Below are 95,323 nucleotides of genomic sequence, written 5' to 3'. Positions count from 1 at the left end.
CTGCGGGATCAATATGTCGGCTTCCAGGCCCTTTGAAGCTGACATATCGATCCCGCACGCGGTGGAGGGGAGGGGAGGGGGGCGGGTTAGGGGGCGGATGCCGCGGCGAGGCGGGCGGCGAGGATGGCGGATGCGTCGGCCAGTGCCGGAGGGCCGTCGATCGTGAACGGGGCGTCGAAGCGGGCGAACCAGGCGAGCAGGCCCGTCCACGACCATGAACCCGCGGTCACCCGGCACGACCCTGCATCGACCTCCTCGACCTCGGCGTCGTCGAGGAAGGGGACGACCTCGCGCACGGGCAGCGCCAGCACCACCGTGCCGACGCAGGGCCAGCGGTCACCGGCATCCGATCCCTTCGCGCGGGCGGCGACGAACGTCCGCGCATCCATGTCGTCGGGCAACGCGCGCGGCGCGAACGACGGGCCGGTCGGGATGCGCGGATGCATGCGGTCGAGGCGGAAGATGCGCCAGTCCTCGCGCTCCAGGTCCCACGCGACGAGGTACCACCGGCCGCCGCGCGACACGACCTCGCGGGGTTCGACGCGTCGGCGCGGGGCATCCGCGGCATCGCGTGCCCCGTAGTCGAACCGCAGCACGTGGCGGTCTCGCACCGCACCGGTGACCGCGTCGAGTGTGGCGGGGTCGACCCGATCGGCGCTCGGCGAACCGGCGAAGCGGATGCCGTCGACCCGATGCCGCAGGCGCGACGGCATCACCTGGCGGATGGTGGCGAGGGCGCGTTCGGCGCCGTCGTCGATGTCGATCCCGCTCGACGGCATGCTCTGCAGAGCCACCGCCACGGCGAGGGCCTGCTCGTCGTCGAACAGCAGGGGCGGCAGCTCGGAACCGGCGGCGAGCCGGTACCCGCCGTCGGGCCCCTTCATCGCTCCGATGCGGTACCCGAGATCACGCAGCCGATCGACGTCGCGGCGCACCGTACGCGGGCTCACGCCCAGGCGGTCGGCGAGGACGGCACCGGGCCAATCCCGCTGCGTCTGCAGCAGGGAGAGCAGTGCGAGCATGCGCGACGAGCTTCCGGTCATGCCCTCATTCTGCGCGAAGTAGCGGACCGAAACTGACCGCTTCTGTTGCGAGTCTTCTCGTACGGGCATCCGCTCGACCAACAGCCAGGAGGCATCATGACCGTCACCACCACCACCCACCTCAACTTCGCCGGCACCGCACGCGCCGCGCTCGACTTCTACGCCGAGGTCTTCGGCGGCGCCGTCACGGCCGCGACCTACGCCGACTTCGGTATGCCCGCCGAGGCGCCCGGTGCCGACGGCCTCGTGTTCGGACAGATCGCGGGCGGCGCGATCGCCCTCATGGCCTACGACATCCCGGGGGCGACCGACGCGCCGATCACCGCCGGCACCACCCGCCGCGAGAACGGCGTGACAATCACCGACCGCCCGTTCTTCCAGTCGCTGCGAGCGACCTCGCTCGACGAGCTCACCGGGTACTGGCAGGCGCTCGCCGACGGTGCGACGGTCATCGAGCCGCTCGCCGCATCGGCCTGGTCGGCCGGTTTCGGCATGCTCACCGACCGCTTCGGTGTGACCTGGGTGCTCGACGTCGCCTGACGCCGCGAGCGCCCGACACCAACTCAGGACCGACGCGACGGAATCAGCCCCCTGGGGGATTCAGGGGGGCCTTGCCGACCGTCGGTCCTGGGTTGGTGCGGCCCTCCGAGCGGCACCCCCCCGCCAAACGCCGCCCGCCGCGTCATGAACACCGTTCGGTAGACTCGCGGTATGACCCCGGCATCCGACGACGCGGCCTCGGCCCGCCGCGGCAAGGCCGACGTGATCGACGCGGCGATGGCGGTGCTCGACGAGCACGGCATCGCGGGGCTCTCGATGCGACGCATCGCCGACACCCTCGACCTGCAGGTCAGCGCCCTCTACTGGCACTTCCCGAACAAGCAGGCGCTGCTCGCCGCCGTCAGCGCGCGGATCGTCGGCGGGGCGGATGCCGTGCGCACCGACGACCTCGGCGGCATCGCCGCGGCCCTGCGCGACCGCCTGCTCGCCCACCGCGACGGCGCCGAGATCGTGTCGAGCTCCCTCGCGCTCGGCCTGCTCGACCTGCCCGCACGCACCCGCCTCATCGATGCCGCCCTCGGCGCAGGACTCACGGATGCCGCGGCCCGCGTCGCCGCCGACACCCTGGTGCACTTCGTGATCGGATTCACCTTCCACGAGCAGCAGCGCCTGCACGCCGCCGTGGTCGGAGCGGCGGCCCCGGTGGCCGACCTCTCGCCGGAGGCGGCCGGTGCCTCTCCGGCCGACGACTTTGCCGCGGGCGTGGAGCTCATCGTGTCGGGCATCCGCGCCGCCGCACGGGCCTAGCTGCCGGACCGCTCCCGGCGTGCCGTAATGGCAGCGTGCGAGACCGGCTGACGATGCGCGGCAGGCGCCGTGCAGTCGGGGCGGGTGAGACCCTCGCGCCGCGCCGCCGCACACGCGAGAGCGCCCGCCCCACGAGGGGACGGGCGCTCCGGTCACGCAACGAGGCTCAGACCTCCAGGCGGCTGCGGCGTCGTGCGACGGCGACGATTCCTCCGCCGACGAGCATCACGAGGGCCAGCAGACCGGCCGCGATCGGCAGTTCTCCCCCCGTGGCGCTCAACTGGTCGTCCGGGTCGGCTGCACCGGCGCCGGGCGTGCCGGCACCTCCGCCGACTCCGCCGCCCCCGCCGGGAGCTGCGGCGGCGACCACGACCGCGGTCGGGTCGCTCGTGGCCGAGCCGTCGCGGAAGCCCGCGAGCGTGCCCGTGACGGTGACCGTGATGCGGGTGCCGAGGGCCTCGGCCGGGATCACGAACTGGTTCGCCGCGACGTCCGCCGCTGCGAGCAGGAGCACCGGCTCGGCATCCGCGTCGGCGTCCGCCTGGCCGGCCGGGGCCGGCGTGTACGGCTTGCCGTCGATGTTCCACTGGTAGCTGAGCACGGTGCCCTCGGGCCAGCCGTTCGAGGTGGCGGTGAGGGTCTGTCCGACCACGGCCTCCCCGGCGATGGTCGGGGCCTGCGTCGGCGCGAGAACCTCTTCGACGGCGAACTCGGCCGTGCAGTTCTCGCAGGTGGTACCGAGGCTCGCCGACGATGCGGCGACCACGACGTTGCCGCCGGGGGCGTCGTCGTCGATCGTCGCGGTGAACGACAGCTCGGCGATGTCCCCCGGCGGGATCGAGGGCACGGTCCACGTGAGGGTCGTGCCCGAGACGGATGCCTCGGCCGGAAGCGCACCGAGCGAGGCGTTCGCCAGCACACCCGAGAGGTCGACCGAGACGCTGGTCGCGGCCAGCGGCACGTATCCGGTGTTCGCGGCGGTGACGGTGAGGAGCGTCTTGTCGCCGGGCTCGAGCGGGGCGACGGCATCCGTCGTCAGCTCGATCGTCGACTTGTCGGGCCAGGCGGGCTTGCCGGGCTCGAGGATCCAGTCGCTCCAGAACGCGTCGAGGTCACGGCCCGAGAGCTTCTCGGCGAGGGCGAGCAGCTCCGCGCCGGTGCGGCTGGTGCCCCCGTTGTCGGTCTGCCACTTCGAGATCAGCGCGAAGAAGGGCTCGTCCCCAATTGCGACCCGCAGGGCCGCCCAGAACTGCGCGCTGCGCGTGTAGGTCTGGTAGCCGTACAGTTCTGCCGAGTCGGTCTGCACGCCGGGGGCGATGTTCCAGCTCGCGCTCGCGGAGCCGTTGTTGTTCCACGAGGTGAAGTAGGTCTGCTCCGAGCGCGCGGTGTTGGCTCCGAAGCCCTCGGTGGTGTTGTAGTAGGTCGGCGCCCAGGTCGCCATGCCCTCGCCCATCCAGATGTCGGTCCAGGTGGTGGGGGCGACGTTGTTGCCGTACCACTGGTGCACCAGCTCGTGGATGAGGGTGTTTCCGTTCACCGAGTTCACGCTCGGGAAGAACGAGCGGTCCTGCGTCTCGAGCGCGTAGTTGATGGCGCCGGGCACGGACTTCACGATCACGCCCGTGCTGTTGCCCGGGTACGGGCCGAACATCTTCTCGAGGTTCCGCGTGATGGGCTGCAGCTGGGCGATGCGGTTGCGCACCGTCGTCTTCTGCGCGTCGGTGTAGCCGAAGTCGATGTACGACAGCGACGGGATGACGCGGCCGTCCGACAGCGTCACCGTCCCCTCGACCAGCTCGTAGCGGCCGATGCCGATGACGACGAGCTCCGAGGCCATCTGCTCCTGCTGGTACCAGACCCAGGTGGTGCGCGAGCCGTCGGTGCGCGGGATCTTCGCGACGAGCTCGCCGTTGCTGGCGACCTCGGTGGGCGCCGAGACGCCGTTGATGTCGGTGCTGATCGACGGGGCGTCGACCTCGATGCGATAGGTCGCCTTGTCGCCCGGGGTGTTGTTGTGCGGGAAGGCGGTCATCATGCCGATGGGCTGACCCAGCAGCATCGCACCGTCGTTCGTGCCGCTCCAGCCTTCCTGGCTGCCGTCGGCGTCGGTGTGGTACTGCGGCACGCCGTGGTACTTCACCATCACCGAGAACTCGCCCTCGACCGGCGTCGCGGGAGTGACGACGAGCTTGTACTTGATGGCATCCGCGTCGATGTCGCGCGTCCAGGTGGCGGGCTGGCCGTTCACCTCGACGCTGTCGACGGTCAGGCCCTCGAAGTCCATCGAGAACGACTTCAGCGGCTCGATCGCACGGGCCGACATGAGGGTGGAGGCCTCGTCGAACACGCCGGTGGCCACGCCGTTCGCGAAGCCGGTGGGGCTCCACGCGATGGTGACCTCGTAGTCGAGCGCGTCGTAGCCGCCGTTGCCGACGTTCGGGAACATCGGGTCATTGGAGGTGTGTGCGCCGTCGATCGGTTCGGCTGCGGATGCCGGGGCGGATGCCGCGAGAAGGGAGGCGGCGAGGAGCGCCGCGACCGTGGTGGTCGCGAGCATCCGCCGCCGCAGGGGTGAGGTGCGTCGGGTCATGGGTGCTTTCGGGTAGGCGTGGTCGAGGAGCGACCTGTCACGTCGTCGTGGTGCGGGGTGGCTTGTGGCCGGTTCGGCGCGAGCGGGATGCTCGCACCCTAGGGAAGTCCGATGTCTGGAATATATCGGTGTTGTGTCCGCGATGTTGCGGAACTCTTCCGGTGCGGGCGCGATGCGCCGCGCCGGCTGCCCCGCCGGGCCCGCCGCTGTGTCTCCCGCCCCGCGCCGCGTCCCCCGCCCCGCGGCGCGTCCCCGCCCCCGCCCCTGTCCCGCGGCGCGTCCCCGTCCCGTCCCGTCCCCGTCCCGTCCCGTCCCGTCCCCGTTCCGCCGGTGCGGGATCAAAATCGCACGCCTGAGGGCCCTCGGGCGTGCGAATTTGATCCCGCCACACCGCGGCGGCGGCGGGCGGCGGGCGGGAGCAGCGGGTGGAGAGGGAAGGCTGGGGCGGGCGGGATACCCGTCGGTGCGGGATACGGCAAGGGGGTTCAGCGTGTCGGAGGGGTCGCGTAGAAAAGGGGGGAAGTTCGAAGGAGTGAAGGCATGGCCGCCGGAGATATCGAGACGTTCCACCGCAATGGCATCTGGTTCAACCGCATCGAGGGTGAGGGCGGTGTGATCGGATCGGGCTACGACTCGAAAGACGATGCCGTCATCGCCGGTCGCGGGTCGGCGTCCGCCCGCCAGGTGAAGCACATCATCCGCGACGAGGAGGGTCCCTCCGACGACGTCTCGTCGGTCGAGCGGCACCCCCGCGACCGTGTCGGCGTGCCAATGGGCGACGAGCCGCCTGCCCCCTGACGCCCGAGGTCGCTCACGTGACCGGCTGCTGGACGCCCGCGTCAGCCCCGTACTCCTGCTCGAACGCCCGGGTCTCGCGGCGTGCGGCGCGCAGAGAGAACGCGGCAGTCGCAGCTATCAGCAGCCACGCCACGGTCGAGATCCAGGCCACCGGCGACGTGTAGCCGTCAACTAGGAGCACGACGACCCACATCGCGACGAGCACGAGCGAGATGCCGATCCGAAAGCGCGCCCCGTTCGTCTTGCGCTGCAGGGCCATCCGTTGCTGGATGAGAGACGGCGTCGGAGCATTCGTCGGCGAAGTCATCCCGGGAGGATAGGTCGGGCATCCGCGCTCGTCCAGCTTCGCTCGGCGGCATACCGGCCAGCCCTTCCGATGGATACGCCCCCAGACCCGGGCGCATGCGCGGCCTTGACCGTGCGGGATGAGAAACGCACGCTCCCGAGGCCGGGAGCGTGTGATTTTGATCCCGCACCGCGGCGGGAGGCCGGACGGGGCCGGGGACGGGGGCGGGGACGGGGGCGGGCCCGGGGCTACTGCACCGACCAGCCGCCGTCGGAGGCGAGGACGGCGCCGTTGATGTTCACGCCGTCGTCGGACAGCAGGAACGTGATCGACGCGGCGAGCTGCTCGGCGGTCGCGACGGTCGGGATCGCCTGCTGGAACGGCGAGAGGCGGGCCGAGCCGTATTCCGACATGTGCGGGGGCATCGGGATGCCGGTGGCCACCCCACCCGGCGCGACCGAGTTCACACGGATGCCCTGGGGTCCGTACATGAACGCCGCCGACTTCGTCACGCCGATGATGCCGTGCTTGCTCGCCGTGTACGCATTGCCCGAGGCGTTGCCGCGCAGGCCGGCCTCGCTCGACACGTTCAGGATCGAGCCGCGTCCGGCTTTCGCCATGATCGGCAGCACGGCGCGCATGAGCTTGAACGGAGCGGTGAGGTTGATGGCGATGACGCGGTCCCACACGGCATCCGTCGTCTCCCCGGCGGGCGAGAAGTCGTCGTTGATGCCGGCGATGTTCGCGAGTCCGTCGATCGTGTCGCCCGCCGCGGCGATGACGGCGTCGATCGCCTCCTGCGTCGTGAGGTCTCCGGCGACGGTGACGATGTCGGCATCCGGGTTGTCGGCCTTCAGGGCGTCGAGCTTCTCGGCCGCGATGTCGCTCGCGATGACCCGGCCGCCTTCGCGGGCGATGCGCTCGGCTGTCGCGCGTCCGATTCCCGACGCGGCGCCGGTCACGATCACGGTCTTGCCGGCGAAGCGCGCGCTCGCCGGAACCTCGGCCGGGGCATCCTCGACCGGCAGCTCGCCGCCGTTCGCGGCGCGGACGAGGTCGTCGACGACCGATTGCGGCATGGCGCCCTGACTCATCGCGACGAGCTGCTGCAGCGGGAGCCCCAGCACGGGGGTGAGCAGGGCGGGATCGGCGCCGGTCTGCTCGAAGAGGCCGCGGATGAGGGGTCCGCCGGTCGGGTGGTCGAGCCATTCGCCGATGGTGGAGTGGGCGGTGAGGGCCATGGGATTCTCCTTGCTCGGGCGTCGCGCGAGTTTCGCAACGGTGCGTCTACTTATCATCCATCGTACGCCCGAGTAGCCTCGGATGGTGCCTCGTCCTCGCAGTGAGAAAGCCCGCCAGTCGGTGCTCGACGCCATGCGCGCCGCCCTATACGACGGACGCTACGAAGCGGTGACGATCGAGGGGTTGGCGGATGCCGCGGGCGTCTCGAAGCAGACCATCTACCGGTGGTGGGGGTCGAAGCAGGCGATCCTCGGAGAGGCGCTGCTCGAGGGCTCCGTGCCGGGTGCCGACGTGGCAGTGCCGTTCACCGACGACCTCGGCGCCGATCTGCGGGCGTGGTTCTCGGCGATGAGCGTGTCGCTCGGCGATGCCGAGGGCGTGGCGGTCGCGCGGGCGCTGATCGCGGTGACGGCGGCGGATGCCGAGCTCGGCCTCGCTCTGAACGAACGCCTGGCCGCGCCGATCCGCGAGTGGGTGTCGTCGCGGTTGGCGGCGGCGGTCGAGGCGGGCGAGGTGCGGGCGGATGCCGACGCCGGCGTCATCGCCGACCAGTTCGTCGCGATGTCGAGCTACGCGGCGCTGCTCGGGCGCCCGCTCTCGGCGGAGCAGGTCGACGCGACCGTGCGGGTGCTGCTGCGGGGGATCGCCGCGGGCTGAGGGGGTGCCGCCCGTGTGCAGGTGCCACGGCTCTCTGCAGGCACTTTCCCCACGCTCCCGCCCGCAATCGGTTTCGGTGCCTGCAGTTGGTGGGGGCGGGGAGGCCCGGATGCTCGGATGCCCTGATGCCCTGATGCCCAGATGCACGGAGACCACACGCCTGCACGGAGCATCCGCCGTTTTCTCCGTGCATGCGTGCATCGCCCGTGCATGTGACCGCACGCGGGCGCCCGCGGCCTCCGCGCGCCGAGACGTGGCGGAAGCCGGGTGTGGAAGCGGGGTCAGGCGGCCGCGTCGCGTCCCTGCCCGGCCGCCACCGTCCGTCCGTCGGCGAAGCGGGCGGGCGCGCGGTCGTGGCGGCGTCCGACGGGCACGATCTCCGTCGCCTTCGGCAGGCCCATGGGCTTCGTCGAGACGTAGATGCTCTCGGCCCGCTCGACCAGGAAGGTCTCGTGCCAGATGCCGACGGCATCCGCCGCCTTGCGTGCCCGACGGTTGAAGCGCGTCCAGGCGGGGCGGTGCTCCTGCGTGGGGTTCGCGGCGTAGGCGTAGAGCTTGTCGATCGACGACCAGTACTGCACGAGGTACGGTCCGCGCGATCCGATCAACGTCTCGAAGCCCATGAGGCCCGAGTCGGGGTCGGTGAGCAGCTCGCGCAGCATCTTGGGCATGTCGCTCATGAGGGGCATCCACTGGTCGAATCGCCACCAGCGGTTGATCTGCATGCCGATGTGGAAGACGACGAGCTCACCCTCGTAGCGGTGGGTCATGCGGCCCGGGACGACCTTGCTCACGGTGACTCCTTCGATTGGATAGTCCTACTATCCATATTGGATAGCGCTACTATCGAAGTCAAGGGGTGGCGATGAAGATCTCGGAACTGTCGACGCGCACCGGTGTCACGGTGCCGACCATCAAGTACTACCTGCGCGAGGGGCTGCTGCCCGAGGGCGAGCGCACCTCGCCGACGCAGGCGACCTATAGTGACGCGCATGTCCGCCGGCTGCGCGTCATCCGGGCGCTGCTCGACACCGGCGTGAGCGTCGCCGAGACCCGTCGGGTGGTGGATGCCCTCGCCCACCCGCCCGCGAACCCGAACGAGCTGCTCGGCACCGCGCACGCCGCCATCACCCCGGTCGGCGACGACGCGCTCGACCTCGCCGAGGCCGAAGCCCTGGTCGAGCGGTTCGGCTGGAAGCCCGGCATGTGCAGCTCTGACGTGCTGCGGGCCGTCGCCCGCGCCCTGAACACCCTCACGCGAGCCGAGTTCACGGTGCCGACCGAGGTGATGCCCGTGTATCTCGACAGCATCCGGAAGATGGCGGATGCCGAGATCGCCGCCGTCCCGACCGGTTCGATCGACGAGGCGGTCGAGTACGTCGTGCTCGGCTCGGTGCTCGTCGAACCGCTGCTGCTCGCGCTGCGCCGCGTCGCGCAGGAGGTCTCGAGCGGCGAGAAGTTCGGGATGGGGTAGCGGAGGGGTCAGCCGACGAGGCGCCAGCCCCGGCCGTTCGCCTCGGTAACCGCAAGGTAGAGGAACGCGGGGATGCCGAGCAGGAACGCGAAGGTCCAGAGAAGCAGTGCGACGAAGATCTTGACGCCCCAGAGGATGAGGATCAGCACGCCGCCGAGGAACAGCAGACCCACGCCCTCGCGCATCGGCTGCGTCATGCGGAAGTACACCTCCCGGACGAGCGGATAGAAGAACGCGTTGAGGCCGCCGATGACCGCGAGCACCACGACTCCGGCCGTGGCCGTCGTCCCGCCGTTCTTGGTGGTACTCGCGGCCATGACCGCGGGGGTGACGAAGACCGCGAGGAAGAGCATGCTCAGCACGATGCTCGAGCTCAGTCGCGTGTAGCGGCGGTTGCGGAACGCTCCGCCGATGAAGCTGTTCGCTCGTTCGATAGGGGGCGTATCGAGGGGTGTGCGATCTGTCATGCGGCAACCTTTCTGGCACCGCCGATCTGGGGCCGCGCGGAGGCGTGTTGGTCGGTGCCGGGTGGGGGATCGCCCTCGATTCTGAACGACGGATGCGCCGGAAAACCGAGGTATATCGATGTACTTTTCGGGGCCGCGCGCACCACCGTGCGGATGTCGAATCCAGGAGCACTCCTCGCTCCGTTTCGCGCCTCCGAAACTGCTTCCGGACCGCCTACGCTCTCGGTCGTGTCAGAACTCATCGGATTGGAGATCGGGAGCTGGGCGGAGGTTCTCGGAGCGATCGGCGCGCTCGCCGCTGCCGCCTTGAGCATCGCGGCGATCCGTGCTGCTCAGGCCGCGAACAAGACCGCCGAGGGAGCGCGCGAGGAGTCCCGAAAGACGGCTTATGCCACGCAAGAGCGCGAGGAGCGCCGTCAGCTGGCCGAGGTGGCGCGCCAGCTCCAGGCGTGGTGGGTCGTGTGGAGCGCGAGTGGCGAGACGCATTACGGCGTGCTCGTGACCAACGCCGGGCAGGGGGCGACGGTGTTCCAGGACGTGCGGATCGAAACACGCGGCAACTTCAACGCGCGGGGACCGGCGGGCGCGATCACGCTCACCTCGCTGCCGCCCGGCACGTTCGTCTTCGAGAGCATGGCAAGTGGTTCGGGCAAAGCATGGGGTGATGCCGACTTCGCCGATGCGCAGACGCAGTATCGACCGCTCCTCAAGGCGCAGAGTCACGCGGTGGAGTGCATCACCTTTCGCGATCCGCTCAATCGCAGGTGGCGCTGGACCCCGGCCGCCGGGCTGGAGCAGGTGGAAGCCGCCTGAGGGTGGCTCTGCCGGACCGAGGGTGGTGGCTCGCGACGCTGGTCAGCCGACCAGTGTCGGGAGCGCCTGCAGAGCGTTCAGGAGGGCGAGCGGCCCGCCGAAGAACATGCCGAGAGCCCAGCCGATACGCACGCGGCGGGCGCTCTGCGTCTCGGCGCGGAGGTCCATGAACGCCCCGAGGTCGGGCTCGGGTGGCGCGGCGCTCCAGGTGCTCGGGGCCGAGACCGCGGCGGCCACGAGCGCCAACTGTTCGGGCGAGAACGCGGGTGGCTGGCGGTGGAGCCAACGGGCGAGTTCACCGGCGCGCAGCACGACAGCATCGTCGGGACGGCTCTTGAAAGTCAGCCGGCGGATGCCGACCAGGGCGATGACGCCCGTCACGGGCACAGCGCGCCGTAATGTGCGTTCGAGAAGCCGAGCGACGCGCTGCGCCTCGTAGCGGGTGTTTCGCAGGTGATCGGTCTTCTGTCCGTTGACGAGCAGGCGCCGCGAGCCGACCCAGACGTTCGCGCCTTCGTGGAACTTGGTGTTGATCGTGAAGACGCCGGGCGGTCCGACCGCGATGTGATCGATGTCGCTGCCTCGCGTACCGATCGGAACGGAGTGGAGCACGATCCACTCCGGGCTGAGAGCGTCGAGGCGGTTCGCCACCTCGAGCTCGCCGAGGGCGCCGAGGTACCAAGGGCGCGACTCGTCGGTGAGCGGGCTGCGGCCGAAGACGCGAGCGGCACGCGACCGTGGTCCGGCCGCCGCCTGCACCCGCAGGAACTCGGCGATCACCGACGCCGCCGGGATACTCCCGACGGGTGGTGTGGCGAGATGATCGGGCGAGGCCGGGGACGGTGGGGCGTCGGTCACGCGCTCAGACTAGTGGGCGGGGCGTGTCGGTGCGTGCGGACTTTTGTGGGCGCAGCATCCGCAGGCATCGCGGCCATCTGCAGGCGACCGATGCGCGTTCCCGCCTGCATCCGGCCCTATCGCCTGCACTTCGCCGCCCGCCGCAACGCACGGCGACGAGAGACCCTCGGCGCAACGCCCTTGAGCCACTCCACCGACCGTGCCAAGATCGCGGGCGTCTCCCACAGTCGACGGAAGGACTCCTCATGCAGCTCGCGATGATCGGACTCGGACGGATGGGCGCGAACATCGTGCGCCGCCTCATGCGGGACGGGCTCGAGTGCGTGGTCTACGACGTGAATGCGGATGCCGTGCAGGCGCTCGTCGCGGAGGGCGCCGTCGGGGCCGAGAGCATGGCCGACCTGGCGTCGAAGCTGGAGGCGCCGCGGGCGGTGTGGATGATGGTGCCCGCCGGCCTCACTGGTCGCGTCGCCGAGGAGGCGGCCGCGGCGCTCGAGGAGGGCGACATCCTCATCGACGGCGGCAACTCGAACTACCGCGACGACGTGCGGCGGGCGGCGGCGCTGCGCGAGCGCGGCATCCACTACGTCGACGTCGGCACGAGCGGCGGCGTCTTCGGACTCGATCGCGGCTACTGCCTCATGGTCGGCGGGCCCGACGAGGCCGTCGAGCGCATCGAGCCGATCCTGAAGACCATCTCCCCCGGTGCAGGCGAGATCGAGCGAACCCCCGGACGCACCGGCGACCTCACGCCCGAGGAGCAGGGGTATCTGCACTGCGGCCCGTCGGGGGCCGGGCACTTCGTGAAGATGGTGCACAACGGCATCGAGTACGGCATCATGGCGTCGATCGCCGAGGGTCTGAACCTGCTGCAGAACGCGGATGCCGGAGTGCGCGAGGCCGAGCATTCCGCCGAGGTCGCCCCGCTCGAAGAGCCGGAGTTCTACCAGTTCCCCATCGACACCTCGAAGGTCGCCGAGCTGTGGCGCCGCGGATCGGTGATCTCGTCGTGGCTGCTCGACCTCACCGCCGCTGCGCTCGCCGATAACCCCACCCTCGACGGTCTCGCCGGCCGCGTCTCGGACTCGGGCGAGGGCCGCTGGACCGTGAAGGCCGCGGTCGACGTGGGTGTTCCGGTGCCGGTGCTGTCGTCGGCGCTGTTCGAGCGCTTCGCGTCACGCGGCGAAGACCACTTCGCGAACCAGGTGCTGTCGGCCATGCGCCTGCAGTTCGGCGGGCACCAGGAGCTGCCTGCCGGAGACGTGCTGGAGGCCGGCGGGAAGAAGGCTGACTCGGCGGAGAAGTAGTGCCGCCGCGCGGGTTCAGAAATCGCCCTCGGCGACCTGGAAGCAGACCAGCCCGCGCGAGCGCCACATCGCGACCACGCTGCGCCGGTCGTCGACCACGCCGACGACCTCGTAGTGCGGCGCGATGAACGCGTCGTAGATCTCGCCCTTCACGATGTTGTCGGCGCGGCGGTCGCCGGTGCGGCGGAGGAGAAGGCGGTCGAACGGGATGCCGTGGAACGTCAGCCACGCCTCGGTCGCACGGCGCGCGGTCTCATCGCGTCCGGAGACCACGAGAAGCGCGTCGACCTCGGGGTGCGCCGCAAGGGCCTGCGCGGCCATGACGACCGGGTGATGCGGGGTGTCGATCGAGACACTCCGCATGTCGTAGGGCGAGCGATCGCCCATGAGCGCGAGGGTGCCGTCGACGTCGAAGATCCAGATGCGGGGGCGGGAACCTGACCGCTCAGAGTGTTCGCTAGCGGTCAACTTACCGCTAGCCGGCGCGTCGTACGCTCCTCGATGTACCCGAGCTGAGTCATTAGAGCTCGGACAACTGCCTTCCCTAGCTCAAGAGGCACAGCATTGCCGAGCTGACGCTGGACATCGGCCCGGTTGCCAGCGATCTTGAAGTCGTCAGGGAAGGACATCAGTCGCAGCATCTCAGCAACGCGCAGCCGTCGTGCCCGTTCGAGACCATCAGGGGTTTGAACGTTCTCCCAGTGGAACGGCCCAACCCATGGGCCCGGCTGCGCTTGCAGCGTAGTTGACGGGCGATTCGGATCGAGCCTCAGAAGGAAAGTCCAGTAGCGGCTCCGCCATTCGAAGTGATTGCGTCCCTCATACCGATCCGTGTGCCACAGATAGTTCTGCCCCGGAGGGACTTCGGCGGCCAGTTCTCCGTACTGGCCCGCTACGATCTCGTCGCTAGCGACCCTTAAGACGGGAGGAAGACCGGCGAACGCTTGACCGGCAGTCACGTGTGGAATCTTCGTGGAGTCGACCTTGCGGTCCCGCTCGCTCCATCCGGAGTGAGTGGGTTCCGGGAACTCAAACTTCTTGCCATCGCGGCGCCCGACAACGAAGACGCGGCGGCGGAGCTGCGGCACTCCGTAGTCGGCAGCCAGAAGCACCCTCCACTGCGGGTTATAGCCAAGTTCGGCCAACGCCTTAAGGAGACGCTCAAACTGGGCTTTATGGGTGCTATAGGTCAGGCCTTGAACATTCTCCAGTACGAACGCTTCGGGACGGGCGTCTCTGACGACGCGAACGTACTCGTCGAGGAGGGAGGCGTTTGGGTCGCGGCTCTCGCGCTTCTGCTCAAGCCAAAAACCGGACTTGCTGAAGGGTGTGCATGGCGGGCCGCCCACCACCAGAACAGGCTCGGACGGGCGAAGACCGGCCGTTGCGAGGATCTGGTCAGTGGGCACCTCGCGTATATCTCCTGAGACCGTCGCCGCTCCGTCGAAGTTAGCTCGAAGGGTGTCGAGCGCCGGCTCGTTGTAGTCGGTCGCGACAGATACCTTTAAGAGGCCGCTGCCGTGGTCACCTGCGACGAGCGGATCAGCATCGGCGCGCTCGACTGCGAGGTCCAGCCCCCCCGCACCAGAGAACAAGCTCACAACAGGGAGCTGCTCGCCCATCTGACACCTCAGTTTCGTGGTCGTGCGTGCGGCCACCAAGATAGCTACACGTCTCAACAAGTATCGTCGAGAGCAGTCTGTCTCAGGCCACCGACATGCGAGGGAGCCAGGCGACAGTCGATGAGGCGAGCGACGGGAGTGCCAGTGGGGAACGACACGATTGCGGGGCGCTCGTTCGGCGAGGTGTATCGGGTTCAGAACCGCTTTGACCTTCATGATTTCCTCCTCAACGCGGTGGAGGCCTCTGGTGGTCGGGTCATCTACGCGAGCGAACCGACGCGGGCCCCCGTCTATCTCGGCGTGCAGCTTCCGTCCGACGAGCGCATCGGCCTGCTGGTGTATCCGTTTCGGATCACGAACAATCAGATCCCGAACCGGCCGCCCGACGAGGTACGAGGTCAGCTGCGCTACGGCTCGGAAGCGAGCTGGAAGCGTGAACATCCCGTCGGTCGCGACATCGGCGGCATCGACGTAACGATGATTCTCGGAGTCGACCCCATCGCCGAGGTCGCTGTCGGTCTCGACGCAACTCTGTGGGACCCCCTCCCCATGGGGATTTCGTTCTACCTCAAACAGGCAGACGTAGATGCTGCGATCGCATCGGGTTGGCATGTGTGGGAGAAAAAGAACAAGCCCGGTAGGAAGCGAGAGAACGCACGATCACCGCTCAACCTTGAGACTGTCGTCGCGTTCACTCCTAAACACTTCATCGATTACGCGCGACTGGAACGGCGCGCGACATCGTTGCGTCTAGATCCGCCTTTGCGATTCGCCGCGGCGGAAGCCATCGTGCGCGAGCAAAGTCAACCGGAGACGCACGGTAGACACGTCCTGGAGGAGCAGTTCGCCCTTTCGAGTGAGCAGATCCTCGACATCATCGGAGGTCGAAATCGACTCGCGGTGGCTGTCCGCGGAGGCGTTGCGGAGCACCATCTGGAGCAACAGCTAGAAGCTTCGGCGCGGGTTCTTCGCTCCGAACGCCTGGACGTTGATGCCCTTCACGACTTCGACGTCGATCTCACCGATGGTCGAGTGCTTCGTGTCGAGTGCAAAAACGCGAGTCCCAAGACCTTCGCTGATGGGTCATATCGAGTCGAGGTTCAGAAAACCCGTGCGTCGAAGGGTGATCCTGCGTCGCGCTTCTACCCCGTCGACGGGTTCGATGTTGTCGCTGCATGTCTGTTTTCCGCAACCGGAGAGTGGCAGTTTCGCTTCGCGCGGACCCTCGATCTCAAGCGCCACGAGGTATTCCCGGACAGGCTCGCACCGATTCAGCGGATCACCGATCTATGGGTCACGGAGATTGCGGACCTTCCGAGTGATTAGGTCTTCGCTCTCACCTGTGTCCGGAGGATCGAACTTCACATGCGCGGGGCCTGAATGCAACCGTGTCCAAGCTGTGCATACAGTCGCATTCTTCCGCTGTAGACGTTGCGGTAGATCGATCTCAAGAAGCGGCAGATTCCTCCACCGCCCGTTCCACCTGCCTCTGCAACTCCGCCGCCGAATACCCCGGCCATCCGTGCAACACGCGCACCCACTCCGCAGGCAATGCCGACGCGCCCCACATTGCCCCACCCAACGACCCGGCGATCGCGGCGACGGTATCTGTATCGGCCCCTCCCCGCACGGCCCGCCTCAACGCGTCCACCAATGACGACGCCCCGGCAATCGCCGCCAACGCCCCCTGGAACGCCCGCACGACCCACCCGTTCTGCGCCATGAAGTCACGCGGATGCGCTCCGGGCGCCAGGGCCTCATCAATCAACCCACCCCATCGAGCAGCATCCGCCGCTGGCAGCAACGACAACTGCCCCCGCACGTCGAACTCCCCGGTGAGCACCGCGTGCCTGATCGCGGCCGACCAGAGGACGCAGGCGGAGGCGCTGTCCTGCTCCCAGTGCGTGAGCTTCGAGATCGCCTCGGCAGCAGCCGCGAGTTCCGCGGCGGGGCGATCGAGGTAGCCCAGCGCGAGCGGACCCGTGCGCATGAGCGCCCCATTACCGCCGCTGCGGCCGGCGCGGTCGTGCTCGGCGCGCGCTGCGGCGAGCACGTCGGCCTCGGTGAACGGCTGCGGGATGCGGGCAAGCACGGCGCGGGTCTGCGCGCCGACGTCTTTCGCTGTCTGCGCCCATCCGATCCAACGTCCGACGATCTCCTCGCGCGACGCAGCATCGTTCAGGCGATCTCCGCGGGCGAGCACATCGAGGATCGGTACGGCCATGCTGGTGTCATCGGTCCACTCGCCGATACCGTGCCCGAACTGCCCCACGCCGAACTCCGGCGTCACCGTGTCGTCCAGTGCCGGACCGAACTCGTACTGCGAACCGAGCGCGTCACCGGCGGCCGAGGCGAGCACGGCGCCGATCGCACGGTCCAGCTGAGAGGCATTGAGAGGCATGACGGGCCTTCCGGTCGGAGCGAGCGGCTACACCTGCACGCTACCGAACGGTGTGAGTCAGTCGGTGGGTTCGGCCAGTCCCCAACCCCCGAGTAACAACCTCGCAAACTCCCTCACGCGGTTCACAGCGTTCTGCCAGGATTGACGCATGACTACACCGAACAGCACTCCTGCGGGCTGGTACGACGACGGCTCCGGACGCCAGCGCTGGTGGGATGGTCAGCAATGGGGGATCTTCGCCGACGAGTTCAGCGCGCAGGCTTCCACGACTGACGATTCCGCCTCCGTCGATGCGTCCTCCACCGACGGCGCGGATGCCTCCGCCACGAACACTTCGGCGGGCAACGCCACGCCCGCGTCCGACACGTCGGCCTGGGCCGCTCCGTCGGATGCCTCCGCCACGACGTCCGCGAACGACGCCGCGCCCTCGTACGACGCGCAGAGCGACGCCGCCACGCAGAACGACGCGCCTGCGCACGACGCCCCGGCCGCGGACGCCTCCGGCGCCCCGTCGTACGAGGCGTCCGCCACCCCGTCGTACGAGGCCCCCGGCACCGAGACCCCGGCGTACGAGCCGCCGGCGACGGAGACCCCCGCGTACGAGTCGCCGGTCGCCCCGGCCCCGCCGGCGTACGAGGCCACCCAGCCTCCCGCCTACGAGGCGCCGTCGTTCACGGCTCCCGGAGCATCCGCATCCGACGCTCCCGCCTACGCCGGCGCACCCGCGTACCAGGCGCCCGGCGCCGCGAACCCCTACAGCGCCCCGGGCACCCCCGGCACCCCGAACCAGGCGTATCCGGGCGCGGCCCCGTCGTACCCCGGCTCCGGCGCCCCGGTCTATCCCGGCGCATACGGCGCAGCGCCCGCGGGGCCGAAGAAGCTCAACATCGTCGCCCTGATCTCGGCGATCGTCGCCGCGGTCGGCTTCATCTTCGCGTGCATCCCCGGCGCCCTGTTCATCGGCTGGATCCTGCTGCCGATCGCGTTCGTGCTCAGCATCGTGTCGCTCTTCCTCAAGGGCGACAAGAAGTGGCTCGGATTCGTCGGTCTCGGCCTGTCGATCCTCGGCACGATCGCCGGATTCATCGTGTTCTTCGCGGTGCTCGCCAACTCGTTCGACCAGGCGTTCGGCGGCAACGACGACACCACGGTCACGCAGCCGTCCGACGAGCCCGAAGACGAGGGCACCACCGAGGAGGGCACCACCGAGGAAGACCCGAGCGCGGCCGAGGGCTCGCGCGAGAACCCGTACCCGCTGGGCTCCGAGATCAGCAACAGCGACTGGACCGTCGTCGTCAACTCGGTCAACCCCGACGGCAACGCGGTCGTCTCGGCGGCGAACCAGTTCAACGAGCCTGCCCCGGCCGGGTCGCACTACGAGATCGTCAACCTCACCGTCACCTACAAGGGTGCCGACTCGAGCTACGCGGCCGAGGTCATGGTCGACGCTGTGCTCTCGTCGGGCTCGGTCGTCAGCTCGTACGACGCCCTCGTCGTGCTCGAAGACGACCTCGGCTACGACGAGCTCTACGCCGGCGGCACCGTCACCGGCTCGATCGCGTTCCTCGTGCCCGACGGCGACACCTACCTGCTGCGTGTCGCCCCCGGCATCCTCGCCGACGACGTCTTCATCAAGCCGTAACCCGCTCCACCCACGAAGCCCCGGCGCAGGCAGCGTCGGGGCTTCGTCGCGTGTCGGGGCGGCGGGCGCTCGCTCGGTCGGGTTCGCGGCATGCTGGAGAACAGGCGCACGAGAGGGGCACGATGTCGACGACCAGCGGATGCCCGTGCGACCAGTACCCCGACAGCGACCGCACCGACCCGCACGACGAGGAGCGCGCCGGCCGTGTGCGCATCGTCTCGACGAGCGAGCCGGGGTGGTCGATGACCTTCGAGGTCGAGTGCACGGCGTGCGCCCGCCGCTTTCGCGTGACGCAGATCGACGGTCCCGCGCTGCAGTGGAGGTGGGTGCCGCGCGGTGAGAAGCGGAAGCGGGGCGCGCGCACGACGCCGTAGGGTGTCGGCCATGGGTTCTCGTTACGACATTGCTCTCTTCACGGGTGTCACGATCGACGCCTTCGCCGCGGCCATCTCCGACCGATACGCCGTCGAGGATCGGGTCGAGGGTCCGTGGCAGTCCCCTGACGCGACCGTCGCCGCGATCGACGTGGGCGGGCGTCCGGCCGTCGTGGTCGCCAGCGCCCCGATGAAGACGCCGCGGGGAATCGACACGCGTCTCGCACGGCGCCTCGGTGCGACCGAGTGCGCTTTCGCCACGGTCTGGGACAGCGTCTCGACCTACGAGCTCACCGTCGTCGGCGACGGCGTCGATCGGACGCTCACGGTCGAAGCCGATCTCGACGACGAGGCGCAGGAGCCGGTGCGAACCGCATCGGGCGCCCCGCTCCCCGAGGAACCCGCGGGTGCCGACCTGGACGAGTCCTTCATCCAGATCGTCTTCACCGGCCGGTACGGGGTCGACCCGGGCAGCCTCGCCGGTATGGGGGAGTGGTACGCGATCGAGAAGAACGCGGCGGCCTGACGGCGGGACGCCGGGATCACGATGACAACCTGATCTATCTTCGTGTACCCAGATTGACCACTGCTTGGACTGAGAAAGTGGCAATTTGATCCCGGCATTGGACACGGATGCCCTCGCCGTCGGATACTCGACGCACCGTGCCGCCGTCCTCGGCGCGGGTTCCTCATGACCCAGACCTCCCCTCCCACGCCTCCCGCGCGCGTGCTCGTCGTCGGTGCCGGCCGACTCGGGGCGGTGCTCGCCCGAGCGCTCGCCGCCGCATCCGTCGTCGCCCTCGGCCCCGTCGGCCGCGACGGCGACCTCCCGCAGGCCGACATCGCGCTGCTCGCGGTGCCCGATGCGCAGATCGCGGATGCCGCGCGCCGAGCTCGAAGGCACGCGCCGCTCGTCGGACACCTGTCGGGCGCGACGCCGCTGACCGACGTCGACTTCGGGCTGCATCCGCTGCAGACCTTCACGGGCGACGAGGCACCCGACGTGTTCCACGGGCTGGGCGTCGCCGTGAGCGCACGCACCCCGCAGGCCCTCGCGATCGCGATCGGTCTCGCCCGCACCCTCGGCGCCGAGCCGTTCGAGATCGACGACGTCCACCGCGCCGAGTACCACGCGGCCGCGTCGTTCGCCTCGAACTTCGTGCTCACTGTGCTCGACGCGGCCGAGCGCCTGGGACGCGAGGCGGGCCTCGACCGCGTGCACCTCGCCCCGCTCGTGCGCCGCACGGTCGACAACTGGGTCGCCGACGGCGCCGCCTCCGCCTTGACCGGACCCATCGCCCGCGGCGACACCGCCACCGTCGAGCGGCAGCGCGCCGCCGCATCCGCCGCCGGTCTCGGCTCACCGTTCGACGCCCTCGCCGACGCGACCCGAGAGCTCGCCGCGACCACCCCCGTCCCCACCCCGCACTCGAAAGGACGCGCATGAGGATCGCCCGCACGATCGCCGAGATGCGTGCCGCCGTCGACGACGCGAAGCAGCGCGGCCACCGCGTCGGCCTCGTCCCCACGATGGGCGCGTTCCATGACGGACACCTGTCGCTCATGCGCCGTGCCCGGGCCGAGAACAGGCTCGTCGTCGTGTCGCTGTTCGTCAATCCGACGCAGTTCGCGGCGAACGAAGACCTCAGCACCTACCCCCGCGACGAGCAGCGCGACGCGGCGCTCGCCGAGGCCGAGGGCGTCGACGTGCTCTTCGCCCCCGAGCCCGCCGAGATCTACCCCGACGGCTTCGCGACGAGCATCCACGTCGCAGGCATCACCGAGGTGCTCGACGGTGCGAGCCGCCCCGGCCACTTCGACGGTGTCGCCACGGTGGTGACGAAGCTGTTCGGCATCGTGCGCCCCGACGTCGCCTACTTCGGCCGCAAAGACGCGCAGCAGGTGCTCGTCGTGCAGCGGGTCGTGCGCGACCTGAACCTCGATGTGCGCATCGAGCCGTGCCCGATCGTGCGCGAACCCGACGGCCTCGCGATGAGCTCGCGCAACGTCTATCTCGACGCGGATGCGCGTGTCCGCGCGACCGCCCTGCACCGCGCCCTCGACGCGGCCGCAGCCGTGCACCGCGACGGGGTGCGGGATGCCGAGGGCATCCGTTCGTCCGCCCTGGCGGTGCTCGCGGAGGCCGGCATCGACCCCGAATACCTCGAACTCCGCGACGCCGACACGCTCGCCGCCGTCGAGCGGGTCGATCGAGACGCGCTGCTGCTCGTCGCGGCCCGCGTCGGCGCTGCCCGGCCCTCGACAACCTCCTCCTGAAAGGCGACGCCTGATGCGACGCACCATGTTGAAGTCCAAGATCCATCGGGCGACGGTCACCGGCAGCGACCTGTCGTACGTCGGCTCGATCACGATCGACCCCGACCTGCTTGAGGCCGCCGACATCCTGCCGCACGAGCAGGTGCACGTGGTCGACGTCGACAACGGCCAGCGCTTCGTCACCTACACGCTGCTGGGCGAGCGCGGGTCGCGGGTGATGCAGGTCAACGGCGCGGCGGCGCGGCTCGTGCAGCCGGGTGACACGATCATCGTCATCTCTTACGCCGAGTACTCCGCGGCCGACCTCGCCGACTACACCCCGACCGTGGTGCACGTCGACCGGGCCAACGAGATCGTGCGCGTCGACGACGCGGTCGGCGAGCTGGTCGCGCGATGAGCGCGCACCCTGCCTCGCGCCCGCGCGTGACCCTCGGCGACCTCGTCGCGAAGAAGCGCGCGGGCGAGCCGCTCGTGATGGTCACCGCGTACGACCACCCGGGCGCGCGCATCGCCGAGGAGGCCGGCGTCGACCTCGTGCTCGTCGGGGATTCGGCCGCGATGACGGTGCTCGGCTACGACAGCACCGTGCCGATCACGGTCGACGAGATGCTCATGCTGACGCGCGCGGTGCGCCGCGGACTCGACGGCCCGCTGCTCGTCGGCGACCTGCCGTTCGGCGCGTACGAGGCATCCGACGCCCTCGCGCTCGCGACCGCGCAGCGCTTCGTGAAGGAGGCGGGCGTCGATCTCGTGAAGATCGAGCGGGGCGGCACGAGCGTCGATCGGGCGCGGGCCCTCGTCGCGGCGGGCATCCCCGTCGTCGGGCACGTCGGGCTCACCCCGCAGACTGCGACGGCCCTCGGCGGATACCGCGCGCAGGGAAGATCGGCCGAGGCCGCGGTCGCGCTCATCGACGATGCGATCGCCCTGCAAGACGCGGGGGTGTCGTTGCTGGTGGTCGAGGCGGTGCCGGCCGAGGTCACCCGGGCGCTGCGTGCGCGGATCGACGTGCCGGTCATCGGGATCGGCGCGGGATCGGATGCCGACGGCCAGGTGCTCGTCTTCCACGACCTGCTCGGCCTCACCGAGGGCCCCGCCGCGAAGTTCGTGAAGCGCTACGCCGACCTGCGCGCGGCGGCGGTGGCGGGTGTCGCGGCGTATGCGAGCGAGGTGCGGTCGGGCGCGTACCCCGCGCCCGAGCACACGTACGGGATGCCCGCCGCCGAGGCCGCGCGTCTCGCGGAGCTGCTCGCCGACCGCTGACGCGGTGGCTCCACGTTCCGATCCGTTCCCGTCGCGCGAGTGTCTGCTTCGCGCACTCGCGGGCCGTTCCGGTCGCACGAGTGGTCGTTCTGGGGGGCTGAGAGCAGCCGTTCGTGCGACCGGAGCCGGGGGTCGAGGCGGCGCCGGGGCGAGTGGGAGCGAGCGGGGCGTTGGTATACCGGCGAGAGCGCTTTCGCTAGTCTGGGGGCGACCACGATCAGGGGAGGGACCGCGATGTCATCCGAAGCCACCACCACTTTCCACTCGAGGGCGGATGCCCCGACCACGGCCGGCGTGATCCAGCGCGTGCTCGCCGACAACAAGGCGACGGTGCTCGGCCAGAGCCCCGATGGGGCGGTGATCGACTTCCAGACCCGCAAGACCATGCTCAACTGGGAGCTCCTCGGGCGCGCGACGATCACGCCCGCTGCTGCCGGGTCGGACGTGCACATGTCTCTGAACGTGCACCACAACCGTCCGCCGGCGCTCATGGACGGCGCGAAGAACCGCAAGGCCCTCGAGAAGCTGGTCGGGCAGATCCAGTCCGCACTGCCCTGACCCGGCGCGCTCGCGCACACCCGCTCGCGCGTCAGGCGCGCTCGCGCCAGCCGATCCCCACGCCCGCGATGCGGCGGGCGGCGTCGTCGGCAGCCACCGGCTCGCCGACCGTCGCGCCGCGTTCGAGCGACACGACCGAGTGCACGACCGAGTCGGTGTACACGTGCACGAGGTTGTAGCCCTGCGCCGCGTCCTGCCCGCGGGTCGCGCCGACGGGCTGCGCGAGGTCCTGCCCGTACGCGCTCGACGACGCCACGGCCACGGGGATGCCGACGAACGTGCCGAACGACGGGTGGTGCACGTGCCCCGAGAGGATGCCCCGCACGTCCGATCCGCGCAGCACCGCGGCCAGCGCGGGCTGATCGCGCAGCTCGACCGTCACGGCGAGGTCGAGCACGGTCGGCAGCGGCGGGTGGTGCATGAGCAGCAGCGTGCCGTCGGGCGCGGGGGTCGCGAGTTCGTCGGCGAGCCACGACAGCTGCGCCGCGGTCATCTCGCCCCAGTGCGACCCCGGAACGTTCGAGTCGGCCACGATGACGCGCAGCCCGCCGAACCAGCGCACCTGGGTGATCGGGGCATCCGCGGCATCGACGTCGTCGGTCGACCCGGCGGCCGCGGCCCCCAGAGCCAACTCGGCCCGCATCTCGGCGCGCGAGTCGTGATTGCCCGCAGCCCACACGACCTCGCAGCCGAGGGCCTCGGCGGCCGGCTCGACGAGCGCGCGCAGACGCCGGTACGACGATGCGTCGCCCCGATCGGCCATGTCGCCCGTCATCAGCAGCGCGTCCGGCCGCAGGCCCGATTCGACGAGGCGCGTGAGCATGAGCGACAGGTTGGCGTCGGCATCCGTCCCGCTGCCGTACAGCGGAGCGCGTTCACCGGGCAGGTGCGTGTCGGAGATGTGCACGAAGGTGTGCGACGGGCGGGGGTGTTCGGTGAGGATCATGTCTCTTCCTGGTCAGCGAACGGGCACAACGGGAAAACGGCGAAGGTCAGACGGCGGCGGCGGTGGTTCCCTCCACCAGCGATCCCGAGAAGCCACGACGCACGGGCTCGCCCTCGGTGTCGCCCGAGAGCAACCGCTGCATGGTCTCGACGGCGGCCTCGGCCACCTTCTCGACCGGGATGCGCACAGTGGTGAGACCGAGCAGATCGGCACCGGGCAGGATGCCGTCGCAGCCCGTGACGCTCACATCGCCGGGCACGCTCAGCCCCGCCGCTCGGGCGGCGCGCATCACGGCGAGCTGTCGGTAGTCGGAGGCGCACAGCACCGCGGTAGCCCCGGCCTGCACCGCCTTCAGGGCCTCGCCGACCCCGTCGGACGGTGCGGCGCCGACCGACAGCATGGTCACGGCGACCCCCGCCGACACCAGCGTCTCGCGCATCGCGAGCGCGCGCAGGTGCTCGGTGTACGAGGCGTCGGCGCTTCCGGCCAGCACCACCACGCGCGTGTGACCGAGCGCGGCGACGTGCGCGGCGAGCATCCGCCCATGCGCCGGGTCGTCGTAGTGCGCCGAATGGATGCGCCCCGACTCCTCGATGCGTCCGGCGCGGAGGATCGGCACCTGGTCGGCGAAGCGCTCGAGCTGCGCCGATCCGATGCCGCCGGTCGCGACGATGAGCCCCGCGACGCGCATGCCGAGCAGGCGGTCGAGCGCGCCGACCTGCTTCGCACCCTGCTCGTCGGCGCCGATCGTGACGGTCACGAGGTCGAGGCCGCGGCGGTGCGCTTCGTCTTGCAAGCGGGAGAAGAGCAGACCGTACGCGGGGTTGCTCGCATCGCGCAGCATGAGGCCGACGGTGTCGGTGCGCCCCGCGGCGAGCTCGGCGGCCACGGTGTTGCGCACGTACCCCAACCGCTCGGCCGCGTCGAGGATCTTCGTCTGCGTCTCGGGGGCGAACCGCCCCTCGCCTTTCAGCGCACGTGTGGCCGTCGCGCGGGAGACACCGGCCGCAGCCGCGACGTCACTGATCGTGACGCGCAGCGCCGGGGTCGCCGCGTCGCGGGTCGCGCCCGCACCCCCCGCGGCTGTCCCGGAGCGGCCGGCGTCGGCGCGGCGTGCACCCTCCTGCGCCGCGTCCGTCGTCCGCGGCTCCCCAGCCGCGGCATCCGTCCCGTCCCCCTCCGCGACCGTCTCCGGCGCGGTGTCTTCAGCCCCCGTCATGCGCGATTTCTCCGCTTGCGAGGCCCTCCGGCGCGCGATCCTCGTCCGTACACGAGATACATGGTGACACCCATGATGATCATGAGCAGCACGGTGTAGACGAACGTGATCGGCATCGCGTCGAGGTTGTTCTCGCCGCGGGTGCTCTCCTGGATCGCGACACCCAGCGGCTTGTACAGCGGGTGGTACAGGAAGATCGCCGCGTCGTAGTCGTCGAGCAGGCTGTTGAAGTTGAGCGCCGTGATCGCCGCGGCCGTCGGCAGCACCAGCGGGATGAGCACCCGGCGGAACGTGGTGAGCGACTTCGCCCCGAGAATACGCGAGGCGTCTTCCAGCGAATCGGGCACCGACGCGAACCCGGCCTTGAGCAGACGCAGCGTGAACGGGATCTTCACGCTGATGTACGCGATCAGCAGCAGCACGGGCGTGCCGGTCAGCACGATGCCGCCGACGATGCCCTGCGGACGGTCGAACGCCATGACGAGCGCGAGCGCGATGAGCACGATCGGCAGGATCCACGGGATGTGCAGCACGTACTCGATCGCCGTGGTGAGCACGTTGCGGTGCTGCTGCAGCATGCGCGCGACGAACAGCAGTCCGCCGACGACGATGATCGACGCGAGCGCGCTGTAGACGACGCTCACGATGAACGGCCGCAGCGCCTCGGCGCTCGAGAAAACGGTCACGTAGTTGTCGAGCGTGAAGCTGTCGAACGTGATCGACCCGGCCAGGATGCTGCGCGCATCGACGAACGAGAAGATCACGATGAGCACCACGGGGATCAGGTAGATCACCCACAGCAGGTACGCGACCACGTGCACCGCGAGGTTCGCGAACGGGTTGCGGATCTGCTGCTTCTGGATCGGCGTCGCGACCTTGGCGACCGAGAAGTACACGCCCGACTTCTCGGCGCGGTTCATGATGGCGAGCAGGATGATGGTCGCGACACCGAGCACGATCGCGAGCAGGGCCGCGATGTCGCGCGTGATGGGGCTGCGCGAGAGGTCGATGATGAGCGGCGCCACGGTCTGGAAGTCGGGACCGCCGAGCACGAGCGGGGCGGTGAGCGCGCCGAGCCCGATGAGGAACGTGAGCACCGTGACGGCGAGCAGCATGGGCTTCATGACCGGCAGCACGATGCGCCGCAGGATCGTCCAGGTGGATGCTCCCATGAGCTTCGCCGCCTCGATCGAGGCGTAGTCGACCTTCGCGAGCGACGACGAGAGGAACAGCATGTGGTTCGTGGTCGTCGCGAACGTCATCACGAACACGACCGCGAAGTAGCCCGAGAACCAGTCGCGGTTCATGTCGGGGTTGATGTTCACGAGCAGGTTCGTGACGAACCCGAACTTGCCGTAGATGAAGTTGTAGCCCGCGGCGAGCACGATGCCGCCGTAGATGAGGGTGGTGGCGTACCCCAGCCACAGCAGCTTCGCACCCCGCACCTTGAAGTACTGCGTGACGAGCACGATGAACACGCCCACCACGTTGACCGTGATCGACAGGGTGATCGCCAGCAGGAAGCTGTTGCCCAGCGTCTTCAGCGCGCGCTCGCTGCCGAGCAGCTTCTCGATCGCCCGCAGACTGAACTGCCCGTCGGGGAAGAACGTCGTGCCCAGCAGCGCCGTGTTGGGCAGCACGAGGAACGCGGCGGCGAACCAGATGACGACGACGCCGGTCACCCAGGCGAGCGGCGAGCGGAGCATCGAGCGGATGCTGCCGCGGCGACCGCGCGACGGCGACGGGCGCCCCTCGGCGGCCTCCTCGACGTCGACGGCGGTGGCGGTGAGAGCGCCGGGGGTGTCGGTCATCGCCGCAGAGGGCGGGGGGACGGGGCGGCCGGCGGTCGTGCCGCCGTCGGCATCCGACGCGTGCGGGCGGTTCTGGTCGTCGCTCATGTCACGCCGCCGGGTACTGCAGGATCCACCGCGGGTCGACGCCGACCTGCACCGCGTCACCGGGCTCCCAGGCACGGGCGCTCGCGGCCGCCGGAACGCTCACGCGCAGCGGGGCGTCCGCGGCGGTCACCGTGTAGACGCTGTGGCTGCCGTGGTAGGTGCGCTCGGCCACACGACCCTCGAGCGTCGCCGGGGCGGTGGTCGGAGCATCCGCCGACGCGAGGGCCAGCTTCTCGGGCCGCACGTAGCTCTCGGCCGTCGCGTCGAGCCCGGCGCCGAGGCCGGTGAGCTGCGCCGGCGTGAGGCGGTTGTTCTCGCCGATGAACCGGCACACGAACGGGGTCGCGCTGCGGTCGTAGATGTCTTCCGGAGTGCCCACCTGCTGCAGCGTGCCGGCGTCGAGCACGGCGATGCGGTCGCTGAGGGTGAGCGCCTCCTCCTGGTCGTGCGTGACGTACACCGTGGTCACGCCGACCTCGTGCTGCAGCTCCTTGAGCTGCTCGCGCAGCTGCACCCGCAGCTTGGCGTCGAGGTTCGACAGCGGCTCGTCGAGCAGCAGGATGCTCGGCGTCAGCGCGAGCGCGCGGGCGATGGCGACGCGCTGCTGCTGCCCGCCCGACAGCTCCGAGACGTTCTTGTCGAGCTGCGACGAGGCGAGGCCGGTGCGGTCGGCGACCTCGTCGACGCGGCGGCGCTGGTCGGCCTTCGAGAGCTTCTGCGCACCCTTCTGCACCGTGAGGCCGAAGGCGATGTTGTCGCGCACGTCCATGCTGGGGAACAGCGCGTAGTTCTGGAAGACCATGCCCACGCCGCGCTTCTCGCTCGGCACGCGCGTGACGTCGCGCCCGTCGATGAAGATGCGCCCGCCAGTGGGCTCGATGAATCCTGCGAGCGAACGCAGGGCGGTGGTCTTGCCGCACCCGGAGGGACCCAGGAGGGTGAAGAACTCACCCTCCCGGATCTCCAGGTTCAGGTGCGAGACCGCACGGTGATCGCCGAAGGCGACCTCGACGTCGTCGAAACGGATCATGGCGTTGTTCCTTCTGCCGTGGTTCTTGTGCGGTCTCGCCGGCGGATCAGCCGATGTACTCGAGGGTGACCTTCTCGACCCACGATCCGAGGTTCTCGCTCACGAAGCCGAAGTCGATGTCCTGCCGGGGCAGGGTCTCCATGAGCTCGACGACCTCGGGGTTGGCCTTCTCGACCGCGTTCTCGTTCACCGGCATCGCGTTGAACTCGGCGGCGAACTCGCCCTGCACCTCGGCGCTGCCGAACCAGTCGATGAACTCCTGCGCCTTCTCCTCGTTGCCCGTGCCGTTGATCTGCGCGATCTGCTCCGTCACGTAGGGCACGCCGTACTCGGGCACGATCATGCCGGTGGTGGTGCCGTACTCGGCGTCGCGCGCCTCGATGCCGCTCGACGGGATGACGCCGTAGTCGACCTCGTCGCGCGAGATGCGGGCGTACAGGTCGGTGCCCTCGACGGCGGGGGAGCCGTTGGCGTAGTACGCCTCGACCTTCTCCCAGCCCTCGTCGCTCACGCCCAGGTCGCCGTCCTCGTCGAGGTAGCGGGTGAGGATGCTCGCGAGCACGAGCTGCGGGGTGGCCTGGCCGAGCGCGGGGTTGACCTCGTAGCGGCCGGCGTACTCCTCGGTCCAGAGGTCCTCTTCGTCGGACGGGGCATCCGTGATGCGGGTCTCGTCGTAGACCGTGACGATGGCCTGCTCGACGAGCGGCCAGAACGCGCCGTCGGCCGGGTCGCCGGCGTCGGCCGGGACCTCGCCGGCCCACTCGGGCTCGTAGGCGGTGATGGCGTCTTCGCTCTTGAGCTGCTCGAAGAACATGTTGTTGAGACCGAAGACCACGTCGCCGACGGGGTTGTTCTTCTCGGCGATGATGCGGTTGGTGAGGTCGGCGCCGCCCAGGCCCACGATCTCGATGTCGATGCCGGCTTCCTTGGCCTTCTCGGTGATCCACTCGCCGCGGCCGTCGCTGTTGGAGTTCGTGTAGACGATCAGGGTGTCGCCCGAGCCGCCGCCTTCGCCTCCGCCCGCGGTGTCTTCTCCGCCGCCGGTGCATCCGGTGAGAGCGATCGCCGCTGCCGCCGTGATCCCGATGAGAGACCAGCGCCTCTTCCGCATGTCGACCATGTTCGTCCCTTTCTCGCCTTCGAGCTGTGTCGGGTCTGACTCTACCCGGCTTTTGTGATGAAGGCACAAAGATTGTTCTGTTTCATGAGCGCGGTCGCGCGTCCGCACTCAAGGTAGGCGGCGCGGATGAACGGGCGGGAGCGACCGGGTGAACGTCTTGCTCAGGGGGAGGCGAGCGCGTCGCGTGCGGCGGCGAGCTCGTGGAGGAGGTCATCCACGCGGTCCGGGCCGAGGGCGTCGGCCACCCCGTCGACCACTGCGGCGACCGTGCGGCGCGCATCCCGCACGAGTGAGGTCGCCTCGCGGGTGAGTGCGGTGTCGCGCTCGCGACGCGCCCCGGGTGCCTCGGACCGCTCCACGAGTCCGCGCCGCTCGAGGCCTTGCACGAGCACGTTCATCGACTGTCGAGAGACGAAGGTGCGGCGGGCCAGCTCCGATCCCGTGATGCCCGGGCTGTCGTGGAGGGTCTGCAGGCACACGTACTGAGGCACCGTGAGGCCGAGCGGGCGCAGCGCCTCGTCCATGCGCTGGTGCAGCAGAGCCTGCGTCTGCTTGATGAGGATGCCCAGGTGCTCGGCGGGCGTGCGGGTTGCCGGATCCGTCATGTCAACAGTTTGACATACGAGTTCGATGCATGTCAGTATGTTGACATCGATCCAACCCGAGGAGCATTCATGACCACGTCCGGCCCCGACTTCATCTCCTTCCAGGTGCGCGATGTCGACGCATCCGCCGTCTTCTACGAACAGGTCGTCGGGCTCACCCGCGTGCCGGGCAACCCGGCCGCCGCCGTGTTCTCCGCAGGTTCGGGCGCGGCCTTCGCCGTGCGCGGCCCCCTGCCCGGCGTCGACCTCGATGCGATCGCACAGCTCGGCGCCGGCGTGGGCGTCTGGTTCCACGACGGGAACACGGCTGAACGCCATGCCCGGCTGGTCGAGGCGGGGGCCCGCATCGTGCAGGAACCGACCGAGGGTCCGTTCGGGCTGCAGTTCACCTTCCTCGACCCCGACGGCTACGCCGTCACCCTCCACTCCCGCGCCTGAGTCCGCGCCTCGCGTGCGGGATTGATATGGCAGGTTCCAGCAGCCGTGGAGCTGCCATATCGATCCCGCGACGGGCTGCCGGGGTGGGGCGGGGTTAGGGCTCCCAGCGGAGGATGTCTCCGGGCTGGCAGTCGAGTGCGGTGCACAGGGCGTCGAGGGTCGTGAAGCGCACGGCTTTCGCTCGGCCGTTCTTGAGCACGGCGAGGTTGGTGGGGGTGATGCCGATGCGTTCGGCGAGCTCGCCCACGCCGATCTTGCGGCGGGCCATCATCACGTCGATGTCGACGACGACGGGCATCAGATGACCTCGTCGTCGAGCTCTGACCGCAACGCCGTCGCCTCGGCATCACGGGCGATCGCCTGCCGCAGGAGCGCCTTCATCACGACGACCAGCAGCGCCATGCCGGCGAGCACGACGCCGACTCCGCCGATGAGCGCGACCATGCCCGGCGCGGTATCGCCGGGGGCGAGTGCCGCGCCGAGGGCGAGCATCAGAACGGATGCTGCGGCGATCGCGGCGATGATGACATTCACCCAGCGGAACGAGGTGGCGGAGAAGATCGAACCGCGCCGCACCTTCGTCAGCAGCATCCACACGCCGACCGCGAAGAGCTGGAGGGTCGCCACGCCCGCGATCAGGAACGCCACCAGGGCGAGACGGCCGGGGAGCGGGGTGGTGTCGAGGTCGTTCCAGACGACGGATGCCCCCGCGATCTGCACCACGACCGAGCCCGCGAGGGCGATCGCGATGACGACGCGGAGGGCGGTGATGGTGGGTGTGTTCACGGCTCTCGCCTCTCGTCGAGCAACGACAGCAATCTATCGTTAATCGTTCGATCTGTCGATCTCTTCGTTCGCGGAGGGGCAGGGAGTGCCGCGTGCGGGGGTGCGGATACGGCGTGTTGTGACCCCTCGCGGCGAAGGACGACCAGGGAGGGGAGAGCGCGCGGGCTCAGGAGGCGCGAGAGGCGGGGGCGGAAGGGGAGGTCGTGTCGACCTCGGCCCAGAGTGCGTCGAGCGAGAGGTGGAGCACGCCGCAGATCGCCGCGATCGTCGAGAAGGCTGGGGTCGCCACGCGGCCCGACTCGATCTTGCGCAGAGTCTCGGGCGAGACGCCGGCGTCGAGGGCGACGGCGAGCATCGACCGCTCACCGCGGGCCCGGCGCAGCACGGAGCCGAGGCGCTCGCCGCGGGCGACCTCGGCGGGCGTGAGGGGCATCCGAACCATCATGCGCCCATTCTAATCCCGGGATAGTATTACCGGGATAACAATCGGAGACGAACGCGAGACCCCCATGATCGAGATCCTCACGCCCGCCCAGCTCGACCGCGCCCGCGCGACCGGCGCCCTCGTCGGCGGCATCCTGCAATCCCTGCGCGAGCGGGTGTCGGTCGGCACGAACCTGCTCGACATCGACCGCTGGGCGCAGGCCATGATCGTCGAGGCGGGGGCCGAGTCCTGCTACGTCGACTACGCCCCCTCGTTCGGACGCGGGCCCTTCGGTCACTACATCTGCACCGCCGTGAACGACGCCGTGCTGCACGGAATGCCGCACGACTACACGCTCCGCGACGGCGACCTCCTCACCCTCGATCTCGCCGTCTCGCTGCAGGGCATCGCGGCGGATGCGGCCATCAGCTTCGTGGTGGGTGAGGCGCAGGCATCCGATCTCGCACTCATCGACGTCACCGAGCGCGCGCTCGCCGCCGGCATCGCCGCCGCACGACCGGGCGGCCGGATCGGCGACATCTCGCGGGCGATCGGCACCGTGCTCAAGGCCGACGGATACCCGGTCAACCTCGAGTTCGGCGGCCACGGGATCGGGTCGACCATGCATCAGGATCCGCACGTCGCGAACGACGGACGCCCCGGTCGCGGCTACATCCTCCGCCCCGGCCTGCTGCTCGCGCTCGAGCCCTGGGTCATGGCCGACACCGATCGCCTCGTGACGGATGCAGACGGCTGGACGCTGCGCAGCGCCACCGGTGCCCGCACCGCCCACACCGAGCACACGGTCGCGATCACCGAGACAGGGGCGGAGATCCTCACCCTCCCGCCGGCTGCCTGAGGCTCGCTCCCGTCGAGGACTGCGGCGCTGACCAGAACTCAGGACCGAGTCCCCCGCTCGGGCGAACCGGGCGCGGCGGGCCGGCTGAATGCGCCCGGTCGTCCTGAGTTGGTGCTGCTGGCGTGCGCGGCCCGGCGCGCCGCACCGAGGTGATCAGGTCGATCGGTCCGCCGGGGGTGCGCCCGGATCGTCGTCACCGGGGGCGGCATCATCGTCGCCCTCGTCGTCGTCCGAGCCTTTCGCGTCGAACGCGACGCCCAGGGCGATGCCGATCGAGATGCCGAATCCCATGCCCAGCGCGAGGTTGTCGAAGACGAGCATCCCGAACAGCGCCCCGAAGGCGATGCCGAGGCTGATGCCGATGGCCAGGCCGTTCTGCGATCTCTTCGGGGACTTCTTCGGCTGATCCGTCATGCTCTCGACGCTACGCATCGCCCTTCTCGGTCCGCATCCCCCGCGCGACGGACCCCGCAGAACTCACACCCCATGCCCAGGTGAACGATATATCGTTGACTATCGTTCACCACCCTCGAGGAGGCATCATGAGCAACGCATTCCCCTTCGGCCCCGGCGGCTTCGGCGGTTTCGGATCCAACGGCGACGGCAACGGCGGCCCCGGCCGCAACGACCGCGCCGACAACCCCTTCGGCTCCCTCTTCGGCCCCAACGGTCTGGGCGGAGCGAACGGCCCCGCCGGCGCCCTCTTCGACGCATTCGACCAGCTGCGCAAGTCGTTCGAGCAGCGTCCGTCCGGCGGCTCGCGCATGGCTCGCGGCGATGTGCGTCAGGCGGTTCTCTCGCTTCTCGCCGAGCGCCCCATGCACGGCTACCAGATCATCAACGAGATCGCCGAGCGCTCGGGCGGCACCTGGAAGCCGAGTGCCGGATCGGTGTACCCCACCCTTCAGCTGCTCGCCGACGAGGGCCTGATCGAGGCAGACGAGCAGAACGGCCGCAAGACCTACTCGCTCACCGAGGCGGGTCGCGCCGTCGTCGCCGAGACCACGGGCACCCCCGCGCCGTGGGTCGCCAGCGACGGTGAGGGCAAGCGCAACGACCCCCGGTTCCATGCGCTGCCGAAGGCGGGTCTCGACCTGGCCGCGGCCGCCGCGCAGGTCGGTCGCAGCGGCTCGCCCGAGCAGGTGCAGGCCGCCATCGACATCCTCGACGACGCCCGCCGTAGGCTGTACAAGATCCTCGCGCAGGACTGACGCGCCGAGGATGCCGCGCCCCGTGACGCCCGTCTCGCGGGCGAGTGCTCCCGACGACGGCGGAGGATTCACACGATGACGGATGCCCCGGCGCTGAGCGCCCATCGCGCCCGGTACCGACGCATCCTGTCGTTCGCCTCGCGGGAGTTCGCCAAGATCTGGTGGTTCGAGCTGGTGCTGCCGCGCTTCGGGCTGCGCGGCATCGCCGACCGCACCCGCACCGCGCGTATGCAGCGCTTCGCTCGGCGGTTCCACGTGCTGGCTGTCGAGCTCGGCGGTCTCATGATCAAGGTCGGCCAGTTCATGTCGTCGCGCCTCGACGTGCTGCCGCCCGAGGTCACCGACGAGCTGGCCGGTCTGCAGGACGAGGTGCCCGCCGTCGCGTTCCCCGAGATCAGGAAGCTCGCCGAGGCCGAACTCGGGGTGCCGCTGTCGCAGGCGTTCGCGTGGGTCGACGAGACACCGCTCGCCGCGGCATCCCTCGGACAGGCGCATCGTGCGCGGCTCTCGCCGCAGGACGCGCAGACGACGGGGCTCGACACTGTCGTGCTCAAGGTGCAGCGCCCCGGTATCGACGGCATCGTCGCGACCGATCTCGCCGCCCTGCGCCGGGTCGGCCGGTGGCTGACCCGCGTGCGCATCGTGGCGGACCGGGTGGATGCGCCGGCCCTCGTCGAGGAGTTCGCGGTCACGAGCCTCGAAGAGATCGACTACCTGCACGAAGCGGCATCCGCCGAGCGCTTCCGCGACGCGTTCGCCGACGACCCGCGGGTCGACGCCCCCGAGATCGTCTGGGAGCGCTCGACGCGTCGGGTGCTCACGCTCTCTGATGTCACGGCGATCAAGATCAGCGACACCGACGCGCTGCGCGCCGCGGGCATCGATCCGGGGCGGGTCGCCGACCTGTTCGCCGAGACGATGTTCGACCAGGTGTTCACGCACGGTTTCGTGCACGCCGATCCGCACCCCGGCAACATGTTCGTCACCCCGCGGGCCGAAGGGGCGGATCCCGGTGACCCGCCGTGGCGCCTGACCTTCATCGACTTCGGCATGATGACCGAGGTGCCCGCCAACCTGCGCGCGGGGCTGCGCACGCTGCTCATCGCGGTGACCGCTCGCGACAGTCGCGGCCTCGTCGCCGCGGCGAAGGAGATCGGCGTGCTGCTGCCGTCGGCCGACACGACCGAACTCGAACGCGCGCTGTCGAGTCTGTTCGGGCGGTTCGGGGGCATGGGGTTCGCCGAGCTCGCCAAGGTCGACCCCCGCGAGTTCCAGGACTTCGCGAACGAGTTCGGCGACATGGTGCGACGGCTCCCGCTGCAGCTGCCGGAGCAGTTGCTGCTGCTGATCCGCGCGGTCTCGCTCACGTCGGGCATGTGCAGCGCCCTCGACCCCGACTTCAACGTGTGGGATGCCGCCGAGCCGTACGCGCAGCGGCTGATCCGCGAGGAGGGCGGCAACCTCGCCCAGGACTTCGCGCAGCAGGCGATGGGCAACATGCAGGTCGCCTGGCGCCTGCCGGCCCGCATCGACCACATCATCACGCGCGTCGACGACGGCAACGTCACGTTCGACACCTCGCGCCTCGAGCGGCGCATCGATCGACTCGAAGGACTCGCTCGCCGGATCGGCTCCGGCGTGCTGTTCGCCGCGATGCTCGTCGGCGGCGCGCTGCTCGTCGAACCCGTTCCCGGTCTCGGCTTCACCCTGCTGTGGGTGTCGGTGCTGCCCCTCCTGCACGCGGTGTTCGGCGGTCTGTTCCGCCGCTAGCCGCCGTGCGGCCTGCGCGCGCGAAATGCAGGCGGCGCGACCGTTTGCAGGCGGGATCGGGCGACGGATGCCTGCACGTCGCCATGGTGCCTGCATGGATACCCGTGCCGAATGCAGGCGGCGCGGGCTGTTGCAGGCGGGATCGGGCGACGGATGCCTGCACGTCGCGGTGATGCCTGCATGGATACCCGTGCAGAATGCAGGCGGCGCGACCGTTTGCAGGCGGGATCGGGTGACGGATGCCTGCACGTCGCCGTGATGCCTGCATCCGACACGTCGTTCTCGCACAGTGCCGACACCGCGGAGCGCCCGTCGCCCGCCGGGGCGCAGGTCAACCCCGATATGCCGGAGAACCCGCCGTGGGAGAATCGATTCCCATGGAGACACCCGAGCAGAAGCCTCCCCGTCGCGTCGAGGGAGCCGCACCGCGGCCCACCGATCACCCCGTGGCACCCGTGGAGGGACGCGTCCCGACCGGAACGACGCCGACCCGCGGCACCGGAACGACGCCCACCCGCGGCACCGGAACGACGCCCATCCCCGGCACCGGCACCACTCCGACCGCGGGGACCGGCGCGATTCGCACGACCGACACCGGGCGCGTCCCGACGAAGGCCGGCGAGACGGCGCGCAAGCTCGTGCGCGACATCTCCGCCGTGCCGCCGCGCAGCGTGCATCCGGCCCTCGTGCCCGGTGTCGCCGTCGAGGAGACGGGGCGCACCTACCGCACCGACCCCCTCGTGTTCGGCGTCGCCGTCGCGGCGACCATCGCCTTCATCGCCTGGGGCGTGTTCGCCGGCGACAACCTCGCCGGCACGGCCGAGACGGTGCTGGCCTGGGTCGTGGAGTACTTCGGCTTCTTCTTCACCACGATCGCCACGGTGATCCTCGTCTTCATGCTCTTCGTCGGCTTCAGTCGCTACGGGCGCATCCCGCTCGGTCGCGACGACGAAGAGCCCGAGTTCTCGATGTTCTCGTGGATCTCGATGCTCTTCGCCGCGGGAATGGGCATCGGCCTCGTGTTCTGGGGGGCCGCCGAGCCGCTCACGTTCTTCGAGAGCCCGCCGCCCGGCACCGTCGAGGCGAACACGCTCGAGGCGATGCACACGGCGCAGACGCAGGTGCTCTACCACTGGGGTCCGCAGGCGTGGGCCTTCTACGCCCTGGTCGGCGGGGCCATCGCGTACGGCGCGTATCGCCGAGGCCGCACCCCGCTGATCTCGTCGATTTTCGCCCCGCTTCTTGGCGAGGGCCGCACGACCGGACCCCTCGGCCGCACCATCGACATCTTCTCGATCATCGTGACCCTGTTCGGCACGGCCGCGTCGCTGGGCCTGGGCGCCCTGCAGATCGGGCACGGCGTCGAGATCGTCACGGGCGCGGGCCCGCTCGGCAACGGCATCCTCATCGGCGTCATCGCGGTGCTGACCGCCTGCTTCATCGCCTCGGCGGTGTCGGGGGTCTCGAAGGGCATCCAGGCGCTGTCGAATATCAATGCGGTCGCCGCGCTCGTGCTCGCGTTCTTCGTGTTCTTCGTCGGTCCGACGCTGCTGATCCTGAACGTCATCCCGTCGGTCGCCGTGCAGTTCCTCGGCGACCTGCCCACGATGATCGGTCGTTCGGCGTCGCAGGGCGACGAAGCGCAGATGTTCCTCTCCAGCTGGACCATCTTCTACTGGGCGTGGTGGATCTCGTGGTCGCCCTTCGTCGGCATGTTCATCGCGAAGATCTCGCGCGGCCGCACGCTGCGCCAGTTCGTCTCGGTCGTCATCGTGGTGCCCGCCGCGATCTCGCTCGTGTGGTTCGCGATCTTCGGCACCACCGCCATCAGCCAGCAGATGGACGGCGCGGGCCTCACGGTCGATCCGCCCGAGGAGGTGCTGTTCGGCGTGCTCGCCAACCTGCCGCTGCCGCTCGTCACGAGCATCCTGCTCATCCTGCTGATCGCGATCTTCTTCATCACAGGTGCCGATTCGGCGTCGCTGGTGATGGGCACGCTGTCGCAGCAGGGCCGCCCCGATCCGTCACGATGGGTGTCGATCGTGTGGGGCGCGCTGGTGGGCGTCATCGCGGCGGTGCTGCTGGTCAGCGGTGCAGAGGGCAGCGGCCTGCAGTCGCTGCAGAACGTCACCATCATCGCCGCACTGCCGTTCGCGGTGATCATGGCGTTCATGATGGTCGCGTTCATGATCGACCTGCGCCGCGATCCGCTGATCCTGCGGGAGCGCTACGCCCGGGCGGCGGTGCGGCACAGCGTCATGGCGGGTCTCGAGGAGTACGGCGACGACTTCGCGCTCGTGCCCGTCGAGTACGACCACTCGGGCGACGACCTCGCGTGGATCGACGAGGAGACCGTCGACGACACGCTCGCCGAGGTCTACGTCTCGGCGACCGAGGCGATCGACATCATCCCGCCCGCCGAGGTGGAGGCTGCGGTGGACGGGGCGGCGGAAGCGCCCACGGACACCCCGGAGCGTCCTCGCACCGACTGACCGGTGGCGGGGCGGCGCCGCCTGCCGGGGGCACCGGTCCTGGGATGCGGGGCGCCCGGGCGGCCCGCGCCGTCAGGCGACGACGACGGTCACGCCGGCGGCGCGCAGGCGCTCGAGTTCGTCGGGGTCGGCACTGTCGTCGGTGATGAGCATGGTCACGAGATCGGTCGACGCCATCTGCGCGAGGGCCGCGCGACCGATCTTCGACCCATCTGCGACCACGATCGTGCGACGGGCCTTGACGACCATGGCGTGGTTGGTCCTGGCCTCGGTCTCGTCATGCGTCGTGACGCCCGCTTCAGCCGAGAACCCGTCAGCTCCCAGCACGGCGGTGCCGACGTTGACGGCATTAAAGGTGCCCTCGGCGAGAACGCCGACGAGCTCGAGCGACTGGGGGCGCAGGATGCCGCCGGTCATGACGACGCGCAGACGTGGATGCGGGGCGACGAGCGACGCGATCGACAGCGAGTTGGTGACGATGGTGAGGTCGGCATGGTTCACCAGCTCTCGGGCGACGCCCGCGGTGGTGGTGCCGCCGCTCATCGCGATCGCGTGCCGTTCAGCGGGGATCCGTGCGGCAGCGGCACGCGCGATGCGTCGCTTGGCGTCCTGCGCATGGATATCGCGCAGCGCGACAGGCAGTTCGGCCAGCGAACCCGCAGCCCTCGCGCCGCCGTGCGTGCGGGTGATGAGGCCCTGCGTGGCGAGCACGGTGAGGTCGCGACGCAGCGTCGCTGCCGATGCGTCGAACAAGTCGCCGAGCTCGTTGAGCGACAGTTCGCCGCGTTCGGCGATGGCGTCGAGGATGCCCGCGAGGCGCCGTGAGCGTTTGGGCGAGCCGCCCAGTTCGGCGACGGTACGGGTGCTGTAGGCGGTGGCCATGGGAAGTGAGCATCGCAGATGAGCGAATCACTGTCAATCCGCTCATTTAGTTGCGCGTAATGTGCACTCGTCCACAGAATCGGACCATGCCAGCGATCACCTTCCTCGGAGCGGGCAGCGTCGTCTTCACACGGCAGCTGATCACCGACATCCTCCGTTTCCCTGATCTGCCGACCCTCGACATCGGCCTGCACGATATCGACGAGACGCGGCTCGACGTCGCCCGTCGTACAGTGCTGAACGTCGCCGCGCAGCTGGGCCGCGAGGTGAACGTCTCCGCCTCGCTGGATCGGCGCGCCGTGCTGTCCGGAGCGGACTTCGTGGTGAACATGATCCAGGTCGGCGGCATCAAGGCGACGCGCATCGACCTCGAGCTGCCCGCCGCGCATGGTCTGCGGCAGACCATCGGCGACACCACCGGCGTCGGCGGGGTGTTCCGCGCGCTCCGGACCTTCCCGCAGCTGACGGCCATCGCCCGCGACATGCAGGAGTTGTGCCCCGACGCCTGGTTCCTCAACTACACGAACCCGATGGCGATGAACATCTGGTGGATGTCGCTGGTCGCGCCCGACATCAAGGCGCTCGGCCTCTGCCACAGCGTGTACTGGACCGTGCACGACCTGTGCGACCTCATCGGCGTGCCCATGGACGGCACCCGTTATCGTGCGGCGGGCGTCAACCACCAGGCCTGGCTGACCGAGTGGACGCACCAGGGGGAGGACCTCTATCCGCGACTCCGTGAGCGCATCGCCGCCGACCCTGAACTCGAGCGGCGAGTACGCGTGGAGATGTTCCGTCGCATCGGCTTCTATCCCACCGAGACCAGCGAGCACTCCGCCGAGTATCTGAGCTGGTTCCTGCGGTCCGACGATCAGATCGAACGCTTCCGCATCGAGCCGTTGCAGTACATCGCGATCTCGGAGGAGAACGTCCGCGAGTTCGACGACGCTCGGACGACCTTGGCGGCGGGTGGGGATCTGCCGCTTCACGACGAAGGCGACGCCGCGGAGTACGCGCCGCAGGTCATCCACTCGCTGCTCACCGGCGTGGCGCGCGAGATCCACGTCAACGTGCCCAATCGGGGTTTGATCGACAATCTGCCGCACGGCGCGGTGGTCGAGGTGCCGGCGACGGTCGACGCCGAGGGGGTGCATCCGATCGCATGGGGGTCGGTTCCCCCAGCTGGCGCCGCTCTCAATCGCGCATACCTGTCGGTGGCCGAGCTCGCGGTGCGTGCGGCGCAGGAGGGCGATCCCGAACTGGTGCGTCGCGCTGTGCTCGCCGATCCCAACTCGAGTTCGACGCTCACCCCCGAGCAGATCTGGCGACTGTGCGACGAGCTGACCGCGGCGCATACGGCGCTGCTGCCGGTCGCGCTCGGCGGCTCGCTCGAGACGGTCCGATGACCTGGGCGTCGACGCGCGAGCTCGTCACCGCCGCGACGGCGCGGGGGCGCGCTGTGCCCGCGTTCAACGTCATCACGATCGAGCAGGCCGAGGCGGTCGTGGGTGGGGCGGAGGATGCCGGGGTGGCGGTTCTGATCCAGGTCAGCCAGAACGCGATCGCCTTCCGTTCGGGATTCGCCCCGTTGCTCGCGGCGTGCCGGGAGCTCGCTCGCGCAGCTGCGGTGCCGATCGGCGTGCACGTCGACCACCTCGACGATCAGAGTCTCGCGCTCGACGTCGCCGCGCATGCGGAGGAGCTGGGCGTGGGGTCGTTCATGTTCGACCTCGCGACCCTCCCGTATGACGAGAACGTGGCACTGACCGCGCGGATCGCCGCGGCCGGGCACGCATGCGGCCTCGTCGTGGAGGGCGAGCTGGGCGAGGTGGGCGGGAAGAACGGGGCGCATGCCCCGGGCGTGCGCACAGACCCGCAGGAGGCGGCGGCCTTCACCGCCGACACGGGGGTGGACCTGTTGGCGGTCGCCGTGGGGAGCAGCCATGCCATGACCGAACGCGCCGCGGTGCTCGATCTCGATCTGATCGCGCGTCTGGCCGCCGCGGTGCCTGTGCCCCTCGTGCTCCACGGCAGCTCCGGTGTGCCGGACGGGCTGCTGGCGGATGCCGTGGGCGCAGGCATCCGCAAGGTCAACGTCGGTACCGTGCTCGGCGTGGTCGGAACGGGCCGGCTGCGCAGCGAGCTTGCGGAGCGGCCTGAGGCCGTGGATCCGCGTTCCTACCTCCGCGGGATGCGGGAAGCGACGCGCGCGGAGGTCGCGCGGCTCGCGGCCGTTGTCGGCTGACTGCTTCGCCCGCCGCCACGCTGGTGCGCCGACGGCCCGCTGCGGGGAACCGCTCCCGGTCAGATACCGAGTACCCGCCGCGCATTGTCGCGGTACAGCGCCGGAAGGCGCGCCGGGTCGAGGTGCGCGGCTGATACGGACCAGCGGCCCTGCGGGGGGATCGGCTCGCCCGGCGCGTACTCGAAGCCTTCGTCGGCGCTCTCGAGGAACCGGTAGTGCAGGCGGTACTGCGCGTCGGTGAGGGGATAGATGTCGGTGCCGAAGAGTACGCGGTCGGGATGGTTCTCGACGAGGCGGCCGAACCGCCGCGGCTGCCGACCCAGCTCGGCCATCCGCCCGGCGATGTCGACGTGGTAGCGCGGGGCGGCATCCATGAGCGCCGAGACGCGATCGAGGTCCTCGGCGGCGCAACCGACGTGCGCGCCGATGATGTCGGTGCCCGGCGCGGCGAGCACGAGACGGGCGTGCGCGTCGAGCAGGGAGTCGAAGGCGGGGTAGCGGGCACGGTCGCCGAACCACCAGTCCTCGGCCTGGCGGAGTTCGTCGAGTCGCTCGTTGTGCGCGTCGAGCGGATCGAAGAACGCGATCGGATCGGCGGTGTGGATGAGCACGGGCAGCCCGAGTTCGCCGGCCCTGTGCACGACGGCGATCACCCGGGGGTCGTCGGGCGCGACGAGCGCGCCGGACTCGTCGCGCTGCTCGAGGCCGAGGTTCTTCCAGATCTTCACCCCGCGGGCGCCCCGGCGGGCACTGTCATCGAGCTGGTGCAGCAGAGCCTCGCCGCCGTCGGGCTCTGCGAGCAGGGACCAGTCGAGCTGGCAGAAGGTGAAGAATCGCCCGGGGTGGGCCCTGTCGTAGCGGTCGAGGTTGGCATCGAGCTCGTCTCCCCACATGCCGTCGAGGTTGACGATGGCTTCGACGTGTCGAGCATCCATGAGGTCGAGCAGTCCGCCGAGATCGTCGATCATCCAGCCCCCGTCGTCGGAGAGCCACCGGCCCAGATGATTGTGGATATCGATGCACGGGACGAGCGGATGCGGGACGTCGGTCACCGTCGCACGGAGGCGACTCCGGGGCGTCCAGGCATGAAGGGGAAGGTCGTGGATCGGGTTCACGGGTCCAGGTTCGGGGATGACTGTCGCGAGGGCAACGAGGTGATCAACCGTAATGAGCGATTCGCGCAACTTTCTTTACAAACGATCATCTTTGGGCAGTATGGCTCCATACCGAGGTGAACCCGATCGCACCCTGACCAGGAGGACGCCATGACCTTCCGCCGCACTATCCGCACCGCATCCGCTCTGGCGGCGACCGGCGCCCTCTTCGCCCTCGCGGGCTGCGCCTCGGCGCAGGGGGCGACGGAGCTGGATCCGGACGCCGACGTGACGATCACGTGGTGGACGGGCCAGAGCGACGAGGCCCAGAACATCCTCGAGGGGCTCGCAGCGGAGTTCGAAGAACTGCACCCGAACGTCACCATCGAGATCTCTCCCGGCGCGTCATCGACCGAGGATCTGCTGCAGAAGCTGTCGGCCGGATTCGCCGGCAACAGCTACCCGAACATCTCCTACGCGTTCGGCGCCTGGGCGAGCGAGCTCGAGTCGTCGCAGCGCACGCTCGACATCACCGAGCAGGTCGCCGACCCCGAGGTCGGCTGGGACGAGTTCTCCGAGGCCGCACGCGCCACGGTCCAGCCCACCGGCGAGGCCATCATCGGCTTCCCCGCGCTCGTCGACAACATCTCGCTCTTCTACAACAAGACCGTCTTCGATGCGGCCGGTGTGGAGTACCCCACGGAGGACTGGACCTGGGACGATTTCCGCGCCGCGGCGAAGGAACTGACCGATCCGTCGACCGAGACCTACGGGTACGCGTACTCCGTCTCCGGCTCGGAGGAGACCACGTGGCAGTTCTGGCCCCACCTGTGGCAGGGCGGCGGCGAGATCCTCGACGACGACGGCACCGCGGCCTTCGCCGGGGAAGAGGGCGTGCAGGCACTGGAGTTCCTGCGGGGCATGGCCGTCGACGACAAGAGCGTCTACCTCGACCAGACCGACACGAAGTTCGCGCAGCTCTTCGCCTCCGACCGCATCGGCATGATGACATCCGGGCCGTGGCAGCTGTCCGACCTGCAGAAGGCCGGCACCCAGTACGGCGTGACCGTGCTGCCCGGCACCGACGGTGACCACCAGACCGTCTCGGGGCCCGACATCTGGGCGCTGTTCGATACGCAGGACGCGAACGAGAACTATTGGTCCGTCGAGCTCATGAAGTGGCTGACCGCGAGCGAACAGGACGTTCGCTGGAACGTCGCCTACGGCAACCTCCCGTTGCGTGAGAGCGAGGTCGAGTCTGCGGAGTTCCAGCAGCAGGCCGCGGCTCTGCCCGGGCTCGAGGTGATGGCCGACAACAACGCCAACGCGCAGAATGCACGACCCACCGTGGCCGGTTACGTCGGCTTGTCGGAGGCGGTCGGGGCAGCGATCTCGCGGGTCCTGCAGGGACAGGGTTCCCCCGAGGAAGAACTCGCGGACGCCGCCGAGAGCGCCGACCGCGCGCTCGCCGATTGAGCCGGCGCCGCGGCGGATCCGCCGGCGCCGAGCAGAGCAACGATCGCGGATCGCCCGCGCACACGAGGAGAGTCATGAGCATCACCGCAGAAGAGATCGACAGCCAGCCCGCCATGTGGCGGAGGGCGTGGCAGAACCGCCGAGACGCCGCGCGCGTGCTCACCCGCAAGGGCGAGCGCATGCTGGTCATCGGATGCGGCACCTCGGCGTTCGTCGCCGAATCGTTCGCCCTGCTCCGCGAGGCGGCCGGCTTCGGCGAGACGGATGCCGCGTACGCGTCGGAGCCGCGCACCTGGCGCCCCTACGATGTCGTGCTCGCCATCACCCGTTCCGGCACGACGACGGAGATCATCGATGCGCTTTCGTCGCTTCCCGACGGTGTGCACAAGATCGTCGTCACCGGCGTCGCCGGGTCGCCGTGCGCGGAACTCGCCGACGATGTACTCGTGCTCGACTTCGCCGACGAGGCATCCGTCGTGCAGACACGGTTCCCGACCACCTTCCTCTACCTCGCCCGCGCGGCCTTCGGCGAAGACATCGAGGACCTTCCCGCTCGGCTGGAGAACGCGCTCGCCGAGCCGTCGACCCTGCCGACCCATATCGACCACATCGTCTACCTCGGCCGGGGCTGGACCTACGGACTCGCCCAGGAGGCGGCGCTCAAGATCCGCGAGGCCGCGCAGGCCTGGGCGGAGTCGTACCCGATCCTCGACTACCGGCACGGACCGCTCGCGGTCGCCCACCATGGTTCACTGGTGTGGTTCGTCGGCGTCCGAGACGACGGACTCGCGGGTGACATCGAACGGACGGGGGCCACCGTCGTGCAGGGCACGGCGGATCCGCTCATCGAGCTCGCCCTCGCGCAGCGTCTCGCTGTGCGGGTGGCCGAGCAGCGTGGGCTGAACCCCGACCAGCCCCGTCACCTGACGAGGTCGATCGTCCTGTCCTGAACCGGTCGACCTGCCTGAGGAGCAACGATGACGATGACCATCAGCCGGAAGCCTGCAGAGGCGCCGAGCGCCCCCGTCGAGGAGCCGGCGCCGCGAGGTCGGCGCCCGCGCGGACGCTGGCGTCAGGACCTCACCGGATGGGGTTTCGTGGCCCCGGCGATGGTCATCATCCTCGGGCTGTCGATCTTCCCCGCGGCATGGGCGCTGCTGCTCTCGCTGCAGAAATGGAACGGCTTCGCCGAACCGGAGTTCGTGGGCGGAGGCAACTACTCCCAGCTCATGAGCGACGAGCAGTTCTGGGAGGCGGTGACGCACACGGGCGGGTACGTGGTGCTGTTCGTGCCGGCATCCGTGCTGCTCGGCCTGTTCCTCGCGGTGGCGTTGAACCGCGACATCCGGTTCATCGGCCTCTATCGCACGGCGATCTTCGTGCCGTTCGTCGCGTCGGCGGCCGCCACCGGCATCCTGGCGAGCTACCTCTTCAGCCCGCAGTACGGGTTGGCCAACAACGTCCTGCGCGGGGTCGGGCTCCCGGCGCAGGGGTGGTTGGAGGATCCGAGTCAGGCGATGGTGGTCATCGCGATCATGTCGCTCTGGGGGCAGGCGGCATTCACGACGGTCATCTACCTCGCCGCGCTGCAGGACGTGCCGAACGAACTGCTCGAAGCCGCGCGCATCGACGGCGCCAACCGGTGGCAGACGTTCTGGCGGGTCGTATGGCCGGAGCTCGGGCCGGTCACCGTCTTCGTCACGATCTGGCAGACGATCGGGGCGCTGCAGTTGTTCGACCTCGTCTACACGACCACACGGGGCGGCCCCCTGGACGCGACGAAGACGATCGTCTACTTCCTCTGGGAGAAGGCGTTCAAGACACTCGAGTTCGGGTACGGGTCGGCCGCCGCCTACTTACTGTTCGTCGTCACCCTCCTCATCACGATCGGCATGGTCCTCTACTCCCGCAGTCGCAAGATGGAGGCGTTCTGATGTCACTCGACACATACACCCTCACCACGGGCAAGCCCGCCAAGCCACGCATCGCCCGTCGGCACCGCGTGAGCGGATGGCACCTCGTGCTCGCGCCCATCGCGCTGCTGTTCGTGATGCCGTTCGCGCAGATGGTGCTCGCCTCGCTGTCGCCCGGCGCCGAGCTGGTGAAGTTCCCGCCGCCGTTCGTGCCGTCGCGGCTCACCCTCGACGGCTTCGTCGCGCTCTTCACCACGACCGACATCCTCCTCTGGCTGATGAACAGCACGATCGTCTCGGTGATCGCCATCGCCGCCCACGTCATCCTGTGCTCGCTGGCGGGCTACGGCTTCGCGCGGCTCCGATTCCGCGGGCGCAACGTCGGGTTCTTCATGATCGTGGCGACGATCATGATCCCCACCCAGCTGCTGATGATCCCGACCTACGTGATGTTCTCTCGCCTCGGCGTCATCAACACGCTCGCGGCCGCCTTCGTGCCGTGGCTGGCTTCCGCGTTCGGGATCTTCCTCATGCGGCAGTTCTTCCTCTCGATCCCCGCCGAGATCGAGGAGGCCGCGGCGCTCGACGGCGCCAACCGCCTGCAGACCTTCCTGCGGGTGGTGCTCCCCCTCGCCAAGCCGGCGATCGCGACGCTCGCGATCTTCACGCTGCTCAGTTCGTGGAACGACCTCATCTGGCCCCTCATCGCGATCAACGACGACAGCATCCTCACGGTGCAGCTGGGGATCGCGAACTTCCAGAGCTCGCGGCGCACGCAGTGGGAACTGCTGATGGCGGGCAACGTGATCGCGGTCGCGCCCCTGGTGCTCTTCTTCCTCTTCGCGCAGAAGCAGTTCGTGCAGACGATGACGATGTCGGGGCTCAAGGGATGAGGCGCGCACCACGGATCCTCGTCGCCGGCGACGCGAACCTCGACCTCGTCCTCCGGGGCGACGTCGTGCCGCGGTTCGGTCAGGTCGAGCAGCTGCTCGACGCGGCCGACCTCGTGCTGGGCTCGAGCGCCGGCATCTGCGCCGCGGGACTCGCCCGTCTCGGCGTCGAGACCGCCCTCGTCGCCCGAGTGGGCGACGACGTCTTCGGCAGGCGCTTCCGTGAACTGGTCGCGCAGGCCGGGGTCGGCATCGATGCGGTGCATACGGTCGACGAGCCGACGGGTGTCTCGATCATCCTGTCCGCTGCCGACGACCGAGCGATCCTCACGCTGCCGGGAGCGCTCGCCGGAGTGGGGCGCGCGGAGGTGCAGGATGCCGCGGAGCGGGCCACGCACGTGCATTTCGCGTCGTACTTCCTCGTGCCCCACCTGGCACGTGAGCTGCCCGCGCTGCTCATCGCGCTGCGCTCACGGGGAGTGACGACGAGCCTCGACACGAACTGGGATCCCGCCGACCGATGGGAGGGCGTCGCCGAGTGCCTACCGCTGGTCGACGTGCTTCTGCCGAACGCCAACGAGGCGATGGCCCTCGCCGCGACGGTCGGTGTCGCAGCGGACGACGTCGAGACGGCGGCGCGTGCGCTCGGTGCACAGGGACCGCTCGTAGTCGTGAAGGACGGGGCGGCGGGCGGTCTGGCGGTGGACGGCGACCGCATCAGCCGCGCCCCTGGGCTGCCACTCGAGGTGATCGACACGACCGGTGCCGGAGACAGCTTCGACGCCGGCTTCCTGGCGGCCTGGACCGGAGGCGCCGAGCTCGACGTCGCGCTGAGATGGGCGGCGGTGGCGGGGTCCCTGTCGACCCGCGGTGCGGGTGGAACGGGCGGTCAGGCGACCCGCGCCGAGATCGAGGAGCACGCGTGATCACGTGTCTCGGCCTGTCGCCGGCCCTCGACCTCACCTACGGCGTCGACGCCGTCGCGGTCGGGGAGATCCATCGTCCGGCGTGGAGGGTCGCCCTGCCGGGAGGCAAGTCTCTCAACGTGGCGCGGGCGTTGCGCACGCTGGGCGCTGCGGTGCACGCGATCGCGCCGCTCGGGGGATCCACCGGGCAGCGGGTACTGGCCGAGCTGCTCGCCGACGGCGTGTCGGTCGATGCGATCCCCGCGGCGACGGAGACGCGGACCTGCATCAGTGTCGCCGACGCCGATGGCCGCATGACCGAGTTCTACGAGCAGGCGCCGACTCTCTCTGCGGACGAATGGCGGGGTGTGCGCCGGGCGGTGTCGCTGGTCGACGACGGCTGGCTCGCCGTCTCGGGGTCTGTCCCCGACACTCTCGTCGAGGGGCTCGCGGAGGAGCTCGCAGCTGCGTCGGCTCGCGGCGTGAGCCTCGCCCTCGATCTGCGCGGCCGCGCCCTGGACGCTGCACTCTCCGCGACCTCGCCCGACCTGGTGAAGGTGAATCGGGTCGAGGCGGAGGAGCTCGTCGGAGGCCGCGACACGACGGAGTCCGCGCTCAGATTGCGCGATCGCGGGGCGGCGATCGCGGTCGTCACCGACGGGGCCGCGGGCAGCGTGGGGATCGACGAATCCGGCGTCTGGGCCGTCGAGCCGGTGCGCGCCTCGCACTTCTCCGTGGGCGCGGGAGACTCGTTCCTCGCGGGCCTGTTGGAGGGGACGCAGCGCGCATTGCCGTTCCCGGAGGCTCTCGCGCGCGCCTCAGCCGTGGCCGCGGCCAACACCCTCAGACCCGGTGCCGCCGTCTTCGATCCCGCCGACATCGACGGGTAGCGGCAGCGGGCCGGGCGAGACTACTCCCCGGCGCTCTCCGCCGCGCCGGTGATGCGCGCCGCCATGCCCGCGAAGATCGCTCCGTGGAACGGCAGCACCGCGAACCAATACAGGCGTCCGCTCAGACCCCGGGGGAAGAACACGGCCCGCTGCTCGTACAGGGCGCCGTCGCCGCGCGGCAGCGCGCGCAGCTCGAGCCATGCAGAGCCGGGCACCTTCATCTCGGCGCGCAGTCGCAGCAGCCCGCCGCTCGCCGCCGAGGCATCGGTCTCGCGCCCCGGCTCTTCGACGGCCTCGACGCGCCAGAAGTCGATCGCGTCTCCGACCCGCGCTTCGGTGCGGCTGCGTCGTCCGCGCCGCAGCCCGACGCCGCCGACGAGGCGGTCCATCCAGCCGCGCACGGCCCACAGGAAGGGCGACGAGTACCAGCCGTTGGTGCCTCCGATGCCCTCGATCACGCGCCACAGCCGGTCGACGGATGCCTTCGTCTCGAGTGTGCGCGCATCGGTGAACACGGTCTTGCCGGCCCAGTCGGGGTCGCTGGGCAGCGGGTCGCTCGGGGCTCCCGAGACCTCGGCATCCTGCCAGCTCGTCTCGATCGTGTCGGCGTTCGACCGGCCGATGGCGAGGGCGACGGCCTGCCGGTACGGCATCAGACCGCCCTCTGGTCGGGGGATGAGGTCGTCTATGTCGCGGTTCTTGACGATGCACTCGTTCTGCAGCGAGGCGACGAGGGGCCGGGCGATCGAACGCGGCACCGGGGTGACGAGGTTGACCCAGTGCGAGGCGAGTCCCGGCGTGAGCACGGGCAGCGAGGCGATGGCTCGTTGGGGGAGACCGGCTTCGAGCGCGTACCCGTTCATCATCTGCCCGTAGCGCAGCACGTCGGGCCCGCCGATGTCGACAGCCCGGTTGATGCTCGGGTCGAGGCGGGCGGCGCCGAGCAGGTAGTGCAGCACGTCGCGGATCGCGATGGGTTGGATGCGGTTGCGCACCCACTTCGGCGCGGGCATGTACGGCAGCACCTCGGTGAGGTGGCGGATCATCTCGAACGACGCCGAGCCGGAGCCGATCACGACTCCCGCCTGCAGCACGAGCGTGGGCACGCCGGATTCGAGGAACACCTCGCCGACCCGCACGCGCGAGCGCAGGTGCGGGGAGAGCTGCACGTCGTCGGGATGCAGTCCGCCGAGGTACACGATGCGGCGCACGCCGGCGGCGGCCGCGGCATCCGCGACGGTCTGCGCCGCGCGCTCGTCCGCTTCTTCGAAGCCCTTGCCGGCCGACATCGAGTGGATGAGGTAGTAGACCACGTCGACGTCGCGCACGGCCTCGGCCACGGCATCGGCGTCGTCGGCCGATCCCTCGACGATCTCGCAGTCGGGCCCCCAGGGGAAGGATGCCGCGCGCGCGGCGTCGCGGGCGAGCACGCGCACCCGGTAGCCGGCGTTGAGCAGGCGCGGGGTGAGGCGTCCGCCGATGTAGCCGGTCGCGCCGAGGACGAGCGCGACGGGCGCGGAGCCGTCGGCGCGGGGGACGGCGCGGAGCTCGTCTTCGCGCCCGGTCGGTTGGGTCAGCTCGGTCATGGCACGAGGGTATGCCGAATCGGTCGATATCTCACTAGGCTGGCTTTTCACTAGTCAACCTAGTAATCTTTCCCGCAAGGAGATGATCGACATGACCTGGACCGCGGAAGCACCCCGCACCGCCACCGTCCGTGACGCGCTTCGCCCTGCGGTCCGCAGCGCCCTCCGCCCGGCCACCCCCACCGCCCGCGCGGAGTCGGCCGCAGCCTCGACTTCTGCGCCCGCTGCCTTCCCGCACACCGGCGCCGCCCCGATCGACCTCACCCCGGTCTCGGCCCGCGCCGCCGTTGGACGGTATACCGGTCTCTCGCGAAGCCGCCCGGCCCGGCCCGCCCCCTTCTGGCGCAGCGCCGGGATCGTCGGCCTCGTCGCCCTCATCGCGGCCGCCGCGACCCCGATCATCGCGCAGATCCTCACCGTCTCGGGATGACGACACCCACGACGGGCATCGACCACCGATAAGAAAGGAGACCCCCATGGGACTCGACGACAAGATCAAGAACGCTGCAGAAGACATCGCCGGTAAGGCGAAGGAGGCCGCCGGCAAGGTGACCGGCAACGAGCGCCTCGAGGCCGAGGGCAAGGCCGACCAGGCCAAGTCCGACGTCAAGCAGGCCGGCGAGAACGTGAAGGACGCCTTCAAGAACTAAGGCGCAGAACGTGATCGGGGAGACGGTGGGAACACCGTCTCCCCGACGTCTGTCCGGGTGTATACCGGGAGACACGGCGCCGCGAGGCGCGGGAAGTGAGAACACCATGTCCGACCCCACCCCGATCGAGTCGTTCTGGCAGCGCCTTCTGCGACGCTTCCGTCCGGCCTCCACCGAGCCGCGGCGACTCACCGTCGAGGACGTCACGATCGTCGACCGGCCGATGCTGCGACGTGCGGTCGCCGGCACCGTCGTCGGCAACCTCATGGAGTGGTACGACATCGGCGTCTACGGCTACCTCGCCGTGATCATCGGCCGCGCGTTCCTGCCCGACGCGGAGGCCGGGGCGCAGGCGCTCTTCTCGCTCGGAGTGTTCGCCGTGACCTTCGTCGCACGCCCGCTCGGCGGCATCGTGCTCGGCCAGCTCGGCGACCGTCTGGGCCGCCAGCGCGTGCTGGCCTTCACGCTCATCATGATGGCGGCCGCGACGTTCCTCATCGGCGTGCTGCCCGACTACTCGGTGATCGGCGTCTGGGCGCCCATCCTGCTCATCGTGCTCAAGCTGGCCCAGGGTTTCTCCACGGGCGGCGAGTACGCGGGTGCCACCACCTTCATCACCGAGTACGCCCCCGACCGGCGCCGCGGGTTCTACGCCTCGCTCCTCGATCTCGGTTCGTACATGGGTTTCGCGATCGGTGCCGCCTTCGTCTCGATCCTGCAGCTCACGCTCTCGGCCGAGGTGATGCAGGGCTTCGCGTGGCGCATCCCGTTCCTCGTGGCATTGCCGCTCGGACTGATCGCCATCTACTTCCGCCTCAAGATCGAAGACACCCCCGCGTTCCAAGAGGCGCAGGATGCGGCGGCGCGCGCGGCTGACGAGGCCCAGGAGGCGGCGGATGCCCCGAAGGGCGTGATCGCCCTCATCCGCGCGTACTGGCGCGAGCTGCTGACCGCATTCGTGCTCGTCGCCGCCGCGAACACGGTCGGCTACGCCCTCACCTCGTACATGCCGACCTACCTCACGGGCACGCTCGGGTACGACGAGGTGCACGGCACACTGCTCACGCTGCCGGTGCTGGTCGCGATGGCCCTGTGCATTCCGCTCACCGGGCGGCTCTCCGACCGCATCGGACGCAAGAAGGTGCTGTTCATCGGCTCGGTGTCGGCGATCGTGCTCTCGGTGCCCGCGTTCCTGTTCATGATGCACGGGGCGATATGGTCGACCCTGCTCGGACTCGTGCTGCTGGCGTTCCCCGTCACCTTCTACGTCGCGAACCTCGCGTCTTCTCTGCCCGCTCTCTTCCCCACGTCGTCGCGGTACGGCGGCATGGGCATCTCGTACAACCTCGCGGTGGCGCTGTTCGCGGGCACCGCGCCCTTCGTCATGGAAGCGCTCGTGCAGCTCACCGGCTCGTCGCTCGCGCCGGCGTTCTACGTGATCGGGACCTCGATCGCCGGATTCGTGGCCATCATCGTGCTGAAGGAGTCGGCCCGCCGTCCGCTGCCGGGGGCGATGCCCAGCGTGCAGACCGAGGAGGAGGCGATCCTGCTCGTCGAGACGCAGGACGAGAATCCCGACCTCGATCTCGACGAGCTCTTCCCGGAGCGTGTCGACGAGACGGCTGGCGACGGCGAGGGCGAGGCGGCCGCGACCGATCGGGCGTGACGCCGGGCGTCAGTCGTTCGCCGCGCTGTCGTCCTTCGCGCGCTCGCCGTCGGCCGAGTCCTCGAGCGGCGCCGCGGCGTCCGCGCGCGCCTGCTCGGCGTCCTTCGCGTCCTCGACGGCCTGCTCGTGGTCGCGGATGACCTCGCGCAGCTCCTGATCGAGGTCGGCGGCCTCCTCGACCGCCGAGGTCATGCCGGCGAGGAAGCGGGTCACGATCGCGCGTTCCTTGTCGGTCATCTCGTCGACGAGCGCGAGCATCCGCCGGTGCATGGCGCCGAGCGTCTCGCGCACCTCGTCGTCGCTGCTCACGGTCGGCACGACGATGCCGGCGCGGCGGTCGGTCGGATGCGCCTCGCGGCGCACGTGACCGCCCTTCTCGAGGCGGTCGATCAGGGTCGTCGTCGACGCCGTCGAGATGCTCAGCGTGCGGGCGATGTCGATCGAGCGCACGATGCGGCCGGCCTTCTGCTCGCGCAGCAGGAAGCGCAGAGCGAGGAGGTCGGTCTCGTTCATGCCCATCGACGAGCGGGTGCGAGCGCGCATCGCCGTCTCGGCGGCGCGATAGCGGCGCAGCAGGTTGAGCACGTCGACCGTGCTCGCCGATTCGGAATCCGGATACCAGTACCCGGAACGGCTGAATTCCTCGGAGTCGCTCATCAGGCCACCTCGTCGTCGTCGTCGGCTGCTCCGCCGGAGGATGCGTCCGGCACTTCGCGTTCGAGCATCTCGACCGTGCCGTCTTCGACCTCGACCGGCACGATGCGGAGGATGCCTCCGGTGATCGCGTCGTTCTCGGCGGCGACGACCTGCTCCAGGCGCCAGTGGGGCACATGCGGGAAGCGCGTGCGCAGACGATCAATGAGGTCGGTGTACAGGATGTACCCGCCCTCGTCGAGGGAGCGTCGGTCCGCCATGAGATCCTTTCCGGCTGCGGTATTCCATCCTCTCACTTCGGACGGATTGTCAAGGTCATTGGGAGATGTCTAGACGGCCTGTTTACATGGCCATCTTGTAAGATGGTGACGTCAGGGGGTGACGAGTAATGGTGAATGAGATGACGACGACCACATCGGTGCTCGTCGCCTGTGTCGACGACCTGCGCCGAGTGGACGCGCAGCTCGCGCGTCGGCAGGCGGCCAAGAGGGCACCCAACGACACCGATCGGGTGGCGCTGCGCTTCATCGCCGATGCGCCGTCCGACGCTCCGGTCACCCCGGGTGACCTCGCCGGGCACCTCGGCGTGAGCACCGCCGCAGTGACGAGCATCATCCGCCGCCTCGGTGACCGCGGGCAGATTCTCGTCGCCCCGCATCCGCAGGATGCCCGGTCGAAGGTGCTCCGCCCCTCGCTGCGCGACATCCAGGCGCCGACCGATGAGCTCACGCGCCGCGTCGAGGCGCTCGCCGAGGAGTTCACTCCCGAGCAGACCGAGGCGGTGGCGCGTTTCCTGCGCCGTCTGACGGAAGAGATCGCCGAGCTGGTCTAGCACCGGTGACCGCAATGCCCCCTCGGAGAAGGGGGCGTTCGTGATGTTCACCGTCCGTTCTGGACTCGGTTGAAATATCGGAATGGCAATTAGCTAGGTAACCTAGTAATGTAAATCCCAGGCAACTTCTCGACCAGGAGGAGAGATCATGGGACACCTCACTTACGGCAACACCGACGCTCCGATCGCCGTGGATGACGCACTGCTCGTCCATCTGCGAGCCGTCACCGTCACGAAACTGCGGAGGAACGAATCCTTCGCCCTGACCATCCCCACGCGCGACGGCTCCGTCCAGACGCTGTGGATCCACGCATCCATCCCGCTGCGCTTCGCCTTCGACGACGAGCAGCACCTGCACCGCCCCCTGCTGGCGAAGATGATGGAGTCGGCCAACTCGGCCAACGGCCTCGACCTGACCCGCGAGGACTTCGCGGCGTCGCTGGAGGGCGCCCGCAACCTGCAGGCGGTGCCGGCGTGACCGTCGCCCCGCGGCGATCCCGCGTCTCGTCCTCCCGTGTGTTCGCGGGACCCCGGCCGCTCTGGGCCGAGGTCGACCCCGGGTTCCACGTCGGCAACGACCGGCGCCAGTTCCTCGGCTCCGTGAAGGGCACCGTCACCGAGGGCTTCACGGCCTTCGGCCCGGCATCCGACTTCATCGGTCGCTTCGACGACCTCGACGCCGCCAAGGCGGCCGTCGTGATGGCGGCGCGCGCCGGGTCCGCCCCGGCGCCGCGTACGCTCGCGCGCTGATCCGCACGCGCTCGTCCCGGCGCGCATGACGAAGGCCCCGCAGGCGAACCTGCGGGGCCTTCGTCGTTCCTCAGCCGATCAGCTCTCAACCGGACGACGGCGGGCGACGAGACCCGCGCCGGCCAGCAGCGCCAGGACGCCGAGCATCCAGAGCAGCGTCGCCTCGCCTCCGGTCGCCGGGAGCGTGCCGTCACCGGCATCCGCCACACCGTCGCCACCGCCGGCCGCGCCACCGCCGGCGCCACCTCCGGTGCCGCCGGACCCGCCGCCCGTTCCCGGGTCGGTGGGTTCGGCCTGCGCCACGACGGTCACCGCGCTCTCCGCGACGGCCGTCGTGCCGTAGTCGTCGGTCACGGTGTACACCAGCGTGTACGCGCCGGCCGAGGGGCCGACCATCCGCGCCGTGCCCGTCGCCCGCACCAGTTCGACCTCGATGCGCTCGGTGAGGTCGAGCCCGTTCGCGTCGGTCGCCGTGATTCCGGCGCGCTCGTCGAACTCCTCGCCCTCGACGACCGTGCGGGTCGGCGGCACGCCGCCGAACGTCGGCTCGACCGCGGTGACCGTCACCGTGCGCTCGACCGCCGTCTCGTTGCCTGCCAGGTCGACCGCCCGGTAGACGAGCGTCGTCACGCCCGGCTTCGTCGTGTCGACCGTGCCCTCGACCGTGATCGTCGCGGTCACGTCTCCGTCGACCTCGTCGGTCGCGGTGACGCCGGCGAGCGGCTCGAACGGCTGCCCCTGCGCGACCTCGGTCTCGCTCGGCAGGCCCGCGAACTGCGGCCCCTTCTCGTCGTTCACCGTGCGGGTGAGCGTGACCTCGTCGACGACCGTGCGGTCCATCGTCTGGTAGGTCGTGAGCGTGAGGGACTCGGGCGTCACGTCGACGTCGGTGTACTGCGGCTGGTTCGACTGCGCCTTGATCGCCGCCTCGGGCGAGGAGGCGTCGAGACCGTAGAACTTGCTGCCGCTCGACGAGTTGCCGGTGACGTACAGCACCTGCCCCTCCTCGGCCGCGAGCGTCACGCCGGACTGCTCCTGGGCATCGAGGTCGCCGACGGGCGTCGTGCCGTCCATCAGGTAGCTGCGCGTGTAGATGTGGTCGTGACCGGCCAGCACCAGGTCGACGCCCAGCTCGCTGAACACCGGGGCCAGGGCGGCCCGGCGCTCCTTGACGTCCTGCTCGACCGAGTGGAACGCCGCCGAGTACAGCGAGTGGTGCATGATCACGACGACCCAGTTCGCGTCGGCGCCCTGCTCCTCGACCACCTGACGGAGGAAGGCCGCGTGGTCCTCCTCGTTCACGCTGCGCGCGTTGGTGTTGATGTTGAGGTAGAGCACGCCGTTGTAGGTGTACCAGTAGTCGCCGCCCGCACGCCCCGCCGTGCTCTCGTACCCGTGGGTGGCAGAGCGGTTCGGGGTGAAGAAGTGCGAGTTGAACTGGTCGGACTGGTTGTCGTGGTTGCCGATCGTGGCCTGGAACGGCAGCTGCTTCAGCAGCTCCGGGGCGATCAGCGAGGCGTACTCGTCTTCGGAACGGTGCGTCTCGACCTGGTCGCCGCCGCTCACGATCATTGAGGCATCCTTCTCGTACTGGTCGATCTGGCCGAGCGATGCGGCCCAGCGGTCGCGGTCGTTCTGCCAGCTGCCCGAGGCGCCGAGCTGAGCATCCGTCAGGTAGACGAAGCTGTACGACTCGTCGAACGTGCCCGTCCACAACTCGTACGAACGGGACCAGCCCATCTCGGCGTTGCCGACCCGGTACAGGTACGACGTCTCCTCGGCCAGCGCGTCGATGACGACCTGGTTCGAGAAGCGGCCGTCGCGGGCCTGCGTCGTGACGGCGTCGATCGTGCGCGCCTCGGCGACCGGGAACCCGGCGCCGGTGCGGGCGGATGCCGGAGCGACCTGCACCTGCGCGGGCACCTGGCGGTCGGTGTAGAACGTCAGGTTGCGCTGCGTCTCGTCGGATCCCACGTGCAGCAGCACGTCGGAGATCGCGGCAGGGGCGCCCTTCGCGGCGACGGTCAGGCTCTTCAGCTGCATGAACACGTCGGAGCTCGTCGCGTTGGTGTTGTGCACCTGAATCGCGATCGTGTTCGTGCCCGCCTGCAGCGCCGATGCCGGCACCGTGAAGGTGCCGGTGAGCGGCGCCGAGCCGTTGCCGCCCGCGTAGACCATGTTGCCCGTCGCTTCGTCGACGCGCTCGTCGGCGAAGCCCGCGACCTTCGTGCCGTTGACGAACACGCGTGCGGCGTCGTCGTAGGCGAGCTCGCCGTTCAGCTGCGTGATCTGCGCGAGGTCCGCGGCATCCAGGTCGAAGGTCGTGCGAAAGAAGAACGTCTCGACGTTCGTCGTGCCGCCCGGCTTGTACTGGCTGACGAGGGTGGTGGGGGTGTAGCCGCCGCCGAGGTCGGCGAGGGCGCCGCCCTTCGCGCCGAAGCTGCCCGTGCCGGTCTTCCACGACGAGTCGTCGACGTCGGCCGCGGTCCACGCGGTCTTCGACGCGAGCCCCGCGGCGGGGTCGTCGGCCGTGTCGTGGAAGCGCCACGGGGTCGTGGCGGTGATCACCGGTGCGCCGTCGATGTCGGACGGTGCGGGGATGGTCGGGGCCGTCGGCTCCTGCGCATCCGGTCGCGTCGGCAGCGCGGGCTGCTCGGGGTCGACGGCGGCGACGGGGCACAGTGCGACGTCGAACACGTGCATGATGCCCTTCGACACGTCGATCGGCAGAGTGACGCTGCGCACCGTCTTCGTCGCGTCGAGCGGCACGACCGCCGTCGCGAAGAGGTTCGGCTTCGCGGTGTCGGAGCCGCCGGTGAGCGTGTTGCGCTTCGTGAGCGGCACGAGACGGATGTTGCCCGGCTCGGCGCCCGTGTTCGTCCAGTCGGTCAGGCGCACGTCGACCTTCTTCGTCGACCCGTCGGAGTAGGTGACGAGGGCGGTGCCGCGCGAGGGCCCGTTGGTCGCGAGACCGAGGAACGAGATACCGGATGCCGCCACGTCGCCGAACTCGAGCACCTGCCCGTTCGGGATCCAGTGGTCGGCCTCACCGGCCACGGTGTCGGGCCACGTGAACTCGACCCCCGTCTCGCCGAGGGGGAGCTTCGCGCCGCCCGTGACGCCGGCCTTGGCGAGATCCTCGCGCGAGAGACCGATGCCGCCGGCATCCAGTCCTCCCATGTTGACCGCGCCGTCCGACGTGATGCCCACCGAGTTGCGGGCGTCGCTGCCGTCGCGGAACGACGGGGGAACATCGCTCGCATCCGTGCCCCACGTGCCGGGCGTCGCGCCCATCGTGAAGTCGAGCGTCCCTCCCGCGCGGGCGAAGTCGGCGGGCAGCCACGACGCGGTCTGCGCCTGGCCGTTCACCGACAGTCCCGTCGTGTACCGGCGGTCGTCGCCGGCGCCGGGGGCGTCGATCGTGATCGAGCGGTCCGACCCGATCGACGTGATCTCGATGTGCTCGAACATGGGGGCCGAGACAAGCAGGTCGGCGGTGCCCCAGATCGCGGGCATGAGTCCGATGTTCGCCCACACGTACCAGGCGCTGAACGATCCGAGGTCGTCGTTGCCGGCGAGGCCGTCGGGTGCCGTGGTGAACAGCTCGTCTGCCGCGCGGTACAGCGTCTCGGTCGTCTTGTGCGGGGCCTGCAGCCAGTTGTAGACCCACGGAAGTCCGAAGCTCGGCTGGTTGGCGATGTACGCGGCGTCGCTGAAGGCGCCGGCGTCGAGGTCGCGCAGGATGCTGTCGAGCTGGGTGGTCGCGGCATCCTTCCCGCCGCGCAGCGCGATGAGGTCGGCCATGTTGTGCGCCACGTTGAAGCCGTACTGGTAGCCGGTCGACTGCTCGAACTGCGCGCCCTGCGTGGTGAGCGAGGTGTTCATGAAGCCGTTGCGGTTGCGGGCGTCGATGTGCCCGCGCGCGGTGTTGAAGACGTTCTTCCAGTTCTGCGACCGGGTCGAGAAGCGCTCGTACGCGTCCTGGTTCCCCAGGCGCTGCGCGAGCTGTGCGATGGCGAAGTCGTTCGTCGTGTACTCGATCGTGCGCGACGTCGCCGCACCGCCCTTGTCGCCGTCGACCCAGCCGTGGATGCCGTACATCACGGCATCCGACCGGCCGGTGTTCGTCATCGGCAGGGTCTGCGTCGCGACCATGCTCTCGAGCGCCTTCGCGCGGTCGTAGTCGGTCGAGCCGAAGTCGTCGGTCGCGGCGACGATGTTCTGCAGCGAGTCGCCGCTCATCTTCGTCTGGATGCGGTTGTAGGTGGGCCAGCTCGTCCACTTGCCCGACTGCGACACCATGTCGACGATCGACTGGTTGATGTCGCTCGCCCGCTGCGGGAAGAGCAGGGCGACCAGCTGCGACTGGCCGCGATAGGTGTCCCACCCCGAGAAGTTGACGTAGAAGTCGCGGCCCTGCTCGACGGTGCGGATCTGCCCGTCGTAGCCGGTGTAGCGTCCGTCGACGTCCTGGAACGTGTTGGGGTGCAGGAGCGCGTGGTAGAGCGAGGTGTAGAACGTGATGCGGTCGCGGTCGGTGCCGCCGGTCGCGTCGATCGTGCCGAGGGCCTCGTCCCACGTCGCGCGGGCCTGGGCGCGGGTCTCGTCGAAGCCGAGGGCTTTCGTCTCGGCTTCCGCGTTCGCGCGGGCGCCGTCGACCGACACGTAGCTCAGGCCGATCTTCGCGGTGACGTCTGCGCCGTCGGCGAACGTGAGGTAAGCGCCGGCGCCGTGCTTGGTCGCCGCGCTCGCCGCCGTGCCTCCGGCCTGCACGCCCGCGGGGGTCCACGTGCCGAACGACTCGACGGGCTGGTCGAACGTCGCCGAGAAGTAGGCGGTGTACTGCGAACCGCCGTTGCAGACGATGTTGGCCTTCACCGAGCCGGAGAGTTCGCCGGTGGCGGGGTCGAACGCGATGTCGGACGCGTGCACCTGGTTGTTCGACCCGCCCGCCTCGAAGAGCAGGGTCGAGGTCTGGGCCGTCGCGTCGAACGAGTAGCGGCTGACAGCGGTGCGGGTGGTGCTCGTGAGCTCGGCCTGCACGTTCTCGAGGTCGACCGCGTAGTACCCGGGCTCTGCGATCTCGTTCTCGTGCGAGAAGTCGAGGAAGTAGTCGCCGATCGCGCTCGCCGGGTTGCTCGGCAGCGCGCCGTCGGTCAGCGCGCCCGTGAAGGGGAGGACCGGGAAGTCGAAGCCGCCGAAGTTCGACCGGCATCCGGTGCCCGACAGGCGGGTCATGCCGAAGCCGCGCAGCTGATCGGCGTTGTACTCGTAGCCGCCGTACTGCTGGCCGTTCCCGGTCTCGAACGTCGTGGGGCTCGACTGCACCATGCCGAAGGGCACGGTGGCGCCGGGGAAGGTGTTGCCGTAGTGGTCGTTGCCGCGGGCGTTGTTCGCGTCGTTCATCTCGGTGCCGATGAACGGGTCGACGGCGTCGAACGGGGTGCGGGTCGACACCTCCTCGGCGTGGGCGGCGGGCGTCACGAGGACGGACGACGCCGTGAGGGCGGTGATGACCCCGGCGGCCAGGGCCGCGCGACGTCTGCTCATGTGTCGGCTGGGGGCAGCCGAACGCATGGGGGGCATGCGATACCTCCGTGTGGTGGGTGGGGATGCGCCGCCCGATTCTGACAACGCTGTCAGGAACACTATGGAGGTTGATGGACGAGGTGTCCAACAACGGGTGAACACCCGGTGTCGGAGGTCGGGACTCGTCACCCGCCCGGCGAGGAGATCTCACGCTACGAAGGAGAGGATTGCCAGGGCAGTCCTTCGCAGCGGGAGATCTCCTGCGCACGCGCGGTGAGGGTGCGAGCGGGCGGGGTGAGCGCGGGAGCGCGCCTGCTTACTGGGCGGTGTAGCCGCCGTCGACGAGGTGGTAGCTGCCGGTGATGAAGCTCGCGGCGTCGCTCGCGAGGAAGACGATCAGGTTCGCCACCTCGTCGGCCTGGCCGAGACGCCCGATCGGGTGCTTGCTCACGAGGTACTGCTTGGCCTCGTCGCCCATGGTGGCCAGCAGCGGGGTGTCGATGAAGCCGGGACCGACCGAGTTCACGCGCACGCCCTGCGCGGAGTACTCCAGCGCCGCGCTCTTGGTCATGCCGACGACGCCGTGCTTGGCGGTGACGTACGCGGGGGAGTTCGCGAAGCCGACGCTGCCGAGGATCGACGCGATGTTGACGACGGAGCCGCCGCCGTTCTCGAGGATCGAGGGCAGCTGCGCCTTCATGTTGCGGAACACGGCGTTGAGGTTGATCGAGATGACCTTGTCCCAGGCGTCGTCGTCGTACTCGGCGGTGGGGGCGGATGCTCCGCCGATACCGGCGTTGTTCACACCGATGCGCAGCGGGGCGAGGGAGTTCGCGAGCTCGACCGAGGAGGCGATCCAGGCGGCGTCTGTCGCGTCGCCCACGGAGGCCTCGGCGCTGCCGCCGGCCGCGCGGATCTCCTCGACGACGGCGTTCGCGTTGTCGGCGTTCAGGTCGTTGACGACGACCGCGGCACCGTTCTTCGCGAGCAGGAGGGCGACCGCGCGCCCGATTCCGCTGCCTGCTCCGGTGACGATCGCGGAGCGGTCGGAGACGTCGTACTGGGCCATGGGTGGGCTCTTTCCCGGGCGGGCACGGTGCCGGGAGATCTTCTCGGACGGTCCGTCCTTCTCCTCCACCCTACGCCCGCTGGCGCGAAGTGGATTCATCTGCATGGAATTCTGCGAACGCGGACCGCGCCGCGGCATGGTGCTCTCACGCACGCCCGATGCAGCTGGCTGCACGGCACACCTTCCGGCTTGTTTAGTGGTGTTTAGTGCCACCGCTTTCGACGGCTATCGCGACATAGGGTGATCTCGACGCGTCGGTCGGCGTCCCGTCGGAGCGCCCTTGACACCACGCAACAAAACCGGTTTACTACCACTCATGCGGTTCGGTGGTCCGACACCGCTCACCACAGCAGGAAGCCGTCCCGAGGCATCCGAACGAAGGAGTTTCTCGCAATGAAGCGTTATGCAGGTGTCCTGGCCCTCGCCGCCCTCGCCCTTCCCCTCGCCGCCTGCGGCACGTCCGGTGGCGCACCGGGTGCCGAGTCCGGCGAGCTGACGTCCGGCCCGATCACGATCTGGTACTCCACGAACGAGCAGGAGATCGCCTGGGCCGAGGCCGTCGTCGAGGCGTGGAACGCCGAGCACCCCGACGAGCAGGTCAAGGCCGCAGCCATCCCTTCGGGGAAGTCGTCGGAAGACGCGATCGGCGCCGCCATCACCGCCGGCAACACCCCGTGCCTGGTCTACAACACGGCGCCCGCGGCCGTGCCCGCCTTCCAGAAGCAGGGCGGCCTGGTCAACATCTCGAAGACCTTCGACGACGGCGAGTCGTTCATCACCGAGCGCTCGGGCGACGCCGCAGACGGCTTCCGCTCGCCCGACGGCGACCTGTACCAGGTGCCGTGGAAGGCCAACCCCTTCATGCTCTACTACAACAAGGAGGCCTTCACCGCTGCGGGCCTCGACCCCGAGAACCCCGAGCTCGCGACCTACGACGACGTGCTCGCCGCGGCCAAGGCCATCAAGGACGCCGGTGCCGCCGACTTCGCGCTCTACCCGCCGGCATCCGGCGACTACACGAACGCGCTGTTCGACTTCTACCCGTTCTTCCTCGCCAACTCCGGCGGCACCCAGTTGGTGAGCGACGGCAAGGCCGCCTTCACGAGCGACGAGGGCATGGAGACGCTCGAGTTCTGGAAGACGCTGTACGCCGAGGGCTACTCGTCGGCCGAGGCCTACAGCGGTGACGCATGGGCCGGCCCGTTCGCCGACGGTGTGGCGGCCATGGGCATCGCCGGTCCGTGGGGCGCGGCGGCCTTCGACGGCAAGGTCGACTACGGCATCGTGCCCCTGCCGACCGCCGAGGGCACCGCTGCCGAAGACACGTACACGTTCGGCGACTCGAAGAACGTCGGCCTCTACACGTCGTGCGAGAACAAGCAGACCGCGTGGGACTTCGTGAAGTTCTCGATGAACGCCGAGAACGACCTCGCGCTGCTCGAGACCACCGGGCAGTTCCCGACGCGCAGCGACGTCGACGCGGTCGCCGGCGACTACCTCGCCACGAACCCGGTGCTGTCGACCTTCGCCGCCTCGGTGCCGCTCACGGTCGACGTGCCGAACGTCGCCGACGCGACCGAGATGTGGCAGACCTTCCGCGACGCGTGGGGTCAGGCCGTGCAGGCGGGTGAAGGCGACCTCGGCGAGACCTTCGGCACCGCCGCCGACAAGATCGACGCTCTGCTCGACGCGCAGGGCTGATCGACCGATCGGTCGCCCAGGCCGATCCACCCCGGGGTGCGCGTGTCATGGCGCGCACCCCGGATCCCCTCCGTCGCTCGAAGGCGGAGGCCGCACGCAGCAGTCCGGCAAAGGAGCCATGCCATGAAGCGCATCGCCGCGTTCATCGCCTTCACGATCGCCCTCGTCCTTGGGTCGTCGGCGGTCGTCGCCGCCCCGGCATCCGCCGCGCCCGAAGACGACGTGGCGACGGTCATCGACCGTCTCGAGGAGTACTACCTCGGACAGGGCGACGAGATCATCATCGCCAACGGCATCTACCTGGCCCGCACCTCCGAGGCGCTCGACTACGTCGCATCGCAGAACGCCGACGGCTCGTGGTCGGACGTGAACTACGCCGATCGCACGAGCTCGGCGAACGGCAGCGTGTGGTCGGCCTACACCGCGCTCTACCGGATGCTCGCGATGACGCAGGCCTACAACGACCCGGAGGCCGCGGGCTTCGGCGACACCCGCCTCGTCGACGCCGTCGGCCGGGCGCTGCTGCACTGGGACAAGGTCGACCCGGGCAACACCAACTGGTGGGAGACCGAGATCGGCGAGTCGATCGCCATGGGCCGCATCTCGATGTTCCTCGGCGGAGAGCTGAGCCCCGAGGCGCTCGCCGTGGCGCTGAAGCACAACACCGGCAAGCTCGACCCCGTGGGGGCCAACGGCGCGTGGCGCACCTCGAACTACATCTTCGAGGCCCTCTCCACCCGCGACATCGCGAAGGTCCGGGAGGGGTTCGCGACGATCGTGGCGACCATCGCCGTCGACCACTCCGGCACCGTGCAGGAGGCCGTGCAGCCCGACGGCAGTTTCTGGGCGCACGGCGCGCAGCTGTACAGCGAGGGCTACGGAATGGTGCTCTTCACCTACGCCGCGCTCTGGTCGGACGTCGCGCGCGGCACCGGCCTCGCCTTCACGCGCGACCAGCTCGACTCGATCGCCTTCTACTTCGTGAACGGCACCCGCTGGCTCATCCGCGGCGAGATCGGGATGCTGTACCTCAACTACCGTCCGCCGAAGACGATCGGCGGCATCACGAGCCACGCGTCGGAGTTCATCGAGCCGCTGCAGCGCATGGTGCGAACGGATGCCCTCTACGCCACCGCGTACCAGGCGGTGCTCGACGGGGTGCTCGGCGAGACCGAGACGAACGGCGTCACCGGCAACAAGTACTTCTGGCGGTCGGAGTTCTCGTCGCACCTGCGCGACGACTACGGCATCTTCACGCGCCTGAACTCGTCGCGCACGTTCGGCGCGGAGCTGCGCACGTCGTACCGCGACGAGATCGGCAACCCCGTCTACTGGAACGCGATGGGTTCGACGGCCATCCAGGTCGACAACCGCGAATACCTCGACCTGGGTCCGGCCTTCGACTGGTTCCACTACCCGGGCGTCACGGCGCCCGACGAGAAGCGCACAGAGCGCGGCTTCGAGAACCGGGGTCGCAACGGCGACGGCGGTTCGTTCACGGGGGGCGCGTCGAACGGCGAGTTCGGCGTGAGCGTGCTGACCCTCGACACCGCGGGCACGACGGCGCGCAAGGCGTACTTCTCGTTCGACCAGGGCATGGTCGCGCTCGGCGCCGGTATCGCCTCGACGAGCAACGCCGCCGTGCACACGACGATCAACCAGGCCGTCGCGAAGCCGAACGCGTCGGTCGGCGGCGCTCCCGTCGCCGCCGGGACCGACCGGCAGGACGCCGGCGACGCCACCTGGGCGTACAACGACCAGGTGGGCTACGTCTTCGGCGGCGACCAGAACGTGAAGGTGTCGAACAAGACGCAGGCGGGCAGCTGGGAGGGGCAGGAGGCGCAGAGCCACGACGCCTTCTCGCTGTTCGTCGACCACGGCGCGAAGCCAACGGCCGGCACCTACGACTACACGGTGCTGCCCGCCACCACCCCGGCCGAGGTCGAGGCGTACGCGAAGGCGCCGACCGCCCGAACGCTGCGCAACGACACCGAGGTGCAGGCGGTGCGCGACGCCGAGGCCGGCATCACGATGGCGGCGTTCGCCGCCGCCGGCTCGCTCGATCTGGGCGACGGTCGCACTCTCGCGGTCGACCAGCCCGCGCTCGTCGTGCTCGACGAACGGGGCGAGGCGCCGGTCGTGAGCCTGTCGAACCCCGATCGCGGCGGCCTGCGCGTCGGCGTGACCCTCACCGGTGGTGACCAGACACGGCACGGCGTCTTCGCCCTGGGCTCCGGCGAGAACCTCGGCAAGACGGTCACGGCGGCGCTCGTCGACGGCCCGCTGCCCGCCGCCGTCACGTTCGCCGCGAGCAGCACGGCCGCCGGTTCGTCGGTGGCCGCGCTCGGCGACGACGACCCTGCGACGGTCTGGCGCTCCGACGGCGCCGGCACGCAGTGGGTCGCGAAGACCCTCCCCCGCGGATCGTGGGTGACGAAGGTCGCGATCGACCAGGCGGCGGATGCCGTCGCCACCGACCTCGTCGTGCAGACGTCGCCGAACGGTGTCGACTGGACCGATCGCGCGAGCATCGCCGGCGCGGCCGCCGGAGTCACCGAGATCCCGATCACGCCGACGCCGGCCGAGCACGTGCGCGTGGTGCTGCTCGACGGAGAGGCCGGGGTGTACGGCATCCGCGAGCTGTCGGTGTCGTCGAGCGTGAACCTCGCGATCGACGCCGGCACCCGGGCCTCGGGCTACGCGGGCTACAACCTCGTGTTCTCGCTCGCCGACGGCGACCCGAACACGCGCTGGCGCGGAAACAACGCCGACAGCGCGTGGGCGCAGATCGACCTCGGCGCGTCGAAGCCGGTCTCGACCGTGCGGCTGTCGTGGGAGGCCGCGTTCGCGAAGGCCTATCGCATCCAGCTGTCCGACGACGGGCGCACCTGGCGCGACGCGTACGCGACGCCGTCCGGCGGCAGCGACGGCGGCGTCGACGTGATCACGCTCGAGGGCCAGACCGCCCGCTACGTTCGGATGCAGACCGTCACCCGCGCGCTGAACTACGGACCCTCACTGTGGGAGTTCGAGATCTTCTCCGACCGGCTGGTGGCCGATGCCCCGGTCATCCCCGCGGCGAACGCCAACCTCGCGCTGGGTCGGCCGACGACCGCCGACAGCGTGCACCAGAACAACGCGACCATCACCGGGCCGAAGGCCACGGACGGCTCGAAGTCGACCAAGTGGTCGTCGGCGCGCCCCGTCGCCGAGCACTGGCTGCAGGTCGATCTGCAGAGTGTGCGGTCGGTGTCGCGCGCCGTGGTGGCGTGGGAGGCGGGCACCTCGAACGACTACCGGATCGAGGGCTCGGTCGACGGGTCGACCTGGCAGCCGCTGGCGCGCGTGCAGGCCGCGCAGCCCACGCTCACCCACACGCACGACTTCGCCCCGGCGGAGGTGCGGTACGTGCGCTTGACCGGCGTGCCGGCGACCCAGTACGGACTCAACATCTGGGAGTTCGAGCTGTACGGCGGCTACACGTTCGAGTGCGCGGCGCCGGTCTCGGCCGTGCGCGACGGGTCGGCCGTCGCGGCCGCCACGGTCTCGCCACTGCAGCCCGGCGACACGTTCAGCGCGGTGTCGATGGACGAGTCGGTCGTCACGGTCGCGGGTGCCGCCCGGGTGTCGGGCGACGGACGCGTCGAGGTCGACCTCGCGACGCACCAGCCCGGGCGCACGAGCGTCGGCATCCGTCACGCGGGCGGCACCGAGATCGCCTGGTGCGCCGTGACCGTCTCGGCCGACACCGCACGCCTGCAGGCGCAGATCGACGCCGCGAACACGCTCGACAGCACCGCCTACACCGCGGCCAGCTGGGCGCCGCTGCTGCCCGCGCTCGAAGCCGCGAAGGACGTGCTCGGCCGGCCGGGCGCCCCGCAGGACGAGGTGGATGCCGCGACCGCCGCGCTGCAGGCGGCGCTCGCCGGGCTCGTGCGCAACGATGCCGCGCCGAGCGCTCCGCGGGAGGTGCGGGCGCTCGCCTCGGGCCGGGTCGTCGACGTGCAGTGGTCTGCCCCCGAGAGCATCGGCGGCTCGCCCGTCTCGGCGTACGAGGTCACCGTGGGTGGCATCGTGGTGCAGACCGAGGGCGATGTGCTCTCGGCATCCGTTCCCGACGTCGCCCCGGGCGACCACGCCGTGACGGTTCGTGCCCAGAACGCGGGCGGATGGTCGGAGCCCTCGGCCCCGATCACCGTCACCGTCGACCCCGACGTGGTCGTGCCGGTGGTGCGGGTCGAGGGCTCGCCGAAGGTCGGCGGCGCCCTCGTGGCCACGGGCACCGGGTTCGAGCCCGGGGCGGAGTACCGCATCCAGCTGCGGTCGACCCCTGTCGACCTGGGGACCGTGACCGCCGGCGACGACGGCACGATCGCCTTCCGCGGGACGGTTCCGGCCGATGTGGAGGCGGGCGCCCACACGCTCGTCGTGATGCGGGCGGATGCGGACATCGCGTCGACGCCGGTGCTGATCGCCGCCGCCGATCCCGCGCCGGGTGGTCCGGGGTCGCCCGGTGCGGGCGGCGCTCCGGGCGGTGCGGACGGGGGCTCCGACGGCGACCTGCCCGCCACCGGCGGCGATCTGACCTGGCTGCCCTGGACGCTCGGGGTCGCGCTGCTGCTCATCATCGGGGGCATCGCCGTGAAGGTGCGCCGCGGTCGCCTCGACTGAGGTTCACAAGGGGGGCCGGTCCTTGGACCGGCCCCCTTCTGCGTGCCCGCCCGCAACCGCGCGCGAAGCCCCAACCGCCCGCGCGGAACCCCCACCGGCCGTGCGGAACCCCGACCGGCCGCGCGGAACCCCGAACCGCCCGTGCGAAACCTCAGCCCCCGCGCGCGAAAACCCACGCCGCCCGTGCGAAAACCCCAGCCCCCGCGCGCGAAAACCCAGACCGACCGCGCGTACACCGGCGTGTCCCGGGGCGGCGCGCCGCAGCATCCGCCCTTCGTCTCCGTTTTCGTGCCGGGAGGGAGGTGCCAGGTATGGGTGGGGGGAGTGTGTGTGGGTGGGGGTGTGGGTGGGGAGTGTGGGTGGGGGGTGTGTGGGGGCATGCAGAAGGGCCGCCTCCGGGAGGAGACGGCCCTTGTGGATGCTCAGACGCGGGTGAGCTCGGCGACGCCGATCGACGAGTCGGCCATGCCGTAGAACACGAAGGTGCGGCCCTCGATCTGCTCGACCGCCGTGGGGAACACGACATTCGCGAGGGTGCCCTGGGTCTCCTCCGCCGTCTCGGGGGCGAGCAGCGGTTCGGCCGAACGTGCGATCACGCGGCGAGGGTCGTCGGCGTCGAGCAGGATCGCGCCCGCCGAGTACACCGAACCGTGGGCGAGCTCGAAGCCCTTGGGCGTCGCGCCCGAGACACCGTGGTGCAGCAGCAGCCACCCCTCGGGGACGCGCACGGGCGACGGGCCCGCACCGATCTTGGCGCTCTCGTAGGCCATCTCGGGGCCGACGATCATGGCCGAGTCGCGGACGTCGGTCAGAGCCGAGACATCGCGCGTGACGGCCTCGACGTCGATGTAGCCGATCCAGATCGAGGGGCGCTCCTCGGTGATGCCGACGGGCGGGCGGGATCCCTCGCCCGGGCGCAGCCAGTCGAGGTCCCACATCGGGCGGTGCAGCAGCGCGATGCGCGGGGTGCCGTCGGGGCCGGGCACCAGCTCGGGGAAGAACACGATGTCCTTGTTCGCGAACAGGTTGAGGTCGGTGCCGAGCTCGGGCTGGTAGGCGAAGCGGATCGGGCCGAGACGTTCCCACGTGACCGTGTCGCGCGAGACGGCGAGAGCCGGCTTCGGGCCGAGCGGGCCGTACGCGATGTAGGTCATGACGTGCAGGCCGAGCGGTTCGAGGAACGTGATGCGAGGGTCCTCGACGCCGCCGTTCTGGCGACCGTGCTCCCACTGCTCGTCGGGCGACAGCACCACGCCGAGGCGCTCCACACCGACGGGCACCCCGTTCTCGACGACCACGCGGGCGCGGGCGATGCGCGAGACGTTGCCCGCGGCGACGACCCGCGGGTACAGGTACAGCTCGCCGTCGGGGCCCCAGGCGGTGCCCGGGTTGAGCACCCCCTCGGCCTCGAGGGGATCGTCGGTGCGCGCGGTCATGATCGTGCCGACGCGACGCAGGGCGTAGGGCACCGGGGCGGTGCTCCCTGTGCTGTTCACGGCGGCGGGGGAGGGAGACGATGTCATCGCTGTGCCTTCGGGTCTTTCGGTATCGGGTGCTCAGCCCTTGATGGCGGAGCCGAGGTTGGCGGAGGTGAAGTGCCGCTGGAAGAGGAGGAACAGCACGACCACGGGCACCGCGAGCACGCACGCGCCCGCGAGCACGGCGCCCATGGGGTTCTCGAGGAACGAGCGGTTGGTCTGCGAGAAGTTGGCGAGGCTCACGGCGAGGGTCTGCTTCGTGGCGTCCTTCGTGACGAGGAACGGCCAAAGGAACTCGTTCCACGGGCCGATGAAGGTCACCAGCATCGCGGTCAGCACGGCCGGGCGCACGAGGGGCACGGCGATGGAGATCAGGATGCGCAGCTCGCTCGCGCCGTCGATGCGGGCGGCGTCGAACACGTCGCGCGGGATCTGCAGGAAGTACTGGCGGAAGATCAGCACGGCGACGGAGTTGATCGCGAACGGCAGGATCATGCCGATGAAGTTGTCGGCGAGACCGAAGTACCGCACCACCATGACGTACAGGGGGATCATGAGCAGCTGGAACGGGATCGCCTGCACGAGCAGCACGAGGGCGAACACCAGACCGCGGCCGCGGAACGACAGCACCGCGAGCGCATAGCCGACCAGCAGCCCGAAGACGAGCGTGCAGGCGACCACGCCCGCCGTGAAGATCAGCGAGTTGAGCAGGGAGCCGAGCAGGTTCACCGACTCGTTGATCTCGACGAAGTTGTTGAAGCTCAGGTTCTCAGGCAGTGGCAGCAGGCCGAAGAGGCTCGTGTCGCGCTTGCGCTGCAGAGCGCCGATCACCATGTAGTAGAACGGCACGAGCGCGGCGAGGGCGCCGACGAAGAGCAGGGCGAAGCGCAGGGTCGGCAGCACCCGGCCGGGGCGGGGCGTGCGAGTCGTGCGCGCGTCGGAGGGGGTCATCGGTTCTTGCCTTCCGTGATGCGGCGCGACACGAGCGAGACGATCATCACCGCGATGACGAGGATCATGCCGATCGCGGCGGCGATGTCGGGCTTCCCCTGCTGGATGCCCTGCTGGTACATGAGCAGCGCCGGGGTCATCGAGGCGTTGTTGGGTCCGCCGCCGGTGAGCAGGTACGGCTCGGTGAAAATCTGGCCGGTGGTGATGATCGACAGCAGCACCACGAGCGAGGTGACCGGACGGACGGCGGGGAGGGTGACCGAGCGGAATCGCTGCCAGCGTCCCGCACCGTCGAGCTGGGCGGCCTCGTGCAGCTCCTTCGGCACGTTCTGCAGCGCGGCGAGGTACAGCAGGATGTAGAACCCGAGGTTCTTCCAGGTGACGTAGACCGCGATCAGCGGCATGATCAGCCCCGAGTTCGCCAGCCACGACGGGTCGGGGGCGAGCGAGCCGAGCATCGAGTTGACGACGCCGTTGCCGTTGAAGAGGAAGATCCACACCGCCAGGGTCGCGACCGATGCCGTGACGTACGGGATGTAGTACGAGATGCGGAAGAAGCCCTTCCAGTGCACCACGGCGTCGAGCCCCGACGAGAGCAGCAGGCCGAGCACGACCGTCAGCGGCACGTTGATGACGAGGAAGATCAGCAGGTTGCCGAACGCCTGCCGCACGATCGGGTCGGCGAGCACGGCGGCGAAGTTGTCGAAGCCGACGAACGGATGCTCCACCGCGACGCCGGGGGCCGTGAAGTAGAAGTCGTGCACCGACATCCAGATGCCGAACCCGAACGGGATGAGGAAGACGACGATGACGAAGAGCGTGTACGGGGCGCTCAGCAGCAGACCGAGCGGGTTCTCGCCCAGCCAGCGCTGCACGGCGCCGGAGCGTCGACGGGGTCGCGTGGTGTTCTGCTGCGCTGGTGCCGCACTGCCCATGGCGATTGTTCCTCACTGATACGACCGTCCGCCGGCCCGACAGGGGTGCGAGACCCGAAGGTGGGCGGCGCTGACTCGTCTTAGTAAACCGGTTTTGATGTGCGGCTGCAACCTCGCCGATGCGCGGGCTGACATCGCCGCCAGTCCGGCGGCTCGGCGTGGAAGAGATCGAGCTAAATCGGGCTAAACGGTCGGTTACACTACAGACCATGAACGCCTCGATCCCCGAGAGTGCGGGCGCCGGGCGCACCGCCTCCTCCCCCCGCGGCGGCGCCAGGGAACGCAAGATCACGATCGGCGACGTCGCGGCGCGGGCCGGGGTGTCGAAGAGCGCGGTGTCGTTCGTGTTCAACGGTCGCTCCGGCGTGGGCGAAGAGGCGCGCGAACGCATCCTCGAGGCGGCGCGCGAGCTCGAGTGGCGTCCGGATGCCCGGGCCCGCGCCCTGTCGCGCAGCCGGGCGCAGGCACTGGGGCTGGTGATCCGGCGCGATCCGGAGCTGCTCAGCACCGACCCGTTCTTCCCGCAGTTCGTCGCGGGGGTCGAGAGCTTCCTCTCCACCGTCGGCTACGCGCTCGTGCTGCAGGTCGTCGACGGCGAGCAGGCCGAGCGCGAGGCGTATTCGCGCTTCGCGCACGAGGCCCGCGTCGACGGAGTCTTCCTCACCGACCTGCGCGTCGAAGACGAGCGTCCCGCCGAGCTCGCGGGCCTGGGGCTCCCGTGCGTGCTGCTCGGCACGGGTGCCGGCGAGGGCACCGAGCCGATCGGACTCGACGATGCCGCGGGCATCCGTCGCGCCGTCCGTCACCTGCACGCCCTGGGGCACGAGCGCATCGCGCATGTCTCGGGCGCCGACCGGTACGTGCACTCCCGGGTGCGTCGAGACGCCTGGGCGGGCGAACTCGCTCAGCTCGGACTGCGCCCGGGCACGGTCGTCGAGGCCGACTTCACGGGTGCGGCCGGCGCGCGCGCCACCCATGAGCTGCTCGACGATCCCGAACCGCCGACCGCGATCATCTTCGCGAACGACATCATGGCGATCGCCGGCATCTCGGCGGCGATCGACCGGGGCATCCGCGTGCCGCAGGACCTGTCGGTCATCGGCTTCGACGACATCCCCCTCGCGCCGTACGTCATCCCCCCGCTCACCACCGTGCGGCAGGACGTGTTCCAGTGGGGCAACGCGTGTGCGCGTGCCCTCGTCTCGATCGTCGAGGGACGCGAGCCCGGGCCGATCGACCTCCCGCCCGTGGAGTTCGTCGTGCGCGGCAGCACCGGCCCGGTGCGCGGGCATGCGGATGCCGTCGCCGAGGCATCCGCATGACGCCGCTGCCCCGCCTCGTGGCGTTCGACCTCGACGACACCCTCGCCCCGTCGAAGAGCGCGATCGATCCGCGCATGGGGGCGTTGCTCGTGGCGCTCGCCGCGCGGGTCGAGGTGGCGATCATCTCGGGCGGACAGCTCGGCCAGTTCACGGCGCAGGTCATCGACCGCCTGCCCGATCCGAGTGCCGCCGTGCTCGCACGCTTCCACCTGCTGCCCGCCTGCGGCACGCAGTATTACCGCATCGGGGCCGACGGCATCGAGACCGTGTACGCCCTCTCGCTCACGCCGGCCCAGCGTGCCGATGCGGCAGCCGCGCTCGAAGACGAGGCCCGTCGCCTCGGGCTCTGGGAGTCGCAGACCTGGGGCGACATCATCGAGGACCGCGGGTCGCAGGTGACCTTCTCGGCCCTCGGGCAGCACGCCCCGGTCGACGCCAAGGCCGCGTGGGACCCGACCGGCGCCAAGCGCAACGCCCTCAGCGCCGCCGTCGCCGCCCGGCTGCCCGATCTCGAGGTGCGCTCCGGCGGCTCCACCTCGATCGACATCACCGACCGCGGCATCGACAAGGCCTACGGCATGCGCAAGCTCATCGAGCAGACGGGCATCGCCCTCGAAGACATGCTCTTCGTCGGCGACCGCCTCGACCCCGCCGGCAACGACTACCCCGTGCTCGCGATGGGTGCCCGCTGTCACGCGGTGACTGGGTGGGAGTCGACGGCGGAGTTCCTCGAGGAACTGATTCCGCGGCTCGGGTAGGAGTCCAGGGCATCCGCCCTGTCCCCGGCGGGCTGCCGTCTGCACCCGCCCCCGTCCCGCGCCGCCCCGAGCCCCCGGCTCAGTCCTGCCTGTCCCTGCCCTCCCGGGCCTGCGGCTCTGTCCTGCCTATCCCTGCCCTCCCGGGCCTGCGGCTCTGTCCTGCCCGCCCCTGCCCCCCCCTTGCACGGACGTTCCACGCCTGCACGGAGTTCTCGCGTGATCGTCCGTGCGGGTGTGCATCTCCCGTGCGGCTCGCATGCGGTTCGCGAGAAAACCTCTTGACACGGCATCCGCTCCGGCCTAACGTACAACCAAATGGTTGCACAACGAGAACTCAGCGAAGCGGAGGTGGACCGTGTCTTCCACGCACTGGCCACGTCGACGCGGCGCGACATCCTGCGCCGCACGATCGAGGGCGAGCAATCGGTCTCGACCCTGGCCGCCTCCTACGACATGTCGTTCGCCGCAGTGCAGAAGCACGTCGCCGTGCTCGAAGCAGCCGAGCTCATCGTCAAGCGCGCCGAAGGACGCGAGCGGCTCGTCCGCGCGAACCCCGAGATGATCGTCCGCGCCCGGGCCCTGCTCGCCCGCTATGAAGAGCTCTGGCGCTCGCGCATCGCCCGCCTCGACGACCTGCTCGCCGAGCCCGCGGATGCCGCGCCGACGCCACCCGCGCCACCGGCCACGCCACCGGCCACGCCGCCCACGAAGACCACCGACAGCACCACCCCGACCGCACGAACCGAAGAAGGAGAATGATCATGCCCGTCACCGACGTCGTCACCGATGCCGAGAACCTCACCATGACGGTCGTCGCCGACCTGGCGGCCCCTGTCGAACGGGTCTGGGACGCGTACAGCGACCCGCGCCAGCTCGAGCGCTTCTGGGGCCCTCCCGGGTGGCCGGCGACCTTCACCCACTGGGATCACACGGTCGGCGGCAAGGCGAACTACACGATGACCGGTCCGCGCGGTGAGAAGGCCTCCGGCACGTGGGAGTTCGTCGAGATCGACGCCCCGCACGCCTTCACGGTTCTCGACGCGTTCGCCGACGAGGAGGGAACGCCCAACGCCGACCTGCCCTCGATGCGCATGACTTTCACGTTCGAGGAGACGGCCGACGGCACCCGTATGGTCAACACCAGCTACTTCACCTCGGCCGAGGCGCTCGAGCAGGTCGTCGCCATGGGCGCGATCGAGGGCACGAAGCTCGCGATGAGCCAGCTCGACGCCGTGCTGCAGGACCTGCGCGACTACGCCCAGGGCCGGGGCACGCAGGTCGAACTGCTCGACGACACGCACGTGCGCATCACCCGCCTCATCGAGGGGCCGCGCGAGCTGGTCTGGCGGGCGCACCACGACCCCGAGCTCATGAAGAAGTGGATGCTCGGGCCCGACGGCTGGGAGATGACGGAGTGCGTCGTCGCCACCGAGGTCGGTCAGCGCTACCGCACCTCATGGGCGCCGGTCGGCGACACCGAGGGCGAGCCGTTCGGGTTCGAGGGCGAGGCGCTGCTGATCGATGCTCCGCGCCGCTCGGTCGACACCGAGAAGATGCAGGGCACGCCGGGGCCCGAGACGCTCAACGACCTCAACCTCTACGAGGAGGACGGTGCGACGCTCCTCACCCTCTACATCGAGTACCCCGATAAGGACACGCGCGACATGATCCTCGCGACGGGCATGGCCGACGGCATGGAGGCCTCCTACCGTCGCCTCGAGAGCGAGCTGCTCGCGGTCTGACCCAGGCGCGACTATCCGAACCGAGCCCCCGGTGGCACCGACTCGGGACCACCGGGGGCTCACCGCCGCCACGATCGCGAGACTGCCGTCGGCACCAGGCCGGTCTCGCCCGGCTGTCCTGAGCTATGGCGAGGCGAGGCGAAGGGCCGCAAGGCGCCGCGGACGACGCGGATCCCCGCCCGCCGGGATAAAGTGGCGACACGATGAGGATCACGCGCCGCACTCTGCTGCTCGGCGCCGGGGCCGGTGTCGTCTCGGTGCTTCTGGCATCGTGCACGCCCGAACCGGAGCCGACGCCCACGCGAACCCCGACCCGTACCCCCGAGCCGGGGCCGTCGAACGGGGTGCCGCGTCCGGCGGGCAGCATCCGCTCCACCTGGACCGCCGATCCGTACGCGTTCGGCGCCGTCAGCTTCGTGCCCGTGGGAGTCGGCGCCGACACCCGCAGTGCGCTGGCCCGACCGGTCGACGACCGTCTGTTCTTCGCGGGCGAGGCCACAGACGAGGATGCTCCGGGCACCATGCGCGGCGCCATCGCTTCGGGCGAGCGCGCGGCCGGGGAGGTGCGGGATGCCGGAGACACCGGTGAGCGCATCGCCGTGATCGGGGCCGGTCTCGCCGGCGCCACGGCCGCGGCACGCCTCGCGGACGCCGACTACCAGGTGACCGTGATCGAGGCCCGCGACCGCGTGGGCGGGCGGCTGCACTCGCGCGTCGACGACTCCTGGCCGGTGCCCGTGCAGCTGGGCGCCTGGCTCTTCGGGCCCGACGACACCGACCTCGTCGACACGCTCGAGTCCGAGGACGTGGGCATCGTCGACCTCGCCGGCGTGCGCTGGCGCGGACCCGACGGAGACGTCGAGCCCCTCAGCGTCGAGCCGCTGACCGCGGCGATCGCGACCGCCCGCGACGCGGCGGACGACACCTCGGTCGCCGATGCCCTCACCGCCGCCGGCGTCGATGCCGACGACCCGTCCACCGCCGCGCTGCTCGCCGTCCTCGCCACCGCGTCGGGGGCGGATGCCGGGGAGCTGTCGAGTTGGTTCGCCCCGCCGTTCCCGGCCGAGGAGCCCCGCGCCGCGCGCGACAGCCTGCTGCCGTTCATCGAGCACACGCTCGACGGCGTGCAGGTCGGCCTCAACCAGCCCGTGACCCGCCTCGCGTACGACGACACGGGCGTGAGCGTGCGCATGGGCACCGGCGAGGCGCTGTCGTTCGACCGGGTCGTCGTCACCGTTCCGCTCGGGGTGCTGCAGGAGCAGGGCATTGAGTTCGACCCTCCGCTGCCGTTCGCGAATCGCGGCGCGATCTCCGCATTGGGGATGGGGTCGGTGGAGACCGTGTGGCTGCGGTGGGACGAGCCGTTCTGGGACGCCGAGGAGGCGATCTGGCACACGGTCGGCGGTGACGCGAGCATCCGCACCTGGATCAACCTGCGTCCCGCGACGGGCGAGAACGTGCTGGTGGGGATCGTCGGCGGTGACTCCGCCGTCCGTTTCTCCGAGCTGGACGACGACGAGGCGTTCGCCCAGGCGATCGAGGCGCTCGGCCCCTATCTCGCCTGAGCGACCGACCCGACGAGCTCGTCGACCGGCGCATCGTCACGGTCGGGGCCATCGCCCGGACCGTCGGGGGTCTCGTCGCCCGGGTCGTCACGCAGCCGTCGAGGCAACGGCATCCGACTGATGAGCACGAGCGCCGTCGCGACGACCGCGAACGTCGCGAGCGCGATGCCCGACGACACCAGGAACTCCGCGGGCCCGCTCACCTGGCGTGGGTCGAGGAAGTAGTAGGGGTACCAGCCGATCAGCGGTCCGCGCAGCATCGTGAAACCGCCCCACACCAGCGGGTAGACGAGCGTCGACGGCACGACCCGCCACGGCACGGTGCGATGGCCGGGGGCGAGCGCCCAGGCGGCGGCTGCGCACGCGGGCAGGTAGAAGTGCAGCACCTGGTCGGACCACGGCACGTCGATGCGGATGCCCCGCAGCCCCGCCTGCCACACGAGGATCGCGAACACGATGCCGGCCGTGATGGTCCAGGTGAGCACGAGGGCGAGGACGATCGTGAGCCAGCGCGGGTCGCGGGCACGGCGGAGCGCGAGGATGCCCGCGATGGTGAGCACCACCACGAACGCGACGTTCGACTGGTTGGTCAGGTACGCGAAGAAGTTCTGGCTCGCGATCGTGTGCGAGGCGAGCCCCCACGCCAGACGGTGGATCAGGGCCACGAGACAGAGGGCGGCGGCGCTGAGACGGAGCAGACCGAAGACCGTGCGCGCCTTCACTGCTGCGTCACCGGCCGATCTCCCATCCGCCGAGTCTACTTTTCGTCGGGCGGGAGTCCTCCGAGCGCGGGGTCAGCGAGCGCGGCGGGTCGACCAGACGGCGAGGGCGACGAGCACCGGCTGGAAGAACAGCCGCACGAAGCGCTTCATGTCGGTGTCGAGACCGAACCCGTCGCGCTGGTGCATCCACTGCGAGACGTTGCCCGGGAACACGGCGACGAAGAACAGGCCAGCGATCGTGCCGACGAGGCTCCGCCGGCGACGCGCGAACAGCAGGGCCGATCCGAGAGCCACCTCGACGACCCCCGACGCCACGACGGTCGTGTCGGGGTCGAGCGGGAGCGACTCGGGAACCTGCGCCTGGAATTCGTCGCGCGCGACGGTGAGGTGCGAGACCCCGGCGAACACGAGGGATGCTCCGAGGAAGATGCGGCCGATGGTGCGGGCGGTCGTCGACATGAGCCGAGTGTACGCCGGGGTGTGCGAGGTGCGCGGGCGCGCGGCGCGGGGCGGGGCGGATGCTCAGATGAGGCGGCGCAGCGCGGCTTCGAGCGAGATGCCCTGGGCGTCGGCACGGTCGCGGAGGCGGGCGTGCTCGTCACCGGTCAGGGCGATGCGCAGCTCGATCGGCTCGGCGGTCGGGGTGTCGAAGTCGTCGAACAGCGACGATGTCTCGGCCCAGAGCGGAGCATCCGTCGGCTCGTCGCGGGCAGCGCGGGCGGGGGCGGTCTCGGCGGGGGCCGAGCGGCTGACGCCCGCGGCGGCAGCGAGCGGGGCGGATGCTGCGACGGCGGCTCCGGCATCCGTGGCGCGGGTGAACCCAGGGCCCCGGCGCGGTTCCTGCTTCTGCTGGTAGGCCTTCGCGGCGGCGTTCGCGCGCTCGTCGGCCGCCTCGTTCATGCGGTCGCCGGCGTGGCCCTTGACCCAGGAGAACTCGACGTCTCGGCCGCGCATGGCCTCGTCGATGCCTTCGAGGAGGTCGCGGTTCAGCACCGGACCACCGTCGGACTTGCGCCATCCCTTGCGCTTCCACCCCGGCATCCACTTCGTCACCGAGTCGATCACGTAGCGGCTGTCGCAGCGGATGAGGAGCTTCTCGTCGGTGCCCGCCGTCGCCCGCAGCAGCTCGAGCACCGCCTGCAGCTCGCCCTGATTGTTGGTGCCGTGGGGCGAGCCGCCCGCCGCCCAGTTGTCGTCGTCGATGTACCAGGCCCACCCGTTCGGGCCGGGGTTGCCCAGGGCGGAGCCGTCTGCGGCGGCGATGATCGTCATCCTTCCACCGTAGCCGGGGCCACCCCCACGGCCCGCCGTGCCCCCGCTCCGCCCCGCCGACCCCTCAGCCCTCGTGGTCGGTGAGGAGTCGGCGCATCAGCACCTGGTGACGGCCGTCGGGCAGCGGGGCGCCCGCCTCGTCGAGCACGCGGAACCCCGCACGCTCATAGGTCCGTCGCGCGGTGGGATTGTCGGGCATCACCGACAGATCGACGGCGGATGCTCCGGCGACGCGTGCCGCGCCGACCACCGCGTCGATCAGTACGGCCGCCACCCCGCGGCCGCGCGCCCGAGGAGCGACCCACGCCGAGATGAGCGTCATGGTCGACGGTGCGCCGCTCGGGACGACCGACATCATCCCGAGCACGTCGGTGCTGTCGGCGGCGACGACGTGGTGCGCGTCGGGCTGCGACAGCCGCTCGCGCCAGCGCTGCTCGGACGCGTCGATCCAGTCGGCGAGACGTGAGCCGAACGCGGAGGGGGAGTCGCGCAGCGCCTCCAGCCGCGCGTCCCGCCACAGACGCTAGTCGTCCGGCGAGACGCGGCGGATCTCGAACGCGGGGACGTGCGTCTCAGGCATCCGGGTTCCGTGCTGCGTCGTCGCCGTCCTCGCCGTCGGGGTCGTCGGGCTCGCGGTTCTCGACGGCGAACGCGGCGGGCGGCGGTGGGGTGACGGGGAAGACGATCGACGTGGTGTCGCCGTCGAGCCCCAGCCCGATCGACAGCGGGTCGAGGGCGGGCGGCGCGTCGAGGGCCTCCGCGGCTCCGCGATCGAGCGGCTCCGAGGGCAGACCGGCCCACTGGTTCTCTTCGTCCTCCCGGCGCTGCTGGAACATTCCCATGTGCTCATTCTCCCTCCACGACCCTTCACCGCGCGGGCTCTCCCGTCGATCGCGTGCCGTCCAGGCCCCGGACAGGCGCCTTCTCCTACGGTGGGACGATGCCCGCATTCACCTGGGAATCCTGGATCGGAACCGTCGCGGCCATCGGCATCGCGCTGGTGGTGGCGGCGAGCGTGCTCGCGCTGCTCGCGCTCGTGGTCGCCCTCGTCAGTCGCAAGTGGGAGTGGTTGCGCGAGGTGTCTCGACGCGCACGCAACGCGCTGTTCACGACCGCGGCGATCGTCGCGCTGTGGATCGCGTGCGCGGTCACCCAGCCCGCCTCGATCGACGAATGGCCGGCGATCTCGCGCATCTTCCTGATCGCCACGATCCTCGCCGGGTCGTGGCTGTTCGGCGCCCTGGTGTCGTTCGGGTTCGAGCAGCTCATGGCGCGGGAAGAGGCGCAGCTCATCGGGCCGCATGCGCGACGCCGTCGCACGCAGCTGCTCGTGATCCACCGGCTCGTGCTGGTGACGATCGCGGTGCTCGCGCTGGGCACGGTGCTCTTCACGTTCCCCGAGATGCGGGCGATCGGCACGAGCCTGCTCGCCTCGGCGGGAATCGTCAGCATCATCGCCGGTCTCGCCGCGCAGTCGATCCTCGGCAACCTCATCGCCGGCGTGCAGGTCGCCTTCACCGATGCGATCCGCGTGGGCGACGTGGTCGTGGTCGAGGGGGAATGGGGTCGCATCGGCGAGATCAACCTGTCGTACGTGGTCGTCTACATCTGGGACGAGCGGCGGCTGGTCGTGCCCTGCAACTACTTCACGACCAACCCCATCGAGACCTGGACGCGGCGGTCAGACGCGATCCTCGGCGTCGTTCTGATGGACCTCGACTGGCGGGTGCCCATGGATGAGGTGCGTGCGGAGTTCACGCGCATCATCGAGGCGTCGCCGTTCTGGGACGGCCGTTCGTCGAGCGCGCTCGTGACCGATTCGCAGGGCGGCTTCGTGACGGTGCGGTTCGTGATGTCGGCGAAGGACTCGTCCGACCAGTGGGACATCCGCTGCGAGGTGCGCGAGAAGATGATGACCTGGCTGCAGCAGAACCACCCCGAGGCCCTTCCCCGCACCCGCGTCGCGATCGAGTCCTCGCCCTCCGCCTAGCCCCCGCACGGCGCGTGCTGAGTGCGGCGCTACGAGCGCGCGGCGGCGCGGACGGCCTCGACGAGCTCGAGCCACGGGCCGTCGAGGGCGCCGTCGGGAATGTCCCGCTCACGCTGCTCGGAGGGCGTGCGGGCGCGGATCGTCCAGACGTAGCGGTCGGCGCCGCGGTCGGCGTCGAGGTCCGCATCCCAGGGGCAGCGGTCGATCCGGGCGATCCAGGTCGCGGCGTCGTCGTTCTCCGCCTCGGTCTCGACGAGCCACCGTCGGCGGAGTCCCGCGATGCCGCCCGACCGGATCACCGCGACGACGACGCGGTCACTCGGTGGAGGGGACTCGCTCATCTCCATAGACTCCCACGGTCGTCCAGGCGCGTCGAGCGGCGGTCGCCGTGGCCTCGTCGATCGTCTGTGCCGCGGCGACCGTCGCATCGGCGAACTCGGTGAAGGTCGCCGTGCTCGAGAGACCGACGGTGAGCGCGCGGTACCAGACCGTGCCCGCCGTCTCCCACGCGTTGCCGCCGAGATCGATCGCGAAGAGCGCGAACGCCCGGTTCGGGATGCCCGAGTTGATGTGTACCCCGCCGTTGTCTTCCGTCGTCCGCACGAACCCGCTCATGTGGTCGGGCTGAGGGTCGCGCCCGAGCTCGTCGTCGTCGTATGCCGTGCCGGGGCGGATCATCGACCGCAGCGCCACGCCTTCGACGGCATCCGTGAAGATCTCGGCGCCGATCAGCCACGATGCGTCGCCGGCGGTCCGGCCGAGAGCGTACTGCTCTGTCAGCGCCCCGAACACATCGGCGATCGACTCGTTCAACGCTCCGGGCTGTCCCTGATATTCGAGATCGGCGGTGTGCTGCACGACGCCGTGCGCGAGCTCGTGCCCGATGACGGTGAGCGAGCCCGTGAACCCGCGGAACACCTCGCCGTCGCCGTCGCCGAACACCATGCGCTCGCCGTCCCAGAAGGCGTTGTCGTAGTCGACGCCGTAGTGCACCGTCGCGTCGAGCGGTGCTCCGGCGTCGTCGAGCGAGTTGCGACCGAACGCCGACAGGAGCATCTCGAACGTCGCCCCGAGTCCGTCGAACGCCTCGTTCGCCGCGGCATCGTCGACCGGATCGTCGTCTTCGGTGCGCACGACCGCGCCGGGCAGCTGCTGGGTGTTGCCCGCATCGCTGATCGTGCGGTTCGGAGCATCGGAGAGCTGCGCGACGAGGTCGCCGTTCTCGTCGATCGAGAGGTCGATGCGCGCGCGGAACGGCGGGCGCCCGGCGGTCAGGGTCTGGCGTGCCGCGGCGGCGGCGCGGGGGAAGCGCCCGGACTCCGCGAGGCGCGCGAGCAGATAGGAGGGGACCACTCCGTGACGTTCGATCTGTGCGCTCATGCAGCGACCCTACGCCCGGTCACCGACATCGGCGCCGCCCCCGGCATCGCCGCCGCCCCGGGCCGTCGCGCCGTCCCCGGCATCCGCGCCACCGCCGCCCGCGGCATCCTCGCCGTCGCCGTCGCCGTCGCCGTCGCCGTCCCCGGCATCCGCGCCGCCGCCGCTGCCCTCGCCGTCACCGTCCCCGGCATCCGCGGCACCGCCGCCTCCGGCATCCGCGCTGTCGCCGTCGCGGCGGATGCTCTGCACGGTCGTCCGCAGCATGCCCCCGTCGAGCGGCACCTCGTACCGAACCGGCATCCCGGGGTGCGTGAGCGAGAACCAGTACGTCTCGACCGGAGCATCCGGGGCGTCCGCGATCTCGTACCGCCGACAGGGCACACGGCCGAACGGCAGCGCGAGGTCTTCGTCGGTCACCGTCGTGTGGGCGCGGGGAAAGGACGCGTGCTCCTGCAACTCGCGCCAGGTCACCCGGCTCGTCACCGCATCATCGGGGGCATCGGTGAACCACGCGCGCAACGTGGCGCCCTCGGCATCCGTCTGCTCGAAGCGGTTGATGCGCTCGTGCTGCGAGCCGTCCGGCGACTCGACGAACAGCACGATCGTGAGTCCGTTGCCGGCGGCCCGGCGGATCTCCGCGGCTGTGAAAGGGGTGGGCAGCAGGCCGTCGCCCAGCACGTGCGGATCGTCGGTGACCATGACCCATTGTCCCTCCGCGCGGGTCGCGGGTCGAGGGTGACCACGACTCAGGACGGATGCCCCACCGGCTCCCGTTTCATCGCCGTCGAGGCGGTCCGGGGCGGAAGCGTCCTGAATTGGTGTCGCCGCCCTGTCGAGCCTCCTTGACGCCCCAACCCGCAGCCGAGCCTGCCGACCTTGCACCCGCCCGCCCGCCCACCCGAGCCCCCACCGCCCCGCGCGGCGTTCCCAGCACGCTCGCGTAGAATCGGCCCAATGACCGACGCCCCTTCCGACGAGCTCAGCGACCGAGCCGACTTCGGCGCCGGTATCGACCCTGACGACCTCGCCACCACCCTGCGCGTGCTGGCGGAGTTGCACACGATCGACAACGAGCATCCCGACTTCGTGGCCGTGCGCCACGCGACCGCCGCGATGTTCAAGGCGGTGAAGCGTGTGCGCCGCAAGGAGATCCGCGACGCGATCGCCGAGGCCGACAGGGCCGTCGTGGCGCGCACCGCGACCGGCGCGCCCGACCGCATCGACGACGAGACGCGCGGCAACGACCTCGCCTCGAGCGTCGTCGACGCCCCCATCGCCGGAGAGTTGCTCAAGCCGCGCAACTGCTACATCTGCAAGCAGCCGTACACTCTGGTCGACGCGTTCTACCACCAGCTCTGCCCCGACTGCGCCCGCTTCAGCCACGGCAAGCGCAACGCCCGCACCGACCTCACGGGCAAGCGCGCGCTGCTCACCGGCGGGCGCGCGAAGATCGGCATGCACATCGCGCTGCGGTTGCTGCGCGACGGGGCCCACGCGACCATCACCACGCGGTTCCCGCGCGACGCCGTGCGGCGCTTCAGCGCGCTCCCCGACTCGGGCGACTGGCTGCACCGGCTGCGGGTCGTCGGCATCGATCTGCGCGACCCGGCGCAGGTGATCGGCCTCGCCGACTCGGTCGCCGCGCAGGGACCCCTCGACATCCTCATCAACAACGCCGCCCAGACCGTGCGGCGCTCGCCGGGTGCGTACTCGCTGCTCGCGGATGCCGAGCTGCAGCCCCTCCCCGACGGACCGCTGCCCGAGATGGAGACGTTCGGTCACACCGCCGACCCGCACCCGCAGGCGCTGCAGGCCTCCGTCGACGCGCATCCGCTGCTGTCGGTCGCGGCCCTCGGCGGTACCGTTGCCGAGCAGGGCGGCCAGGCGCTCACCGCCGAAGACCTCGCGCGGCTGGCGATGGCGCCGGGATCGTCGTCGCTCGAGAAGCACGCCGACGGCACCGCGATCGACGCCGGTGGGCTCGTGCCCGATGTGAACCGCGTGAACAGCTGGGTGCAGTCGGTCGACCAGGTCGACCCGCTCGAGATGCTCGAGGTGCAGCTGGCGAACACGACCGCGCCGTTCCTGCTGATCAGCCGGCTGCGTCGCGCCATGGCCGCGTCGACCGCGCACCGCAAATACGTCGTGAACGTGTCGGCGATGGAGGGGCAGTTCTCGCGGCGGTACAAGGGGCCGGGGCATCCGCACACCAACATGGCGAAGGCCGCGCTCAACATGCTCACGCGCACCAGTGCCGGCGAGATGCTCGAGACCGACGGCATCCTGATGACGGCCGTCGACACCGGCTGGATCACCGACGAGCGGCCGCACTACACGAAGGTGCGTCTCGCGGAGGAGGGCTTCCACGCTCCGCTCGACCTCGTCGACGGCGCCGCTCGCGTGTACGACCCGATCGTGCGCGGCGAGGCCGGCGAAGACATCCACGGCGTGTTCCTGAAGGACTACGAGCCCAGCCCCTGGTGAGGCGGCCCGCGGCTACCGGGTCCGATGGCTCGGCCCCCTGGCGCCAGGCCTCTTTCCGGCGACGCCGCCCGTTCCGGCGACGCCGCCCGTTCCGGTGACGCCGCCCGTTCCGGTGACGCCGCCCGTTCCGGTCGCATTTTCTGTCGCCTGGTCTGGCCCGGTGCGACAGAAAGTGCGACGGGAGTGGGGGTGTGCGGGCTGCGGCCGTCAGCGGCGGGAGTGGCGGTGTGCGGGTCGGCTCCGTCTGCACGGGGAGTGGACGGACGCACGGAGAAGTGTCGGGTTCGGGCGTGCACCTGTTCGAAGTCCGTGCAACTGGCTCGGGTCCGGACGGGCGGATGCCGGGGATGGGCGACCGGTGCAGGAAGGGTCAGCGGCGGGAGAGGGTGGCGGATGCCCAGGTGCCGAGCTGATCGAGGATCGGGAGCAGTCCTTCGCCGCCGGGGGTCAGCGCGTACGACACCGTGACCGGCGGCCCGGGGTCGACGGTGCGTGCCACCAGGCCGGCGTCGGCGAGTTCGGCGAGACGGTCGGAGAGAACGGTGTCGCTGATGCCGGCGACCGCGCGGCGCAGGGCGACGAAGGTCGACGGGCCGCCGCCGAGTGACGACACGATCATGCCGTTCCACCTCTTGCCGAGCACGCTGAACGCCAGTGTGACGGCCGCGTCGCACCGGGTGATGTCGTGCTCGGCTTCGGGCATGCCTCCATTCTACGCATGCTACGTTAACCCTTGTCGCTAAGAAAAACCAAGCGACTCCGAATTGAGAGGTAGGTCCATGTCCCTGTTCCGTCTGGATGCGAGCATCCTCCCCGGGTCGTCCGCCAGCCGTGCGCTCGCCGATCTCGTCGAGTCCGAGTGGACGTCGGCCCACCCCGACTCCTCCGTCACCCGTCGCGACCTCGCGTCCGACCCGGTGCCCGCCACAGCCTGGGCCGATGCCGTCACTGGCGGCTTCGTCGACGAGGCGCAGCGGACGCCCGCGCAGACCGAGGCCCGTGCTCTCGCGACGCGCTTCGCCGACGAGCTGATCGGTGCCGACGCGCTGTTGTTCGCGGTGCCGCTGTACAACTACGGCGTCTCGCAGCACTTCAAGACCTGGTTCGATCTGGCCTACACCGACCCGCGCATCGACCCGACCGGGACCGCGCTGCGGGGCAAGCCGGCCACTCTGGTGACGGTACTCGGCGGCAACTACGCGCCGGGGACCCCGAAGGAGGGCTGGGACCACTCGACCGGTTGGCTCCGTCGCGTGCTCGAGGACGTCTGGGGCCTCGACCTCCGCGTCGTCGAGCGTCCGTTCACTCTTGTGGGCGTGAACCCGGCGCTCGACGCCTTCACCGATGTCGCTCGCGAACTCAAGGAGTCCGCAGAATCGGCTGCTCGCACCTACGGTCAGGAACTCGCGGCGTTGCGCGGTTCCGCCGCCTGACCGCCCTCCCGCGGTGGCTGCAACTCCGGTCGCATTTTCTGTCGCGCGGTCGGCTAGCGCCCCGCCACTCCGGTCGAGGCCCCACCGCTCCGGTCGAGGCCCTACCGCTCCGGTCGCTTTTTCTGTCGCCTCACACGGCGGCGGGCGACAGAAAATGCGATGGGAGGGGGTGGCGGTGCCGGGTGAAGAGGGGCGTCGCCGGTCAGCAGCCGGGGGCACCGGGGTCTTCGATGCAGGTGCGGTGCACGAGGGCCGTGTGAGCCTCGTAGATGCGGACAGGTCGGGTGGGGCTGGTGACGGGGAGGGACCCGTCGAGGGCGATCCATCCGGTGCCGAGGTCGATGTCGGCGGTGTAGTGGACGGTGACGGTGGTTTCGTAGGTGCCGCGCTGCTCGTACACGTGGCTGGTGTCGGTCGGGGTGAAGGGGGCCTGGCCGAGGTCGGTCCAGGATGCTCCGCCGGTGGAGCGGGTGGCCGTGGTGCCGTCGCCGTAGTCGAACGTGAAGCGGGCAGGGGTGAAGCGGACGGTCACGGGGGTGCCGAGCACGCTGCCCTCGCGGGTGTGTGCGGATGCGGTGGCGACGAAGTTCGCCGGGCGCCCCACGACGCCGAGGTTCGAGGGCTCGGCGAGGGAGGTCGGAGCTGCGGGCGCGAAGCTCGCGACGTCGGAGATGGTGATCGCGGGGGCGTGCGGGGGCGTCGGCTCGCCGTCTGTACCAAGCGACAACATCAGCGACGCGCAACTCACGGGGTCGCCACTGGCGGCGCGGCACGTCCACGTGTTGAGGTCGATGAAGAACCCCGGGTTCGGCGGTGAGGCTGGTGCGTCGGGGTCGCTCGGGGCTTGTCCGCGAGGGGCGGCCGGAGATGGCCCGGACGCTTGGTTGCCCGTGACGGTCACGAGGGATCCGTCGGTCGATCCGCACAGGCCAATCCTGATGTCAGACGTACTGCATGATGACGAAGCGCGCGCGCCGACGGGGTGGAGTGCGAGCACGACTGTCAGGACGAGAGTTGTCATCCCAGTCAACATTTGCTGTCCCCAGAGGTATCTGAACTCGAGAGCGCGAAGCCGTCGGCATCCCACACGAACGCGACCTCTAGCGAGACGCGATTGGGGCGATCGGGTGGAGTGACGTCCGCCCCGGTATCGTCGATGACTCGCACGGCGGACACGTCTACGCAGACCGAAGCGTCCACCTCTGGCGTCGATGAGTGAACATCGGCGTGCGTTCCATCGAACATTGCTACGTTCGTGCGCCCCGTGAATGTCAGGCCGTTTTCGTCCAAGTACCTTGCAGTTTCGAGCTCGGCCTCAAGTGCTGCACCGACCAGATATTGAGTCGTATCCGCCCCGCTGTCGGCCGCCTTCACGTACTCCCGGTACACCTCCTCCGCCGCCGCGAACGCCTCCTCGTCCGTCGCGAAGAGAGGCGTGGGGGTGGGTTCGCGTTCGGGCGGGGTGGTGCATCCGCTGGTCGAGGCGAGCATGACGGCGGCGGCGAGGGCGAGGGGTGCGAGCAGGGCGGAGCGAGGGGAGGGCAGGATCACGGGCACACGGTAGTTCGGATCCGAGCGCATCCGCCGGAGTTATCCACAGGCCCTGGCTGCGCCTTCCCTCGCCCGCGCATGCCGTCGAGGGACAGTCCCGCGTCGCGGCGAGAAACCGTGAACCGCGGGCTCGCGTTCGGACAATAGGAAGTGTGAGTACAGACAGCGAGATCATCCGGGCGTCTCTGACGCGTCCCGCGATGTTCGCCGAGATCTTCGAGCGGCATGCTCGATCCATCGAAGCCTTTGCGAGGTATCGCATCGGAAAGGATGCGGCAGAGGACGTGCTGAGTGAGACGTTCCTCGTGGCCTTCCGCCGTCGGAAGGACTTCGATCTCGCAACATCATCGGCAGCGCCGTGGCTTTTCGGCATCGCGTCGCGGCTGATCCGCAGACATCGCGCTGTGGAAGCCCGGCACTGGCAGTCGTTCGTCGCCGCCGTCGCGCAGGATGACCACGAGTCGACCGGTGGGATCGATGAAGCACTGACACGTGTGGACGCCGAGCGTGACGTCGCGGCGCTCACCGGACGAATCGCCAAACTGCGGCCAGCCGATCGGGACGTCCTCTTCCTGCACGCCTGGCAGCAGATGTCGTACGAGGACATCGCCGCTGCGCTCGGCATCCCCGTCGGGACGGTGCGGTCGCGGCTGAATCGTGTGCGCCGCCGCCTCGATTCCGACCGCCAGATTCGCGCGTTCGAGAAGAACGGGCAGAAAGGAGAGCACGTTGGACGTGTTTGAGAATGTGCGACAGCTCGGACCATCAGGCGACGGGACCGATGAGGGGCTCGTGGTCGCCCGCGAACGCCTCGCCGCGGCCATCGCAGCGGAAACACCCGAGCGTGCGCGACGGACCCGTCGAACGACGGGGCTGGTCATCGGCGGTCTGCTGGGCGCGGCGGCCGCGGCCACAGCGACGATCCTCGTCATCAGCTCCATCGCGCCGCCGCCCCGCGTCGAGGCGGCCCCCGTGCCCGTCCGGACCCCCGTCCCCACGTCGGAGCCGAGCCCGGCTCCGAGCCCGTCTGCGGTGAGCGAGCCGTCGGCTGCCGAGGTGCTCGCGGGTGCGGCGGCGTCGGCAGCCGCCTTCACGCCCCCTGCTCTGGAGCCCGGTCAGTACCTGCGCCACGCGTGGACGAAGGAGATGCTGATCCTCATCCACCCGGATCCCGCTACGAGCCGTGGATCAGACCCCGTGTTCGGGGCCGACCGAGCGGACTCGGCGGACGGGTGGACGATCAGGTGGAGCGGGTCGGACTATTCGCCCTCCGACCCGAACGGCGACTGGTATCAGGAGTCGGGCGTGCCGTCGATCATCCAGTCGTTCGGCGCCGCCGACACGATGCCCGAGTTGAGAGAGAATCTGCTTCAGCGATTCGGGCAGGGGCAGGCGCTTGTTCGTAACGACGGGGCTCCCACCCTGCCGGAAGGCAGCGGGGAGACGTTCATGTGGTTTCTCGAGAACTTGCCGCGCGAGCCCCACCAGATGATCGATTGGATCATCGACTACCTGGGCGACGATGCGCCCGGTTGGGTCGAGGGGAAGGCCGGATGGTTCCTGATCACGTTGCTCGCTTACAACGCCGGTGATCCCGAGGCGCGCGCCGCTATGTACCAAGCGCTCGGACTGCTCGCCGGGACCACGGTGGGTCCGGAGATCGACGGAACGCGGACGCTCACCTTCGACGCGCACCTCGGTTCGTCCTACGATGACCTGACTTCGCACACGCGCTACACCCTGACTATCGAGATGTCGACGGGGCTCGTGCGAGAAGTCTCCCAGACGGCGGGGGTGGGCGAGGGAATGATCCCCGACTCCGTGCCGGATTCTCGGATCACGTACACGATGAGTGTCGTCGACGGGTTGCCGTAGCCGGAACGATCGACCCCGGCCAGGTCGGGGCACCAGGGCATCCCCCACCCCCGCAACCAACTGCAGGCACAAAACACACGTGCAGGCGAGATCGACTCGATCCCGCCTGCACGTGTCGCTCGCGCCTGCATTCCGCACAGCGCACCACGTGAGACCACCTACACGGGCGCCACCGGCGACCACGCGTCGGTGCCGACGGACCCCGGCAGCTCCTGCTCGGCGAACCGCTCGATGCGGAACGACTGCAGCACCGGCGACGGCTGTCCCGAGAGCACCTCGTCGGCGGCGAGCTCTCCGAGGATCAGCCCGAGCGTCGCCCCCGAGTGCGTGAACAAGGCGTACAGCCCGTCGATGCCGGGCACCGGGCCGGCGACCGGTTCGCCGTCGCCCGGAATCGGCTTCCATCCGGCGCCGACGCGCGACGCGGTGAGCACGGGCGCACCGGCCAGCACCTTCGACGCCTCGTCGAGCAGCCCCTGCACCGACGCGTCGGGCACGGTGATCGATCCGTCGTCGCCGACTATGATCGACTCCTCGGCCCAGCCGGCGTCGAGCACGAGGCGTCCGTCGGGGGTGGGCCGCACGGCCACGCGGGGCGTGTTCAGCACCGTGCGCACCGGAACGTCGACGGGGTCGGTGAACAGCACGAAGGCGGCGGGCGAGGCATCCGGGATCGTGAAGCCCAGGTCGGCCAGCTGGGCCGGTACGCCGGGTCCCGTCGCGAGCACCACGCGTTCGGCGGCCACCCGCGACCCGTCGCCCAGCACGACGCCGACCACGGCGCCGTCCTCGACGTCGACCCGGGCGTCGCCGGCGTTCTCGATCACCTCGGCGCCGGCCGCGCGCGCCTGTGCGGCGAGCACGCCGATGAGGTGCGGCATGTTCACCCAGCCCTCGCCGGGGTTGAAGATGGCGCCCTCGTCGGCGACCGCGTCGACGTTCACGTCGGGGGCGACGCGGCCGATGTCGGCCTTCGCGACCCAGAGCGAGTCGTAGCCGACCGAACGCTCGAACTCGAACGTCGGACGGAAGCTCTCGTCCGGCGCCGCCCACTTCAGCGCCCCGTCGAAGCGCAGGTACTCCGCGCTCTCCGGGTGCCGCGCACCCCAGCTGCGGTACCGATCGAGGGCCAGCAGACGCAGGTAGTGGTAGGCCGACGAGCGGTCGCCCGACGAGTTCAGCCACGCGATCGATCGCCCGGACGCGCCGTCGGCGAGAGGCCCGGAGGTGACCAGGGTCACGTCGGCGCCCGCGCGGGCGAGGTGGGCGGCGGTGGATACGCCGAGGATGCCGCCGCCGATGACGACGATCTTCTCGGATGCTGCTGCAGACATGCGTTCTTCCTTACTCATGGCGCGCGGTGCTCCGCGCGCTCAGTCGGTGGTCTCGGTGTCGGATGCCGCGCCAGCGGCGAGGGCATGGGCCTGTGCGATGAGGCGCAGCCCGGCGACGGCATCCGCGGGGTCGACCGGGGCGGGGGCGCCGTTCTCGATCGCGTCGGCGACGCCCGCGTAGAAGAGGCCGTACTCGCCCTTCTCGGTCGGCACGGGCTCGACGTTGTCGCCGAGCCCGACCGTGCCCCACTGCTCGGGCGGCGTCTCGCCGAAACCGGGATCGCCCGGACGGGCGCCCGCGACCAGCGCCGGCTCCTGCCCGTCGAGACCCCAGGTCGTGTAGGCGGCTTCGGTGCCGAGCACCCGGAACCGCGGCCCCGGGGTGGCGGTGACCGCGCTCATCCACAGGTGCGACCGCACGCCCGACTCGTGCTCGAGCGCCACGAAGGCATCGTCGTCTGCGACGACGTCGGGCCGCACGCGGTCGACCTCCGCGTGCACGACGCGGGCCGGGCCGAACAGCTGCACCGCCTGATCGATGAGGTGGGGGCCGAGGTCGAACAGGATGCCCCCGGCATCCGCCACCGTCGCCCGCGCCTTCCAGTCCTTGCTGATCGTGGGCTTCCACCAGGTGAAGCGCGATTCGAACCGCCGCACGCGTCCCAGGCGTCCCCCGTCGATCAGGCGCCGCACCGTGCGGAAGTCACCGTCCCATCGACGGTTCTGGAACACCGTCAGCATCCGATCCTCCGCGCGAGCGAGGTCGATCAGCGCCTCGCCGTCGGCGGCATCCGCGACGAACGGCTTGTCGACGACGACGTGGCATCCGGCGCGCAGCGCGGCCTCGACATGGGCTCGGTGCGCGCCGCTGGGCGAAGCCACGACCACGAGGTCGACGGCCTCCGCCTGCGCCCACAGGGCATCGACGTCGGGGAGGATGCGGGCCGGCGGATGCTCCTGCTGCGCCTGAGCCACCCGCCCGGGGTCGTCCGTCACGATCGCGTCGATGCGGAAGGCGGGATCGGCCGCGAGGAACGGCGCGTGGAACAGGCGTCCCGCGGTGCCGAACCCGATGATCGCGGTGCGGATCGTCATCACAGCACCTCCGACAGGAACAGCTTCAACCGGTCGCTCTTCGGGGCGTCGAAGATCTCGTCGGGGGTTCCCGCCTCGACGATGCGCCCCTCGTCCATGAACACGACCTGGTCGGCGACCTTGCGGGCGAAGCCCATCTCGTGCGTGACGACGAGCATCGTCATGCCCCGCTGCGCGAGCTCGGCCATGAGGTTGAGCACGCCCTTGACCAGCTCCGGGTCGAGCGCGCTGGTGGCCTCGTCGAACAGCATGACCTCGGGCTCCATCGCGAGGGCGCGGGCGATCGCGACGCGCTGCTGCTGGCCCCCGGACAGGTCGCGCGGGCGATGGTCGGCGCGTTCCGCGAGACCCACCTCGGTCAGACGCGCCAGGGCGATGCGCTGCGCCTCGCCCCGGGGCATCCGCTTCACGTTGCGCAGCGCGAGCGCCACGTTGTCGAGAGCGGTGTGATCGGGGAAGAGGTTGAAGTGCTGGAAGACGAGTCCCACCCGGCGGCGCAGCACATCGGGCTTGAGGCGCAGGGCGTCGTCGTCGGCCAGGGTCACCCGGCCCGCCTTCGGCTCGTGCAGTCGGTTGACACCGCGCAGCAGCGTCGACTTGCCCGAGCCCGAGGGGCCGATGATGCAGGTGGTGGTGCCGGGCTCGACGGTGAGCGACACGTCGCGGATCACGTCGACGTCGCCGTACGCCATGACGAGGTTGTCGATCCGCAGCTCGGATCCCTCGTAGAACCGGCCGTCGGTGACGGGGAGGGGGGAGGTGTAGGTCATGTGTTCTCTCCATGGACGAGGGCCGGGCTGAGGGACTGCTCGCGCACCTCTTCGAGCCCGCTCTTGGGCGGGGTGGCCTTGCGGCGGCCGGTGCGGAAGCGGTTGTCGAAGTAGTTCACGAGGTGCGTGAGCGGCACGGTGATGACGAGGTAGAAGACGCCGGCGAGCACCAGCGGCGACAGGTTGCCGGTGAGCACCGCGGCATCCTGACCGACGCGGAACAGCTCCCGCTCGCTCACCAGCAGACCCAGGAAGTACACCAGGCTGGAGTCCTTCACGATGGCGATGAACTGGTTGACGAGGGCGGGCAGCACCCGGCGGATGCCCTGGGGGACCACGACCAGCCGCATCGCGCTGCCGTACGTCATGCCGAGGGCGCGGCAGGCCTCGAGCTGTCCGCGCTCGACGCTCTGGATGCCGGCGCGGAAGATCTCGCCGATGTAGGCGCCGGCGATGAGGCTGAGAGCGAGGATGCCGAGCGGGTAGGGCGAGGGGCCGAACAGCTGCTGGCTGATGCGGGCGAAACCCTGTCCGATGAGCAGGATGGTGAGGATCGCGGGCAGACCGCGGAAGACGTCGGTGTAGATGCGTGCGGGCACCCGCAGCCAGGCGGTGCGGGAGACCCCCATGATCGCGAGGACCATGCCGATGACGATGCCGAGCACGGTCGAGGCGACCGAGATGATGAGCGTGTTGACGAGCCCCGTGCCGAGCAGCTGCGGGAGCACCTGCAGCATCGCGTCGAAGTCGAGGAACGTGCGGATGATGTTGTCGAACCAGTCCATGGGATCTCCTTCGGGTGGGCGGGTGCGGAGGAGGATGCTCCGCACCCGCCGCGGCGATTACTCGCTGTCGCCGTCGCCCTGCTCGTCGCTGGGCAGGTACTGGTCGGGCATCGGGGAGCCCGGGAACCACTTCTCGTAGAGCTCCTTCCAGGTGCCGTCCTCCATCGCCTCGTGCAGGGCCTCGTTCAACGCCTTCTTGAACTCGTCCTTGCCCTTCGCGATCGCGAAGCCGGCGGGGGCGTCGAACGAGGGGATGTCGATGGCGTTCTCGAGCCCGTACTGGTCGGCGTACTCCTTGGCCGCCTCGTAGTCGAGGAAGTGCGCGTCGATCGATCCGCTGACCACGGCCGAGATGGCCGAGTTGTTGTCGGGGAAGCGCACGAGCTCGGTGTCGGTGAAGTTCTTCACGGCGTAGGCCTCCTGCAGGGTGCCCTGCACGACGCCGAGGCGCTTGCCGGCGAGGCTGTCCTCGTCGGTGATGTCGCTGTCGGGCGATGCCATGACGGTGAGGTACCCGGCGAGGTAGCCGTCGGAGAAGTCGACCGTCTTCTCGCGCTCCTCGGTGATGCCGATGGCGGCGACGCCGACGTCGAACTGACCGTTCGAGACGGCCGCGAGCAGCCCGGAGAAGTCCTGGCCCGTGAAGACGACGTCGTCGATGCCGATGCGTCCGGCGACGTCGGTGAAGAGCTCGACGTCGAACCCGGTGAACGTGCCGCTCTCGTCGGTGAACGTGTAGGGCTTGGAGTCGCCGAGGCTGGCGACGCGGATCTGGCCGGGGGTGATGAGGCCGTAGGGGTTGTCGTCGGCGTCGCTGCCGGACGATGAGGCACCGCCCTGGGCGCAGGCGGTGAGGGCGAGGACTCCGGCGATCGCGGCGGCGATCGCGGTGCGGCCCGCGGTGCGGCGGAAGGACTTTCTAGCCACGATGTGGCTCCTCTCGTAGGGACTGCTGTGTCGGTCGGCGTGGAGCCGGTGCCGGATCTCGGGTAAATTGAGACCGGTCTCAATTGGGTGTTTCCAGGAGAGTACACGCGCGGTGCGGGGGCGTCAATATGCTGAGAAGCCGCAAGGGAGAGGGAGAGTGCGACGGGTGAGTGCGCAGAACGAGGGACGCCGCGGGGCGACGGTCGCCGATGTCGCGACACTGGCGGGAGTGGCGAAGGCCACCGCGGCTCGGGCCCTCGGCGACTACGGCGCCGTCAGCGCGAAGGTGCGAGAGAAGGTGCGCGCGGCGGCCGCCGAACTCGGCTACCGGCCGAACGAGGTCGCCCGCAGCATGAGCACCGGACGCTCGAACTCGATCGGCATCATCGTCGGCGACATCGAGAACCCCGCCTTCGCGCAGGCCACGCGCGGAGCATCCGACGTCGCCGAAGCCGCCGGATACGATCTCATCCTCTCGAACTCGAGCGAGCAACCCGACGCCGAGGAGAGCGCGATCGAGGTGCAGTTGTCGAAGCGCGTCGACGGGCTGCTCATCGCCCCGGCATCCTCGCTGCGCGCCGCGAGCTACGCGTCGATCGCCGATGCGGCGCGGCCCGTCGTGTTCTTCGACCGCGTCGTCTACGGCTTCGACGCCGAGGCCGTCATCGCCGACAATCGCGACGGTGCGCAGCGGCTCGCGCAGGTGCTGCTGGATGCCGGACACCGCCGCATCGCCTACGTCTCGACGCTCGAAGACCCCGCGCCCATCGGACCCCGGGCGGTCTGGGACGACGACGGCACCCTGCGCTTCTCACCGGGACTCGCGTCGTCGGTGATCGACGACCGCGTGGGAGGCATCGGCACGGCGCTGCGGCGGGCGGGAATCGACGATCCGCTGGCGTTCGTACGGCTCGGGGCCAACGTCGAGGGGATCGGGCGCATGGTCACCGAGCTCATCACCGGCGATGCCGCGGTCACCGCGATCATCGCGTCGGACAGCGTCATCGCCATCCAGGCGTTCCGCGCGATCCGCGACCTCGGCCTGCGCATCCCCGACGACATCTCGCTGGTCGGCTTCGACAACGCCCCGTGGACCTCGGTGACCGAGCCCGGAATCACCGTCGTCTCCCAGCCCGAACGCGAACTCGGCGCCATGGCCGCCCGGCTGCTCATCGCCCGGATCGAGGGCGAGTCGGGACCGGCGACCGTGCACACCCTGCCGCAGGAACTCGTCGAGCGCGGGTCGGTGGGGCCGCCGCGGTAGGGGCGGGGTCCCGGTGCCCGGGGCAGGGTGCCCGGGGGCGGGGTGCCGGTGGTGCCGGGGGCAGGGTGCCGGTGATCGTGGAGCCCGCAGCAGCCGCTCCGGTCGCATTTTCTGTCGCTTGCGCGTCACCGAAGCGACAGAAAATGCGACGGGAGCGGGAAGTGGCCGGAGTGCCCTGGGCCGGGGGCCGGGGCCCGGGGGCCGGGGTGTCGGTTGCACGGGTGCCCGGGGGCGGGGTGCCGGTTGCACGGAACTTTCACGGTTGCACGGACGATCGCATGATTCGCCCGTGCAACTGTGCGTCGCCCGTGCAGGTGGCTGCGGAGATGACGACGGGCAGCCGCGGTGCGTCGAGTGCGACCGGTTCCGGTGATCGTGGAGCCCGCAGCAGCCGCTCCGGTCGCATTTTCTGTCGCTTCTGCCTCGCCTGGGCGACAGAAAATGCGACGGGAGCGGGAGGTGTTCGGGAGCGGGAGGTGTTCGGGAACAAGGGGTGGCCGGGGCCGGGG

94 protein-coding genes are annotated in these 95,323 nt (G+C 70.0%); 48 read left to right on the top strand and 46 right to left on the bottom strand.

The window, feature by feature from the left end; all coding sequences use genetic code 11:
- Positions 1–86: 86 nt before the first annotated feature.
- Positions 87–1,043 carry a helix-turn-helix transcriptional regulator gene (locus tag AC3A3J_RS00895; RefSeq protein ID WP_487670471.1) on the bottom strand — a complete coding sequence of 319 codons (957 nt, stop codon included), beginning with the start codon at positions 1,041–1,043 and terminating at the stop codon, positions 87–89.
- Between the two features lie 96 nt (positions 1,044–1,139).
- On the opposite strand from AC3A3J_RS00895, the gene AC3A3J_RS00890 reads away from it, so the two are divergent.
- On the top strand, positions 1,140–1,583 hold the full coding sequence (locus AC3A3J_RS00890) for a VOC family protein (RefSeq protein WP_487670470.1): 444 nt from the start codon (positions 1,140–1,142) through the stop codon (positions 1,581–1,583).
- Positions 1,584–1,754: 171 nt separating this feature from the next.
- A complete protein-coding gene (locus AC3A3J_RS00885; protein ID WP_487670469.1) occupies positions 1,755–2,351 on the top strand; it encodes a TetR family transcriptional regulator in 597 nt (198 codons plus the stop codon).
- A 166-nt stretch (positions 2,352–2,517) separates the two neighbouring features.
- Here the strand turns inward: AC3A3J_RS00885 and AC3A3J_RS00880 are convergent, their stop codons facing one another.
- The gene (locus AC3A3J_RS00880; RefSeq protein ID WP_487670468.1) at positions 2,518–4,941 is read right to left on the bottom strand and encodes a M1 family metallopeptidase; all 2,424 of its coding nucleotides are present in this window, start codon (positions 4,939–4,941) and stop codon (positions 2,518–2,520) included.
- A gap of 540 nt (positions 4,942–5,481) precedes the next feature.
- Here AC3A3J_RS00880 and AC3A3J_RS00875 point away from each other — a divergent pair.
- Positions 5,482–5,739: a hypothetical protein gene (locus AC3A3J_RS00875; RefSeq protein WP_487670467.1), complete on the top strand. Its 258-nt coding sequence runs from the start codon at positions 5,482–5,484 to the stop codon at positions 5,737–5,739.
- 13 nt (positions 5,740–5,752) lie between these two features.
- Here the strand turns inward: AC3A3J_RS00875 and AC3A3J_RS00870 are convergent, their stop codons facing one another.
- Both AC3A3J_RS00870 and AC3A3J_RS00865 read right to left on the bottom strand, forming a co-directional pair.
- The gene (locus AC3A3J_RS00870; RefSeq protein ID WP_487670466.1) at positions 5,753–6,046 is read right to left on the bottom strand and encodes a hypothetical protein; all 294 of its coding nucleotides are present in this window, start codon (positions 6,044–6,046) and stop codon (positions 5,753–5,755) included.
- A gap of 227 nt (positions 6,047–6,273) precedes the next feature.
- On the bottom strand, positions 6,274–7,266 hold the full coding sequence (locus AC3A3J_RS00865; RefSeq protein ID WP_487670465.1) for an SDR family NAD(P)-dependent oxidoreductase: 993 nt from the start codon (positions 7,264–7,266) through the stop codon (positions 6,274–6,276).
- A gap of 85 nt (positions 7,267–7,351) precedes the next feature.
- Between AC3A3J_RS00865 and AC3A3J_RS00860 the strand changes: the two genes are divergently transcribed.
- Positions 7,352–7,924 carry a TetR/AcrR family transcriptional regulator gene (locus tag AC3A3J_RS00860; protein ID WP_487670464.1) on the top strand — a complete coding sequence of 191 codons (573 nt, stop codon included), beginning with the start codon at positions 7,352–7,354 and terminating at the stop codon, positions 7,922–7,924.
- 281 nt (positions 7,925–8,205) lie between these two features.
- On the opposite strand, the gene AC3A3J_RS00855 is transcribed toward AC3A3J_RS00860, so the two are convergent.
- Positions 8,206–8,718: a DUF4188 domain-containing protein gene (locus AC3A3J_RS00855; protein ID WP_487670463.1), complete on the bottom strand. Its 513-nt coding sequence runs from the start codon at positions 8,716–8,718 to the stop codon at positions 8,206–8,208.
- A 71-nt stretch (positions 8,719–8,789) separates the two neighbouring features.
- On the opposite strand from AC3A3J_RS00855, the gene AC3A3J_RS00850 reads away from it, so the two are divergent.
- Complete coding sequence (locus AC3A3J_RS00850) at positions 8,790–9,398, top strand: MerR family transcriptional regulator (RefSeq protein ID WP_487670462.1); 609 nt, start codon at positions 8,790–8,792, stop codon at positions 9,396–9,398.
- An 8-nt stretch (positions 9,399–9,406) separates the two neighbouring features.
- Here the strand turns inward: AC3A3J_RS00850 and AC3A3J_RS00845 are convergent, their stop codons facing one another.
- Entirely contained in the window at positions 9,407–9,865 is a 459-nt protein-coding gene (locus AC3A3J_RS00845; RefSeq protein WP_487670461.1) for a hypothetical protein, read from the bottom strand.
- A 228-nt stretch (positions 9,866–10,093) separates the two neighbouring features.
- On the opposite strand from AC3A3J_RS00845, the gene AC3A3J_RS00840 reads away from it, so the two are divergent.
- A complete protein-coding gene (locus AC3A3J_RS00840) occupies positions 10,094–10,678 on the top strand; it encodes a hypothetical protein (RefSeq protein WP_487670460.1) in 585 nt (194 codons plus the stop codon).
- A gap of 42 nt (positions 10,679–10,720) precedes the next feature.
- On the opposite strand, the gene AC3A3J_RS00835 is transcribed toward AC3A3J_RS00840, so the two are convergent.
- On the bottom strand, positions 10,721–11,536 hold the full coding sequence (locus AC3A3J_RS00835; RefSeq protein WP_487670459.1) for a nuclease-related domain-containing protein: 816 nt from the start codon (positions 11,534–11,536) through the stop codon (positions 10,721–10,723).
- Positions 11,537–11,781: 245 nt separating this feature from the next.
- On the opposite strand from AC3A3J_RS00835, the gene gnd reads away from it, so the two are divergent.
- Entirely contained in the window at positions 11,782–12,843 is a 1,062-nt protein-coding gene (gnd, locus tag AC3A3J_RS00830; protein WP_487670458.1) for a phosphogluconate dehydrogenase (NAD(+)-dependent, decarboxylating), read from the top strand.
- A 15-nt stretch (positions 12,844–12,858) separates the two neighbouring features.
- On the opposite strand, the gene AC3A3J_RS00825 is transcribed toward gnd, so the two are convergent.
- Both AC3A3J_RS00825 and AC3A3J_RS00820 read right to left on the bottom strand, forming a co-directional pair.
- Entirely contained in the window at positions 12,859–13,311 is a 453-nt protein-coding gene (locus AC3A3J_RS00825) for a phosphatase domain-containing protein (RefSeq protein ID WP_487670457.1), read from the bottom strand.
- Entirely contained in the window at positions 13,308–14,465 is a 1,158-nt protein-coding gene (locus AC3A3J_RS00820; RefSeq protein ID WP_487670456.1) for a DNA cytosine methyltransferase, read from the bottom strand. Before AC3A3J_RS00820 ends, AC3A3J_RS00825 begins: the two co-directional genes overlap by 4 nt.
- Before the next feature lie 144 nt (positions 14,466–14,609).
- Here AC3A3J_RS00820 and AC3A3J_RS00815 point away from each other — a divergent pair, with 144 nt between their 5' ends.
- Positions 14,610–15,791, top strand: coding sequence for a hypothetical protein (locus AC3A3J_RS00815; RefSeq protein WP_487670455.1), 1,182 nt, complete (start codon positions 14,610–14,612; stop codon positions 15,789–15,791).
- Positions 15,792–15,912: 121 nt separating this feature from the next.
- On the opposite strand, the gene AC3A3J_RS00810 is transcribed toward AC3A3J_RS00815, so the two are convergent.
- A complete protein-coding gene (locus AC3A3J_RS00810; protein ID WP_487670454.1) occupies positions 15,913–16,866 on the bottom strand; it encodes an ADP-ribosylglycohydrolase family protein in 954 nt (317 codons plus the stop codon).
- A gap of 148 nt (positions 16,867–17,014) precedes the next feature.
- On the opposite strand from AC3A3J_RS00810, the gene AC3A3J_RS00805 reads away from it, so the two are divergent.
- The 8 genes from AC3A3J_RS00805 to AC3A3J_RS00770 all read left to right on the top strand — a co-directional run bounded on the left by AC3A3J_RS00805 (position 17,015) and on the right by AC3A3J_RS00770 (position 22,980).
- Positions 17,015–18,508, top strand: coding sequence for a DUF4352 domain-containing protein (locus AC3A3J_RS00805; protein ID WP_487670453.1), 1,494 nt, complete (start codon positions 17,015–17,017; stop codon positions 18,506–18,508).
- Between the two features lie 122 nt (positions 18,509–18,630).
- Positions 18,631–18,882: a hypothetical protein gene (locus AC3A3J_RS00800; RefSeq protein WP_487670452.1), complete on the top strand. Its 252-nt coding sequence runs from the start codon at positions 18,631–18,633 to the stop codon at positions 18,880–18,882.
- A gap of 10 nt (positions 18,883–18,892) precedes the next feature.
- Positions 18,893–19,408: a hypothetical protein gene (locus AC3A3J_RS00795; RefSeq protein WP_487670451.1), complete on the top strand. Its 516-nt coding sequence runs from the start codon at positions 18,893–18,895 to the stop codon at positions 19,406–19,408.
- A 165-nt stretch (positions 19,409–19,573) separates the two neighbouring features.
- On the top strand, positions 19,574–20,329 hold the full coding sequence (locus tag AC3A3J_RS00790) for a DUF2520 domain-containing protein (protein WP_487670450.1): 756 nt from the start codon (positions 19,574–19,576) through the stop codon (positions 20,327–20,329).
- Positions 20,326–21,159, top strand: coding sequence for a pantoate--beta-alanine ligase (gene panC, locus AC3A3J_RS00785; protein WP_487670449.1), 834 nt, complete (start codon positions 20,326–20,328; stop codon positions 21,157–21,159). Before AC3A3J_RS00790 ends, panC begins: the two co-directional genes overlap by 4 nt.
- A 13-nt stretch (positions 21,160–21,172) precedes the next feature.
- A complete protein-coding gene (gene panD, locus AC3A3J_RS00780) occupies positions 21,173–21,556 on the top strand; it encodes an aspartate 1-decarboxylase (RefSeq protein ID WP_487670448.1) in 384 nt (127 codons plus the stop codon).
- Positions 21,553–22,422, top strand: coding sequence for a 3-methyl-2-oxobutanoate hydroxymethyltransferase (gene panB, locus AC3A3J_RS00775; RefSeq protein ID WP_487670447.1), 870 nt, complete (start codon positions 21,553–21,555; stop codon positions 22,420–22,422). Before panD ends, panB begins: the two co-directional genes overlap by 4 nt.
- 234 nt (positions 22,423–22,656) lie before the next feature.
- Entirely contained in the window at positions 22,657–22,980 is a 324-nt protein-coding gene (locus tag AC3A3J_RS00770; RefSeq protein WP_487670446.1) for a hypothetical protein, read from the top strand.
- A gap of 31 nt (positions 22,981–23,011) precedes the next feature.
- Here the strand turns inward: AC3A3J_RS00770 and AC3A3J_RS00765 are convergent, their stop codons facing one another.
- The 6 genes from AC3A3J_RS00765 to AC3A3J_RS00740 all read right to left on the bottom strand — a co-directional run bounded on the left by AC3A3J_RS00765 (position 23,012) and on the right by AC3A3J_RS00740 (position 29,798).
- Positions 23,012–23,926, bottom strand: coding sequence for a metallophosphoesterase (locus tag AC3A3J_RS00765; protein WP_487670445.1), 915 nt, complete (start codon positions 23,924–23,926; stop codon positions 23,012–23,014).
- 46 nt (positions 23,927–23,972) lie between these two features.
- Positions 23,973–25,145, bottom strand: a complete 1,173-nt coding sequence (locus AC3A3J_RS00760) for a LacI family DNA-binding transcriptional regulator (protein WP_487670444.1) — start codon at positions 25,143–25,145, stop codon at positions 23,973–23,975.
- Complete coding sequence (locus tag AC3A3J_RS00755; RefSeq protein ID WP_487670443.1) at positions 25,142–27,043, bottom strand: ABC transporter permease; 1,902 nt, start codon at positions 27,041–27,043, stop codon at positions 25,142–25,144. The genes AC3A3J_RS00760 and AC3A3J_RS00755 overlap by 4 nt, the downstream gene beginning before the upstream one ends.
- A gap of 1 nt (position 27,044) precedes the next feature.
- Positions 27,045–28,073 (bottom strand): ABC transporter ATP-binding protein, encoded by a 1,029-nt coding sequence (locus tag AC3A3J_RS00750; protein ID WP_487670442.1) that lies wholly within the window; start codon positions 28,071–28,073, stop codon positions 27,045–27,047.
- Between the two features lie 46 nt (positions 28,074–28,119).
- Positions 28,120–29,193 (bottom strand): extracellular solute-binding protein, encoded by a 1,074-nt coding sequence (locus AC3A3J_RS00745; protein WP_487670441.1) that lies wholly within the window; start codon positions 29,191–29,193, stop codon positions 28,120–28,122.
- Between the two features lie 161 nt (positions 29,194–29,354).
- On the bottom strand, positions 29,355–29,798 hold the full coding sequence (locus AC3A3J_RS00740; protein WP_487670440.1) for a MarR family winged helix-turn-helix transcriptional regulator: 444 nt from the start codon (positions 29,796–29,798) through the stop codon (positions 29,355–29,357).
- Positions 29,799–29,867: 69 nt separating this feature from the next.
- Here AC3A3J_RS00740 and AC3A3J_RS00735 point away from each other — a divergent pair, with 69 nt between their 5' ends.
- On the top strand, positions 29,868–30,236 hold the full coding sequence (locus AC3A3J_RS00735) for a VOC family protein (RefSeq protein ID WP_487670439.1): 369 nt from the start codon (positions 29,868–29,870) through the stop codon (positions 30,234–30,236).
- A 94-nt stretch (positions 30,237–30,330) separates the two neighbouring features.
- Here AC3A3J_RS00735 and AC3A3J_RS00730 read toward each other — a convergent pair whose 3' ends face one another.
- From AC3A3J_RS00730 to AC3A3J_RS00720, 3 genes are all read right to left on the bottom strand, one after another.
- Positions 30,331–30,534, bottom strand: a complete 204-nt coding sequence (locus tag AC3A3J_RS00730; protein WP_314648809.1) for a helix-turn-helix domain-containing protein — start codon at positions 30,532–30,534, stop codon at positions 30,331–30,333.
- Positions 30,534–31,022: a DUF2975 domain-containing protein gene (locus AC3A3J_RS00725; protein WP_487670438.1), complete on the bottom strand. Its 489-nt coding sequence runs from the start codon at positions 31,020–31,022 to the stop codon at positions 30,534–30,536. Before AC3A3J_RS00725 ends, AC3A3J_RS00730 begins: the two co-directional genes overlap by 1 nt.
- A gap of 166 nt (positions 31,023–31,188) precedes the next feature.
- On the bottom strand, positions 31,189–31,464 hold the full coding sequence (locus AC3A3J_RS00720) for a helix-turn-helix domain-containing protein (RefSeq protein ID WP_487670473.1): 276 nt from the start codon (positions 31,462–31,464) through the stop codon (positions 31,189–31,191).
- Positions 31,465–31,531: 67 nt separating this feature from the next.
- Between AC3A3J_RS00720 and map the strand changes: the two genes are divergently transcribed.
- Entirely contained in the window at positions 31,532–32,305 is a 774-nt protein-coding gene (gene map / locus AC3A3J_RS00715) for a type I methionyl aminopeptidase (protein WP_487670437.1), read from the top strand.
- A 153-nt stretch (positions 32,306–32,458) separates the two neighbouring features.
- On the opposite strand, the gene AC3A3J_RS00710 is transcribed toward map, so the two are convergent.
- Positions 32,459–32,719: a glycine zipper domain-containing protein gene (locus tag AC3A3J_RS00710; RefSeq protein ID WP_487670436.1), complete on the bottom strand. Its 261-nt coding sequence runs from the start codon at positions 32,717–32,719 to the stop codon at positions 32,459–32,461.
- Between the two features lie 128 nt (positions 32,720–32,847).
- Between AC3A3J_RS00710 and AC3A3J_RS00705 the strand changes: the two genes are divergently transcribed.
- The 3 genes from AC3A3J_RS00705 to AC3A3J_RS00695 all read left to right on the top strand — a co-directional run bounded on the left by AC3A3J_RS00705 (position 32,848) and on the right by AC3A3J_RS00695 (position 37,778).
- Positions 32,848–33,516 carry a PadR family transcriptional regulator gene (locus tag AC3A3J_RS00705; RefSeq protein WP_487670435.1) on the top strand — a complete coding sequence of 223 codons (669 nt, stop codon included), beginning with the start codon at positions 32,848–32,850 and terminating at the stop codon, positions 33,514–33,516.
- 75 nt (positions 33,517–33,591) lie between these two features.
- Positions 33,592–35,286 carry an ABC1 kinase family protein gene (locus AC3A3J_RS00700; RefSeq protein ID WP_487670434.1) on the top strand — a complete coding sequence of 565 codons (1,695 nt, stop codon included), beginning with the start codon at positions 33,592–33,594 and terminating at the stop codon, positions 35,284–35,286.
- 377 nt (positions 35,287–35,663) lie between these two features.
- Complete coding sequence (locus AC3A3J_RS00695) at positions 35,664–37,778, top strand: BCCT family transporter (protein ID WP_487670433.1); 2,115 nt, start codon at positions 35,664–35,666, stop codon at positions 37,776–37,778.
- 72 nt (positions 37,779–37,850) lie between these two features.
- Here AC3A3J_RS00695 and AC3A3J_RS00690 read toward each other — a convergent pair whose 3' ends face one another.
- On the bottom strand, positions 37,851–38,660 hold the full coding sequence (locus AC3A3J_RS00690; protein ID WP_487670432.1) for a DeoR/GlpR family DNA-binding transcription regulator: 810 nt from the start codon (positions 38,658–38,660) through the stop codon (positions 37,851–37,853).
- Between the two features lie 86 nt (positions 38,661–38,746).
- On the opposite strand from AC3A3J_RS00690, the gene melA reads away from it, so the two are divergent.
- Complete coding sequence (gene melA, locus AC3A3J_RS00685) at positions 38,747–40,066, top strand: alpha-galactosidase (RefSeq protein WP_487670431.1); 1,320 nt, start codon at positions 38,747–38,749, stop codon at positions 40,064–40,066.
- Complete coding sequence (locus AC3A3J_RS00680; protein WP_487670430.1) at positions 40,063–40,905, top strand: class II fructose-bisphosphate aldolase; 843 nt, start codon at positions 40,063–40,065, stop codon at positions 40,903–40,905. The genes melA and AC3A3J_RS00680 overlap by 4 nt, the downstream gene beginning before the upstream one ends.
- Before the next feature lie 59 nt (positions 40,906–40,964).
- On the opposite strand, the gene AC3A3J_RS00675 is transcribed toward AC3A3J_RS00680, so the two are convergent.
- A complete protein-coding gene (locus AC3A3J_RS00675) occupies positions 40,965–41,957 on the bottom strand; it encodes an amidohydrolase family protein (protein WP_487670429.1) in 993 nt (330 codons plus the stop codon).
- Between the two features lie 213 nt (positions 41,958–42,170).
- Here AC3A3J_RS00675 and AC3A3J_RS00670 point away from each other — a divergent pair, with 213 nt between their 5' ends.
- The 6 genes from AC3A3J_RS00670 to AC3A3J_RS00645 all read left to right on the top strand — a co-directional run bounded on the left by AC3A3J_RS00670 (position 42,171) and on the right by AC3A3J_RS00645 (position 48,073).
- Positions 42,171–43,475, top strand: a complete 1,305-nt coding sequence (locus tag AC3A3J_RS00670; protein ID WP_487670428.1) for an extracellular solute-binding protein — start codon at positions 42,171–42,173, stop codon at positions 43,473–43,475.
- 74 nt (positions 43,476–43,549) lie between these two features.
- A complete protein-coding gene (locus tag AC3A3J_RS00665; protein ID WP_487670427.1) occupies positions 43,550–44,425 on the top strand; it encodes an SIS domain-containing protein in 876 nt (291 codons plus the stop codon).
- 27 nt (positions 44,426–44,452) lie between these two features.
- Positions 44,453–45,409, top strand: coding sequence for a carbohydrate ABC transporter permease (locus tag AC3A3J_RS00660; protein ID WP_487670426.1), 957 nt, complete (start codon positions 44,453–44,455; stop codon positions 45,407–45,409).
- Entirely contained in the window at positions 45,409–46,281 is an 873-nt protein-coding gene (locus AC3A3J_RS00655) for a carbohydrate ABC transporter permease (protein ID WP_487670425.1), read from the top strand. The genes AC3A3J_RS00660 and AC3A3J_RS00655 overlap by 1 nt, the downstream gene beginning before the upstream one ends.
- Positions 46,278–47,204 carry a carbohydrate kinase family protein gene (locus AC3A3J_RS00650; protein WP_487670424.1) on the top strand — a complete coding sequence of 309 codons (927 nt, stop codon included), beginning with the start codon at positions 46,278–46,280 and terminating at the stop codon, positions 47,202–47,204. The genes AC3A3J_RS00655 and AC3A3J_RS00650 overlap by 4 nt, the downstream gene beginning before the upstream one ends.
- Positions 47,201–48,073 carry a 1-phosphofructokinase family hexose kinase gene (locus AC3A3J_RS00645; protein ID WP_487670423.1) on the top strand — a complete coding sequence of 291 codons (873 nt, stop codon included), beginning with the start codon at positions 47,201–47,203 and terminating at the stop codon, positions 48,071–48,073. Before AC3A3J_RS00650 ends, AC3A3J_RS00645 begins: the two co-directional genes overlap by 4 nt.
- A gap of 20 nt (positions 48,074–48,093) precedes the next feature.
- Here AC3A3J_RS00645 and AC3A3J_RS00640 read toward each other — a convergent pair whose 3' ends face one another.
- Positions 48,094–49,659: an SDR family oxidoreductase gene (locus AC3A3J_RS00640; RefSeq protein WP_487670422.1), complete on the bottom strand. Its 1,566-nt coding sequence runs from the start codon at positions 49,657–49,659 to the stop codon at positions 48,094–48,096.
- A 91-nt stretch (positions 49,660–49,750) separates the two neighbouring features.
- Here AC3A3J_RS00640 and AC3A3J_RS00635 point away from each other — a divergent pair, with 91 nt between their 5' ends.
- From AC3A3J_RS00635 to AC3A3J_RS00625, 3 genes are all read left to right on the top strand, one after another.
- Positions 49,751–50,089, top strand: coding sequence for a hypothetical protein (locus tag AC3A3J_RS00635; RefSeq protein ID WP_487670421.1), 339 nt, complete (start codon positions 49,751–49,753; stop codon positions 50,087–50,089).
- A 46-nt stretch (positions 50,090–50,135) separates the two neighbouring features.
- Positions 50,136–50,309 carry a CsbD family protein gene (locus tag AC3A3J_RS00630; RefSeq protein WP_487670420.1) on the top strand — a complete coding sequence of 58 codons (174 nt, stop codon included), beginning with the start codon at positions 50,136–50,138 and terminating at the stop codon, positions 50,307–50,309.
- A gap of 106 nt (positions 50,310–50,415) precedes the next feature.
- Positions 50,416–51,975 (top strand): MFS transporter, encoded by a 1,560-nt coding sequence (locus tag AC3A3J_RS00625; protein ID WP_487670419.1) that lies wholly within the window; start codon positions 50,416–50,418, stop codon positions 51,973–51,975.
- A gap of 9 nt (positions 51,976–51,984) precedes the next feature.
- On the opposite strand, the gene AC3A3J_RS00620 is transcribed toward AC3A3J_RS00625, so the two are convergent.
- Entirely contained in the window at positions 51,985–52,632 is a 648-nt protein-coding gene (locus AC3A3J_RS00620; protein WP_487670418.1) for a MarR family winged helix-turn-helix transcriptional regulator, read from the bottom strand.
- Positions 52,632–52,889: a hypothetical protein gene (locus tag AC3A3J_RS00615; protein ID WP_487670417.1), complete on the bottom strand. Its 258-nt coding sequence runs from the start codon at positions 52,887–52,889 to the stop codon at positions 52,632–52,634. Before AC3A3J_RS00615 ends, AC3A3J_RS00620 begins: the two co-directional genes overlap by 1 nt.
- A 140-nt stretch (positions 52,890–53,029) precedes the next feature.
- Here AC3A3J_RS00615 and AC3A3J_RS00610 point away from each other — a divergent pair, with 140 nt between their 5' ends.
- From AC3A3J_RS00610 to AC3A3J_RS00600, 3 genes are all read left to right on the top strand, one after another.
- On the top strand, positions 53,030–53,461 hold the full coding sequence (locus AC3A3J_RS00610; RefSeq protein WP_487670416.1) for a MarR family transcriptional regulator: 432 nt from the start codon (positions 53,030–53,032) through the stop codon (positions 53,459–53,461).
- 148 nt (positions 53,462–53,609) lie between these two features.
- Complete coding sequence (locus AC3A3J_RS00605) at positions 53,610–53,939, top strand: DUF7882 family protein (protein WP_487670415.1); 330 nt, start codon at positions 53,610–53,612, stop codon at positions 53,937–53,939.
- Positions 53,936–54,211 carry a hypothetical protein gene (locus AC3A3J_RS00600; protein WP_487670414.1) on the top strand — a complete coding sequence of 92 codons (276 nt, stop codon included), beginning with the start codon at positions 53,936–53,938 and terminating at the stop codon, positions 54,209–54,211. The genes AC3A3J_RS00605 and AC3A3J_RS00600 overlap by 4 nt, the downstream gene beginning before the upstream one ends.
- A 78-nt stretch (positions 54,212–54,289) precedes the next feature.
- Here AC3A3J_RS00600 and AC3A3J_RS00595 read toward each other — a convergent pair whose 3' ends face one another.
- Both AC3A3J_RS00595 and AC3A3J_RS00590 read right to left on the bottom strand, forming a co-directional pair.
- Positions 54,290–59,761: a GH92 family glycosyl hydrolase gene (locus AC3A3J_RS00595; RefSeq protein ID WP_487670413.1), complete on the bottom strand. Its 5,472-nt coding sequence runs from the start codon at positions 59,759–59,761 to the stop codon at positions 54,290–54,292.
- Positions 59,762–60,056: 295 nt separating this feature from the next.
- A complete protein-coding gene (locus tag AC3A3J_RS00590) occupies positions 60,057–60,809 on the bottom strand; it encodes an SDR family NAD(P)-dependent oxidoreductase (RefSeq protein WP_487670412.1) in 753 nt (250 codons plus the stop codon).
- A 393-nt stretch (positions 60,810–61,202) separates the two neighbouring features.
- Between AC3A3J_RS00590 and AC3A3J_RS00585 the strand changes: the two genes are divergently transcribed.
- On the top strand, positions 61,203–62,510 hold the full coding sequence (locus tag AC3A3J_RS00585) for an ABC transporter substrate-binding protein (protein WP_487670411.1): 1,308 nt from the start codon (positions 61,203–61,205) through the stop codon (positions 62,508–62,510).
- A gap of 123 nt (positions 62,511–62,633) precedes the next feature.
- Positions 62,634–67,181 (top strand): galactose-binding domain-containing protein, encoded by a 4,548-nt coding sequence (locus AC3A3J_RS00580; protein ID WP_487670410.1) that lies wholly within the window; start codon positions 62,634–62,636, stop codon positions 67,179–67,181.
- Between the two features lie 422 nt (positions 67,182–67,603).
- Here AC3A3J_RS00580 and AC3A3J_RS00575 read toward each other — a convergent pair whose 3' ends face one another.
- Genes AC3A3J_RS00575 through AC3A3J_RS00565 form a run of 3 tightly spaced genes read right to left on the bottom strand, consistent with a single transcriptional unit; the run spans position 67,604 to position 70,545 of the window.
- Positions 67,604–68,704: a glycoside hydrolase family 130 protein gene (locus AC3A3J_RS00575; RefSeq protein ID WP_487670409.1), complete on the bottom strand. Its 1,101-nt coding sequence runs from the start codon at positions 68,702–68,704 to the stop codon at positions 67,604–67,606.
- Positions 68,705–68,737: 33 nt separating this feature from the next.
- A complete protein-coding gene (locus AC3A3J_RS00570; protein ID WP_487670408.1) occupies positions 68,738–69,610 on the bottom strand; it encodes a carbohydrate ABC transporter permease in 873 nt (290 codons plus the stop codon).
- On the bottom strand, positions 69,607–70,545 hold the full coding sequence (locus tag AC3A3J_RS00565; protein WP_314648867.1) for a carbohydrate ABC transporter permease: 939 nt from the start codon (positions 70,543–70,545) through the stop codon (positions 69,607–69,609). Before AC3A3J_RS00565 ends, AC3A3J_RS00570 begins: the two co-directional genes overlap by 4 nt.
- Positions 70,546–70,754: 209 nt before the next feature.
- Between AC3A3J_RS00565 and AC3A3J_RS00560 the strand changes: the two genes are divergently transcribed.
- The 5 genes from AC3A3J_RS00560 (at position 70,755) to AC3A3J_RS00540 (ending at position 75,932) form a co-directional block, all read left to right on the top strand.
- Positions 70,755–71,867 (top strand): LacI family DNA-binding transcriptional regulator, encoded by a 1,113-nt coding sequence (locus AC3A3J_RS00560; protein WP_487670407.1) that lies wholly within the window; start codon positions 70,755–70,757, stop codon positions 71,865–71,867.
- Positions 71,864–72,625 carry an HAD-IIB family hydrolase gene (locus AC3A3J_RS00555; RefSeq protein WP_487670406.1) on the top strand — a complete coding sequence of 254 codons (762 nt, stop codon included), beginning with the start codon at positions 71,864–71,866 and terminating at the stop codon, positions 72,623–72,625. Before AC3A3J_RS00560 ends, AC3A3J_RS00555 begins: the two co-directional genes overlap by 4 nt.
- A 315-nt stretch (positions 72,626–72,940) precedes the next feature.
- Positions 72,941–73,384, top strand: coding sequence for an ArsR/SmtB family transcription factor (locus AC3A3J_RS00550; RefSeq protein ID WP_487670405.1), 444 nt, complete (start codon positions 72,941–72,943; stop codon positions 73,382–73,384).
- Between the two features lie 2 nt (positions 73,385–73,386).
- Positions 73,387–74,367 (top strand): SRPBCC family protein, encoded by a 981-nt coding sequence (locus AC3A3J_RS00545; protein WP_487670404.1) that lies wholly within the window; start codon positions 73,387–73,389, stop codon positions 74,365–74,367.
- 203 nt (positions 74,368–74,570) lie between these two features.
- The gene (locus AC3A3J_RS00540) at positions 74,571–75,932 is read left to right on the top strand and encodes a flavin monoamine oxidase family protein (protein WP_487670403.1); all 1,362 of its coding nucleotides are present in this window, start codon (positions 74,571–74,573) and stop codon (positions 75,930–75,932) included.
- Here AC3A3J_RS00540 and AC3A3J_RS00535 read toward each other — a convergent pair.
- From AC3A3J_RS00535 to AC3A3J_RS00515, 5 genes are all read right to left on the bottom strand, one after another.
- Positions 75,920–76,654, bottom strand: coding sequence for a Pr6Pr family membrane protein (locus AC3A3J_RS00535; RefSeq protein WP_487670402.1), 735 nt, complete (start codon positions 76,652–76,654; stop codon positions 75,920–75,922). The two genes, AC3A3J_RS00540 and AC3A3J_RS00535, sit on opposite strands and share 13 nt — an antisense overlap.
- Positions 76,655–76,726: 72 nt before the next feature.
- Positions 76,727–77,113 carry a DoxX family protein gene (locus tag AC3A3J_RS00530; RefSeq protein WP_487670401.1) on the bottom strand — a complete coding sequence of 129 codons (387 nt, stop codon included), beginning with the start codon at positions 77,111–77,113 and terminating at the stop codon, positions 76,727–76,729.
- Between the two features lie 63 nt (positions 77,114–77,176).
- Entirely contained in the window at positions 77,177–77,926 is a 750-nt protein-coding gene (locus AC3A3J_RS00525) for a ribonuclease H family protein (protein WP_487670400.1), read from the bottom strand.
- 64 nt (positions 77,927–77,990) lie between these two features.
- Positions 77,991–78,374: a GNAT family N-acetyltransferase gene (locus AC3A3J_RS00520; RefSeq protein ID WP_487670472.1), complete on the bottom strand. Its 384-nt coding sequence runs from the start codon at positions 78,372–78,374 to the stop codon at positions 77,991–77,993.
- A 124-nt stretch (positions 78,375–78,498) separates the two neighbouring features.
- Positions 78,499–78,768 carry a hypothetical protein gene (locus tag AC3A3J_RS00515; protein WP_487670399.1) on the bottom strand — a complete coding sequence of 90 codons (270 nt, stop codon included), beginning with the start codon at positions 78,766–78,768 and terminating at the stop codon, positions 78,499–78,501.
- Between the two features lie 98 nt (positions 78,769–78,866).
- Here AC3A3J_RS00515 and AC3A3J_RS00510 point away from each other — a divergent pair, with 98 nt between their 5' ends.
- On the top strand, positions 78,867–79,916 hold the full coding sequence (locus tag AC3A3J_RS00510) for a mechanosensitive ion channel family protein (RefSeq protein ID WP_487670398.1): 1,050 nt from the start codon (positions 78,867–78,869) through the stop codon (positions 79,914–79,916).
- A gap of 29 nt (positions 79,917–79,945) precedes the next feature.
- Here AC3A3J_RS00510 and AC3A3J_RS00505 read toward each other — a convergent pair whose 3' ends face one another.
- The 3 genes from AC3A3J_RS00505 to AC3A3J_RS00495 are packed head-to-tail and all read right to left on the bottom strand — an operon-like array spanning position 79,946 to position 81,995.
- Positions 79,946–80,257 (bottom strand): protealysin inhibitor emfourin, encoded by a 312-nt coding sequence (locus tag AC3A3J_RS00505; protein WP_487670397.1) that lies wholly within the window; start codon positions 80,255–80,257, stop codon positions 79,946–79,948.
- Positions 80,232–81,296: a M4 family metallopeptidase gene (locus tag AC3A3J_RS00500; RefSeq protein ID WP_487670396.1), complete on the bottom strand. Its 1,065-nt coding sequence runs from the start codon at positions 81,294–81,296 to the stop codon at positions 80,232–80,234. The genes AC3A3J_RS00505 and AC3A3J_RS00500 overlap by 26 nt, the downstream gene beginning before the upstream one ends.
- A gap of 9 nt (positions 81,297–81,305) precedes the next feature.
- Entirely contained in the window at positions 81,306–81,995 is a 690-nt protein-coding gene (locus AC3A3J_RS00495; RefSeq protein ID WP_487670395.1) for a hypothetical protein, read from the bottom strand.
- A gap of 255 nt (positions 81,996–82,250) precedes the next feature.
- On the opposite strand from AC3A3J_RS00495, the gene AC3A3J_RS00490 reads away from it, so the two are divergent.
- The gene (locus tag AC3A3J_RS00490; RefSeq protein WP_487670394.1) at positions 82,251–83,780 is read left to right on the top strand and encodes an SDR family NAD(P)-dependent oxidoreductase; all 1,530 of its coding nucleotides are present in this window, start codon (positions 82,251–82,253) and stop codon (positions 83,778–83,780) included.
- A gap of 370 nt (positions 83,781–84,150) precedes the next feature.
- On the opposite strand, the gene AC3A3J_RS00485 is transcribed toward AC3A3J_RS00490, so the two are convergent.
- On the bottom strand, positions 84,151–84,483 hold the full coding sequence (locus AC3A3J_RS00485) for a winged helix-turn-helix transcriptional regulator (RefSeq protein ID WP_487670393.1): 333 nt from the start codon (positions 84,481–84,483) through the stop codon (positions 84,151–84,153).
- A 76-nt stretch (positions 84,484–84,559) separates the two neighbouring features.
- Between AC3A3J_RS00485 and AC3A3J_RS00480 the strand changes: the two genes are divergently transcribed.
- On the top strand, positions 84,560–85,213 hold the full coding sequence (locus AC3A3J_RS00480; RefSeq protein ID WP_487670392.1) for an FMN-dependent NADH-azoreductase: 654 nt from the start codon (positions 84,560–84,562) through the stop codon (positions 85,211–85,213).
- A 202-nt stretch (positions 85,214–85,415) separates the two neighbouring features.
- Here the strand turns inward: AC3A3J_RS00480 and AC3A3J_RS00475 are convergent, their stop codons facing one another.
- Both AC3A3J_RS00475 and AC3A3J_RS00470 read right to left on the bottom strand, forming a co-directional pair.
- Entirely contained in the window at positions 85,416–85,943 is a 528-nt protein-coding gene (locus AC3A3J_RS00475) for a hypothetical protein (protein ID WP_487670391.1), read from the bottom strand.
- Positions 85,944–86,239: 296 nt separating this feature from the next.
- Positions 86,240–86,764 (bottom strand): hypothetical protein, encoded by a 525-nt coding sequence (locus AC3A3J_RS00470; RefSeq protein ID WP_487670390.1) that lies wholly within the window; start codon positions 86,762–86,764, stop codon positions 86,240–86,242.
- 200 nt (positions 86,765–86,964) lie between these two features.
- Here AC3A3J_RS00470 and AC3A3J_RS00465 point away from each other — a divergent pair, with 200 nt between their 5' ends.
- Both AC3A3J_RS00465 and AC3A3J_RS00460 read left to right on the top strand, forming a co-directional pair.
- A complete protein-coding gene (locus AC3A3J_RS00465) occupies positions 86,965–87,507 on the top strand; it encodes an RNA polymerase sigma factor (RefSeq protein ID WP_487670389.1) in 543 nt (180 codons plus the stop codon).
- A gap of 403 nt (positions 87,508–87,910) precedes the next feature.
- Entirely contained in the window at positions 87,911–88,639 is a 729-nt protein-coding gene (locus tag AC3A3J_RS00460) for a hypothetical protein (protein ID WP_487670388.1), read from the top strand.
- A 158-nt stretch (positions 88,640–88,797) separates the two neighbouring features.
- Here AC3A3J_RS00460 and AC3A3J_RS00455 read toward each other — a convergent pair whose 3' ends face one another.
- The 5 genes from AC3A3J_RS00455 to AC3A3J_RS00435 are packed head-to-tail and all read right to left on the bottom strand — an operon-like array spanning position 88,798 to position 93,550.
- Complete coding sequence (locus tag AC3A3J_RS00455) at positions 88,798–89,973, bottom strand: NAD(P)/FAD-dependent oxidoreductase (RefSeq protein ID WP_487670387.1); 1,176 nt, start codon at positions 89,971–89,973, stop codon at positions 88,798–88,800.
- 39 nt (positions 89,974–90,012) lie between these two features.
- Positions 90,013–91,068 (bottom strand): Gfo/Idh/MocA family protein, encoded by a 1,056-nt coding sequence (locus tag AC3A3J_RS00450; protein ID WP_487670386.1) that lies wholly within the window; start codon positions 91,066–91,068, stop codon positions 90,013–90,015.
- Positions 91,068–91,838 carry an amino acid ABC transporter ATP-binding protein gene (locus AC3A3J_RS00445; RefSeq protein WP_487670385.1) on the bottom strand — a complete coding sequence of 257 codons (771 nt, stop codon included), beginning with the start codon at positions 91,836–91,838 and terminating at the stop codon, positions 91,068–91,070. The genes AC3A3J_RS00450 and AC3A3J_RS00445 overlap by 1 nt, the downstream gene beginning before the upstream one ends.
- Positions 91,835–92,623: an amino acid ABC transporter permease gene (locus AC3A3J_RS00440; protein ID WP_314648919.1), complete on the bottom strand. Its 789-nt coding sequence runs from the start codon at positions 92,621–92,623 to the stop codon at positions 91,835–91,837. Before AC3A3J_RS00440 ends, AC3A3J_RS00445 begins: the two co-directional genes overlap by 4 nt.
- A gap of 57 nt (positions 92,624–92,680) precedes the next feature.
- A complete protein-coding gene (locus AC3A3J_RS00435) occupies positions 92,681–93,550 on the bottom strand; it encodes an ABC transporter substrate-binding protein (protein ID WP_487670384.1) in 870 nt (289 codons plus the stop codon).
- 166 nt (positions 93,551–93,716) lie between these two features.
- On the opposite strand from AC3A3J_RS00435, the gene AC3A3J_RS00430 reads away from it, so the two are divergent.
- Positions 93,717–94,814 carry a LacI family DNA-binding transcriptional regulator gene (locus AC3A3J_RS00430; RefSeq protein ID WP_487670383.1) on the top strand — a complete coding sequence of 366 codons (1,098 nt, stop codon included), beginning with the start codon at positions 93,717–93,719 and terminating at the stop codon, positions 94,812–94,814.
- Positions 94,815–95,323 lie beyond the last annotated feature (509 nt).

Source organism: Microbacterium sp. Soil_N32 (assembly GCF_057655505.1).
This window is presented reverse-complemented; position numbering and strand designations above follow the sequence as displayed.

Coding starts and splice junctions, on each gene's coding strand:
- AC3A3J_RS00895 (WP_487670471.1), bottom strand. CDS start 1,043: ATGACCGGAAGCTCGTCGCGCATGCTCGCACTGCTCTCCCTGCTGCAG.
- AC3A3J_RS00890 (WP_487670470.1), top strand. CDS start 1,140: ATGACCGTCACCACCACCACCCACCTCAACTTCGCCGGCACCGCACGC.
- AC3A3J_RS00885 (WP_487670469.1), top strand. CDS start 1,755: ATGACCCCGGCATCCGACGACGCGGCCTCGGCCCGCCGCGGCAAGGCC.
- AC3A3J_RS00880 (WP_487670468.1), bottom strand. CDS start 4,941: ATGACCCGACGCACCTCACCCCTGCGGCGGCGGATGCTCGCGACCACC.
- AC3A3J_RS00875 (WP_487670467.1), top strand. CDS start 5,482: ATGGCCGCCGGAGATATCGAGACGTTCCACCGCAATGGCATCTGGTTC.
- AC3A3J_RS00870 (WP_487670466.1), bottom strand. CDS start 6,046: ATGACTTCGCCGACGAATGCTCCGACGCCGTCTCTCATCCAGCAACGG.
- AC3A3J_RS00865 (WP_487670465.1), bottom strand. CDS start 7,266: ATGGCCCTCACCGCCCACTCCACCATCGGCGAATGGCTCGACCACCCG.
- AC3A3J_RS00850 (WP_487670462.1), top strand. CDS start 8,790: ATGAAGATCTCGGAACTGTCGACGCGCACCGGTGTCACGGTGCCGACC.
- AC3A3J_RS00845 (WP_487670461.1), bottom strand. CDS start 9,865: ATGACAGATCGCACACCCCTCGATACGCCCCCTATCGAACGAGCGAAC.
- gnd (WP_487670458.1), top strand. CDS start 11,782: ATGCAGCTCGCGATGATCGGACTCGGACGGATGGGCGCGAACATCGTG.
- AC3A3J_RS00820 (WP_487670456.1), bottom strand. CDS start 14,465: ATGGGCGAGCAGCTCCCTGTTGTGAGCTTGTTCTCTGGTGCGGGGGGG.
- AC3A3J_RS00810 (WP_487670454.1), bottom strand. CDS start 16,866: ATGCCTCTCAATGCCTCTCAGCTGGACCGTGCGATCGGCGCCGTGCTC.
- AC3A3J_RS00805 (WP_487670453.1), top strand. CDS start 17,015: ATGACTACACCGAACAGCACTCCTGCGGGCTGGTACGACGACGGCTCC.
- AC3A3J_RS00800 (WP_487670452.1), top strand. CDS start 18,631: ATGTCGACGACCAGCGGATGCCCGTGCGACCAGTACCCCGACAGCGAC.
- AC3A3J_RS00795 (WP_487670451.1), top strand. CDS start 18,893: ATGGGTTCTCGTTACGACATTGCTCTCTTCACGGGTGTCACGATCGAC.
- AC3A3J_RS00790 (WP_487670450.1), top strand. CDS start 19,574: ATGACCCAGACCTCCCCTCCCACGCCTCCCGCGCGCGTGCTCGTCGTC.
- panC (WP_487670449.1), top strand. CDS start 20,326: ATGAGGATCGCCCGCACGATCGCCGAGATGCGTGCCGCCGTCGACGAC.
- panD (WP_487670448.1), top strand. CDS start 21,173: ATGCGACGCACCATGTTGAAGTCCAAGATCCATCGGGCGACGGTCACC.
- panB (WP_487670447.1), top strand. CDS start 21,553: ATGAGCGCGCACCCTGCCTCGCGCCCGCGCGTGACCCTCGGCGACCTC.
- AC3A3J_RS00770 (WP_487670446.1), top strand. CDS start 22,657: ATGTCATCCGAAGCCACCACCACTTTCCACTCGAGGGCGGATGCCCCG.
- AC3A3J_RS00765 (WP_487670445.1), bottom strand. CDS start 23,926: ATGATCCTCACCGAACACCCCCGCCCGTCGCACACCTTCGTGCACATC.
- AC3A3J_RS00760 (WP_487670444.1), bottom strand. CDS start 25,145: ATGACGGGGGCTGAAGACACCGCGCCGGAGACGGTCGCGGAGGGGGAC.
- AC3A3J_RS00755 (WP_487670443.1), bottom strand. CDS start 27,043: ATGAGCGACGACCAGAACCGCCCGCACGCGTCGGATGCCGACGGCGGC.
- AC3A3J_RS00750 (WP_487670442.1), bottom strand. CDS start 28,073: ATGATCCGTTTCGACGACGTCGAGGTCGCCTTCGGCGATCACCGTGCG.
- AC3A3J_RS00745 (WP_487670441.1), bottom strand. CDS start 29,193: ATGGTCGACATGCGGAAGAGGCGCTGGTCTCTCATCGGGATCACGGCG.
- AC3A3J_RS00740 (WP_487670440.1), bottom strand. CDS start 29,798: ATGACGGATCCGGCAACCCGCACGCCCGCCGAGCACCTGGGCATCCTC.
- AC3A3J_RS00735 (WP_487670439.1), top strand. CDS start 29,868: ATGACCACGTCCGGCCCCGACTTCATCTCCTTCCAGGTGCGCGATGTC.
- AC3A3J_RS00730 (WP_314648809.1), bottom strand. CDS start 30,534: ATGCCCGTCGTCGTCGACATCGACGTGATGATGGCCCGCCGCAAGATC.
- AC3A3J_RS00720 (WP_487670473.1), bottom strand. CDS start 31,464: ATGGTTCGGATGCCCCTCACGCCCGCCGAGGTCGCCCGCGGCGAGCGC.
- map (WP_487670437.1), top strand. CDS start 31,532: ATGATCGAGATCCTCACGCCCGCCCAGCTCGACCGCGCCCGCGCGACC.
- AC3A3J_RS00710 (WP_487670436.1), bottom strand. CDS start 32,719: ATGACGGATCAGCCGAAGAAGTCCCCGAAGAGATCGCAGAACGGCCTG.
- AC3A3J_RS00705 (WP_487670435.1), top strand. CDS start 32,848: ATGAGCAACGCATTCCCCTTCGGCCCCGGCGGCTTCGGCGGTTTCGGA.
- AC3A3J_RS00700 (WP_487670434.1), top strand. CDS start 33,592: ATGACGGATGCCCCGGCGCTGAGCGCCCATCGCGCCCGGTACCGACGC.
- AC3A3J_RS00695 (WP_487670433.1), top strand. CDS start 35,664: ATGGAGACACCCGAGCAGAAGCCTCCCCGTCGCGTCGAGGGAGCCGCA.
- AC3A3J_RS00690 (WP_487670432.1), bottom strand. CDS start 38,660: ATGGCCACCGCCTACAGCACCCGTACCGTCGCCGAACTGGGCGGCTCG.
- melA (WP_487670431.1), top strand. CDS start 38,747: ATGCCAGCGATCACCTTCCTCGGAGCGGGCAGCGTCGTCTTCACACGG.
- AC3A3J_RS00680 (WP_487670430.1), top strand. CDS start 40,063: ATGACCTGGGCGTCGACGCGCGAGCTCGTCACCGCCGCGACGGCGCGG.
- AC3A3J_RS00670 (WP_487670428.1), top strand. CDS start 42,171: ATGACCTTCCGCCGCACTATCCGCACCGCATCCGCTCTGGCGGCGACC.
- AC3A3J_RS00665 (WP_487670427.1), top strand. CDS start 43,550: ATGAGCATCACCGCAGAAGAGATCGACAGCCAGCCCGCCATGTGGCGG.
- AC3A3J_RS00660 (WP_487670426.1), top strand. CDS start 44,453: ATGACGATGACCATCAGCCGGAAGCCTGCAGAGGCGCCGAGCGCCCCC.
- AC3A3J_RS00655 (WP_487670425.1), top strand. CDS start 45,409: ATGTCACTCGACACATACACCCTCACCACGGGCAAGCCCGCCAAGCCA.
- AC3A3J_RS00650 (WP_487670424.1), top strand. CDS start 46,278: ATGAGGCGCGCACCACGGATCCTCGTCGCCGGCGACGCGAACCTCGAC.
- AC3A3J_RS00640 (WP_487670422.1), bottom strand. CDS start 49,659: ATGACCGAGCTGACCCAACCGACCGGGCGCGAAGACGAGCTCCGCGCC.
- AC3A3J_RS00635 (WP_487670421.1), top strand. CDS start 49,751: ATGACCTGGACCGCGGAAGCACCCCGCACCGCCACCGTCCGTGACGCG.
- AC3A3J_RS00630 (WP_487670420.1), top strand. CDS start 50,136: ATGGGACTCGACGACAAGATCAAGAACGCTGCAGAAGACATCGCCGGT.
- AC3A3J_RS00625 (WP_487670419.1), top strand. CDS start 50,416: ATGTCCGACCCCACCCCGATCGAGTCGTTCTGGCAGCGCCTTCTGCGA.
- AC3A3J_RS00620 (WP_487670418.1), bottom strand. CDS start 52,632: ATGAGCGACTCCGAGGAATTCAGCCGTTCCGGGTACTGGTATCCGGAT.
- AC3A3J_RS00615 (WP_487670417.1), bottom strand. CDS start 52,889: ATGGCGGACCGACGCTCCCTCGACGAGGGCGGGTACATCCTGTACACC.
- AC3A3J_RS00610 (WP_487670416.1), top strand. CDS start 53,030: ATGACGACGACCACATCGGTGCTCGTCGCCTGTGTCGACGACCTGCGC.
- AC3A3J_RS00605 (WP_487670415.1), top strand. CDS start 53,610: ATGGGACACCTCACTTACGGCAACACCGACGCTCCGATCGCCGTGGAT.
- AC3A3J_RS00595 (WP_487670413.1), bottom strand. CDS start 59,761: ATGAGCAGACGTCGCGCGGCCCTGGCCGCCGGGGTCATCACCGCCCTC.
- AC3A3J_RS00590 (WP_487670412.1), bottom strand. CDS start 60,809: ATGGCCCAGTACGACGTCTCCGACCGCTCCGCGATCGTCACCGGAGCA.
- AC3A3J_RS00585 (WP_487670411.1), top strand. CDS start 61,203: ATGAAGCGTTATGCAGGTGTCCTGGCCCTCGCCGCCCTCGCCCTTCCC.
- AC3A3J_RS00580 (WP_487670410.1), top strand. CDS start 62,634: ATGAAGCGCATCGCCGCGTTCATCGCCTTCACGATCGCCCTCGTCCTT.
- AC3A3J_RS00575 (WP_487670409.1), bottom strand. CDS start 68,704: ATGACATCGTCTCCCTCCCCCGCCGCCGTGAACAGCACAGGGAGCACC.
- AC3A3J_RS00570 (WP_487670408.1), bottom strand. CDS start 69,610: ATGACCCCCTCCGACGCGCGCACGACTCGCACGCCCCGCCCCGGCCGG.
- AC3A3J_RS00565 (WP_314648867.1), bottom strand. CDS start 70,545: ATGGGCAGTGCGGCACCAGCGCAGCAGAACACCACGCGACCCCGTCGA.
- AC3A3J_RS00560 (WP_487670407.1), top strand. CDS start 70,755: ATGAACGCCTCGATCCCCGAGAGTGCGGGCGCCGGGCGCACCGCCTCC.
- AC3A3J_RS00555 (WP_487670406.1), top strand. CDS start 71,864: ATGACGCCGCTGCCCCGCCTCGTGGCGTTCGACCTCGACGACACCCTC.
- AC3A3J_RS00550 (WP_487670405.1), top strand. CDS start 72,941: ATGGTTGCACAACGAGAACTCAGCGAAGCGGAGGTGGACCGTGTCTTC.
- AC3A3J_RS00545 (WP_487670404.1), top strand. CDS start 73,387: ATGCCCGTCACCGACGTCGTCACCGATGCCGAGAACCTCACCATGACG.
- AC3A3J_RS00540 (WP_487670403.1), top strand. CDS start 74,571: ATGAGGATCACGCGCCGCACTCTGCTGCTCGGCGCCGGGGCCGGTGTC.
- AC3A3J_RS00530 (WP_487670401.1), bottom strand. CDS start 77,113: ATGTCGACGACCGCCCGCACCATCGGCCGCATCTTCCTCGGAGCATCC.
- AC3A3J_RS00525 (WP_487670400.1), bottom strand. CDS start 77,926: ATGACGATCATCGCCGCCGCAGACGGCTCCGCCCTGGGCAACCCCGGC.
- AC3A3J_RS00515 (WP_487670399.1), bottom strand. CDS start 78,768: ATGGGAATGTTCCAGCAGCGCCGGGAGGACGAAGAGAACCAGTGGGCC.
- AC3A3J_RS00510 (WP_487670398.1), top strand. CDS start 78,867: ATGCCCGCATTCACCTGGGAATCCTGGATCGGAACCGTCGCGGCCATC.
- AC3A3J_RS00505 (WP_487670397.1), bottom strand. CDS start 80,257: ATGAGCGAGTCCCCTCCACCGAGTGACCGCGTCGTCGTCGCGGTGATC.
- AC3A3J_RS00500 (WP_487670396.1), bottom strand. CDS start 81,296: ATGAGCGCACAGATCGAACGTCACGGAGTGGTCCCCTCCTATCTGCTC.
- AC3A3J_RS00495 (WP_487670395.1), bottom strand. CDS start 81,995: ATGGTCACCGACGATCCGCACGTGCTGGGCGACGGCCTGCTGCCCACC.
- AC3A3J_RS00490 (WP_487670394.1), top strand. CDS start 82,251: ATGACCGACGCCCCTTCCGACGAGCTCAGCGACCGAGCCGACTTCGGC.
- AC3A3J_RS00485 (WP_487670393.1), bottom strand. CDS start 84,483: ATGCCCGAAGCCGAGCACGACATCACCCGGTGCGACGCGGCCGTCACA.
- AC3A3J_RS00480 (WP_487670392.1), top strand. CDS start 84,560: ATGTCCCTGTTCCGTCTGGATGCGAGCATCCTCCCCGGGTCGTCCGCC.
- AC3A3J_RS00475 (WP_487670391.1), bottom strand. CDS start 85,943: ATGTTGTCGCTTGGTACAGACGGCGAGCCGACGCCCCCGCACGCCCCC.
- AC3A3J_RS00465 (WP_487670389.1), top strand. CDS start 86,965: ATGTTCGCCGAGATCTTCGAGCGGCATGCTCGATCCATCGAAGCCTTT.
- AC3A3J_RS00460 (WP_487670388.1), top strand. CDS start 87,911: ATGCTGATCCTCATCCACCCGGATCCCGCTACGAGCCGTGGATCAGAC.
- AC3A3J_RS00455 (WP_487670387.1), bottom strand. CDS start 89,973: ATGTCTGCAGCAGCATCCGAGAAGATCGTCGTCATCGGCGGCGGCATC.
- AC3A3J_RS00450 (WP_487670386.1), bottom strand. CDS start 91,068: ATGACGATCCGCACCGCGATCATCGGGTTCGGCACCGCGGGACGCCTG.
- AC3A3J_RS00445 (WP_487670385.1), bottom strand. CDS start 91,838: ATGACCTACACCTCCCCCCTCCCCGTCACCGACGGCCGGTTCTACGAG.
- AC3A3J_RS00440 (WP_314648919.1), bottom strand. CDS start 92,623: ATGGACTGGTTCGACAACATCATCCGCACGTTCCTCGACTTCGACGCG.